Below are 106,245 nucleotides of genomic sequence, written 5' to 3' on the forward strand. Positions count from 1 at the left end.
GCTCCGGGTGCGGCCCGGGCGGGGGGCGGCTCTGGCCGCGGCCCTCAAGACCGCCCAGGCGGCACGCCTCGCCCGCCGCGACGGGGAGCCGGTACGGCTACGGATCGACCCCCCGGACATCGGCTGACGGGCCGCCTCCGGCGGGGGCGGTGCGGTTCTGCTTCCTCAGCCGCTGCGGCGGGGACTCAAGCGGCCTCCGGGCTGCGGCCTGTGGATCCGCCGCGAGGGTGCTCGGCTCCTGCGGCGGGGGTGGGGTGTCCGGCGCAGGGGCACGGGGGCTGCGGGGCCGGCCTTCTTGGATCCGCCGCGGCGGTGCTCGGCCCCCGCGGCGGGGGTGGTGTGCCGGCGCATTCGCCCCCGCCGCGGAAGCGGAAGTGGCGTGCCCGGCACCGGGTATGCGGGTTCGCCGCCCGCAGGGCTAGCCGTTGCGGGGGCCCGGGAAGGCCGGGGGGCGTTCTTCGCGGTGGGACGGGGGCGGCGTCTGGCCCGGGACCGTGCGGGCGGCCGGGACGACCGGGACCGGGGACGGCTCCGCCGTCCGGACCGCCTCCGAGGCCTCCGCGGACGCGGCCCCGTTCGTGCGGCGCGCCCCGTAACGCCGGTGCACCGCCTGCTTGGTGACCCCGAGCGCCGAGCCGACCGCGTCCCACGAGAAGCCGAGCGAGCGGTCGAAGTCGACCGCGGCCGTCACCAGGGTCTCGACGCTGTCCCGCAGCTCCTGCGCCAGCCGTACGGTCGGCGCGGGAGCCCGCCCGTAGACGACGAAGCCGGCCGAGGGGCCGGTGCGCCGCGGGCGGTAGACGTTGCCCAGCTGAGCGGTGAGGGTGCGCAGGGCGTCCACCTGCCTGCGGACCCGCTCGATGTCCCGGACCAACAGATGCAGGCTGGCCCGTGCCTGGGCGTCGTGGGTTGCGTGGTCGGCCATGAAGAAGCCTCTCGGACCGGCGGGGTAAAAGGACGGAAAATGACGAGAGTTGACGCGACGGCCGACGAACGACGGAAGAGTCCCGCGGCGGCGGCCCGATTCGGTCAATCTCTCTTGACCACAACGCGCCATGGGCCACCGGGTCACGGTATGGGGGCGCACATCCGCCGGAATGAGGCGCGTGACTGTCCGTACGCCCCCCGGGCCAAAGGCCCCTTAGACTGGTGGGCCGTTCCGCTCGGCGCTCGAGGAGAGGTAGTTCGCCACCCATGAGGCTCGTCTTCGCCGGCACCCCCGAGGTCGCCGTCCCCGCCCTCGACGCCCTGCTCGCCTCGGACCGCCACGAGGTCGTCGCCGTCGTCACCCGGCCCGACGCCCCCGCGGGCCGCGGCCGCCGCCTGGTCGCGAGCCCCGTCGCCGAGCGCGCGGAGGAGGCCGGCATCGAGGTGCTGAAGCCGGCGCGCCCGCGCGATCCGGACTTCCTCGCCCGGCTACGCGAGATCGCCCCGGACTGCTGCCCGGTCGTCGCCTACGGCGCGCTGCTGCCGAAGGCCGCCCTGGACATCCCCGCGCACGGCTGGGTCAACCTGCACTTCTCCCTGCTGCCCGCGTGGCGCGGCGCGGCCCCGGTCCAGCACGCGATCCTCGCGGGCGACGAGGTCACCGGCGCGTCCACCTTCCTCATCGAGGAGGGCCTGGACTCGGGTCCGGTCTTCGGCGTGGTCACCGAGGAGGTGCGGCCCACCGACACCAGCGGCGACCTGCTGACCCGGCTCGCGTTCGCCGGCTCCGGGCTGCTCGCCGCCACGATGGACGGCATCGAGGACGGTTCGCTCAAGGCCGTGCCGCAGCCCGCCGAGGGCGTCTCCCTCGCCCCGAAGATCAACGTCGAGGACGCCCGCATCGACTGGTCCGCGCCCGCGCTGCGCGTGGACCGCGTGGTCCGCGGCTGCGCCCCGGCGCCGGGCGCGTGGACGGTCTTCCGCGGCGAGCGGCTGAAGGTCATGTCCGCGCCGCCCGCTCCCGGCCGGGACGGCCTCGCCCCCGGCGAGATCGCCGCCGCCAAGAACTCCGTGCACGTCGGCACGGGCTCGCACGCGGTCGAGCTGCAGTGGGTCCAGCCGCAGGGCAAGAAGCCGATGCAGGCGGCCGACTGGGCCCGCGGCGTCCGCATCGCCGCCGGCGAGCGGCTCGGCGAGGCCTGAGGACGGAGCGGCGAGGCACGAGGGCGCATCGGCGAGGCCTGAGGGCGAGCCGGCGAGGCCTGAGGGCGAGCCGGTGAAGCCTGAGGGCGGGCCGGTGAGGAGCGGATCGGCACGGAGCGCCGCGGAGCACGGAGCGTAAGGCGGACCGCAGAGCGCAGAGCGTAGGCTGGACACCTTCGCCACCCCAGCCCCGGAGCACCTTTCGTGAACGACCGCCCAGCCCGCCGCCCCGCAAAGCCCTACCGCCGGCCCAAGAAGGACCCGGTGCGGATCCTCGCCTTCGAGGCGCTGCGGGCGGTCGACGAGCGGGACGCGTACGCGAACCTGGTCCTGCCGCCGCTGCTGCGCAAGGCCCGGGAGAAGGGCGACTTCGAGGCGCGCGACGCCGCGCTCGCCACGGAGCTGGTCTACGGCACGCTGCGCCGCCAGGGGACGTACGACGCGATCATCGCGGCGTGCGTCGACCGGCCGCTGCGCGAGGTGGACCCGCCGGTCCTGGACGTCCTCAGCCTCGGCGCCCACCAGCTCCTCGGCACGCGCATCCCGCCGCACGCGGCGGTGTCCGCCAGCGTGGAGCTGGCGCGCGTCGTCCTCGGCGACGGCCGGGCGAAGTTCGTGAACGCCGTGCTGCGGAAGATCACCGCGCACGACCTGGACGGCTGGCTGGAAAAGGTCGCCCCGCCGTACGAGGACGACCCCGAGGAGCACCTCGCCGTGGTGCACGCGCACCCGCGCTGGGTCGTCTCCGCCCTGTGGGACGCCCTCGGCGGCGGCCGCGCCGGCATCGAGGACCTGCTGGAGGCCGACAACGAGCGGCCGGAGGTCACGCTGGTCGCCCGGCCGGGCCGTTCCACCCCGGAGGAGCTGCTGGCGGCCGTCGGCGAGGACTCGGCGCTGCCGGGCCGCTGGTCGCCGTACGCCGTGCGGCTCGCCGAGGGCGGCGAGCCGGGCGCGCTGGACGCGGTCAAGGAGGGCCGGGCCGGCGTCCAGGACGAGGGCAGCCAGCTGGTCGCGCTCGCCCTCGCGTCCGTGCCGGTGGACGGGCCGGACGCCCGCTGGCTCGACGGCTGCGCCGGCCCCGGCGGCAAGGCGGCGCTCCTGGGCGCGCTGGCCGCAGAGCGGGGGGCCGCGCTGCTGGCCTCCGAGAAGCAGCCGCACCGGGCCCGCCTGGTCGGGCGCGCACTCGCCGGGAACCCCGGGCCGTACCAGGTCATCGCCGCGGACGGGACGCGTCCGCCGTGGCGCGAGGGCGTCTTCGACCGGGTCCTCGTCGACGTGCCCTGCACCGGGCTCGGCGCCCTGCGCCGCCGCCCGGAGGCCCGCTGGCGCCGCCGCCCGGAGGACGTGGCGGGCTTCGCCCCGCTCCAGCGCGACCTGCTGCGGGAGGCGCTGCGCGCCGTGCGGGTGGGCGGCGTCGTCGGCTACGCGACGTGCTCGCCGCACCCGGCGGAGACGAAGGCCGTCGTGGACGACGTGCTCAAACGGGACGGCGTGAGCGCGGAGTGGATCGACGCGCGCCCGCACATGCAGGGCGTCCCGGCGCTCGGCGAGGGCCCGGACGTACAGCTGTGGCCGCACCTGCACGGCACGGACGCGATGTACCTGGCGCTCTTGCGACGCACCGCCTAGCGGCGCGCTCCGGGGTCCCCCCGGGCCCGGGAGCGCGCCGCGCCTGCGGCGGGCTCAGCAGTGAAGAGGCGCGGCCTCTTCACTGCCTAAGGGCAGGCCCCCGCACAACTGAGCGCAGCGGACATGGCAGGCTTAAGGCATGGCCGTGCAGATCAACCCCAGCATCCTGTCCGCGGACTTCGCCCGCCTCGCCGACGAGGCAGAGGCGGTCAAGGGCGCCGACTGGCTCCACGTCGACGTCATGGACAACCACTTCGTCCCCAACCTCACCCTCGGCGTGCCGATCGTCGAGTCGCTGAGCCGGGCCACGGACACCCCGCTGGACTGCCACCTGATGATCGAGGACCCGGACCGCTGGGCGCCGCAGTACGTGGAGGCCGGCGCCGGTTCGGTGACCTTCCACGCGGAGGCCGCCGCCGCGCCGGTGCGGCTCGCGCGGGAGATCCGGGCGAAGGGCGCCCGCGCGTCGATGGCGCTGAAGCCGGCGACGCCGATCGAGCCGTACGAGGACCTGCTGCCCGAGCTGGACATGCTGCTGATCATGACCGTCGAGCCCGGCTTCGGCGGCCAGGCGTTCCTCGACATCATGCTGCCCAAGATCCGCCGCACCCGGGAGCTGATCTCGCGGCACGGCCTGCAGATGTGGCTGCAGGTCGACGGCGGCGTCTCGGCGGAGACGATCGAGCGGTGCGCGGAGGCCGGCGCGGACGTGTTCGTGGCCGGATCCGCCGTCTACGGTACGGAGGACCCGGCGGCGACCGTACGGGCCCTGCGCGCTCAGGCGGAGCGCGCCGCGGCCGGTGCGGCGTGGGCCTGCGGGCACTGAGCGGGGTGGCGCGCTCGCCCGAAATGCTGAGCGCGAAGGTCAGGGTCTGATCAAGGACCGCCGTTTCTGACAGGATGACGGTGGAGTCCAAGCTCGAACAGTGTGAGAACAGTGAGGAGACGGTGGTGTCGACGGGCCGTTCAGCCACGCCGATGGGGCCCGCCGAGCTGGTGCAGGCGGCGGCCATGGCCCGCCGCTTCTACCTCGAGGGCAAATCGAAGATCCAGATCGCCGAGGAGTTCGGCGTGAGCCGCTTCAAGGTCGCCCGGGTGCTGGAGACGGCGCTCGAACGCGATCTCGTGCGGATCGAGATCCGGGTCCCCGCCGAGCTGGACGCGGAGCGTTCCGACGCGCTGCGCGCCCGCTACGGCCTGCGCCACGCGGTGGTCGTCGAGTCCCCCGCCGATGCCGCGGACGACGCGCCCGACCCCGAGAACCTCGGCGAGGTGGCTGCGGACCTGCTCGGCGAGCTGGTGCACGAGGGCGACGTGCTGGGCCTCGCCTGGGGCCGCTCGACGATCCACATGGCCGCGGCGCTGCACCGGCTGCCCCCGTGCACCGTCGTCCAGCTCACGGGCGTCTACGACGCGGGCACGGCGGAGCGCGGCTCGGTGGAGGCCGTGCGCCGCGCCGCGCAGGTCTCCGGCGGCGAGGCGCACCCGATCTACGCGCCGATGCTGCTGCCGGACCCGGCCACGGCCGCCGCGCTGCGCGGCCAGACGGGCATCGCGCGCGCCTTCGACTACTTCGACAAGGTGACGGTCGCGGCGGTCTCCATCGGCTCGTGGGCGCCGGGCATCTCGACGGTCTACGACATGCTGACCGAGGAGGAGCGGGCCCACTACGCCTCGCTGGGCGCCGCGGCGGAGATGTCCGCGCACCTCTTCGACGCCGAGGGCCGCCGGATCGGCCGTGACCTGGGCGAGCGCTGCATCACGGTCGAGGCGGACCGGCTGCGCCGGATACCGGAGGTCGTGGCGATCGCGGGCGGGCGGCGCAAGGCGGCGGCGATCGGCGCGGTGCTGCGGTCCGGGCTGGTCACGAGCCTGGTCACGGACACCACGGCCGCGGACTACCTCCTGAACGAGACGGGCCCGGGCCCCCGCCCGGCGCTCGACCGGGCGGACCCGGACGGGTCGTAGAAGCGGACCCCAGGGCGGTCTCCTCGGACCTGATCCCCGAACGCCGGGCGGGCTGGACGCAGATCCAGCCCGCCCGGCGTTCGGCGTTTCGGCGGGGCGGCGGCGCGCGGGACGTCAGGGCGTGGAGCGCGCCGCCGTCCGGCGGTGCTGCGCCGCCTTCGCGCGGTTGCCGCAGATCGCCATCGAGCACCAGCGGCGCCGCCTGCCCACCGACTTGTCGACGAAGCGGCCGCTGCAGTTGTGGCCGTCGCAGATGCGCAGCCGCGCACGGGTGTCCGCGGCGCCGAGCAGCGTCGCGGCGTCGGCGGCGATCCGGCACAGCGCCTGCCGTGCGTCCGGCGGCGCGGTGTCGGTGCGGAAGACGGCCTCGCCGTCGTCCCCCACGTCGAGCCGCGGGGGATGCTCCGCGAGACGCGCCAGCCACTCGTTGATCGTCCGGGCCGCGGCGGCGGGGAACGCCTCGCCCGCGACGGCCGACCGGTACCCGGCGTCGACGGCCTCGCGCAGCTCCCTCGCCTGCACGAGGAGCGCCTCGTCCACCGTGACCTCCTCCGGGGTGACCCCCGCGGCGGCGAGCCACTCGGCGAGGTCGCCGGGGCGCACGAGCAGCTCCCGGCCGCCCTTGAAGCGGTCCCTGCGGGTGTTGACGAAGTCGACGCTCAGCCGGCCGCCGTACCAGACCCAGCGCTCCGGCACCCGGCGGTCCTGCACCTGTTCCAGGCAGCGGCCGGAGCGCCGGAACCGGGGCGAGCGGGCGCCGCGAAGGTCCGGCTCCTGGCCCTCGGCATGTTCGCGATCGGCACGGACCTGTTCATCGTGTCCGGGCTGCTGCCGGCGCTCGGCGGCGAACTGCACCTGTCGACGGCCGCCGCCGGCCAGACGGTCACCGTCTTCGCGATCACGTACGCCGTCGCCGCGCCGGTCCTCGCGAGCGTCACGTCCCGCCTCGACCGGCGCACCCTGCTGCTGGCCGTGCTCACCGTCTTCGCCGCGGGCAACGCCCTCTCGGCCGTCGCCCCGGACTACGCCGTGCTGCTCCTCAGCCGCGTCGTCGCCGGCGCGTCCGCCGCGCTCTACGCCTCCACCGCCTCCGCGGTCGCCGCCCGCATCGCCGCGCCCGGCCGTCGCGGCCGCGCCCTCGCAATCGTCTACGCGGGCATGACCAGCGCCATCGCCCTGGGCGTCCCGCTCGGCAACGCGATCGGCGAACTCTCCTCGTGGCGCTGGGCGTTCGGCTTCGTCGCCCTGCTCGCCGTCGTCACCGCGCTCGGCGCGGCGGCCGGCATCCCGTCCGTGCCGGGCAACGCGGGCAACGCGGGTAGCGCCGGCCTCGGCGTCCGCGAGCGCCTCGCCGCCGTCCGCATCAAGCACGCCCCCACGGCGATGCTGACCACCACGCTCTGGGTCGTCGGCACCTTCGTCGTCCACACCTACCTCGGCACCCTGCTGGAGGAGGTCAGCGGCGCCTCCGACGCGGACCGGACCTGGCTGCTCCTGCTGTTCGGCGCCGGCGGCTTCGCCGGCGTCATGGGGGGCGGCCGGCTCGCCGACCGCGTCGACTCCACCCGCGGACTCGCCGGCACGCTGGCCGCGCTCGCCGTCGTCCTCGCCGCCCTCGGCCCCGCCCTGCACTCGGTCGCCGGCGCGGCCGTGGGCCTGGCCGTCCGGGGCCTCGTCCACTGGGCGAGCTTCCCGCTCATCCAGCACCGCCTGCTCGCGATCGGCGGCAAGAACGGGGACATGCTCCTGGCGCTGAACAACAGTGCCGTCTACGTCGGGCAGACCGTGGCGGCCGTGGCCGGCGGGCTCTTCGCCGGTGCCGGCCGGCTGGAGCGGCTGCCCCTGGCCGGCGCGGGCTTCGAGGCGCTCGCGCTCGTCACCCTCGCGATCGGCGGGTGGCGCGCCGCACGCGGACCCCGCGGGGGCGGAGATCACCGGTGCGGCGTAAAAGCAGGCAAGCCGGACGCCTCGGGCGATGCCACAGGGCTCGTCCGGAACCCTTGGCCGAAGTCACAGAATGCGACGCGGGTTCGCCACAACGGCCCGGAATCATGGATGATGGGTCCAGGAACCTCAGCCCGTTCCGGTGTCGGCCCGGTCTGACTCCCCACCCGCTCTGTACGTAAAATCGCAGGTGAGAGAGCCAGTATGCGTTTCCTTAACGACCAGAAGCCGCCGTACGACCTCACGTACGACGATGTGTTCATGGTGCCGAGCCGCTCCGCGGTCGGCTCCCGCCAGGCGGTGGACCTCTCCGCCCAGGACGGGACCGGGACCACCATCCCCCTCGTCGTCGCCAACATGACCGCGATCGCCGGCCGCCGCATGGCCGAGACCGTCGCCCGCCGCGGTGGCATCGTCGTCATCCCGCAGGACATCCCGATCGAGGTCGTCACCGACGTCATCTCCTGGGTCAAGAGCCGCCACCTCGTGCTCGACACCCCGATCGTCCTCAGCCCCGCCCAGACCGTCGCCGACGCGCTGTCCCTGCTGCCCAAGCGGGCCCACGGCGCCGGCGTCGTCGTCGACGCGGACCACCGCCCCGTCGGCGTCGTCACCGAGCACGACCTGACCGGCGTGGACCGCTTCACCCAGCTGTCCGAGGTCATGTCCAAGGAGCTGCTGCTCCTCGACGCCGACATCGACCCGCGCGAGGCCTTCAACCAGCTCGACGCCGCCCACCGCAAGCTCGCCCCCGCGGTCGACAAGGACGGCAAGCTCGCCGGCATCCTGACCCGCAAGGGCGCCCTGCGCGCGACCCTCTACACCCCCGCCACCGACGCGGACGGCAAGCTGCGCATCGCCGCCGCCGTCGGCATCAACGGCGACGTGGCGGGCAAGGCCAAGGCCCTGCTGGAGGCCGGCGCCGACACGATCGTCGTCGACACCGCGCACGGTCACCAGGAGACGATGATCGCCGCGATCAAGGCCGTCCGCGGTCTCGACCCGCAGGTTCCGATCGTCGCGGGCAACATCGTCGCCGCCGAGGGCGTGCGCGACCTCATCGAGGCCGGCGCGGACATCATCAAGGTCGGCGTGGGCCCGGGCGCCATGTGCACCACCCGCATGATGACCGGCGTGGGCCGCCCGCAGTTCTCCGCCGTCCTGGAGTGCGCCGCCGAGGCGAAGAAGTACGGCAAGCACGTGTGGGCCGACGGCGGCGTCCGTCACCCGCGCGACGTGGCCATGGCCCTCGCCGCCGGCGCGTCCAACGTGATGATCGGCTCCTGGTTCGCCGGCACCTACGAGTCCCCGGGCGACCTGCAGCAGACCGCCGACGGCCGCTCCTACAAGGAGTCCTTCGGCATGGCCTCCGCCCGCGCCGTGCAGAACCGCACGTCCACGGAGTCCGCCTACGACCGCGCCCGCAAGGGCCTGTTCGAGGAGGGCATCTCCACCTCGCGCATGTTCCTCGACCCGACCCGTCCGGGCGTCGAGGACCTGATCGACTCGATCATCGCGGGCGTCCGCTCCTCCTGCACCTACGCGGGCGCGGGCTCCCTGACCGAGTTCGCCGAGCGCGCCGTCATCGGCGTCCAGAGCGCCGCCGGCTACGCCGAGGGCAAGCCGCTGCACGCCAGCTGGCAGTAATCCCCGCACCCCCTGAAAGGGGCGTGACCCGGTTCGCCGGGTCACGCCCCTTTTTTGCTGCCCCTGTACCGATTCATAACGCGACGTGCAACGATCGCCCGTTTCGGAACCCCGGACGCAATGATCAGCCGGGCATACGCAAGAATGGTGCATTACGAGCGCGGGCCCTGACCTCGTAGGGTCTGCGCAGAACGTGGAGTGGCGGGTACCGCTTGCTCGGCGGTACCCCCTCGCTACGGGTTTGCTCTGTCATGCCCGCGTGCCCCGGTGCCGCCGTGGGCCGCCGCTTCCTGACCGGCATCCCCCGACCGGCAGTCATGAACGGAGCACCCCCGTGTTGGACCAAGGCACCGCGCCCCCCGTCACCGGTGACAAGCGGCCCACCCCGCCGCCGGCCGCCGGCTTCGGCGCCCGCCTGATGCGCCGCAAGCCCGTCGAGCGACTGGTCGCCGAGGGCGGCCAGGGCGAGGGCGGCTCCCTGCGCCGTTCGCTCGGCATGTGGCAGCTGACCATGATCAGCATCGGCGCCACCCTCGGCACCGGCATCTTCGTCGTGCTCGGCGAGGCCGTCCCCGACGCCGGCCCGGCCGTCGTGATCTCCTTCGTGCTCGCCGGCGTCACCGCGCTGTTCTCGGCCCTGTCCTACGCCGAGCTGGCCGGCACCATCCCGGTCTCCGGATCCTCGTACTCCTACGCCTACGCCACCCTGGGCGAGATCATCGCCTGGGTCTGCGGCTGGTGCCTGATCCTCGAGTACGGCGTCTCCGTCGCGGCCGTGGCCGTCGGCTGGGGCCAGTACCTCAACGAGCTCCTCGACGGCACCATCGGCGTCACCATCCCGGCGGCCCTGGCCAACCCGCCCGGCACCGACGGCGGCATCTTCAACCTGCCCGCCCTGCTCGTCGTGCTGCTGTGCATGGCCTTCCTGATCGGCGGCGCCAAGGAGAGCGCCCGCGCCAACGCGATCATGGTCGGCGTGAAGATCGTGGCCCTGCTGCTCTTCTGCGCCGTGGCCTTCACCGGCATCCGCGCCGGCAACTACACGCCGTTCATGCCGCTCGGCCTCGGCGGCGTCAGCGCCGCGGGCGCCACGCTCTTCTTCTCGTACATCGGCTTCGACGCCGCCTCCACCGCCGGTGAGGAGGCCAAGAACCCGAAGAAGGACCTGCCCAAGGCGATCATGCTGTCGCTGCTGATCGTCACGGTGCTGTACGTGCTGGTCGCGGCCGTCGCGGTCGGCGCCATGCCGTGGGGCGACTTCAAGGGCTCCGAGGCCGCGCTCGCCGGGATCATGAAGGACGTCACCGGCCAGAGCTTCTGGGCCGTGCTGCTCGCCGCCGGCGCCGTCATCGCCATCGCCAGCGTCGTCCTCACCGTCCTCTACGGGCAGACCCGCATCCTCTTCGCGATGTCCCGCGACGGCCTCGTCCCCAAGGCCTTCGCCAAGGTCAACCGCAAGGGCGTGCCGCTGGCGAACACCGTGATCGTCTCGCTGTTCTGCGGCGTCCTCGCCGCCGCGATCCCGCTCGGCCAGCTCGCCGACGCCACCAGCATCGGCACGCTCTTCGCCTTCGCCCTGGTGAACGTCGCCGTCATCGTGCTCCGCTTCACCCGCCCCGACATGCACCGCAGCTTCCAGGTGCCGCTCTCGGGCCTGCGCCTCCGGCTGTTCGGCGCGCAGGTGCCGCTCGGCCTGGTCTTCCCGGTCCTGGGCTTCGCGATGTGCGTCTACATGATGTTCAGCCTCGACGTCATCACCTGGCAGGTCTTCGGCGGCTGGATGCTCGTCGGCCTGGTGATCTACTTCGCCTACGGCATGCGGCGCTCGCGCCTGGCCACCGGTGGCGCCGGCGAGGCCGTCGCGATGGTGAAGGAGGGGGCTGCCGGGGCCGGTGCGAAGGCCGGTGCGAAGGCCGGTGCCAAGGCCGGTGCCAAGACCGGCGCGAAGGCCGGTGCCCGGGCCGAGGCCGGGACCGCGGCGGCGAAGAAGGCCGCCGACCCGGCGGGCAAGTCCGGGGACGCGTCCGCGTCCGCGGGCACGCCCGGCGCGAAGGCCGCCGGCAAGGGCCGGCCGAAGCCGCAGAAGAAGGCGCGCGGCAAGCAGGCCCAGGCGAAGCCCGAGGCCAAGCCGGAGGCGAAGCCCGACACGAAGCCCGACACGAAGCCCGACACGAAGTCCGAAGCCAAGCCCGAGGCGAAGCCCGACGCAAAGGCCGCCGTGGAGCCCGAGGCGAAGCCCGACGCGAAGGCCGATGCCAAGGCTGACGTGAAGGCCGATGCCAAGGCTGACGCCAAGCCCGCCGTGAAGGCCGATGCCGAGCCCGACGCGAAGGCTGACGCCAAGGCCGATGCCGAGCCCGGCGCGGAGTCCGTCGCCGAGCCCGCCGCCGAGGCGGAGCAGAAGGCGCCGGCGACGCCCGACGAGAAGAAGTGATCTTCTCCGCGCCCACGGACTGACCCCTCACCGCGAGGGACCGCGCCACCGCCCCCGGCCGCCCGGGGGCGGTGGCGTCGGCGTTCGGGTCGGGAACACGGCCGGGGACGTGATCTACTGCTCATAGCAGCAGCTGGTTACCCGTAGAAAAGTGATCCACCCGCCGTGCGATTGAACGAGCTCGACGAACGCATCGTGCATGCCCTGGCCGAGGACGCCAGGCGCTCCTACGCCGACATCGGCGCCGAGGTCGGCCTGTCCGCGCCGGCCGTGAAGCGCCGCGTGGACAGGCTGCGCGCCGAAGGCGCCATCACCGGCTTCACCGTCCGCGTGGACCCCGCGGCGCTCGGCTGGGAGACGGAAGGCTTCATCGAGATCTACTGCCGCCGCAACACCTCGCCCGAGGCGATCCACCGCGGCCTCTCCCGCTACCCCGAAGTGGCCTCGGCATCCACCGTCACCGGCGAGGCGGACGCCCTCGTGCAGGTCTTCGCCTCCGACATGCGCCACTTCGAGCGGGTGCTGGAGCGCATCGCCGGAGAGCCGTTCGTCGAGCGCACCAAGTCGGTGCTCGTCCTCTCCCCGCTGCTGCGCCGCTTCAGCTCCGGCGCGCCCTCCTGAGCCCCGCCGTGCCCGGAGAAGCGCCCCGAAGACCCGGGCCGGGCTCCTCGGCCGGGCAACCGGCCAGGGTCGACCTGAACCTGCTCGTGGCCCTCGACGCCCTCCTCGACGAGGAGAGCGTCACGGCCGCCGCCGACCGCCTCGGCCTGTCCGGCCCCGCCATGAGCCGCACCCTCGGCCGCATCCGGCGCGCCCTCGGCGACCCCGTGCTCGTCCGGGCCGGCCGCCACATGGTGCCCACGCCGCGCGCCCTCGCCATGCGGGCCGAGGTGCGGCGCGTCCTGGCCGACGCCCACGCCCTCTTCACCGCCCCGGCCCCCTGCGACCCGGCCGCCCTGGAGCGCACCTTCACCCTCAGCGCCCACGACAGCCAGGTGCTGGCCTTCGGCGCCCCGCTCCTCGGCCGCGCCGCCCGCGAAGCCCCCGGCGTCACCCTCCGCTTCCTCACCGAGGGCGCCACCGGCGTCCCCTCCCTGCGCGACGGCACGCTCGACCTGGAGATCGGCGTCATCGACCGCAGCGAACCCGAGATACGCGTCGAAGCCCTCCTGGCGGACCGCATGGTCGGCGTCGCCCGCCCCGGTCACCCGCTCCTCGACGGCCCCGTCACCCCGCGCCGGTACGCGGCCGCCGGCCATCTCCTCGACTCCCGGCGCGGCCGCCTCTCCGGGCCCGTCGACGAGGCCCTCGCCGCGCACGGGCTGCGCCGCCGGGTCGTCGGCACGGCCCCCACCTTCGCCTCGGCCCTGTTCGTCGTCGCGGGCAGCGACGTCGTCGGCCTCGTCCCGGAGCGGGCCGCCCGGCCCGCGGCGGCCGCCCTCGGCCTCGTGACCTTCGAGGTCCCCCTCGACCTTCCGCCCCTGCGCTTCTCCATGGCCTGGCACCCCCGCCACGAGGAGGACAGCGGGCACCGCTGGCTGCGCGGCGTCGTCCGCGAGACGGCCCGCGAGGTGGCCTGAGGCGCCTCGGCGCACGGTGCCCCGTCGCCCCCTGAGGGCGGTCCGGCACCGCCGGGCAGCGCCGCGGTGGTGGAGCGCCGCCGCGGCGGAAGAAGGTGTGCGGCCCGGCACACGTGCACCGGCGCCCGGAGCGTGAAGGGCCCCGCTCTTCACCACCCGCCGCCACGGCGATCAACCCCCGCGGTGCGGCCCGGCGGTGCCGAATTCGCCTCAGGGGGCGGACCCTGACCTACCCCCTGGTAGGGCCCGCGCAACGAATCGCGCCGAATCCGCGGAAAGGCGCAACGAATCGCCTAGGCGCACGCAACAGACGCGCCTTGTCCGGCCAGGACGGCGCCCCGTACCGTCAAGGCGTCTTAACGCGCGCCCCCCGCAGGGGCCACCGCACCACCCCCTCCGACCAGGTGAAGTGAGGCCGCATGACGCCGTCGCGTATCGCGCTGTACCAGGGCCCCGCCGGCGTTCCCTCCTCCACCTCGGACAGCCTCGCCGCCCTCGACGGCGCCGCCCGCCGGGCCGCCGCCGCAGGCGCCCGGCTGCTGCTCACCAACGAGCTGTTCCTCACCGGCTACGCCCTCGGTGACGCGGTCGCCGACCGCGCCGAGACGGCCGACGGCCCCGGCTGCCGCGCCGTCGCGCGGATCGCCGCCGAGCACGGCCTGGCCGTCGCGTACGGCTACCCCGAGCGCGACGCGGACGACCCGGCCACGGTCTACAACGCGCTGCAGCTCGTCGCCCCCGACGGCACCCGGCTCGCGAACTACCGCAAGACCCACCTCTTCGGCGCGTACGAGACCGCGCAGTTCCGGCCCGGCACCGACGCCGTCGTGCAGGCGGACTTCGACGGCCTCCGCCTCGGCCTGCTGATCTGCTACGACGTCGAGTTCCCCGAGCCCGTGCGGGCCCACGCCCTGGCCGGCACCGAACTGCTGCTCGCGCCGACCGCGCTGATGCGCCCGTACGAGATCGTGCCGCAGAGCGTGATCCCGGTGCGCGCCTGGGAGAGCCAGCTGTACATCGCCTACGCCAACCGCTGCGGCGAGGAGGGGGACTTCTCCTTCGCCGGCCTCAGCTGCCTCGCCGCCCCCGACGGGACCGTGCGGGCGCGGGCCGGCCACGGCGAGGACCTGATCACCGCCGACGTGGACCCGGCGCTGCTGAAGGCCTCGCGCGCCGAGAACACCTACCTGAGCGACCGACGGCCGGAGCTGTACACCTCGCTCGTCTGACCTCGTCCGCCCCCGCCCCAGCGCCGCAAACCCCCACTTCCGCACAGGAGTTCAGCCGATGACGTCCATGGTGCCCACCGCCGCCCACGACGAGCCGTCGGAGCCGGTCCTGCCGCCCATCACGATGGTCGGCCCGGACTTCCCGTTCCCCTACGACGACTTCCTCGCCCACCCCGCGGGGCTCGGTCAGATACCGGCGACCGAGCACGGCACCGAGGTCGCCGTCATCGGCGGCGGCCTGTCCGGCATCATCGCCGCGTACGAGCTGATGAAGATGGGCCTCAAGCCCGTCGTCTACGAGGCCGACAAGATCGGCGGCCGGCTGCGCACCGTCGGCTTCGAGGGCTGCGACCCCTCGCTGACCGCCGAGATGGGCGCGATGCGCTTCCCCCCGAGCTCCACCGCGCTGCAGTACTACATCGACCTGGTGGGCCTGGAGACCAAGCCGTTCCCCAACCCGCTGGCGCCCGACACCCCGTCGACCGTCGTCGACCTCAAGGGCGAGTCGCACTACGCGAAGACCATCGACGACCTGCCGCCGGTCTACCGCGAGGTCGCCGACGCCTGGAACGCCTGCCTGGAGGAGGGCGCGGACTTCTCCGACATGAACCGCGCCCTGCGCGAGCGCGACGTGCCGCGCATCCGGGAGATCTGGGCGAAGCTGGTCGAGAAGCTCGACAACCAGACCTTCTACGGCTTCCTGTGCGAGTCGGAGGCGTTCAAGTCCTTCCGGCACCGTGAGATCTTCGGCCAGGTCGGCTTCGGCACGGGCGGCTGGGACACCGACTTCCCCAACTCCATCCTGGAGATCCTGCGCGTCGTCTACACCGAGGCGGACGACCACCACCGCGGCATCGTCGGCGGCAGCCAGCAGCTGCCGGTGCGCCTGTGGGAGCGCGAGCCGGAGAAGATCGTCCACTGGGCGCCGGGCACCTCGCTGTCCTCCCTGCACGGCGGCGACCCGCGTCCGGCCGTGACCCGCCTGCACCGTACGGCGGGCAACCGCATCACGGTCACCGACGCGACCGGCGACATCCGCACGTACAAGGCGGCGGTCTTCACCGCCCAGTCGTGGATGCTGCTGTCGAAGATCGCCTGTGACGACTCGCTGTTCCCCATCGACCACTGGACGGCGATGGAGCGCACCCACTACATGGAGTCCTCCAAGCTGTTCGTGCCGGTGGACCGGCCGTTCTGGCTGGACAAGGACGAGGAGACCGGCCGGGACGTCATGTCGATGACGCTGACCGACCGGATGACGCGCGGCACCTACCTCCTGGACGACGGGCCGGACAAGCCGGCCGTCATCTGCCTCTCGTACACCTGGTGCGACGACAGCCTCAAGTGGCTGCCGCTGTCGGCGAACGAGCGCCTGGAGGTCATGCTCAAGTCGCTCGGCGAGATCTACCCCAAGGTCGACATCCGGAAGCACATCATCGGCAACCCGGTCACCGTCTCCTGGGAGAACGAGCCCTACTTCATGGGTGCGTTCAAGGCGAACCTGCCGGGCCACTACCGCTACCAGCGGCGCCTGTTCACGCACTTCATGCAGGACCGCCTGCCGGAGGACAAGCGCGGGCTCTTCCTCGCCGGCGACGACATCTCCTGGACGGCGGGCTGGGCCGAGGGCGCCGTGCAGACCGCCCTCAACGCCGTGTGGGGCGTCATGCACCAGTTCGGCGGCACGACCGACCCGACGAACCCGGGCCCCGGCGACCGCTACGACGAGCTCGCGCCGGTCGAGCTCCCGGAGGACTGAGGTCCGCCACCCCTGACCGAGGCCCCCGGCCCCCCAGCCGGGGGCCTCACCCCAGCGGCGTGAGCAGGCAGCGCCCCACCAGCCCGATGCTCGCGTCGATCCGCTCGGTCAGCTCATCGGCCACGTCGGGCAGCCCGCGCACCGCCCACAGCGCGCGGAAGGACGCCCACGCCCCGCGCCGCGCCGCCTGCAGGGACCACGAACCCACCAGGTGCGTCAGCGGATCGGCGACGTCCAGCAGATCCGGCCCGGGCATGAGCTCCTCGCGGATCCGCTCCTCCATGGCGACCAGCAGGCCGCCCACCCGGTCGAAGTCCGCCTCCAGTGCGTACGGCTGGAGGCGCAGCGCCCGGCACGTGTCGACGAGGGCCAGCGCGAGGTCGTGCCCGATGTGGGCGTTGATGCCCGCGAGCGCGAACTGCAGCGGCCGGACGGCCGGATGGCCGCGCAGCTGGAACAGCGGCCGCCAGCACGCCGGCGGCCGGCGGCCCGCCGCCACGTGGTCGACGGCGGCCAGATAGCGCGCCGCGAACCGCACGACGAGCTCCGTGGCCGCCGCGCCCTCCAGGAACCCACCGGCCTCCGCCTGCTCCGCGACCCGCTGCGTGACCGTCAGATACACGCGGTTGAAGACATGCACCCCGTCCCGCGGGGGGAGCGCTCCGTCCAGCATCCGCATCTGCGCCAGCACGTCCTCGATCCCGGCCGGCGCCGCGGGCTTCGCCCAAGTCAGCGTCATGCACACAGAGTGACATGTGAATACGCAGAGTAGGGGACCGGGTGCGGTAGTTGACCGGAACGGATGAACGGGCACGGCCTCCCGGCATATGCCCTCCCGGCGTACGCGCGCAGGTCAGCGAAGCCGTACCCCCGCGCCCGCGCACCCTCGACGATCCGCGGAAGCGCGAGCGCGTCGAGCACGGGACCGCCGTCGTCGCTCCCCACGTGCATCTGGATGACGGCCCCCGGCCGCAGCGCGTCCAGAGCCCGCCGGACGGCCTCGTCGACGGTCATGCCGCGCGAAGCGCCGAGATAGCCCTTGGTGTCCGCCGTGAACTCGAGGTCCGCGAAGCCCATCGAGTTGACCAGCGCGATCTTCTCCGGAGGCGCCTCGCTGTACGGGAAGCGGAAGAACGGCAGCGGCTCCGTGTGCGCCGCCACGCGGATCGCCCGGTCCGCCCGGAGCACCTCCGCCGCCGCCTCCCCGGGGCCCAGCCGCTCGAAGTGCGGGTGGCTGTACGAATGGTTCCCCAGCCCGAACCCCTGCGCGGCCAGCGCCCGCACCGCCTCCGGATGCCGCTCGGCGAACTCCCCGGTAGGAAAGAACGCCGCCGGCACCCCCTCCCGCCGCAGCACCTCCACCACGTCCGCGATTCCTGCCTCGTCCCACGCCGCGTTGAACGTCAGCGCGACGACGGGGCGTTCGGCCGGCAGGAGCCTGACCTCTTTGCCGAAGAGGTCCGAGACGGGGGAGGGGGTGGCGGCGCGGGAGGGGAGAGGGGCGAGGGCGAACGCCAGGAGCAACGTGATGAGCAGCGCCCTGAAGGAGACGGAAGAGGATCCGGTGAGTGGTCTCATGCCCCGTCAACGCCGCGGGGGCGGTCGGCGGCACGTTCGGCCGCGCGGCGGAACAGCGTGACGGCCTCGTCCGTACGACCGAGTTGTTCGAGGCAGTGGGCTTCGTCCTTGAGGCTGGCAAGGACGTCCGGATGGTCCGGGCCGAGGGCCTCCTCGCGGCCGCGCGCCACCTGCCGGTACGAGGCCAGCGCCTCTTCCCACCGGCCCAGCCAGCCCAGGGCCACGGCGATCTCCCGCCGGCTCACGAGCGTGTCGGGGTGGCCCGGACCGAGGGCGCGCTCCCGGACGGCACACACCGCACGCGCCTCGGCCAGCGCCTCCTCCCACCGGCCCAGCCGCCCCAGATTGACGCCGAGGCCGTGCCGCGCCCGTAAGGTCTCCGGATCCTCAGGGCCATGGACGCGCGTCCGGTCCTCGACGAGGGCGTGGTAGACCTCGAGTGCCTGCGCGCTCCTCCCCAGGCGACCGAGGCAGACGCCCACCTCGTAGCGGGTGGCCAGCGTCTCGGGGTGATCGGGACCCAGCGCCCGGACGCGGGCGCCGGCCACGTCGCGGTACGTCGCCAAGGCCTCTTCCCACCTGCCGAGCTGACCGAGCGCGTAGGCGATCTCGTACAGCGTGGCCAGAGTGTCGGGATGCTCGGCGCCGAGCCTGCGGGACCGGGCCTCGGCCACCTCGCACGCCATGCGGTACGCCTCCTCCCAGCGTCCCAACTGGCCGAGGTTGAACGCGAGGTTGTGCCGGCAGCGCAGTGTGTCCGGGTGCTCCGCGCCCATCGTGCGCTCCCGGGCGCCGAGCACCTCGGTGTACACCTGGAAGGCCTCGAAGTGCCGCCCCAGCCGGCCTAAGAGGAACGCCATCTCCTGCCGGGCGGCGAGGCTGTCGGCGTGTTCGGGGCCGAGAACCCGGGCGCGGGCGCCGGCGACCTGCCCGAAGATCCCCAGCGCGTCGGCGTGACGATCAAGCTTGGAGAGGGCGAAGGCGATCTCGTAGCGGCTGGCGAGCGTGTCGGGGTGGTCCGGGCCGAGCCGCGTTTCGCGGGTTGCCGCGACCTGCCGGTGCGTGCCGAGTGCCGAGCTCCACTCTCCCTGTTCCCCGAGATGGAGCGCGAATTCGTGACTTTCCTCAAGGAGAGCGAGCAACTCCTGTGAGGCGACGGCGGGATGCTGCGGCGTGCTCAGTGCCCGGGAAGCCACATCCGGCGACATGAGCTCCTCGCGAGGGTGCCACTCGTCGCCGACGGCCGTGCGCACCAGGGTGAGCTGGGATCCGTAGCCGATCGGGACGCCACCGGTGCCCTGCATGCGGCGGCACGCCTTCAACGCCCCCTTCAGCAGCCGGGCGGTGGGATGCTCCGCCCCGACACCGGCCGTGGCGATCCGGTCCACCGCGTGGAGGGCGTCCGCGGCCCGCTCAAGCTGGGCGGGCGACTCCACGGCCCTCGCCAGGTCGAGTTCGGCGCACGCGTGGTTCGTCAGCGCGGTGATGGTGAGGGGGTGGCGGTCGCCGAAGCAGTCCGAGGCCCGCAGCGCCGCCTCTTCCAGCGCCCGGACCGCACTCTGCAACCGCGGTGGATTCTCCGTGCGCCGCGCCGTCTCGAACTCCGCGCAGGACAGGTTGATCACGGCGGTCACGGTCTGCGGGTGGCGGGCGCCCAGCTCGGCGGCGGCCCGGGCCGCGACGGTGGCCAGCACGTCGGTGACCTGCACCATGTGTTCGTGGGCGTTCAGCGACCGCGCCCATTCGAACTCCACTGCCGCCCGGAGGACGAGCGCCGAAATCTCCGCGGAACGCTGCGACTCCGGCGCGCCGCGCCGCTCCCGGTCGGCTTCGCGCAGGTCTTCGGCCACTTGGCTGAGCTGCACGGGGTCGTTGCTCCAGCGGGCGAGCGCCAGGTCGACGGAGCTGAGCAGGCGGCGCACCTCGTGGTCGCCACCCCCGTCGAGCGCGAGCCGCGCGAGCCCGGTGATCCGTCCGGCCTCCTCGAAGTCACCGGCGCGCGCGTGGACGGCGGCCAGGTCGGCCAGCGTCTCGGTCCGTACGGGCTGCTCGGCATCGAGCCCCTCCGCTGTCTCCAGGGCCCGGCGTGCCTCCTCCCATTCGCCCAGATCGACCATTCTCGCCGCCAGTTTGTTCAGGACCGCTGCCTTGGCGGAGCTGTCGAGGGCCGGAGTGGTCGCAGCGGCGTGGGAAGCGGTGCGCAGGATCTCCAGGGCCTTCTTGCTCCACCCCAGCACACGGAGAAGCGTCGCCAGATAACAGATGTCCTCGAAGACGCCGGGGCGCTCCGTGGCCAGTGCGCTGCGCGCGGCAATGTCGGACACTATGAGCGACCCGGTCGCAGGGGGGCCGCCGGTCACTGCCGCCTCCGCCCGCCCGATCATCTCCCGCAGCGCATCCGTCATGCCCCCTCACCCCCCAACGCCAGATCGATGACGTTCTTCGCGACGTGCACCTGCAGCCCGGCGACCTGCGCAGGGTCGATGAGACCCCGCTCCGACCACTCCTTGAGCGCGCTCAGCAGCGCCTCGCCCTTGGCGACCGCCGCATCGACGGAGACGGGCCCGGACGCCGCTTCGGGCGCTGGAACATCGCTCACCGGAACCACGACCGGCGGCGGAACCCCCACCCCTCTCGTAGCGGACTGCTCCTCGTGCCTTCCCGCTCGTTCCGCGGTGCTCGCAGGCGGTTCCAGAGCCTTCAGCAGGTGGTCCGTCCGGAAGTGGGGGAAGCGGCTCATCACCTCCCTGAGGGGCACGGCGAACAGCACGTTCGCCGCACGCTCGGGAGCCTGCCGGTCCGGATACTGCTCGATCAGGAGGCCGAGCAGCGCCGGCCCGCGGTCGTACGTGTTCTCCCGCTCGACCGGCCCGCCCGAGTATCCCGAGTAGTCGCCCAGGGCCTGTTCCGCCACGAGTTGCATGGCCTGGATGCGCCCTCCGCCCACACACGTGTAGTCCACGGCGTCCGCATCCACATGACCACCGAGGTGGGGGTCGCTCAGGGACGGGCGGTGCAGCCCGCGCCACCGGTCGCCGCGGCGGGGGAGGTCTCCCACGGGCAGGGCCAGCGGCACCAGCTCCGGTTCGAGGACCTCGATCAGGGCGAGATCGGCCTCTTCGACGCGCCGGCAGACCCGTCCCCCGACCGCGGTGCCGTCGCCGAGACGCACGCTGATGCTTTCCTCGTCAGGTGTCAGGTACCGCAGGCAGTGATTCGCCGTCAGCACGAAGCACCGCGTGAGCAGGAGCCCCGCCCCCAAGGACCTGCCCGCCTGGTACAGGTCGACCGCGTAGCCGGATCCGGGCACCGCGGGCCCCTCAGGCGCGTTCCACCGTCAGCGTCACTTCGAAGGACGCCTCCGCGGAGGCCTTCGAGAGGATCACCCCGGCTTCGGCCGCGAGCGTCACCCCGAAGGTGACCTGCAGGCTGCCGACCCGCCATCCGTCGTGCTCCGGGATCCGCGCGAGGGCGGCCTGTGCGATCGAGGACGCCGAGGTGATCGCCTGCTCCAGTTCTTCGGAACGCTCCTCCAGAGAGGCGGTGCGGCGGGTCCGGCTGCTGATCTGCCGGGACCCCTGCGCGTCGAGCTCCACGGTCTCCACACGGACCAGCGGTTCGGACATGGCGGGCTCCCCCGATTCCTCCATGAGCTTCACCGGCCGTGATGGGGCGGCGCGTTCAGCCTAGCCACGCGAGGCTCGCGCGGCAGGGGAATCGGGGGAGTACCCGGGCCGGGGCCCGCTCAGCTCGCCAGCACCTCCGTGCGCTCGTGGGAGCCGCGGGGGTCCGCCACGCGCGAGGGCTGGGCGGCCGGGACTTCCCGGTGCGCCGGATCCCGCACCTCGCCCACCAGTTTCTCCAGTACGTCCTCCAGCGCCACCAGGCCCAGCAGCCGGCCCGACGCGTCCGTGACCGCGGCCAGATGGGCGGCGGCGCGGCGCATGACGGTCAGGGCGTCGTCCAGGGGCAGTTCGGCGCGTACGGTCTCGACCCGGCGCCAGACCCGCTGGGGCACCGCGCGCTCGCGGTCCTCCAGGTCCAGGACGTCCTTGACGTGCAGGTAGCCCATGACCGCGCCGCCCGCCGCGCACACCGGGAAGCGGGAGTAGCCGGTCCGTACCGTCAGCTCCTCGATCTGCCGGGGGGTGACGGACGGGTCGACGGTGACCAGGGACGCCGGGTCGAGGAGGACGTCGGTGACCGGGCGGCTGCCCAGTTCCAGCGCGTCTTCCAGGCGCTCCTGCTCGGCCCGTTCCAGCAGGCCCGCCTGGCGCGAGTCCGCCACCAGGTGCGTCAGCTGCTCGCTGGTGAACACGGCCTCCACCTCGTCCTTGGGCTCGACGCGGAAGAGCCGCAGCACGCTGTGCGCGCACGCGCCCAGCAGCCGCGTGACCGGCCGGCAGACCCGTGCGAACGCCACCAGCCCCGGCCCCAGCCACAGCGCCGCCCGGTCGGGCGCCGACATGGCCAGGTTCTTCGGGACCATCTCGCCGATCACCAGGTGCAGGAAGACCACGACCGCGAGCGCGATCACGTACCCCAGCGGGTGGATCAGCCCCACGGGCATCCGCACCGCCTCGAACACCGGCTCCAGCAGCGCCGCCACCGTCGGCTCGGCGACCGCGCCGAGCGTCAGCGAGCAGACCGTGATGCCGAACTGGGCGGCGGCCATCATCTGCGGCAGGTTCTCCAGGCCGGTCAGGACCGTACGGGCCCGCCCGGAGCCCTCGGCCGCCTTCGGCTCGATCTGGCTGCGGCGCACGGACACCAGCGCGAACTCGGCGCCCACGAAGAAGCCGTTGGCGAGCACCAGCAGCGCCGCGAAGAGGAGTTGCAGCACGCTCATCGCGCCTCACCCCTGACCGTGAGGGCGCGCGCGAAGCGCACCCGCTCGGCCCGGTGGTGGGCGACCCGGCGCACCGAGATCCGCCACCCGGGCAGCTCGGCGGTGTCGCCCGCCGCCGGGATGCGGCCCAGCAGGTCCGCGACGAGACCGGCGACGGTCTCGTACGGCCCGTCCGGCGCCTCCAGGCCTATGCGGCGCAGCGCGTCGACCCGGCAGCCGCCGTCGGCCTCCCACGCGGCCCGCCCGTCCTCGCAGGCCACGGGGGCCAGTCCGGGCCGGTCGGCGTCCTCGGCGTCGTGCTCGTCGCGGACCTCGCCGACGAGCTCCTCGACGATGTCCTCCAGGGTCACCACGCCCGCCGTGCCGCCGTACTCGTCGACGACCACGGCTATCGGCTGCTCGCTGCGCAGCTGCTCCAGCAGCGGCTGCACCGGCAGCGTCTCCGGCACGAGCACCGGGGGGACGGAGATCCGCCCGACCGGCGTGCGCAGCCGCTCGCCGGACGGGACCGCCAGGGCGGCCTTGAGGTGGACCATGCCGACGATGTCGTCCAGACGCTCCCGGTAGACCGGGAAGCGCGAGAGCCCCGTGGCACGGGTGAGGTTGAGGACGTCCTCGGCGGTCGCCGAGGACTGCAGCGCGCTGACCTTCACGCGGGGCGTCATCACGTGCTGCGCGGTGAGGTCGCCGAGGGAGAGGGTGCGGACGAACAGGTCCGCGGTGTCCTGTTCCAGGGCGCCGGCGCGCGCCGAGTGCCGGGCCAGGGAGACGAGTTCGCCGGGGGTGCGGGCGGACGCCAGCTCCTCGGCGGGCTCGACGCCGAGCGCCCGGACGAGCCGGTTGGCGACCGCGTTCAGCAGGGTGATCACGGGCCGGAAGAGGTGGGCGAAGGCGTGCTGCGGGCCGGCGACGAACCGCGCGACCTGCAGGGGCCGGGAGACCGCCCAGTTCTTGGGCACCAGCTCCCCGATGACCATCTGCACCGCGGACGCCACCAGCATGCCGGTCACGACCGCCGCGCCGGGCGCGGCGCCGGCGGGCAGGCCGGTGGCGGCCAGCGGCCCGGTGAGCAGCCGGCCCAGAGCCGGCTCGGCCAGCATGCCGACGACCAAGGAGGTGATGGTGATGCCGAGTTGGGTCCCGGAGAGCTGGAAGGAGAGCTCGCGCAGGGAGGCGACGACGGTGCGGGCCCGGCGGTCGCCGCCGGCCGCGGCCCGCTCGGCCTCCGGCTTCTCGACGGTCACCAGGCCGAACTCGGCGGCGACGAAGAAGCCGTTCGCCAGGATGAGGAGGAGTGCTGCCGCGAGCAGCAGCAGGGACACGGTGATGCTCATGCCGCCGCCTCCACGAGGTGGGCGGCGGCGCGGGTACTACAGGACGATCCGTCCATTGCCGGAGGGAGTCACTCCTCGGGTCGCAGGTGTCCCGCTGGCCGTGCGCGTGCCACGGCCGGTTCCTCGTGCGGGACGGGGCACGTGTGTGCCCGTGGCACCAGAGTAATCAAGGAACCGCCTCCACCGCCGGGCCTGCCTGCCGCCGGTCAGGTGGTGGAGCGCCCCGTGCCGTGCTCCTCCACCAGGGCCCGCAGCGCCCGGGCGTGGGCGATGGCCTGCTCCTTGGCGATGCCGGGCTGGATGCCCATGGCCGGCAGGGTCGTGCCGTCGGCCAGGTCGAGCTGGACCCAGGCGTCGCCCGGGCGCAGCGTGACCCGGACGACCTGGGCCCACGCGAGCCGCCGCTTGGTGGTCAGGTTCACCACCGTCACCCCGTCCTGCTCGGCGACCACCTTGGGCCGGCTGAGCAGGCCGAGGAACGCGAAGACGAGCAGGCCGGTGCCGATGAAGGAGGCCCGGTCCCCGGCCGTCGCCGAGTCGAGCAGGAAGGACACCGCCGTGAGGACGACGAGCAGGGCGGAGCCCAGGCTCATCAGCACGACCCGGGTGCGGGTCGGGCGGAAGGTGACCGGGAGCGCGGGCGGGCCGGACGGGGTTACGGGCGTGGACACGTCGCTGGTGGCTCTCGCTGGGTGGTGACGGGCCGGGCCGGTCAGAGGCGGCAGGCGTGGATGTTGGTGGTGAGGATGGCGCGGGCACCCAGCTCGTACAGCTCGTCCATGATGCGCTGGGCGTCGCTGGACGGGACCATCGAACGGACCGCGACCCAGCCCTCGTGGTGCAGCGGGGAGACGGTCGGCGACTCCAGGCCGGGGGTGAGGGCGACGGCGCGCTCCACGTGCTCGACGCGGATGTCGTAGTCCATCATCACGTAGCGGCGGGCGACGAGGACGCCCTGCATGCGGCGGAGGAACTGCTGGACCTTGGGGTCGTCGGCCGGGGCGCCGGAGCGGCGGATGACGACGGCCTCGGACTTCAGGATCGGCTCGCCGATGATCTCCAGACCGGCGTTGCGCAGGGTGGTGCCGGTCTCCACGACGTCCGCGATGATCTCGGCGACGCCGAGCTGGATGGCCGTCTCGACGGCGCCGTCGAGGTGGACGACGGCGGCGTCCACGCCGTTGTCGGCGAGGTGCTTGGTGACCAGGCCGGCGAAGGACGTGGCCACCGTCATGCCGCCGAACTCGCTGACGTCCTTGGCCGTGCCCGGCCGGGTGGCGTAGCGGAAGGTGGACCCGGCGAAGCCGAGCTGCATGATCTCCTCGGCCTGCGAGCCCGAGTCCAGCAGCAGGTCACGGCCGGTGATGCCGATGTCGAGCTTGCCGGAGCCCACGTAGACGGCGATGTCGCGGGGGCGGAGGAAGAAGAACTCGACGTCGTTGGCCGAGTCGACCAGCACGAGTTCCCTGCGGTCCTTGCGCTGGCGGTAGCCGGCCTCATGGAGCATCGCCGACGCAGGCTCGGAGAGAGAACCCTTGTTGGGAACGGCGATGCGCAGCATGAGGTCGGTTTCCTTCGTGCGTTGAGGACGGTGCGGGGGGTGAAGCGGGGTGGTGCGGTACTGCGGTGGTGCTGATCAGAGGTGGGCGTAGACGTCGTCCAGGGAGATCCCGCGGGCGACCATCATCACCTGAACGTGGTACAGCAGCTGGGAGATCTCCTCGGCGGTGGCGTCGGCGCCCTCGTACTCGGCGGCCATCCACACCTCGGCGGCCTCCTCGACCACCTTCTTGCCGATGGCATGGACGCCCTTGCCCACCAGCTCGGCGGTGCGGGAGACGGCGGGATCGCCGGTGGCCTTCTGCTGGAGCTCGGCGAAGAGCTCCTCGAACGTCTTCTTGGACATGGTGCGTCCTACCCTACGGGGTCCGCCCCCGCCGTCAGTGCCAGGGCTCGGACACCGAGCGCAGGAGCACCGCCGTCGCGACCGCGGCGGTCACGGCCTCGTGGCCCTTGTCCTCGTTCGAACCCTCCAGGCCGGCCCGGTCCAGGGCCTGCGCGTCGTCGTCGCACGTGAGGACGCCGAAGCCCACCGGGACCCCGGTGTCCACGGCCACCTGGGTGAGGCCCTGGGTGACGCCCTGGCACACGTAGTCGAAGTGGGGCGTGCCGCCGCGGATCACGACGCCGAGCGCGACGATCGCGTGGTAGCCGCGGCCCGCGAGGACCTTGGCGGCGACCGGCAGCTCCCAGCTGCCGGGCACGCGCAGCAGCGTGGGCTCGTCGATGCCGAGGTCGTGCAGCGCGCGCAGGGCGCCGTCGACCAGGCCGTCCATGACCTTCTCGTGCCACTGCGCGGCGATCACGGCCACCCGCAGGTCCTGGCAGTTCTTCACACTCAGCTCGGGGGCGCCCTTGCCGCTCACGTTCTCGTCTCCTCGGTCGGTGTGGGGTGATCGTCCGGTGCGGCGATCACTGGTTGCCGCAGGCGGACACGGGCTCGCCGTCCAGCCAGGGCAGGTCGTGGCCCATGCGGTCCCGCTTCGTGCGCAGGTACCGCAGATTGTGCTCCCCGGCCTGGACGGGCACGGGCTCCCGGCCGGTGACGGTCAGCCCGTGGCGGGTCAGGGCCGCGCTCTTGTCGGGGTTGTTGGTCATCAGGCGCAGCGAGCGGACCCCCAGGTCGGCGAGGATCTCCGCGCCCGCCGCGTAGTCCCGGCCGTCCGCGGGCAGGCCCAGCTCCAGGTTGGCGTCCAGCGTGTCGCGGCCGTCCTCCTGCAGCTCGTAGGCGCGCAGCTTGGGCAGCAGGCCGATGCCGCGGCCCTCGTGCCCGCGCAGGTAGAGGACGACTCCGCCCTCGGCGGCGATGCGCTCCATGGACGCCTGCAGCTGCGGGCCGCAGTCGCAGCGCAGCGAGCCGAACACGTCGCCCGTGAGGCACTCGGAGTGCACGCGCACCAGCACGTCCTCGCCGTCGCCGAGGTCACCGGCCACCAGCGCGATGTGCTCGACGCCGTCGACCGCCGAACGGTAGCCGTGGGCGCGGAAGTCGCCGAACGCGGTGGGCAGCCGCGTCACGGCCTCGCGGCGCACGGTGGGCACCTCGGGGGCCTCGGGCTCCGCGGGGGCCACCGCCTCCGCGGCGCGGCGGTGGGCGATCAGGTCCTCGATGGAGATGATCGCGAGGCCGTGCTTGCGGGCGAACGGGACCAGCTCCGGCAGCCGCAGCATCGCGCCGTCCTCGCCGGCGATCTCCACGATCGCGGCGGCGGGCCGCAGGCCGGCCATCCGGGCCAGGTCGACGCCGGCCTCGGTGTGGCCGTTGCGGACCAGCACGCCGCCGGGCTTGGCGCGCAGCGGGAAGACGTGCCCGGGACGGACGAAGTCGCCCGGGACGGCGGCCGGGTCGGCGAGCAGCCGGATCGTGGTGGCCCGGTCCGCGGCGGAGATGCCCGTGTCCGTGCCGTGCGCGCGGGAGGCGTCGACCGAGACGGTGAACGCGGTGCGCATCGACTCGGTGTTGTCCGCGACCATCTGCGGCAGGCCGAGCCGCTCGACATCCGCCTCTTCCAGCGGTACGCAGATCAGCCCGCGGCACTCGCTCATCATGAAGGCGACGAGCTCGGTGGTGACCTTCTCCGCGGCGACGACGAGGTCGCCCTCGTTCTCGCGGTCCTCGTCGTCCACGACGACGACGGGCCGGCCGGCGGCGATGTCGGCGACGGCGCGCTCGATCGGGTCGAGGACGAGCTCGCCGACCGGGGCGAAGGTGTCGAGAATGGTCATGCTGCTGCTCCTTCCAGGGCGGCGGTGCTCATGCGCGAGCGCAGCCACCAGTCGCGCATGCCCCACAGGACGAGGGCGAGGTAGAAGACGTAGACGAGGCCGGAGAAGGCGAGGCCGCTGCTGAAGGCGAGCGGGACGCCCACGACGTCGACCAGCAGCCAGGCCACCCAGAACTCGATCAGCCCGCGGGCCTGGGCCACCATCGCGGCGAGCGTGCCGACGAAGATGTACGCGTCCGGCCAGGGGTTCCAGGACAGCTCCGGCACGGCCGTGAACAGGCCGCCCACGGCAAGGGTGCCGAGCGCCGTGCCGGCCAGCAGAGCCGCGCGCTCGCGCCAGGTGGCGAAGCGGACGGCGATGGAGCCGTCCTGCGCGTCCTGCCGGCCGCGGTGCCACTGCCGCCAGCCCCACACGGCCACGCCGATGACGAGGAGCTGCTTGCCGACCCCGCCGCTGAGGTGCGCCGAGGCGTACGCGGCGACGAGGATGACGCCCGAGAGGAACTGCACGGGCCAGGTCCATATGGAGCGCCGCCAGCCGAGGGCGAGGGCGGCGAGCCCGATGCTGTTGCCGATCAGGTCGGACCAGATGACGTGCTGCCCGAAGACGCTGAACGCCTCGGCGGTGAGCCAGTTCAGGGCGCTCATGCGACGGGACCCCCGGCCGCGCCGGCGCCGCCGCCGAGCAGCCGCTCGACGTACTTCGCGAGGACGTCCACCTCCAGGTTGACGAGGTCGCCGGGCTGCTTGATGCCGAGCGTCGTCAGTTCGAGGGTGGTGGGGATGAGGCTGACGGTGAAGAAGTCGTCCCCGGCCTCGACCACGGTGAGGCTGATGCCGTCGACGGTGATGGAGCCCTTGTCGACGACGTAGCGTGCGAGCTCCGCCGGCAGGCCGATCTTCACGATCTCCCAGTGCTCGCCGGGGACCCGCTCCAGCACCGTGCCCGTGCCGTCGACGTGGCCCTGGACGAGGTGGCCGCCGAGGCGCCCGCCGAGCGCCATGGGCCGTTCGAGGTTGACGCGCGAGCCCGGGACGAGGGCGCCGAGGCTGGAGCGCTTGAGGGACTCGGCCATCACGTCGGCGGTGAACTCGCCGTCGGCGGTCGTGACGACGGTGAGGCAGACGCCGTTGACGGCGATCGAGTCGCCGTGCTTGGCGCCCTCGGTGACGATCGGGCCGCGGAGCCGGAACAGGGAGCTGTCGCCGAGGTTCTCGACGGAGACGACCTCGCCCAGTTCTTCGACGATTCCGGTGAACACTGTCAGTTCTCCTCAGGGGCGGTGGCGGAAGCGGTGGGGACTGCGGTGATCCGCAGGTCGGGCCCGAGCCGGGCGACGTCGGTCACCTCGAGGCGCAGGGCCGCGGCGATGGTGCCGACGCCGGCGTCGCCGAGGGCGGCCGGCCCGGCACCGAGCAGAGCGGGAGCGAGATAGCCGACGACGCGGTCGACGGCTCCGGCCGCGAGGAACGAGCCGGCGAGGGCGGGGCCGCCTTCGAGCAGGACGGAGCGGACGCCGCGCCCGTACAGCTCGGCGAGCAGGGCGTCGATGTCGAGTCCGGTCCTCGTACGGGGCAGGCGGACGACGTCCACGCCCGGCAGATGGCCGGTGTCCGCGTCCTTGCCGGTGGCGATGAGGGTGGGCGCCGCGTCGTCGAGGACCCGGGCGCCGGGCCGCACGGAGGCGTGGGTGTCGACGACGACGCGCAGCGGCTGCACGGCCCCGTCGTGGCCCCGTACGGCGAGGTGCGGGTCGTCGGCGCGCAGGGTGCCGGAGCCGACCACGACCGCGTCTGCCTCGGCGCGCAGCCGGTGGACGTCGGCGCGGGAGGCGGCCGAGGTGATCCAGCGGCTGGTGCCGTCGGCGGCCGCGCTGCGCCCGTCGAGCGTGGCGGCGTACTTCCACAGCACGAAGGGGCGCCCGAGGCGGACCGAAGTGAGCCAGGCGGCGTTGCCGGCGGCGGCCTCGTCGGCGAGGAGGCCGCCCTCGGTGGTCACACCGGCGGCGGCCAGGGTGGCCGCGCCGCCGGTGGCGGTGTCCGTGGGGTCGGCGACGGCGTAGACGACGCGCGCGATGCCGGCGTCGATCAGGGCCTGGGCGCAGGGGCCCGTGCGACCGGTGTGGTTGCAGGGTTCGAGGGTGACGACGGCGGTGCCGCCGCGCACGTCGTGGCCCGCGGCGGAGGCCGCGGCGAGGGCTTCGACCTCGGCGTGCGGCCCGCCGGCCCGGCGGTGCCGGCCCTCGCCGAGGGGGGTGCCTTCGGGGCTGAGGATCACGCAGCCGACGACGGGATTGGGGCTCGTCGCGCCAAGGGCGCGAGCGGCGAGCGCGATGGCGCGTCGCATCGCGTCTGCTTCGGTCGCGGTGGCCACCGGGTCCTCCTGCCTCTTCGGGCACGGACTCCGGGGCTGTCGTACGGGACGACGAAGAAGCGGGTACACCACAGCGGGGGACACCACGGCCCCTGATAGGGCCGTACGGGAGGGGGCGCCCATTGAGGGGGCCGCCACCTGCGACGGTGTGCCGATGCGTGCCCGCCGCGCACTGCCTCCCATCCGGACTTTAACCGTCGGTCCAGGAATTTCACCTGGTCAACCGGCCGCCGGCTGCGGTCGGGTCGCGGACTGTAACCGCCGGTTCGGAATTTCACCGACCCCGGAGTGCGCTGCGTTTCGTAATGTCAGGTCATGCTACATGCGGCCGGCCGGCGGCTTCTCAAAACCGCTGGTCGACGGGACGAGCGTACGCCGGGCGGCGGCGCGGTGTCCACGGCGATGTGACGTACCGGACCCGGGCCGGGGCAAGGCTTGCGGAGCGGTTGCTGCGGACCTCTGGAGTCCGGTTTCCCTCCTTGGTCCGTACCTATTGACGCACTGGTCTAGTCCTCTTAACCTCTGGCACACCTCCGAGGAGTACGGCCCGCCGGTGGGCGCACACCGGCGGGCCACAGCACGGCGCTCACCCCCCGCTCGCCCGGCCCCGCCGGGCACCCCACCTGGAGGACCTGATCGTGTTGTTCCGAGAGAACCGAGAGAGAAGGGCCCGGGAGCCGCGGTCCCGGGAGAGGTCCTGTACCGGCTCCCGCGCCCGCCGCGGGATCACCCTCGCCGCCGCCGGCACCGCCCTGGCCGGGCTGCTGATCGGCACCGTCACGGTGGCCGCCTCGCACGCCGAGGACAACGCCGGCTGCCGCCCCGACGGCCTCTACGCCACCCCCGGCACCGACGTCCCCTACTGCTCGGTCTACGACTCCGCCGGCCGCGAGAAGATGGGCCCCGGCCACCAGCGCCGCGTCATCGGCTACTTCACCGGCTGGCGCACCGGCAAGGACGGCACCCCCGCCTACCTCGTCCCCGACATCCCCTGGGACAAGGTCACCCACCTCAACTACGCCTTCGCGCACGTCGGCCCCGACGACAAGATCTCCGTCGGGGCCGACGGCCCGGACAACCCCGCGACGGGCATGACCTGGCCCGGCACCGCAGGCGCCGAGATGGACCCGGCCCTGCCGTACAAGGGCCACTTCAACCTCCTGACCAAGTACAAGAAGCAGCACCCGGACGTGAAGACCCTCATCTCCGTGGGCGGCTGGGCCGAGACCGGCGGCTACCTCGACGAGAACGGCAAGCGCGTCGATTCCGGGGGCTTCTACAAGACGGCCACGAACGCCGACGGCTCGGTCAACCAGGCCGGGATCGACACCTTCGCGGAATCGACGGTCGCGTTCCTCAGGACCTACGGATTCAACGGCGTCGACATCGACTACGAGTACCCGACGTCGATGAAGGACGCCGGAAACCCCAAGGACTGGGCCCTCGCCAACGCCCGCCGCGGCGGACTCAACAAGGGCTACGCGGCCCTCATGAAAACGCTCCGGGAAAAGCTCGACCGGGCCGGGGCGGCCGACGGGAAGCATTACCTCCTCTCCGTCGCCGCGCCTTCCTCCGGATATCTGCTGCGCGGCATGGAGACGTACCGGGCCACGCAGTACCTGGACTACGTGAACGTGATGTCGTACGACCTGCACGGCGCCTGGAACGAATTCGTCGGGCCCAACGCCGCGCTCTACGACGACGGAAAGGACGCCGAACTCGCCAAATGGGGCGTCTACACCACTCCCCAGTACGGCGGCACCGGCTACCTCAACGGCGACTGGGCGTACCACTACTTCCGCGGCGCCCTGCCCCCCGGCCGCATCAACCTCGGCCTGCCCTACTACACGCGCGGCTGGAAGAACGTCACCGGCGGCACGAACGGCCTGTGGGGCACCGCCAAGACCACCTCGTGCCCGGCCGGGTCCGGCCTCACCACCTGCGGCGACGGCGCCGTCGGCATCGACAACCTCTGGCACGACAAGGACGACGACGGCAAGGAGTCCCCGGCCGGCTCCAACCCGATGTGGCACGCGAAGAACCTGGAGAAGGGCGTCGTCGGGGACTACGCCGCGAAGTACGGCTTCCCGGCCGGCACCAGGCTGACCGGCACCTACGCCCGCAACTACGACGCCACGCTCACCGCGCCGTGGCTCTGGAACGCCGAGAAGAAGGTCTTCCTCTCCACCGAGGACGAGCAGTCGGTCAAGGCCAAGGCCCAGTACGTCGTCGACAAGGGCCTCGGCGGCACCATGATCTGGGAACTCGCCGGCGACTACGGCTGGAACGCGGCCAAGGGCCAGTACGAGCCCGGCTCCACGCTCACCACCGCGATGGACGACGCGTTCAAGGCGGCGCCCGCCTACGGGGCCCGGCGCGCGACGACCGAGCTGCCCGCCCAGGCCCTTGACGTGGACATCAGCCTCACGAACTTCCCGCTCGGCGACAGCAACTACCCGATCAACCCGAAGATCCACATCACGAACCGGACCAAGGCCACCCTCCCCGGCGGCACGGAGTTCCAGTTCGACTACGGCAACTCCGCACCCGGAAACGCCAAGGACCAGTCGGGCTGGGGCCTCAGGGTCATCCGCAGCGACCACACCGCCGGCAACAACATCGGCGGCCTCAAGGGCGACTACAACCGGGTCTCCGTGCAGCTCCCGGCCTCCCAGCCGCTCGCCCCCGGCGCCTCGGCGGACCTCGACTACGTCTACTACCTGCCCGCGGCCACCCCCTCGAACTGGAGCGTGACCTTCGGCGGGAAGACGTACGCCCTCGCCGGCGACCTGGCCCGCGGCACCACCGTCGTCGACCCCGGCGGCACCACCCCCACTCCGACGGGCACGCCGACCGGCAAACCCACCGGCGGCACGTGCACCGCACCGCAGTGGGACAAGGCGGCCGTCTACAACGGCGGAGCCGCCGTCTCCTGGAAGTCCCGCTCCTGGAAGGCCAAGTGGTGGACCCAGGGCGACGAGCCCGGCACCACCGGCGAATGGGGGGTGTGGCAGGACCAGGGCGCCTGCTGAACCCCCGGGCCGCAGGGCCGCCGGGCCCGCGCGGGGTCGACCCGCGCGGGCCCCTTCCGGAAGGATGGGAGCCCATGGGAGCCGGAGAGCGGGACACGGGCCGCACCGCCGACGGCGGGCTGCGCCGCGCACGGTTCGCCGTGGCCGCGGTGTTCGCCGTGCACGGCGCGGTCACCGGCGGCTTCGCCACCCGCATCCCCTGGATCCAGAGCCACTTGGACCTCGGCTCCGGGGCGCTGGGCCTCGCGCTCGTCCTCCCCGCCGTCGGCTCCTCGTGCGCCATGCCGCTCGCGGGCCGCATCAGCCACCGCCTCGGCTCCCGGGCGGCGCTCCGCCTGCTCATCGTGCTGTGGTGCGCCTCCGTGGCGCTGCCCGCCCTGGCGCCGGGGCTGCCCGCGCTCTGCGGGGCGCTCGCCGTCTACGGCGCGACGTCCGGCATGGCGGACGTCGCCATGAACGCGCTCGGCGTGGAGACCGAGGAGCGGCTGGGCCGCTCGATCATGTCGGGCCTGCACGGGATGTGGAGCGCGGGCACGCTCGTGGGGTCGGCCGCCGGCACGGCCGCCGCGCACGCGGACCTCGACGCCCGGATCCACCTGGGCGCCGCGGCCGCCGTGCTGGCCGCGCTGGGCGCGGCGGCCTGCCACCGGGTCCTCGACCTGCGCGCCGCCGGCGACGAGCGCCCGCCGCCCCGGTTCGCGCTGCCGCCGCGCGCGGCGCTGGTCATCGGCGTCGTGGGCTTCTGCGCGGTCTTCGCCGAGGGCGCGAGCCTGGACTGGTCGGCGGTCTACCTCCGGGACGTCGCCGGCTCCGATCCGGGCGCGGCCGCGGCCTGCACCACGGCCTTCACGTGCACGATGGCCCTCGCCCGGTTCGCGGGCGACCCGGCCGTGCGGCGCTTCGGGCCCGTGCGGACCGTGCGCGCGAGCGGGGTGCTGGCCGCGGCCGGCGGGCTGCTGGTGGTCACGGCGCAGGGCGCGCCGTCCGTCATCGCCGGTTTCGCCCTCATCGGCGTGGGCGTCGCCGTCGTCGTCCCGCTGGCCTTCGCCGCGGCGGGGCGCAGCGGCCCGGCGCCGAGCCAGGCCATCGCGGGCGTCGCGACGATCACCTACACCTCGGGGCTCGTCGCCCCGGCGGCCATCGGCCAGATCGCGGAGGCCAGTTCGCTCGTCACGTCGTTCGGCCTGGTGACGGTCCTGGCGGTGGGGCTGGTGGCGGGGGCGGGCGTCCTGCGCGCCCCGCAGCGAACGGCCGTCCCGGCGAAGCTGCGGGAGCCGTCGCAGACGGAGTGAGGCCGGGCAGCGCCCGGGCGCCACGGTGATGCGTCACGACGGCGAGGGTCCGGCGGAACACGCGGTCGTCCGGGCCGGTGCGTTCCTCGCGGTCCGCCCGGAGGGCGGAACGCCGGACGGGCCGGGCGGCGGACCACGAGGGTCCGTCGCCACAGCCCGTGGCGTGGTGGTGCTGTGCCGGTGCGGTTAGAGGATGCCGCCGAGGAGACCCCAGCCGCCGCCCCAGCCGCCCCAGCCACCGTGGTGGCCGCCCCAGCCGCAGCTGCGGTGGCAGTCGTCCCAGCCGCCGCCGCGGCCCCAGCCGCCGCCCCAGCCGCCGCCCCAGCCCCAGCTGTCCCAGCCCCAGCCGCAGTCGTCGTCGCAGTCGCGGTGGTGGCCCCAGCCGCCGCCGTGGTGGTCGTGGCCCCGGCCGTGGTGGTCGCGGCCGTGGTCGCAGTCTCGGTCTCGGTCGCGGCCGTGGTCGCGGCCGTGGTCGCGGTCGCGCCCGTGGTCATCGTCGTCGCGGTCGTGGTCGTGGTCCCAGGTCTGGACCGCCGGCGAGGCCGGGGCGGCCTGCGCCACCCCTGCGGCCGGGACGATGGCGACTGCGGCGATGATGGCAGCGGCCGCTGCGCGGCCGGCGAGCTTACGCATATGTGTCTCCTGAGTTGCAGGAATCGGACAATGAGACCGATACCGTGCGTTGAGCGGAGAACAGCATGGGAAGCCGGTCATACAGTCCTACGGGCGACTGATTGCGCCGGTTGCAGCAAACCCCCGCGACGGCGGACGGGCCGGGGTGGGCAGGAGCACCGTCCGGCCCGGCTTAGCATGAACCGGATCATCACCCCCCACACAACCTTTCGGGAGCTTCCATGGGCCTCGGCGTGCGCTGGACCCTGCACGGTGACGGGCGCACCCCCGCCCCTGGAGCCGTCGTCCGGCCCGACGAGCGGCTCTCGTGGCCGCGCACCGCCGGCCTCGGCGCACAGCACGTGGTCGCGATGTTCGGCGCCTCGTTCGTCGCCCCGGTCCTCATGGGCCTGGACCCGAACCTCGCGATCATGATGTCGGGCGTCGCCACGATCCTGTTCCTCCTCGCGACCCGCGGCCGGGTGCCCAGCTATCTGGGGTGCAGCCTCTCCTTCGTCGGCGTCGCCGCGATCATCCGGGCGCAGGGCGGCGGCAGCGCGGCCGTCACCGGCGCGATCTTCGTGGTCGGCGTGGCGCTCCTGCTGAGCGGCCTGGTCGTGCAGAAGTTCGGGGCGCGCATCATCCACGCGGCGATGCCGCCGGTGGTCACCGGCGCCGTGGTCATGCTGATCGGCTTCAACCTGGCCCCGGTGACGGCCCGGACGTACTGGCCGCAGGACCAGTGGACGGCGCTGCTGACGATGCTCTTCACCGGCCTCGCCGTGGTGTGCCTGCGCGGCTTCTGGTCGCGCGTCGCGATCTTCCTCGGCCTGGTCTTCGGCTACGGGATCTCGTGGCTCTTCGACCGCCTGTTCGGCAAGATCCACTCGGTGAACGGCGGCCCGGAGGCCACAGACCACTGGCGCCTGGACCTGTCCGGCGTCTCCAAGGCCGACTGGATCGGCCTGCCGTCGCTGCACGCGCCGAGCTTCGGCTGGTCAGCCGCGCTGGTGGCGCTGCCCGTCGTCATCGCGCTGATCGCCGAGAACGCGGGCCACGTCAAGGCCGTCGGCGAGATGACCGGCGACCGGCTGGACGACCAGCTGGGCACGGCGATCTCCGCGGACGGCTTCGCGACCATGCTCTCCACCGCCGTCGGCGGCCCCGCCAACACCACGTACTCCGAGAACATCGGCGTCATGGCGGCCACCCGCGTCTACTCCACCGCCGCCTACTGGGCCGCGGCCGGCTTCGCCCTCCTCTTCGGCGTCTGCCCGAAGTTCGGTGCCGTCGTCGCCGCGATCCCCGGCGGTGTGCTCGGCGGCATCACCGTCATCCTCTACGGCATGATCGGCCTGCTCGGCGCGCAGATCTGGGTCCACAACAAGGTCGACCTGCGCAACCCGCTGAACCTCGTGCCCGTCGCGGCCGGCGTCATCATCGGCATCGGCGGCGTCAGCCTGAAGATCAGCGCCAACTTCGAGCTCAGCGGCATCGCCCTGGGCACGATCGTCGTCCTCTCCGGCTACCACGTCCTGCGCGCGCTGGCTCCCGCCCACCTCAAGGCCCAGGAACCGCTCCTGGACGAGGGCACGAGCAGCTACGACTCCGCTGTCGCGGGGGAGAAGGACGCCGGATAAGGCGGTTCCGGCACCGCCGGTCTGCGCCGTCGTGGTTCCTCGCCGCTGCGGCGGCGGAAAAGTGCCGGCCGCGACGGCAACAGGACTGCCCCGCCGCCACGGCGGCTCGCCCCCACGGTGAGAGTCCGGCGGAATCGGAGGCGGCCGCCGGCGTCACGTGGCGGACGGATCCTGCGGGTCGCGGGACCCGTCCCGCCGCGCGCCCCAGCCCGGCCCCGACAGCACCTCCCCGTAGGCCTGCATCAGGTCCGGCAGGCGCAGCGTGGCCAGGTCGTCGCGCGTGGGGGTGCCGGGATAGCCCGACAGCCGCAGATCGCGGTAGGCGCAGCTCTTCTCGTACAGGGTGCGCAGGAAGCGGCCGTTGCCCAGCTCGTCGATCCAGCCCTGCGTGACCACGTGGGAGCTGATGCTGCGCAGCTCCTCCAGGGCCTCCTCGTCCCAGCTGTCGCCGTTCTCCGCGGCCAGCACCTCGCCGATGCTGGTGAGTTCGGCCGGGCGGTAGCTGGGAAAGTCGACGCGGGTGGTGAAGCGGGAGCCGAGGCCGGGGTTGGTGGCCAGCAGCCGGTCCATGCCCTCGGGGTAGCCGGCGAGGATCACCACCAGGCGGTCGCGGTTGTCCTCGGCGCGCTTGAGGAGCACCTGCAGCGCTTCGTCGCCGTAGGCGTCGCCCTTGGTGTAGCCGGAGTTGGAGAGGCTGTAGGCCTCGTCCACGAAGAGCACCCCGCCGAGCGCGGAGTCGATCAGCTCGTTGGCCTTGACCGCGGTCTGGCCCAGGAACTCGCCGACGAGGTCGGCGCGCTGGGCCTCCACCAGGTGGTCCCCGCCGAGCAGCCCCAGGGCGTAGAAGACCCGGCCGAGGATCCGGGCGACGGTGGTCTTGCCGGTGCCCGAGGGGCCGGAGAAGACGAAGTGCCGTTTGGGGGGCTGCACGGGCAGGCCCTGGACGGCCCGCAGCCGAGCCATGTGCAGCTGCGCGGAGAGCGCCCGCACCTGTCGTTTGACCGGTTCGAGGCCGACCATCCGCTCCAGCTCGGCGAGGGCCTTGGCGAGCAGGACGGGGTCGGAGGGGCCGGCCACGGCCTTCCCGGTGGGCTGGGCGGGGACACGGATCTTGCGGCGCGCGTCGTCGGGCCCGGTGCCCGGCTGCGCGGTGCTGGCGGGCTCCGGGTCCGTGCCGGTGAGCACGTCGCGGCCGTCGAGGACGTCCGGGGCGTCGGCCGCCGCGTCGGCGGAGACGGCGGGCGGGGGAGGGGCGGCCGGCTCCTCGCCGGGTCCGCCCAGCGGCACCGGCGACAGGCCCAGCTCCTGGTCCAGGCCGTCCCCGTCGGCGATGGCGGTGAGCCGTGCCGAGGTGTCCATGAACGCCGGGTCGACGCGGTGCACGGCGCGGTACAGGGGGAGCGCGGCGGCGCTGCGGCCGGTGCCCTCGTGAGCGCGCGCGAGCCAGTAGCGCAGCTCCTTGCGCTGGGGCTGCTCGCTGCGGCAGCGCATCAGCGCGGCGGCCAGCAGCGGCTCGGCCTGCCCGTACATCTCCAGCCGCACCCGGGCCATGCCGCCGAACAGACCGGCCTCGATGCCGAGCAGCGGATCGTCCAGCAGCGGCTCGGTGTGCCGCAGCAGCTGCTCCCAGTCCTTGACGAGGTAGGCGCGGCAGGCGTGCAGGAAGCGGGCCTGGGGGTCGGTCTCGACGGGCGGGCAGCCGGCCAGCGCGCGGTCCAGCTCGGGCACGTGCCGGCCGTCGAGCCAGTGCGAGGCGTGCGCGAGGAGCAGGTCGCGGCCGGTCTCCAGCACGGGCTGGACCCACCAGCCGAGCCAGTACCAGGAATTGAGGGTGCGCCGGTGGCGCGTGCGCTGCTCGCCGAAGCGGTCCCGGTGGCGGAACATGCGCAGCAGTGCGGTCGTGGTGTCGGCGCGCAGCGCGTGCAGGCCCAGCCAGGCGTCGGCCATGCCGGGATCCGCCCGGACCGCGGCCCGGAACTCCTCCTCGGCCTGTGCGTACGCGCCCATGGTGTAGGCGTCGACGGCGCGCAGCCAGGCGAGATCGGCCGGGGCGGGTGGGCCCTGCATGCCGAAATCCATCACGTCCCCCACAAACCGTGCCCCCGTAGCGTGCTGCCCGGCGAGTGCCGGGCACGCCTTGCCGAACCGCTGTGCTGTGGACGGGAGTTGACCAGTGTGTGCCAGTGCACCCGCCGATTAGGTGCACCGAGTCGCATCGTACCTGCGCTGTTGGTCCAGGCCGAAGGGTGCCGCAGCGCGGTTCGCGGCTGAGGGCGGCGGGAAACGGCGGGAAAGGCGTTCTCGGGGCCGCGCCGGACCGGTCCGTGGAATGGTCACCCAGGGTGAGGGGCTCGGCGGAGCAAAGGGCTCAAAAGGAGAATTCCGGAGGGGTACGAAGCCCCCGATCACGGGGGAACAACCGGGGGCTTCGCGTCCGCGGGCGGCCTCCAGCGGCCGCACAATGAGAACGTAAGTCCTGTACGCCCCGTCGGTCAAGCGGAGTTGGCGTACGGGCCGGGGATCCGGCCGGGATGCCGGCCGGGCCGCCCGGAGTCGTTCACGGAGCGTGATGATCAGGGGCGTCCGGGGCCCGTCCGCGCCGTCCCGCGCGGCCCCGGCAGCACCTCGTACCCCCCGTCCCGCTGAAGAATCAGCAGTTCTGCGTACGGGCGCGTCGGATCGGCGGCGAAGTGCTCGTGCTCCGCCCGCATCCAGCCGTCCCAGAAATCGGACAGCTCTACGCCGTCACGGAGTTGACCCCTTTCCCAGGAGTGCTCAGGAGGCAACTCCATCCACAGCAGACTTGCGAGGTGAGGGCGCAGCGCCCGGCGGCCCGCCCCGACGCCCTCCACGAGCACGACCGGCTCCGGCCCGACCTCCCGCTCCCCCGCGAACCGCCGCGCCACCCAGTCGTAGGCGAGGAAGCGCGCCGTCTCCCCCCGGGACAGGGGGGCGAGTACCTGCTCGCGCAGCCGGTCCGTCCACGCGAACAGCTCGTCGTGCGTCGCGAGGTCGTCCAGATGCAGTACGGGCGCCCCGCCCAGCGCCGCCGCGAGCCGTCCGCTGAACGTGCTCTTCCCCGAGCCGGCGTGCCCATCCACGGCCACCAGCCGTACGGGGCCCAGGGACGGAGGGAGCGTCAGCAGCCAGGGGGCGAGGTCGTCGAAGGAGCCGGGGCGGTGGGGGTCATGAAAGGGGTGAGCGCGCACCGGACCACCCTATGGCGGGACGAGAGAGGAGTCGTGTTGACGGCCGTGGCGGCCCGGACGCCCTCCAACGGCCCCATCCCGCCGGCCGCCGGCATCGGGACCGGCCGCACGGGGAATCACTGGCACGCACCGGCGCGCGGCGGACCCGTGCGCGCGCCCCATCCGCAGACGACTGGGGGACCAGCGCCATGTCCAGCAGCACGCCCAGCAGACCCACGCCCCGCCGCACCGTGCTCGCCGCCGCCCTGGGCGCCGCGGCGGCCACGTCCTTCGCGGCCGCCTCTTCCCGCTCCCTCGCCTTCGCCTCCTCCGCGGGCTCCGGCCCCTCCCGCCCGGAAGGAGCGCCCGTGGACTACCACGCCTGGACCTCCCGCAGCGACTGGGGCCGGGGCGCGGCCCACGGCACCCGCGCCGGCGGCGGGCAGCGCGCGGGCCTGGTCATCGACCGCCCCGCGGGCACCCTGGAGCACACCGACCCGCACACCGGCACCAAGGCCACCTGGGAGTACGCCACCTGGACGTCCCCGCTCCACACCCCGCCCGCCCCCGCGAGCGAGGTCATCGCGTCCTGGAACGCCCACGCGCCCGCCGGCACCTGGCTCCAGACCGAGGTGCGCGGCAGGTACACGGACGGCACGCGCACCCCCTGGTACGTGATGGGCCGCTGGACGGCCGGCGACGCCGCCGGCGACATCCGCCGCACCTCCGTCGACGGCCAGGGCGACGGGCGCAGCAGCGTCTCCACCGACACGCTCGCCGTCGACAAGCCCGCCACCGGGCTGCGCGTCGCCGCGTACGAACTGCGCCTGACCCTCTTCCGCAGGCCCGGCACCCGCCTCACCCCCACCGTGTGGCGGCTCGGCGTGATGGGCTCCGACATTCCCGACCGCTTCACCGTGCCCGCTTCCGTGCCGGGCCCCGGCGCCGGACACGAACTGCAGGTGCCGCGCTACTCGCAGGAGATCCACAAGGGGCAGTACCCGGAGTACGACAACGGCGGCGAGGCGTGGTGCAGCCCGACCTCCTCGCAGATGGTCCTGGAGTACTGGGGGCGCAGGCCCACGGCCGCGGACCTCGCCTGGGTCAACCCCGAATACGCCGACCCGCAGGTCTGCCACGCCGCCCGCTTCACCTACGACCACCAGTACAAGGGGTGCGGCAACTGGCCCTTCAACGCCGCCTACGCGGCGACGTACCGCGACATGCAGGCGGTGGTGACCCGGCTGGGCTCGCTCGGCGACGCCGAGAAGCTGATCCGCGCGCGGATCCCCGTCATCACCTCCCAGTCCTTCCTCGCCGCCGAGCTCGACGGCGCGGGCTACGGCACCGCCGGCCACCTGATGTGCGTCGTCGGCTTCACCGCGCAGGGCGACGTGGTCGCCAACGACCCGGCGAGCCCCTCGGACGCTGCGGTCCGGCGGGTCTACAAGCGCCGGCAGTTCGAGAACATCTGGCTGCGGACCAAGCGCCGCAACGCCCAGGGCGAGGTCAGGAGCGGTTCGGGCGGCGTCTGTTACCTCTACTTCCCCGTGGAGCCGGAGGAGCGGCAGCGCCGCGTGCTGCAGGAGCTCGGAATCCGCTGACGCGCGGAGCGGGCACCTCCGTACGATCGGCGCGAACAGACGTGTGCGTCGTACCCCGTACGGAAGGAACCATGACTGTGCATCAGACAACCGCAGCCGCCGTCGTACCGGAGATCCGCCGGGCCCTGCCGGAGGAGCGGGACGCGATCAGCCTGCTGCTCGGCGAGGCCTTCATGGAGGACCCCGTCAGCTGCTGGGTCTTCCCGGACGAGGACCACCGGCGCGCCGTCCACCCCGGCTTCTTCGGGGTGTTCCTGGACGCGGCGCTGCGGGCCGGGTGGGTCGACGTGACGGACGACCTCTCGGCGGCGGCGCTGTGGATACCGGTGCGCGTGGAGGAGCCCGGCGAGGACGGGGACGACGGCGGGATCGGCGAGCAGCTGGCGCAGGCGGCCCCCGGCAACGACCGGGCGCGGATCGTCGGCGAGCTGACGGACGCGGCGCACCCCGGCGACCGCTCGCACTACTACCTGCCGAACATCGTCGCCGCGCCCGGGCGGCGCGGCGAGGGCCGGGGGAGGGCGCTCCTCGCGCCCGTCCTCGACCGGTGCGACCGCGAGGGCATGCCGGCGTACCTGGAGGCGAGCAACGCCCGGAGCAAGGCGCTGTACGAGCGCCTCGGCTTCGTCTGCACCGGCACGCCCATCGACCTGCCGGACGGCGGGCCGCGGATGTGGCCGATGTGGCGCGATCCGCGGGGCTGACGCGCGTGCCCGGCGGCCGTTCCGGGGCGCCCGCCCGTCACGGAACGGCCGCCGGTGCGGGGCTGCATCAGTGCATATTTCCCCTCATCGTCATTTATTGGCATGATCGACGCCGTGCGGACGGGGGTGGATGACAGCTGCATGCGGATGGCTGATTTCCGCTTGACGCTTCCATTCGAACGAATGATCAGTAGCCTCTGCTCACATGTCCCCGAGACGAGCTGGAGCAACAGACTGATGGAGCGCCCCACCTGGGTTCCCCCGGGCATCGACCCCTCCGTGCCGAGCGTGTCCCGGATCTACGACTACTACCTGGGCGGCTCGCACAACTTCGAGGTCGACCGGGAGGCCGCCCGGCGGGCCATGGAGGCCTATCCCGGGCTGCCGAAGATCATGCAGGCCAACCGGGCCTTCATGCGGCGCGCCGTCCGCCACGCCGTGCGCGAGGGCGTCACCCAGTTCCTCGACATCGGCTCCGGCATCCCGACCTTCGGCAACGTCCACGAGATCGCGCAGGCCGCGGACCCGCGCGCGCACGTCGTCTACGTCGACCACGACCCCGTGGCCGTCGCCCACGGCCGGGCCGTGCTGCAGGGCGACCCGCACACCGCCGTCCTGCCCGCGGACCTCCGCAAGCCCCATGACATCCTGACCAGTGACGAGGTCGGCAGGCTCCTCGACCTGGACCGGCCGGTCGCACTGCTGCTCGTGGCCGTCCTCCATTTCGTGGAGGACCAGGACGACCCCTGGGCAGCGGTGGCCGAGCTGCGCGACGCGCTCGCGCCGGGGAGCCTGCTCGTCCTCACGCACGCGACGACCGACACCGGCCCGATCAAGCCGGAGGAGGGGCAGGGGGTGGAGGGCGTCTACCGCAACGTGGGCTCGCCGCTGCTCATGCGCACGCACCGGGACGTGGCACGCTTCTTCGACGGCTTCGAGCTCGTCGAACCCGGGCTCGTGGCCATGCCGGACTGGCGGCCCGACCCGGCGGACACCCGCGCCGCGGCGGACGAGGACCGCGCCATGTACGTCGGGTTCGCGGGCGTGGGGCGCAAACCATGACCTCGACGCCGCACGGCGGGAAGCCGAGCGGACCCGGCGACGGAACGCCGGGTTCGATTACCGGTGGTTCCACCGGGGCAGAAGTCACAAGGCCTCACAGGGGGAGTGAGGCCGGAACCGACGGCACAAGCGGAACCAGAAACGGAACCATAAGCGGAACCGAGGTCGGGGTGGGGATCGGGAGTTCGGACGTGGTTCCGGGCACGAGGCGGCCGGGGGCGCGCAACGCCCACGCACACATGCTGTGGGACGCGGGGGCCCCGCCGGGCCCGGAGGACGCGGAGCCGGGCCCCGGGGCCGCGGACCCGGAGCCGGCCGGGGCCACGGGCGCCGGGCCCGCCGGAGCCGTCGCCCCCTCGCCGGGAGGCGAGGCCGCACTGCGCCGCTTCGCCGCCGTCTGGAGCCGGGCCGTCTACCCGGCGACGGCCACCCCGATGACCCGCGCCGAGTTCGAGGAGCACCTCGTCCCGCTCGCCGGCAGGCTCCGCGCCGCACTGCGCTCCGAGCCCTTCGACCCCGCCCCCGCCGCCGAGGTCGGCGCCGCGGTCGTCCGCGCGCACTGCACCGAACCCGACGCGCTCTCCCCGCTCCTGGGCGCCATCGACGCGTACCTGCTGCTCTACTGCCCGCCGGGCCGCCACCTGACGGACGAGGAGGCCCGCAGCCGCTGCGCCCGCCTGCAGCACGCCGTCGCCTCCGGCTTCGCCGGCGCGCTGCGCGAGCGGACCCTCGCCGAGCAGGAGGCCCTCTCCCGCGCCGCCCTCGCCGCCCAGGCCGAGACGGAGCGGGCGCTGCACACCAGCGAGGAGCGCTTCCGCGCCGTGTTCGAGGGCGCGGCCATAGGCGTCGGCATCGCGGACGTCGAGGGCCGCATCATGGACGTCAACGAGGCCCTCAGCCGGATGTTCGGCACCCGGCCCGCCGAGGTCACCGGGCGCAACGTGGGCGAGATGGTCCACCCCGACGACTCGCCCGACGTGTGGGGCCTCTACAGCGAGCTCGTCCGCGGCGAGCGCGACTACTACCGCGTCGAGAAGGCCTACTACCGCGGCGACGGCAGCGTCCTGTGGACCGACCTGTCCGTCGCGCTCCTGCGCGACGCCCACGGCCGCCCCCAGTACCAGCTGGCCCTCATGGAGGACATCACCGAACGCCGCCTGCTGCACGAGCAGCTGCGCTACGAGGCCACCCACGACGCCCTCACCGGCCTGCCCAACCGCACCATGTTCTTCGAGCGCCTCGACCGCGCCCTCGCCCCCGGCGGCGACCGCTTCGGCGTCTGCTACCTCGACCTCGACGGCTTCAAGGCCGTCAACGACAGCCTGGGCCACGCCGTCGGCGACCGGCTGCTCGTCGCCGTCGCCGAGCGGCTGCGCACCTGCACCGGCGCCCCCGCGGAGCTCGTCGCCCGCCTCGGCGGCGACGAGTTCGTGGCCCTGCTCACCGGCCCCGACGCGCAGAGCGACGCCACCGCCCTCGCCCGCCGCATGCTCGCCGCCCTCGCCGAACCCGTCCGCCTCGACGGCAGGGACCTGTCCGTACGGGCCAGCATCGGCATCGTGGACGGCGCGGCCGGCGAGTGCGGCCCCGCGGAGGTGCTCCGCAGCGCCGACATCACCATGTACCGCGCCAAGGCCGCGGGCGGGAACCGCTACGAACTGGCCGACGCCGACTCCGACGCCCGCGTCATCGCCCGGCACAGCCTCACCAACTGCCTGCCGGCGGCGCTCGACAACGGCGAGTTCTTCATCGAGTACCAGCCGCTCGTCAGGCTCGACGACGGCACGGTGCGCGGTGCCGAGGCGCTCGTGCGCTGGCTGCACCCCGTCCACGGCGTGCTGGGCCCGGACCAGTTCATCCCCCTCGCCGAGAGCACCGGGCTCATCGTGCCCCTCGGCCACTGGGTGCTGCAGGAGGCCGCGCGGCAGGCCCGCGCCTGGCGCGCCGAGGGCACCTGCGAGGGCCCCCTGCGCGTCAACGTCAACCTCTCGCCGTCGCAGCTGCGCCACCCCGCCCTCGTCGCCGAAACCGTCGCCGTCCTCGACAGCTCCGGCCTGGACCCGTCGGCCCTGTGCCTGGAGGTCACCGAGAACGCCCTCATCGGCGCCGACGAGGAGGAGCTGCGGCCGCTGCGCCAGCTCGCCGACCTGGGCGTGGACATCGCCCTCGACGACTTCGGCACCGGCTACTCCAACCTCTCCTACCTGCGCCGGCTGCCCGTCAGCACGCTCAAGCTGGACCGCTCCTTCACCCGCGGCATGCAGCGCGCGCCCGCGGACCCGGTCGACGTGAAGATCGTCGAGGGGATCGTCTCCCTCGCCCACACCCTCGATTTGTCGGTGACGGTCGAAGGGGTGGAGACGGGCACACAGGCGGAGCACCTGCGGGTGCTCGGCTGCGACACGGCGCAGGGCTGGTACTACGCGCGGCCGGGCCCGCCGGAGCGGCTGCACACGCTGTCGCTGGTGGACGCGGCGTCCTGACGCGCCGGGCCGCGGGCGCCCGCGCCCTCGCCGAGGCACCGCGCCTCGTCGTCCGTCAGCAGCCGTGACCGCACCAGGAAGCGCAGGCCCTCCGGCGCCTCCAGGGAGAAGCCGCTGCCGCGACCGGGCACCACGTCCACGGTGAGATGCGTGTGCCGCCAGCGCTCGAACTGGTCCGCCGACATCCAGAAGCCGACCGGCTCGGCGACGCCCTCCACCGCCAGCTCCGCGAGGAGCACGTCCGAGGCGCCCGTCCGGAACTCGCCCGCGGGGTAGCACATCGGCGAACTGCCGTCGCAGCAGCCGCCGGACTGATGGAACATCAGGGGGCCGTGGCGCTCGCGGAGGAGGCGCAGGAGGCGCGCGGCGCCGGGGGTGAGGGCGACGCGTGAGACGCGGGTCGGCTGCGGGCTCACGGTGGATCTCCTTCCCGTGGGACGGCACGGACTGCGACTGCACAGCCTGCCGGGGACGGCAGCCGCCCGCCAGAGGCGAACCCGGGGAAACGGGGGATCTCCAGCATGACCGGACCCACCCACCGGCCCGCTCGCGCCCCACCGCGACGGCGTTGCGCACGTCCACGGCGAGGGATGCGACGGGCCGCCCCTTACGTTCGGAAGGTGCCCGATGAACCTCGTGCTCCAGGCCTTACCGATAGCCGCCCCGACGCTCGGCTGGGCCGCCCACGCCCTCGTCCTCGCCCGCCGCCTGCGCACGGCCCGCACCGACCCGCTCACCGGCCTCATGCGCCGCGAGGAGTTCACCCACCGGGCGCAGCGGGCCGTCAGGCGGCCGCACGCCGCCGTCCTGCTGCTCGACCTCAACGGCTTCAAGCAGATCAACGACACGCACGGGCACGCCGTCGGCGACCAGGTCATCGCGGCCGTCGGCCGGCGCCTGTCCGTCTGGTGCCGGGAGCGCGGCGGGTTCGCGGCGCGGCTGGGCGGCGACGAGTTCACCGCCGTGGTGCGCCTCGCGCCGGACGCCGACCTGGACTCGGAGCTGACGTACAGCCTCTCCGCGCGGCTCTCGGCGCCCCTGGAGACCGACAGCGTCACGCTCTCCCCGCGCGCCTCGATCGGCGTCTGCCGCACCAGCCACCGTCCCGGTGCGGGCCTTTCGGACCTGCTGCGGGGCGCGGACGAGGCCATGTACACCGCCAAGCGCCTCGGCCAGCACTGGCGCCCCGCCGGGCCCGTGGACGTCTACCGCACCACCAACGGCCGCCGCGACGGCCGGCCGGGCACCCGCACCGGCGCGCACCTGACGCTGCTCGCACCGATGCGCAGGAACGCGTCGTAGGCGGCCCGGCCCTCGCGCACCCGGCGCCCGCACCCCGCCCGGCGGGCCGCCGGGAAACCCGACTTGGTATGACTGTTCCTTTAATGATGGAGAAAAGGAGATCCGAAGCCGGATGGACGAGCCTCCGAAGCAGAAGGACGCCGGCGCGAGCGCGGGCGAGGGCACCCGCACGAGCACGGGCGCGGACGACTTCGTCATAGCGCCACCAGGGCTGCCGGCGCCGGCGGCGCCGCCGGTACCGCAGATACCACAGATACCGGAGGTACCGCAGATGCCCGCGGCACCGCCGGTGCCGATGGGCGCACCGCCACCCGTGCGCCCCGCCGCCCCGAGACGCACGGGGCTGATCGTCCTCACGGTGGTGGTCGCGCTGCTCCTCGTCGCGTCGCTGGGCGCGGGCGTCTGGATGTTCCTGGCCTCCAAGAAGGCGGCGCGCGCCGCCGGGGGCCGGAGCGGGTCGTGGAGCCTGCCGTACACCCGGTCCGGGCTCGAACACCCCAGGATGATCCGCGGCTTGTGGTTCACCGACGAGGCCGTGGTCAAGGCGCTCCCGGACCGCGTCGTCGGGCTCGACCCGAAGCGCGGCAAGCAGCTGTGGGAGGCCCCCACGCCGGGACCGGGCAGCGTCATGTGCCAGGCGTCGCCCGACTCGACGGGGAACGTCGCGGTCCTGGCCCGCGGTTCGGGGGAGGAGTGCCACACCTTCTACGCCGTCGACCTGACCTCCGGCAAGACGCTGTGGGAGCACTCCCTCGACCCCGACGAGTGGGCGCCCGAGAGCACGCCCCGGATCGCCCGCAGCGGTGACGTGGTGGTCGTCTCGGCCAAGGGCGGACTCACCACGGCGTTCCGGGTGAGCGACGGCGAGCGGCTGTGGAAGGACGGCGACAAGGGCCTGTACGAGGGCGCCGACGACAAGGACACCTGCCGCGGCCAGGCCTACACCGGCGGCAAGCAGCTGGTCCGCATCCGGCGCTGCCTCGTCGGCAGCGCCGACACGGCCTCGTACGCGGAGGCGGTCGACCCCGCTACGGGCCGCGGGAAGTGGCGCCACCGGCTGGGCGAGCACGGCACGAGCGGCCAGGTCCTCGCCACCTCGCCGATCGTCGTCGACGACCCCGACCAGCCCTTCGCGGGCATGCGCCTGACCGTCCTCGGGGACGACGGAGCCGTCCGCACCCGCCTCGAAGGCGGTGCCAAGCGCCGCTACGCCCTCACGGGCGGCGACGGCGGCGCGTTCGCCCCCGACGTCCAGGTCAAGGGCGACAAGCTGGTCATGACGCTGGACGCGGAGGAGGACGACTCCGACGACAACAACCGCATGGCGGCCTGGTCCCTGACCACCGGGAAGCGCTTGTGGGAGAAGCGGGCCACCGGATACCTGCAGACGTTCCACCTGGTGGCTTCGGACTCGGACGAGATCCTCGCCTACGTCGCCGGCAACATCCACGACGCGGCCGCCCTGGTGCGCTTCGACGCGGACACCGGGGTCCGGACCCAGGTCCGCCGCTACCGACCCACCCCCTCGAAGGCCTGGATCGGCTCCGACCCCTATCCCGTCACGCACGGCCGCAGGCTCTACCTGTCGGCCGGCTATGTGACGGAGGAGCCGGGAACCGGCATCAAGTCCCGGCAGAAGTCCCTGATCTCCCTGCCCGCCTCCTGAACTGCGGGGCGGTCAGGCGGGGAAGACCAGGTTCACCAGCAGCACGTACACCGCCGTCCCGCCGGTGATGCTGAGGACCAGGTTGCGCTTCCACAGGTGCAGGCCCGCGGTCGCCAGGAGGCCCAGGGCCTCGGGGGTCCCGTGCGGCGCGCTGGTCAGGGACACGTCGCGCAGGCTGTATGTGACCAGGATGACCAGGATGCCGACGGGCATGTAGCGGTTGAGGAAGTCGATGACGTCGGCCACCAGGGCGGAGCTGCGCAGCGTCTTCAGGACGGCGAAGGGCAGCGCGCGCAGCATGAAGGTGACCGCGAGCATCGTCGCCAGGGCGGCGATCATGTGGGTGGCGCTAGGCACGGGACTGCTCCTTCCTGCGGTGCAGCAGGTAGCGGACGACCAGGGTGGCCGCGAACAGGCTCATGGCGACGACGAGCATCTGACCGGGCGCGACGGCCAGGGCGAGCAGGGCGCAGCCCAGGGCCAGGAGCGGCGAGGGAATGTCGCGCCCGGCGCGGAAGGTGTCGATGGCGAGGGCCGTGAACAGGGCGGCCATGCAGAATTCGAGGCCGGCCAGGTCGAGGGAGATCAGGGCGCCGAAAAGGGCGCCGGTGATGCCGCCGAGCACCCAGTAGGACTGCAGGAGGACCTGGATCCACAGGATGCGGCCGCTGCTCAGTGATGCGGCCGGCCGGGTGGCGGTCAGGGCGTAGGCCTCGTCGGTCAGCGCGTACATGCTGTAGGTCTTCGCGGCCTTTCCCTTCACCCGGTGCAGGGGAAAGGCCGGGCCGTAGAAGACGTGCCGGAAATTCACCAGGAAGGCGGTGACGGCCAGCTGCGGCAACGACGTCATGGAAAGGATGAGGGCGAGGGCGGGGAACTCCAGCGATGCGGAGTAGATCATCAGGGAGAACACCGGGGCCCACCACCATGCGAGCCCGGACTGGATGACCAGCAGGCCGAAGGCGAAGCCGAGCGGGACCATGCCGATTCCCACGGAAATGGTGTCCCTCAGCGCACCGGCCAGATTTCCCGGTTCGGGGGCGGGGGCGGAGGCCGGTTCGGAGGGGGTGGTGGTGCCGGTGTGCACCTGGCGTATGTCAGGCGACGTCGTGTCCATGCGGGCAATATTAGTGCGGATCGGGCGCAGTTTGATTGCCAACTATTGCCGTACCGCGGCCTCTTGGGCATGATTCCTGCATGGATGATCTGGATCGCGCAATCATCATGCATCTTCAGCAGGACGGTCGCCTGACGCACAGCCAACTCGCGGAGCGGATCGGCCTGACCCCCTCCCCGGTGCTGCGACGGGTGAAGCGGCTGGAGCAGGAGGGCGTGATCACCGGCTACCAGGCGCGCGTCGATCCCGTCGCGGCGGGCCGGAGCTTCGAGGTGATGGTCACCGCGGAGCTCCGGGTCAACAACCGGGAGAACGTCGAGGCGTTCGAGGAGCAGGTGGCCTCCTTCGACGAGGTCGTCGAGTGCCGGCGCCTCTTCGGGCTGCCCGACTACCTCATCTGGGTAGCCGTCGCCGACCTGGAGTCCTTCGAGCGCTTCCTGACGGCCAAGCTGATGGACCTGCCGGCGGTCGCCCGCGTCAGCTCCCACTTCACCATGCGCGTGGTGAAGCCCCGCAGGTAGCTCTCTGCGGGTGACTCCCCGCAGGCGGCTCCCCGTTACAGGTCGCGCTCCAGCGTGCTCTCGCCCGCGGTGGGGGAGAAGCCCGAGGCGGACCAGAGCCGCACCGCGGCCTCGTTGTCGTCGTGGACGAAGAGGAAGACCCTGCGCACCCCGCGCTCGCGGAACGCCGCGAGCGTGTCCGCGACCAGCTTCCGCGCGAGGTGCGAGCGGCGGTGCTCGGGGGCGACCACGGCGTGGCTGATCGTGCCGCGCACGCCGAAGCTGCCCGCGATGACGGCGGCGACGACGCGGCCCGTGCCGTCCCGCATCACCCGGCAGATGTCGGAGGCCTGGGCCAGGTGCTGCCCGAGCAGGCGGTCGTCCTCCCACTCGCAGTAGGCCGTCTGCGGTGCCGCGCGCAGCAGGCCGATGACATCCGGGATGTCACCGGTGGTCATCGGACGCGAGGCCGTCTCGACGGTCTCGCGCACTGCCGTGGCGCTCATCAGACCACGGTCTCGTAGGGCGAGCCGGGCAGCGAGAAGGAGATGGCGAGCACGTCCCGCTGTCCCTGCCGGTCGCTCGGCGCGCTGATCGGCGTGACGTGGTGCTTCATCTTCCGGTCCTCGAAGATCAGCGTGTCCAGCGGGTCGAGGAAGGTGGCCTTCGCCAGCGGCTCCTCCTCCCAGGTGAAGACGGTGCTCTCGCCGCCGTCGATGTCGATGCGGCCGATCAGGTGCAGGCCGGCGAAGGGGTAACCGTCCGAGTGGATGCCCTCGGGCACGACCTCGTAGGTCTTGCCGGCGTTGACGACGATGCGGATCTGGTGGATCTGGCAGATCCATTTCTGCGAGCGGTACTCCTCCTCGATCGGCAGGCTGTCGAAGTCGTACTCCACCAGCGCCTTGAAGAGCGGGTTCTCGACGATGGCGGGCTCGACGTCGCCGAAGTGGCGCTCCAGGCCGCCGACGAACGAGTTCATCTCCTCGCTCTGCAGGTACGCGACGTGGCTGCGCGGGGTCAATTCCCCGGTGGCGGGCACGTAATCGAAGTCGCTGTAGCGGCGGGTGCGGGTGGCGAGCTCGCCGCCGCCGAAGTGCGGGTCGACGTCCAGCCGGTCCCACGACGCCGCCATCTCGGCGAAGGCTCCGGAGAGCTCCTCGGACAGCTGAAGCTTTCCTGCCGGAATCAGTGCGTACCGCTGCTCGCGCAGTTCTTCGCGGCAGTCGACACCGATCCGCGCAATGGACTCGGGAACGCTGCTATTCGACATGACAGTCCTCCCCCGGCGTTGCCCCGCCGGTGGTCATTGAGGGATTCCCTCTCCTGCATGGGCAAGATCACGGTAGGTGCGGGCCCTCGGACGCCAACAAGATCTTGTCCGTATGCTGAGACATCAGGAAAGTGGAATAAGCTTGGATGTCCCTTTATGTCCACCGGCGTTTGTGACACTGTTTTGGCCGGAGTGGCTTGGATCACACGTGCTGAAGAATTGATTCCGCTTCCGTATCGCGAAAAATTCCGGCCCGTGCCGGAGTGTTAAGTGCGGGACAAGTACTGCGCTGCTGATCCCTTGACAGTGCTGAACCGCTGTCGATACGTTCGCTGGGGAGCGAGGGAATTCACCCCCAACGGGGCGCAATTGTGCGCAGGGTATGGGGCCTCGCCGCCGTCGCCGTACGGGGGAATCTTTTCTTCTGCCGGTCCGGGCTGCCCGTTCTATGGCCCGGAGTCCCGGCCTTTCCCCTTCTGTTCGTCTGCTCGGGTGGTGCAAGCGCCCGAGAGTTCCATTGTTCGTGAACAGCGCACAGGTATGCCGAGGGGGAATTTATGAGGGTGTCGTCTGCCGTCGGCCGGTCGGCCGGCCAACCCTGGTGGAATACCCAGCAGCCTTCCGGAATGCCGGTACACCGCTACCGGCGCGCCGCACCGCAGGAACTGCCCGGGCCCGGCACCCCGCGCCCATGGCTCGACCGGCCCCTCGACCGGGCGCCGTTGTGGAGCTCGGTCGACCTGCGGGACGGCAACCAGGCACTGGCCAACCCGATGGACGGCAAACGCAAGCGGACGATGTTCGACCTGCTGGTCCGCCTGGGTCTCAAGGACATCGAGGTCGGCTATCCCTCCGCCGCGGAGACCGAGTTCGACTTCGTACGCCACCTCGTCACCGGCGGCCACATCCCCGACGACGTCACCATCTCGGTCTTCACGGCGGCCCGCCCGGACGCCATCGACCGCACCTTCGAGGCGATCCGGGGCGCGGACCGCGCCGTCGTCCACCTCTGCCACGCCACCGCGTGCCTGTGGCGCGAGGTCGTCTTCCGGATGACGCCGTCCGAGGTGATGAAGCTGGCCCGCGACGGTGCCGAGCGCATGGTGCGGCTGGCCGACCGGGCCGGCGGCGACATCCGCTTCGAGTACTCGCCCGAGACGTTCAACGTCACCGAGCCCGGTTTCGCCCTGGAGATAGCGAACACCGTCGCCGAGATCGTCGACGCGACCCCGGACCGGCCGCTGACGCTGAACCTGCCGAGCACGGTCGAGATGCACGCGCCGGACGTCTTCGCCGACCAGATCGCGTGGATGGACCGCCACCTCGACCGGCGGGACTCGGTCATCCTGTCGGTCCACCCGCACAACGACCGCGGCACCGCGGTCGCCGCCGCCGAGTACGCCCTGGCCGCCGGCGCCGACCGCGTCGAGGGCACGCTCTTCGGCAACGGCGAGCGCACCGGCAACGTGGACCTGGTCACCCTCGCGCTCAACCTCTTCAGCCGGGGCATCGACCCGCAGCTCGACCTCTCCGACCTCCCCGCGGTCCGCCGGACCGTGGAGGAGTGCACCGAGATGGCGGTGCCGCCCCGCCACCCCTACGCCGGCGACCTCGTCTTCACCGCCTTCTCCGGCACCCACCAGGACGCCATCGCCAAGGGCCTCGCCCACCTGCGCGACCAGGCCGCCTCGGCCGGCCGCGCGCCCGCGGAACTGCCGTGGGACGTCCCGTACTTGCCGATCGACCCCCAGGACATCGGCCGGAGCTACGAGGCGATCATCCGCGTCAACAGCCAGTCGGGCAAGGGCGGCATCGCCTACGTCCTGCGCAGCGGCTGGGGCCTCGACCTGCCCGTCGAGCTGCGCGTCGAATTCGCCGCGGCGATCCAGCAGGTCACCAACGCGACCGGCGTGGAGCTGGAACCGCAGCGCATCTGGGAGGCCTTCCGCGCCCAGTACTGCGACCCGGGCGCCTGGGCCGGCTTCACGGCGCCCGGCGCGGACACCGGCACCGGCCCCGGCGACACGGCGGACGCCCTGCTGGCCGCGGCCCGCGAGCGCGGCGTGTACGCCGGAACGGACCGGCTGGAGCACGACGGCGCCGGGCCCGCGACCGGCGCCGCGCACGCCTGCTACGCCCGGATCCTCGTCGAGGACCGGCCCGTGTGGGGCGTGGGCCTGGGCGGGACGGCCGGGGCGGCCACGGAGAACGCCGTGTTGTCGGCCCTGCACCGCAGCGGGGCCCGGCCCCAGGACAGCGCGCCCGAGCCGCAGCCGGCCGGGCCCAAGGAAGGAACCCGATGAGCGACCCGGCGCTGCCGGCCTACGTCGAGCTGGAGCCCGGCCGGTTCCGCGAGGACACGGGCCTGGCCTACGAGGACTACGTCGTCGGCCACGTATTCGAGCACCGCCCCGGCCGTACGATCACCACCACGGACAACATCTGGAGCTCGCTGCTCTGCCTCAACCTGCACCCGCTCCACATCGACGACGTCTACGCCTCGGGGACGCAGTTCAAGAAGCTGCTCGTGTCCAGCCTGGTGACGTTCGGGATCGTGAACGGCATGACGGTCAAGACCATCAGCCAGCGGGCCGTCGCCAACCTGGGCTGGGACAAGGTGCGGCTCAGCGCCCCCGTCTTCGTCGGGGACACCCTCTACGCCGAGACCACGATCACCGGCAAGCGGCCGTCCGGCTCCCGGCCCGGCGAGGGCATCGTCACGGTCCACACCGTGGGCCGCAACCAGGACGGGGTCCAGGTCATCGAGTTCGACCGCACCGTCCTGGCGGCCATGCGCCGGCCGGGCACCCCGGCCACCGACCCCCAGTCCTGAGACAGGAGACGCCCATGACCGTCCTACCGGTGATCAACCTGGAAGACGCCCTCGGCGGGAACGAGGAGAAGGTCGCCGACGAGATCTCCCGGGCCTGCACCGAGGTCGGCTTCTTCATCGTCCGCGGCCACGGCATCGACCGGAAGGTCTTCGACGACGCCTACGAGCTCTCCCTCGGCTTCTTCGGCCGGCCCGCGGCCGAGAAGGACGCCCTGCCGATGCGCACGAGCACGGCCCGCGGCGACAACGACTACAGCCCCTACGGCTACAGCGCGCTGCTGTCGGAGAACGCCTACGCCTACACCGGCAAGCAGGGCATGCCCGCCGACTACGTCGAGAAGTTCAGCGTCGGGCGCCTCGTCCTCGACGACGCCGAGGACCTGCCCTTCCCCGCCGACGAGCGCGGGAGCGAGCTGCGCGCCGCGCTCAAGGCCTACTTCGCGGCCTGCGAGACCGTCTCCGCGCGGGTGACCGAGCTGCTGACCATCGCCCTGGAACTGCCGCGCGACTTCTTCGCCACCCGCACGGACCGCTCCAACGACTCGCTGCGCTCCCAGTACTACCCGGGCGTGCAGCAGGAGTTCCTCAACGACCAGGGCATGGGCGAGCACACCGACGGCACGCTCATCACCCTGCTCACCGAGGACGGCCCCGGCCTCCAGCTGCGCGACCTGTCCGGCAACTGGATCGACGTGGACGTCCCCGAGCGCGACCACTTCATCGTCAACATCGGCGACCTCATGGCCCGCTGGTCCAACGACGAGTACGTCTCGACGCCGCACCGCGTGCGGCTCGTGGACCGCCCCCGCCAGTCGATCGTCTTCTTCAAGCTGGCCAACGACGACGCGGTCATCGAGGCCTTCCCGAAGTTCACCCGGGAGCGCCCCGCGACGTACGAGCCCATCCGCTACGAGACGTTCTCGCTGCAGAAGATGGACGCGCTCTTCGGGCGGGAGGCCCGCTCGTGAAGGTCGACCCGTGCCTGTTCTACGTCCCGGCGTCACGCGTGGACACCCTGCTCAAGAACGTGCCCCGGGATTCGATCGAGCTCGTGCTCGACCTGGAGGACTCCGTCCCCAAGGACGCCAAGCCCACCGCCCGCGAGCAGCTCGGCACCGTCGACCTGACCGGGACGGGGCTCACCGGCGTCTCCATGCGCATCAACAGCATCGAGACCCCGGACGGTCTGCTCGACATCCAGACGATCCTCGCCCTCGGCGGGCGGATCGGCGGCCTCCCCCTGCAGACGGTGCTGGTGCCCAAGGTCGCCGCCGGCCGTGACGTCGCCATCTACCGGTCCCTGCTCTCCCGCCTGGACGAGCCGCCGGAGATCTGCAGCTTCATCGAGACGCTGGACGCCGTCGAGAACGCCTTCGACATCGCCGCGGCCAGCGAGGGGCTCTGCTTCGGGCAGGCCGACCTGGTCGCCGAGATGTGGGCCCAGGACGAGGCCTACCTCGCCCACGCCCGGTCCCGGATGTGCGTGGCCGCCTCCCGCTACGGCCTGCCGGTCATCGACACCAACTCCTTCGAGCTGTGGGACATGGACCTCGTCCGGGCCCAGTGCGAGGCCTCGAAGCAGTGCGGCTTCACCGGCAAGGCCGCCATCCACCCCAAGCAGGTCGGCACGATCGTCGAGACGTTCAGCGTCCCCGCGGCCGAGCTCGACGAGTACCGGCAGACGATCAAGGACTACGAGGCCGACGAGCGCGGCTTCGCGGTCAGCAAGGACCGGGTGCTCGCCCCGCCCTTCGTCCTGCGGGCCCGGCGCATGCTCGCGCTGCACGACGGCATCGCCCGCCCGATCCGCTGACCACCGAACTTCAACGCCGGCCCCGGCTTTCGTAGGGCCGGACCGGCACCCGTGGAGGACATTGTGAGCACCCCGATGACGGACGTCCTGAAGCAGGCCATGGTCGACGTCTCCGCCTACCCCGCCGAGTTCGCCGGCGGCCGCTTCACCGGCGTCCCCGACGCGCTCGTCGCACGCCTGGTGGAGCTGGTCGCCGACGGCGCCGGCGTCGCCGTCTGCCACGGCGCGAGCGCCCTGCTCGCCGGGCACGGCATGGACATCCACGACGAGGCCCACGCCGCCGCCGCGCGCGACTACTTCGAGGCCGTCTTCCGCGCCTTCGCCGCGACGGTCGACCCCGCGAAGTTCTCGCCGCTGCCCATGGGCTACGACCAGGTCGCCAGCATGGACGTGGACGGCTTCAACAAGAACACCAGCTTCACGCCCAACTCCGACCACACGGAGTCGCGCGAGTTCCTGACCACGAAGTGCGTCCACTTCGACTCCGCCACGACGTTCATCGGCAACGTCTACGGCCCCAACACGAACATCGACGGCGGCCTGCCGATCGTGTGCGACACCACCGCGTACTGCCGCGAGAACGGCGTCGACCCGGCCGACCTGATCGAGCTCATGCCGCACAGCTACAACGTCGCGGTCAAGCAGGAGCACACCGAGGCCGTCCTCGCCCGCCACGCCGTCGCCGTGGACGCCGACCTGCTGGACGACATGGTCATGGTCGTCCTCAACAACGAGGTCGACGGCGGGCTGGCGCACGCCGGCTCGACGCCCCGCCTCGCCGACCCGGCCCGGCCCGGCAAGCGCCCGCTGCGCCACATCGAGCTGCAGTTCACCGACGGCGAGAACCTCGACAACTGGTACCGCCACTACCGCCTGGACATCCCCGAGGTGAAGGTCAAGGTTCCGGACCTGGACACTCCGGACCACGACCGCTACCACCGTGGTGTGGACACCGCCCTCGCGGCCCAGAGCCCCGCCGCATCCGGCAAGTGAGGCACGCCATGTCACTGCTGCACCGGCCGGACGCCCCGGCCATGAGCCCCGCCGACGAGGCCGAACTGGCGGCGCTGCTCGACCTGCTGGACGCCGGCGAATGGCCCGAGGACCTCTTCGAGGGCCGCACGTTCTACGACCAGTGGGGCACCCCCGTGGCGGCGGACGTCCGGGTCACCGAGCGCGAGGCCGGCGGCGTGCCCGCGTACGTGCTCACCCCGCCGGACGCCGACCCCGCGCGGATCGGGATCTGGCTGCACGGCGGCGGCTACGTGTTCGGCTCGCAGACCAGCCACGGCAGCATGGTCGCCGAGGCCGCGCGCAGCGCCGGCTGCGCGTTCCTGCACCCGCAGTACCGCAGGGCCCCGGAGCACAAGTTCCCCGCGCCCGTCGAGGACGCGGTGGCCGTCTACGCCGCCCTCCTCGACGAGGGCTGGGCGCCCGGGGCGATCGTCATGGCCGGCGACTCCGCCGGCGGCGGCCTGCTCCTCGCGGCCCTGCTCGCCGCCCGGGACCGCGGGCTGCCGATGCCCGCGGCCGCCGCCGTGGTCTCGCCCTGGACGGACCTGGCCGGCACGGGGGAGACCTTCACGACGAAGGAGGCCATCGACCCGCTGCTGTCCCGGTCGGTGGTCGACGACGTCGCCGAGGCCTACCTCGACGGAACCGCCCCCGAGACCCCGTACGCCTCCCCGCACTACGGCGACCCGCACGGCTTCCCGCCGGTGCTCATCCAGGTCGGCGAGCGGGAGATGCTGCACAGCGACTCCGAGCGGTTCGCCGCCAAGCTGGCCGCCGCCGGCTCCCCGGTCACCATCGAGGTCTGGCCGGGCATGGTCCACGTCTGGCACCTGCACCACACGCGCCTGGCCAAGGCCCGCGAGGCGCTCGCGCGCCTCGGCGCCTTCCTGCGCGCACCCGGCACGGCGGCGCCCCGCGAGGGCGCACGGAACGAGGGACACTCATGAGCGACGACACCGTGACCGGCCCGGAGGCCGAGGCGGTGATGGGACCGCACCGGTTCCGGAACAACCAGCGCATGGTCCCGGCCGGCGAGGCGGCGTGGAAGCTCGCCGGGGACAACGGGATGCTCGACATCCGCGTCGACGCCACGAACGGCCAGAACCGGCTGCGCGACGTCCGCACCGGGCACGAGTTCCTCAACCTCTCCTCGTGCTCCTACCTCGGCCTGAACAGCCACCCCACTGTCGTGGAGGCCGGCGTAGCGGCCCTGCGCGAGGAGCAGATCACGGGGCTGGCCATGGCCGAGTTCCGGATCCGCCTGGAGGCCGCGCACCGCCTGGAGGAGGAGCTGGCCGGCCTGTTCGGCGGCCCCGTGCTGCCGTCGATCTCCTGCGGCGTGACCAGCGCCGCCGTGCTGCCCCTGCTGGCCTCGGGACACCTCACCGGCAGCGAGCCGCTGGTCATGGTCTTCGACCGGTTCGCGCACTTCTCGATGAACTTCGTCAAGCCGGTCGTCGCCGACGAGACGATGGTGCTGACCAGCCCGCACAACGACATGCAGTTCCTTGAAGACGTGTGCCGGAAGTACCCGCGTGTGGCCTACGTGTGCGAGGGCGCGTACTCCACCGGCGGCCTCGCCGATCTGGAGGGCATCAAGTCCCTGCAGGAGAAGTACGGCATGTACGTCTACCTCGACGACTCGCACGCCCTCTCCACGCAGGGCCCGAACGGCGAGGGCTACGCCCGCTCGGTCTTCCGCGAGCTCGACGAACGCACCATGATCGTCGCCTCGACGGCCAAGGCCTTCGGCAGCACCGGCGGCATCGCCATGCTCGGCTCGTCCAGCGTCTTCGACTTCCTCTACCGCTCCGGCCCGATGGGCTGGTCCCAGGGGATGCGCACCGGCGCCATCGGCACCACCCTGGGCAGCATCGCCGTCCACCGCTCCCCGGAGCTCGGCGTGCGCCAGCGCCAGCTCGCGGAGAACATCGCCACCTTCGACCGGCGCATGAAGGGCCGCGACGTCCGCGGCACCGGCTCGCACATCAAGTTCGTCACGGTCGGCGAGAACGAGAAGGCGGTGCGCCTCTCCACCGAGCTCTACCGGCGCGGCTACTACTGCTCGGCGATGTTCTTCCCGGTCGTCCCGCGCGGCCAGGCCGGCGTCCGGCTGATGCTCCGCGGCGACATGACCACCGCCATGACGGAGGACTTCGTCACCGTACTGGAGGACGTGCTGGACGACGTGCTGGACGGGGCCGCATGACGGACTGCATGCGGATGGCGGACCGCACGGCGGCGACCGCGACTCCGGGGGCCGGCCCCGAGCCGTCCGCAGCGCTCGTGCGGTCCCTGGCCGGGGCCATGCGCGACGCGCTGCGCAGCGGCGCCGTCGGCCGGATGCTGGTCCCGCCGCGGGAGACCGTCGAGGACGCGGCGGGCGCGAAGTTCATCTCGATGCCCGCCGTGTCCCCCGACCACGACCTCTACGTCAACAAGGTCGCGACGATCGTGTCGTCCCCCGTGCCGGGCCGCCGCGCGACCGTCACCTCGGTCGTGCCCGTGTTCTCCGCCTCCACCGGCCGCTTCCTCGGCACCCTGGACGGCGACACCGTCACCAACCTCAAGTGCGCCGCCGTGACGGCGCTGGTGACGGACCGGTGCGCCGCCCCGGACAGCCGCGTCCTGGGCATCATCGGCTCCGGCGTCCAGGCCCGCCAGCAGTACCTCGGCGTGTCCGCGGTGCGCGACCTCGCCGAGGTCCGGGTCTGGTCCCGCGACCCGGCCCGCGCCGCCGCCTTCGCCCGCGACATCGAGGAGACGGCGGCCGCCGCGGGCCGGAAGACCGAAGTCGTCGTGGCCGCCTCGGCCGGGCACGCCGCCCGCGGCGCCGACATCCTGTCGACGGCGACCACGTCGGTCCACCCGCTGCCGATCGGGGACGGCCTGCCCGCACACGCGCACATCAACTGCCTGGGGGCGCACACCACCGCGTCGCGCGAGGTGTCCGCCGAGCTGCTCCGCAGCAACATCGTGATCGTCGAGGACCTGCGCACGGCGATCGCCGAGGCCGGCGAGAGCCACGCCGGGGCGATCGAGCTCGACGCCCTCTTCGCCCCGGGCGCCGAGGAGTTCACGAGGCGGGGGACGATCTTCGCCTCGACCGGGTGCGCGTATCTTGATTTGATCACTTGTGCCCATCTGGCAGGGCGCGACGACATCGAGGGTTTCCGGCTGACGGGTGCTGCCCCGTGACCGCCGGAACGCCCCCGACCAAGGGAGGGAATCGCATGGCAAGCAAGGCGAACCGGGCGAACATCGGGCGCGAGGAGATCTCGGGCGCCCACGACGCGCGGATCCCGCAGAAGTTCCTCGACCTGATGGCGACCGGCTGGCGCGCCGAGGAGGACCTCGACCTCACCCCGGTCCCGCAGGTCGAGCACCTCGCCCGCCGCCGGGCCCGGCTGTCCCAGGCCTTCCCGGGCGACACCCTCGTGATCCCCACGGGCAGCCACCGCTCGCGCACCTTCGGCGCTCCCTACGAGTTCCGGGCCGGCAGCGACTTCCTGTGGCTGACGGGGGATCAGGAGCCGCACGCCGTCCTCGTGATGCACGCGACGTCCGCCGGCCACGACGCCGTCCTCTACGTACAGCCCCGCCTGAACCACACGGCCGGCGCCGACTACCTGGACCGGATGGACGGCGAGATCTGGCACGGCCGGCGCCTCTCCCCCGAGGAGAAGTCCGCCATCCTCGGCATCGCCACGCGCCCCTTGGGCGAACTCCCCGCGGTGCTCGCGTCGCTGGCCGGCTCGGACCGCGTGCGCGTCCTGCGCGGCTACGACACGCACATCGACGGCGGGATGGAGCGCGGCGCGCTGCCCGTCACCCCCGAGAACACCGAGCGTGACGCCATGCTCGCCAGCGTCCTCTCCGAGCTGCGGCTGGAGAAGGACGAGTGGGAGATCGCCCAGCTGCAGGAGGCGGTCGACGCCACCATCCTCGGCTTCGAGGACATCGCCCGCCGCCTGCGCCCCGACGCCCCGACCCCCGAGCGGTACATCGAGGGCATCATGACCTGGCGCGCGCGCATCGCCGGCAACAGCCTCGGCTACAGCTCCATCGCCGCCGGCGGCCCCCGCTCCACGATCCTGCACTGGTCGCACAACAACGCCGTCGTCGAGCCCGGCCAGATCCTGCTCATGGACATGGGCATCGAGAACAACAACGGCTACACCGCGGACGTCACCCGCGTCCTCCCGGTCTCCGGCACGTTCACCAAGGCCCAGCGCGACGTGTACGACATCGTGCACGCGTCGCGGACCGCGGGCCTCGCCAAGATGGCCCCCGGCACCGCCTTCGCCGAGATCCAGGCCACCTGCAACCGCGTGCTCGCCGAGGGCCTGAGCAGCCTCGGCATCCTCAAGGGCAGCGTGGAGGAGGCCATGGACCCGGCGTCGATCGCGTACCGCCGCTGGTCGCTGCACGGCTTCGGGCACATGCTCGGCCTGGACGTCCACGACTGCGGGCACGCCCGCCCCGAGTACTACGGCGGCGGCGTCCTGCGCGAGAACCACGTCCTGACCATGGAGCCCGGCCTCTACCTGCAGCCGCACGACGAGCTGGTGCCCGAGGAGCTGCGCGGCATCGGCGTGCGGATCGAGGACGACGTCCTGATCACCGCGGGCGGCAACACCCTGCTGACCGCGGCGCTGCCGACCGAGTCGCACGAGGTCGAGTCCTGGCTCGCCGCCCAGCGCGAGGCGGGCCCGCGGGAGCCGGGCCTCGATGGCAACTGACGACGCCGGCGCGGCGGCGCCCGCGGCGGACCCTGCGGCAGCGGTGGACTCCGCTGCCGCGGTGCGGTCCGCCGCCGAGGCGGAGTTCGACACCCTGACCGGCCGGCTGGGCATCGACGTCCCGGCCGACCTCAAGGGCGGCGTCCTGGCCGGCTACCAGGGGCTGCGGGACATGGCGGCACTGCTGCGGAGCGTGGAGACCGATCACCGCGGCCGTCCGGGCGGCCGGGACGACCGTACGGGCAACGACGAGGAGAGACCGGGTGCCTGACATGCCCTCGGCTCGGCAGGCGACGGCACTGCACGAGCTGTCCGTTCCCGAGGCGGGAGCGCTCCTGCGGTCGGGTGAGCTCACCTCGGTCGAGCTCACCCGGCACGCCCTCGACCGGATCGCGCGGCTCGACCCCGCGCTGCACGCCTTCATCCTGGTCACGGAGCGCACCGCACTGGAGCGGGCCGAAGCGGCCGACCGCGACCTGCGGGCCGGCACCGACCGCGGTCCGATGCACGGGATCCCGTACGCGCTGAAGGACATCTTCGACGCGGAAGGCGTCCCCACCACGAACGCCTCGTGGCTGCGGACCGGCGACGTGGCCCGTACGGACAGCACGGTGGAGCGCCGCCTGCGCGCCGGGGGCGCGGTCGGGCTGGGCAAGCTGACCACGTTCGAGTTCGCGGTCGGCGGCCCCAGCTTCGACCTGCCCGTGCCGCCCGCCCGCAACCCGTGGAGCGAGGAGCACGTGCCCAGCGGCTCCTCGTCGGGCTCGGGCGCGGCGGTCGCCGCGGGGCTGACCCGCGTCACCATCGGCTCCGACACCAGCGGCTCCACGCGCGGCCCCGCGTTCCACTGCGGTGCGGTCGGCCTGAAGCCGACCTACGGGCGGGTGTCCGGGCACGGCGCCCAGACCCTGTCCCGGACGCTGGACCACTTCGGGCCGCTGACCTGGACCGTCGCCGACGCGGCCGCCGCGCTGCAGGTGATCGCCGGCGCCGACCCGGCCGACCCGCGCACCGCCGGCGCCCCGCTGGACGACTGGACCGCGGCCCTGGGCCGCGGGGTCGCCGGGCTGCGCGTCGCCACCTCGCCGGGCTGGTACGCCGACGACCCCCTGACGATGCCGGAGATCACCACCGGCATCGAGCGGGCGCTCGGCGTGCTCGGCGGCCACGGCGCGTCCGTCGAGGAGGTCACGCTGCCGCCCTACGACGTGTTCAACGCGTGCGGCCGCGTCGTCTTCGCGGCGGAGGCGTTCGCCGTCCACCAGGACGACCTGCGCCGGCACCCGCGCTCGTTCGGGCGCTACACGTACCAGCGGGTGATGCCCGGCGCCGGGATCGCGGCGGCCGACTACCTGCGCGCCATGGACGTGCGGCGATGGCTGAAGCGGCAGCTCGACGAGACCGTGTTCGACCGCCACGACGTCCTGGTGACCGTGTGCGGGCAGACCACCGCGGCGCGCTGGAGCGACTTCCCCGAGAACTGGCCGCCGCCCAAGCTCGCCAACGACATGCAGACGATCCCCTTCAGCGTCACCGGCCATCCCGCGCTGTCGCTGCCGATCGGGTTCGCTGCGGACGGGCTGCCCATCGGCCTGCAGATCGTCGGGCGGGCGCACGACGAGGCCACCGTGTTCCGCGTGGCCGAGGTGCTGGAGGCGGAACTGGGGGAGCGGCACCGCCGTCCGCAGGGCATCGACATCGATCACACAGGGGGGAACTCATGAGTGCGGTAACCGAAGCGGCTTTGGCGACCGACTACGCGTCGGGCGCGCTCAGCAAGGACACCCCGGAGGAGTTCGAGCGGCTGCAGCTGCTCCAGGCCTGGGGCGATCCCGACACCCGCACCGTGCTGCGGAAGCTCGGGCTCGGCCGCGACTGGCAGTGCCTGGAGATCGGCGCCGGCGCCGGCTCCGTAGCGCGCTGGACAGCCGACCAGTGCCCGGACGGCTCCGTCCTCGCGGTGGACATGGACACCCGGTACCTGGCCGACACCGACCGCCCCAACCTCGAATGGCGCACCGGCGACATCCGCGAACTGGACTTCGCGCCCGGCTCGTTCGACCTGGTGCACTCGCGGTTCACCTTCTGCCACCTGCCCGAGCGCGAGGAACTGGTGGCCAGGGCCGTGCGCTGGCTGAAGCCCGGCGGCCGGCTCGCGCTCGGCGAGCCCCTCCTCATGCCGGCGGCGGGCTCGGTGCACGAGCCGGTCCGCCGCTTCTTCGGCGCCCTGGAGACGGGCTGGGCCGCCCAGGGCTCCGACATGCACCGGTGGGCGCAGACCCTCCCGTCCCAGCTGGCGCGCGCCGGCCTGCGCGACGTCGAGGTCCTGACGCGGGCGAACAGCCTCGGCGAGCCCGGCCCCTACGGCGCGCTGGCCGCCGCCAACATCCGGCAGGAGGGCGCGTACCTCGTCAGCACCGGCCTCCTCACCCGGGCCGACGTCGACGCCGTCACCGACCTGTGCGCGGACCCCGGCTTCACCGACCTCCGCTCGATCACCGTGTACGCGTGGGGCCGCAAGCCCGCCGCCGGCGCAGAGGGAGGGTCGTGACGGAGCCGGCGCCGGCGGGAGCCGCCCTCGGCGAGCCGGCGGCGGCCGCGGACCGGGCGGGCCTCTCCCCGCTCGCCTGGCGCGCCGTCCTCGGCTGCATCATCGCCGCCGCCATGACCGTCCTGGACCTGGCCATGACCAGCACCGTGCTGGGCAGCATCCAGGAGAGCATGGGCGAGCCGCTCGCCAAGGGCGCACTGGTGATCTCCGCGTACGCGACCGCCGAGCTGATCACCCTCTCGCTGAGCGCCTTCCTCACCCGGGTGTTCCCCGCACGGACCTACCTCGTCCTGCTCGTGTGCCTCTTCGTGGGCGGCGCGCTGCTGTCCGCCTGCGCCTGGAGCTTCGAGAGCCTGCTCGTCGCGCGCGTCGTGCAGGGCGCGGCCAGCGGGGCGATCATGCCGTTCGCCTACTACGCGATCGTGGTGCTCCTGCCGGGCGACAAGCACCCCAAGGCGATCTCGACGTTCTCGATCCTGGTCACCGGCTCGTACGTCCTCGCCCCCGTCCTGTGCATCACCCTGGGCGAGTGGATCGGCTGGCGCGCGCTGTACTGCGTGGCCGCGCCGGTGGGCGCGCTCGGGCTGTGGCTCGCCCTGCCCGGGCTCCGGCACATGCGCACGGACGCCTCCTCCCCGCTCGGCCGCAAGGTGAACGCCGTGGGCGCCGGCGCGGCCGTGGTGGGCCTGGGCTGCACGCAGTACGCCCTGGACAGCGGCCAGGAGCGCGGCTGGTTCTCCTCCGCGGTCGTGAACCTCGCCGTGGGCGCGGCGATCGCCGCCGCCGTCCTGTTCGTGGTGACGGAGCTGCGCAGCCGCCACCCGCTCGTCGACCTGCGGCTGCTGCGGCTGCGGCCGTTCCTGACCAGCTGCGTGTTCAACGTCGTCGGCGGCGTGGCCGTGTACTCCAGCTACGTCCTGATCCCCGTCTACCTGACCACGCTCGGCTTCTCCGCCGCCGACATCGCCACCGTCTCGCTCTACGGCGGCACCGTCCAGCTCGCCATCGCCCTCGGCCTGCCGCTCCTCCTGCGCCGCATCGACACCTACCTCGTGTCGTGCACGGGCGCCCTCATGTTCGCGACGGCCGCGCTGCTGCCCTTCCTCGCCGGATCCTCGCCGCCCTACGTCGTGATCGTCATCGCGCTGATGTGCCGCTCCGTCGGCTCCGGCCTGCTCCTCGCCGCGCTCGGCCTGATGGCCACCCGCACGCTGAGTGCCCATCAGGCGGCCTCCGGCTCACTGCTGTTCAACATGGCTCGGAGCCTCGGCGGATCGGTCGGAGCCGCGGGCTGCGCCGCGTTCCTGACGATCCGGGAGGCGTACCACGCGCATGCGGCCGGCGCTTCCGGTGTGCCCCGTGTGCCCGGTGTTCCCGGTGTTTCGGACACCGATGGTGCGGGCCGGAGCCTGGCCCTCCACGACGTGTTCGCCGTGGCGTTCGCGATCCTCCTGCTGCTCGCGCTCTCCCTGGCCGCCGGCTACGCACTGCGCCGGATCCGGGAACGGCGCGCGGCCCTCACCACCGATGGGTGATCTCCGTGTTCGCTGAAGACAACCGGGCGTTCCTCGCCGAGCAGTACGACGCAGGCCGATCGCCGGAACGCGCGCTCGCGGCGCGGGCGGGCAACCAGCTCCTGGCGGACGTGGGCATGAAGGTCCCCATGCTGCCCTGCCACTTCCGCATCGCCGCGGCCGAGCACGCGGCCCTGGAACGGGCCACCCGCCTGCTGGCGGACGCCCAGGACAAGGTGCTGGCCCACCTCTGCGCCACCCTGACCGCCGACGAGCTCGCCGCCATGTTCGAGGTCCGGCCGGAGATGGCGGCCCACGTCGACTGGCCGTCACTGCCCTCCTCGAGGCTGCGCATGCTGCGCGCCGACATCATCCCCACCGACACCGGCTACTGGTTCTGCGAACTCAACCACTTCTCCGGCGTCGGCGGGGGAGAGGCCTACCACGCCGCGCACCTGCACGCCGAGGTCCTCGGCCGGCCGGTGACCGGCATCTCCCCGTTCCGGCAACTCGCCCTGCAGTACGTCACGGAGTGCCGGCGCGCCGGACTCACCCGCGTCGTCGTCCTCGACACGCCGGGGCACCGGGCGCAGGGGTACGGGCAGCACCTGCTGCTGCAGCAGTACATCCGCCACATGGCCCCCGGCATCGAGCTCGCCTACCACGACGAACTCACCTACCCCGCGGAGTGGCTGGAGACCGGCGAGGCCCGCCGCACCCTGGTCCACCGCCTGGTCACGTTCGACGACACCACGGACAACGGCGCCTTCCTGGCCCGGCTGCGCGCCTGCGGGGCCACGCTCTCCTGCATGTTCGAGGCCGAACTCAAGATGCACCGCCGCTGGTTCGCGCTCCTCTGCGACCAGGCCCACCACCACCTTCTCACCGCGGAGGAACGGGCGGCCATCGAACAGTACGTGCCGCACACCGCCGTCGTCGGGCCCGCCGACATCGACACGGTGATCGCGGACAAGGACCGCCTCGTCTTCAAACGCAGCTACCTCTACGGAGGCAAGGGCGTCCTCGCCGGCGACCAGCACACCGCGGACGAACTGCGCGACCTCCTCACCCGCGACGACGCCACCTGGTACGCCCAGCGCCGGGTCCACGCCTCGACCATCGACCTCCCGTCCCCGGACGGCACCCCGGTGCCGTACCACCTCGTCCTCGGGATGTACCTCTACGGCGACCGGACGAGCGGCGTCGTGGTGCGGGGCGCGGCGGACTCACCGGTGGTGAACGGTTCGCGGAGCGCGGGGATGACGTGGGCGTTCGTGGTGTAACCGAGGGGAGTTGTCACGGACGTGACCGGGGCGGCCTCGTGGAAGCGCCCGCCCGGGAGGCGACCACGACGTAGCCCACGGCGAGCGCCAGCCCAAGGATCCCGATCCCGGCGAAGCCGAGGATCTCAAGTATTCCGGCGCCGGCGGAGATCCCCCCGACGGAGACCACGACCCCGGCCAACGCGCCCAGGATTCCCATGACGAGGGTCCGGTGGTTCCCGAAAAGGACGTGGGAAACGGGCGGATCGCCACCCCGCCCGCCGACCGGAGCGTTTCGTCGCCGCATCGACCGTGCCTCACTTCCAGTGCACTCGCCCGGGATCCTTCGGCGCCATGATCTTCGCACGCGGCCTTGGCCTCAGCGACAAGCTGTCCTCATTCCTCCCCAAACGACATCCATGCCCCAAGTGGTGGATACGCCCCAAAGCGCGCTATCAACGTGCGGCCGAGGGGCGTAATGACGTAGCCGTCACGGCGGGCGAAAACCCGTTAATGCTCCGTCAATTGAGACGCCTAAGCCCCTGGGGGCCGGGGGCTGTCTTCCGTCCCTCATCCGGATGGGCAACTCAACGACGCTGACCGCTCCTTCGCATGAGCGCATCGCCGAAGCCCAGGCAACCAGCACCGACGGAAACAGCAAGTCCAGCACCGCCGGACTGGCGTCGTCGGCGACGGACACCCCGGTCCGGCGCGCATCGAGCTCCACCGAGCGTGAGCCGGCCGCGAACTGCTGGAAGGGGCCGCATGGACGGCGGCCGCAATTTCTAGTTGACGTGCAACGGCACCTCGTACCACGTGTACGTGGACTGTACGGACGGCCGCCACCTGTTCCCGCAGGTCTTCTCGGGCCAGTGGGACTTCCGCCTGACCTGCCCCGCCGGCACCCGGGCCGTATGGGGCGGCAGCTGGTAAGACGCCACATCGGCTGGGCGCCCCGCAGGACGCCCAGCCGATGGCCCCTTAGCGGCGGGCGCCTCGGGGGATATACGGGATATAGCGGAGCCCCTCTCCCGGCGACAGGAGAGGGGCCGCGGGATCACTTCTTCCGGCGCTTGCGGGGCGCGGGGATGACCGGTGCCTCGGTCTCGCGGGCGGCAGCGAAGAAGGGCGCCATGACCTCCTCGTACTGCTTCAGGGACTCGGACCCCAGGTCGATCTCAAGCCACTTGGGCACCTGGATTTCCCGGATCTCCGTCACCGGGGAACCGTCCTCATCCACCTCCCCCGTCAGGTCCTCCATTTCCTCGGTCACCGTCACGGCGAACTTGACCGTGGTGAGATTGTCGGTCACCTCGGGCGCGAGGTCATCGAAATCGATCCGCTGAACGAAAATCGGCGTCGTGATCGTCTGACCGCCGACCTCGATCGTCTTCACCCCTTCTTCCACGCCGGGCTGACCCTTGTGGGTTTCGTCTACCTCAATGAATTTGGTGCCCATGGACGGAGCCTCTCTTCTTCGCTGGTGTGCGAGTAAAGTCTAGAGGAGAAAGGGTTGTTGACGCCAATTCAGAGAGGGCTGACGTGACGTCACATGGGTGTCGCCCGCTGTATCTCCGGTGACCGGATATGGTGACTCGGTGAATGGTGCCTGATGTGCAAATGACCGGTTCAGACGCCTTTCTTGTACTGCTGGAAGAGGCCCGGCTTCTTCGGGTCGTACGAGACGAGGATTTCTTCGTCTGCTGGGGAAGAGTGCCTGAGTGTGCGGTTGGCCTGCGCCGGGGCCGCCGCGCGGCGCCTGGAGGCGAGGGATGGCCCGCACATGGCCCGGATCAAGGCTTCGGTGAACGTCCTCCGACTCGCCGGCGGGCTCGGGCCGCGAGCCCCGAGGCCTGCATAGTGGAGCTCGTAGATGGCAGACGATGCGCTCTGCCGAAATCCTCGAGGTTAAAGGCCGGCCGAGGTCATCCGGCTGGAGCGTTCGCCGTGCCGCCTCCCTGAGGAGGGGTGGGGCCTGCTCATCCTGCGGGGCGGCGTTGTTCTCTCGGGCAAGGAATGGACGGATGACGGCGAGGCGCACGAGGTCCACTCCCTGAAGAAGCGAGCGCTGAAGGAAACGGGACCAGTACCCATCCCGCCGGAGTTCGTCGCGCTGCTGCGCGAACACGTCGATCGCTTCGGGACCGCCTCTGACGGACGTCTCTTTCGAAGTGGCCGCGATCTGTACGTTCAGATTGCTGCCTACAACAAGAACTGGAAGAAGGCTCGGGAGACCGCTCTTTCGAAGGAGGAACAATCCTCCCTCGTTGCCAAGCGCCCATACGACCTACGGCACGCGGGTATTTCCTTCTGGCTTCACTCCGGCGTCGACCCGGCCGAGTGTGCCCGTCGGGCTGGCCAGAGCATCGAGGTGATGTTCCGTGTCTATGCCAAAGTGCTTGCAGCTGGGCAGGAACGCGCCAATCAACGGATTGAGGCGGCCATGAAGGAGTGGCAGCGAGACGGGACCTGAGGCTCCCGGCTGCTGCCTCCTTCAGTCAGAGGAAGCGGCCGTAGGATCCTCAGCTTCGGGCCCAGTGACCAGGTGTACATGCTGTTCGCCTTCGGTCTCCGGGATTCTGGACATACCGGCCTTGTGGGCAACTGAGTTCCAGCCGCACCGAAACATTTCGAAACGGAGCTCTTCGATCTCGTGTGCCGTGCGCTCCATCCCTTCTATCGTCGCGGTCCACTGGTTTACCCCAAGCGACTTACGGGCTGGCTTGAGGGCTAGAACTTCGATGCCATTGCCGTTATGGAGTAGCAGCGAATGGACGACTCGGCTGCGTGCTTCTTGTAGCCTTCCCGCTTCTTTGAGGCAGGCCGAGAGGGCTGCACGATCCTGCTCGGGTACATCGAGGCCCTCCACGGCCAATTCGCAAATGTAGATAAGGCGGCCCGTGTTCTCGGTGTTTGCGAGCTTCAGTAGTGTCGGCTCCTGCGCTAGGCAACTCAGGAGATTGCGCAGTCTGGCCTCCAGATGCGCTCCGGCGATGGTGACTAGGCCTACTGCTTCCAGAAGCGGGTTCCGCTGACGGTCGGGCTTGTCTGCCTGCATGAGCTGCATGGTAAGGGCGGACAGAGCGATGCGGTGGGTACTCGCGGCCTGTTGAACAGCTCCAACCGAACAGTCGATGCGAGTTCGTGGCCTCCGTGCCGGCCCGTGACTGGCCCGGAACGCCTGGTCAACCCTGGGATTGGGGTGGGACAGGGTGGTTCATACATCGCAAACACGGCGCCGCTCTCTTCTCTATCCTGCGCACGCTGCGAAGGGCCGCCGACCCGCTTCGTCGCAGGTCGGAGGCCCCTTCTGCGCGCTCTAGAAGAACCCCAGCTTCTTCGGGGAGTACGAGACGAGGAGATTCTTCGTCTGCTGGTAGTGGTCCAGCATCATTTTGTGGGTCTCGCGGCCTATGCCTGACTGTTTGTAGCCGCCGAAGGCGGCGTGGGCCGGGTAGGCGTGGTAGCAGTTGGTCCAGACGCGGCCGGCCTGGATGGCTCGGCCGGCGCGGTAGGCCGTGGTGCCGTTGCGGGTCCAGACGCCGGCGCCCAGGCCGTAGAGGGTGTCGTTGGCGAGGGTGACGGCGTCGTCGAAGTCCGTGAAGGGGGTGACCGCCACGACCGGGCCGAAGATCTCCTCCTGGAAGACGCGCATGTCGTTGCGGCCTTCGAGGATCGTGGGCTGGACGTAGTAGCCGCCGGCCAGTTCGCCGCCGAGGTCGGCGCGGTGGCCGCCGGTGAGGGTGCGGGCGCCTTCCTGGCGGCCGATGTCGAGGTAGGAGAGGATCTTCTCCAGCTGGTCGTTGGAGGCCTGGGCGCCGATCATCGTGGCGGTGTCGAGGGGGTGGCCCGGGAGGATCGCCTCGGTGCGGGCGACGGCGGCTTCCATGAAGGGCGCGTAGTGGCCCTGCTGGATGAGGGCCCGGGAGGGGCAGGTGCAGACCTCACCCTGGTTGAGGGCGAACATGGTGAAGCCTTCGAGGGCCTTGTCCAGGAAGTCGTCGTCCGCGGCGGAGACGTCGTCGAAGAAGATGTTCGGGCTCTTGCCGCCGAGTTCGAGGGTGACGGGCTTCAGGTTCTCCGAGGCGTACTGCATGATCAGGCGGCCCGTGGTCGTCTCCCCGGTGAAGGCGATCTTCGCCACGCGGGGGCTCGACGCCAGGGGCTTGCCCGCCTCGGCGCCGAAGCCGTTGACGATGTTGACCACGCCCGGCGGGAGGAGGTCGGCGACCAGCTCCATCCACACGTGGATCGACGCCGGGGTCTGCTCCGCGGGCTTGAGGACGACCGCGTTGCCCGCCGCGAGGGCCGGGGCCAGCTTCCACGCGGCCATCAGGATCGGGAAGTTCCACGGGATGATCTGGGCGACCACGCCCAGCGGCTCGTGGAAGTGGTACGCGACCGTGTCCGCGTCGATCTCCGACAGGCCGCCCTCCTGGGCGCGGATCGCGCCCGCGAAGTAGCGGAAGTGGTCGATGGCGAGCGGGATGTCGGCGGCGAGGGTCTCGCGGACGGGCTTGCCGTTCTCCCAGGACTCGGCGACCGCGAGCGCCTCCAGATGCTGTTCCATGCGGTCGGCGACGCGGTTCAGCACGGCGGCACGCTCGGCCACGGGGGTGCGGGCCCAGGCCGGGGCGGCCGCGTGCGCCGCGTCGAGGGCGCGTTCGACGTCCTCGGCGGTGCCCCGGGCGATCTCGGTGAACGGCTGCCCGTTCACCGGCGTCGGGTTCTCGAAGTAGCCGCCCTGCTTGGGCGGTACGTACTCGCCGCCGATCCAGTGGTCGTAGCGCGGGCGGTACGAGACCACCGCATCGGGGGAGCCGGGGCTGGCGTAGCGAGGCATGGGGACGGCCTTCCCTTCCGGGTTCCGGTGCGCTGCCGCCCGCTTCCGGTGCGGGCGGCGACCGGCAGGACGCTAGGGCCGGGCACGTTGCGCGAAGGTTGCCCCGCGGGCGTGCGGGCCGGGCGCCCCCGGCGCGTAAGCATCCTGCGTGTACGCCTCCCGTAACCTCCGCGCCTCCGCCGCCACCCCGCCCCGCTGCGGCGCACTCACCGGCAGCGCCGCCAGCAGCCTCTCCCACACCTCCAGGTCCTCCTCGCCCCACGCGCTGTCCGCCCACAGCTGCAGCGCCCACGCGTCCCCGCAGCTCAGCACCGCCCGCCGCAGCCGCCCTTCCACCACCCGCCGCACCCTGCACACCCCGGGCGCCTCGGAGGAGGGCAGCAGCGGCCCGTCGTACGAGCGGAGCGCCCCGCGCACGTCGCCCGCCGCCAGCTCGCGCTCCACCCGCGCGACGTCCGTCTCGACGGGCGCGCACAGCCGGTACGGACGCGAGCCGAGCAGCGGGCCCACCAGCCGCCGCAGCCGCGACAGCTCGGCGCGCAGCGTCACCGGCGGCACCGGGCGCTCCCCGTACAGCGCCGTCGCCAGCTGATCCCCGGTCAGCCCCTCCGGGTGGGCGGCCAGCAGGACGAGGATCTCGCTGTGCCGCCGGCCCAGGTGCACGCGGCGGCCGTCCGCCGTGGCCAGGACCGCCTCGTCCCGGCCGAGGGCCGACAGCAGCGGTCTCGTCCCCGCACCGGCGGCCAGTCTCGCCTCGGCCGCCAGCGCGGTCGCCCGGACCAGCGCCAGGCTGTGCGGGGCGGCGAGCTGGTCGCCGCCGGTGAGGTCCACGGCGCCCAGCAGCCGCCCGGTCCGCGGGTCGTGCACGGGCGCCGCCGCGCACGTCCACGGCTGGACCGCGCGGTTGTAGTGCTCGGTGGCGAAGATCTGCACCGCGTGATCGAGGGCGAGGGCCGTGCCGGGCGCGTTCGTGCCCGCGTGCCGCTCGTCCCAGCGGGCACCGGCGACGAAGTTCATGGCTTCGGCGCGGCCCCGCACGCCCCGGTGCCCCTCGACCCACAGCATCCGGCCGTACGCGTCGCAGACCGCGAGCAGGTGCGCCCCGTCGTCGGCGATCGTGCCGAGCAGCTCCCTGAAGAGCGGCATGACGGAGGCCAGCGGGTGCGCCCGCCGGTACTCCTCCAGCTCCGTGCCGTCCAGCTCGACCGGCGCCAGGAAGTCGGCCGCGGGCAGCGCGGCCGCCGAGCGCCGCCACGAGCCGGCGACCACCGGGCGGACGCCCGCCCCCACCGTGCCTCCCGTCACGAACTCCTCGTGCGCGCCGCGGACCGTACGGCTCCGCTCGGCCGGGTCGTCGCCGTAGCCCATCGACAGCCAGGAATCGGCCACCTGGTCCCTCCTCACGTGCGGTTCCGGGGCTTGCGGTGCGGGCCGCGCCGCCACGACGCTTCCCTTACCCATCGGACACGAACGGAAGAGACGAAGAGCCAGTCATGCAGAAAGCGCAGCAGAAAGTCCTGCTCGACATCCTCGAGCGCACCGCCGCCGCCTACGTCACCACCTTTCTCGGTCTCCTCCTCGCCGACGGGTTCGACCTCACCGACGTCTCCGCCCTCAAGGCCGCCGCCGTCGCCGCCCTGCCCGCCGCCCTCTCGGTGATCAAGGGCGCGATAGGCACCCGCTTCGGCGACAAGGGCAGCGCGGCCTGGCTGCCCGGCGGCAGCCGCGGGCGCAAGCCCAGCAAGTCCCGCACTCCCCGCAAGGCGGCTGCGAAGGGCCCGAAGGCTACGAAGACGGCGGAATCCGGCAAGGCCACCGAGGCCACCGAGACCGAGACCGAGGCCACCAAGGCCGAGACCGAGGCCACGCGGGCCACGCAGGCCACGGACGGCTCCACCGGCACGACCGGAGGCTGATCGTTCACACGGGGTGTGAACCGCGCACCCGCGATCGCCCCCGCACACACGCTCCCGCGCGCGCCGCCACCGCGCTTGACTCGGTCCTGCGAGTCCCAATGGAGCGACGGGACCCCGGGCCGTCGGTCCTTCCCCCGAGCCGGCGACCCACCCGCCTCGTACCGCCGGGCGGACGGTACGGGGCGGGCCCGTGCGCCCGTGCGGGGGGTTCGTACGGGCGTCAGTGCGCACCCCGCCGTCGCGCCGCGCGGCGCGGGTGCAACGATGTCCACGTCATGAGAGCAGGGCCGCAGCCGGAACAGGGACCGCGAGCGCTGCGAGCCGCGGTGTTCGCAGCGGTCTGTGTGCTGCTCGCTGCCCTGGGCCACGCGGTCATGTCCGGCACGACGGTCCCGTGGTGGGCCGTCGCCGTCGCGCTGTGCGGCACGGGCAGCGGAGCGTGGTTCCTCGCGGGCCGCGAGCGCGGACCGCTGCTGATCACGCTCGCCACCGTCGGCGCCCAGACCGGCCTGCACTTCTTCTTCGCACTCGCGCAGAACGTCGTCGTGAACACGGCCCGGGCGGCCCGGCTGGGGCTGGACCCGGGCATGCCCGTGGATCACAGCGCCATGGCCTCCACGGGCGGCATGGCCTCCATGGGAGACATGGCCAACCACTCCATGGGCATGGGCATGGGCACGGGCATGGGCGATTCCATGTCCACGGGCATGTCCATGGGCATGGACATGGGTCATTCCATGTCCACGGGCATGGAACACGGCGCCATGAATTCCATGGCCTCCATGAGCGGCATGGCCGGCCACTCCATGTCCATGCACGCCGGCCACGGCGCGCTCGGCATGTGGTCCGCGCACGTCCTCGTCGCTGTCGTCTGCGGCATGTGGCTCGCCGGCGGCGAACAGGCCGCCTTCCGGCTCGCCCGCACCGTCCGCAGCAGCCTCTTCGTCCCGCTCCTCGTCGTCCTCGGCGCCGTACCCGCGCCCTCCGGACCGCCGCGCATCCGCGCCGACCGGAGCCGCGCCGCGCAGCGCCTGCGGCAGCTGCTGTACGCGCACGTCCTCTCCCGACGTGGTCCGCCGGCCCGCGTCGCCGTCAGCTGACTGACGGCGACCTCCGGCACCGCATCACGTCACCGGGCCCGACCCGTTCCTCGGGCTGCCCGGATTCCAGGAAGGACACAGGGCGATGACCCCTGCCCGTACGGGAGACGTGCCACGCCGGCACGCCGCTCCCGCCATCCCGTCAGCCGCCTGGGCCTCCTCAGCCCAGGTCGAACCGCGCCGCGAGAAGTCTCAGCCGGCGTGCCCGCTCGCCCCACGCACCGCACTCGGCGCAGCCCAGCAGGTGCGCGTCGAGGGCCGCGCCGGTCATCTCCGGCGGCAGGTCCTCGCCGTCGACAAGGGCGGACAGGGCGGTACGGAACTCACTGCAATGCACCCCGCCATCGTCCCCGGTGCCGCTTTTGCCCCGTGCGGCGCCCCCCGTGCGGGAGGCCGCCGTGCGTGACGACGAGACGGTGACCGCCTGGGCGCTCGCCGCCCGCGGCGGTGACGGCGACGCCGTCGAGCGCTTCATCCGGGCCACGCAGAACGACGTGCGCCGCTACGTCGCACGGCTCAGCAACGACCCGCAGGGCGCGGACGACCTCGTCCAGGAGACGTACCTGCGGGCCCTGCGCTCGCTGCCCCGCTTCGAGGGCCGCTCGTCGGCCCGTACGTGGCTGCTGACGATCGCCCGCCGCACGGTGGTCGACCGGCTGCGCTTCAACGCGGCGCGCCCGCGGGTGTCGGACACCGACGACTGGCAGTCGGCGGCGGAGCGCGCCCAGACGGCGCAGCTGCCCGGCTTCGACGAGGGCGTGGCGCTGTCGCAGCTGCTGGACCGGCTGCCGTACGAGCGCCGCGAGGCGTTCGTGCTCACCCAGATGCTGGGACTGCCCTACGCGGAGGCGGCCGTCGTCGCGGGCTGCCCCGTCGGCACGGTGCGGTCGCGCGTCGCGCGCGCCCGTGAGTCGCTGATCTGCCAGCTGGAGACGGCGGAGCGGGACGCGGTGCGCATACCGGTCGCGGCGTAGGCGATACCGGCGGGCGGCTGCTGGAGAGGCGGGCGGCTGCTGGAGGGGGCGGGGCATACGCCCCGCCCCCTCACCCCTCACCCCTCAGCGGCTGCCCGCCCGGACGACCTCCGCCTCCACCCGCACCGTCCCCGCCTCGCGGAACCGCAGGACGACGGGAAGCCGGTCGCCGAGCTTCAGCCGCGGCGGGGCCCACACCATGACGTCCAGGCCGTGCGGGGACATCTCCAGCGTGCCGCCGGACGGCAGGGGAGCGGACTGCACCATCTCCATGTGGCCCGCGCCCTTCCGCACCACGGTGCGGCTGAGCATCGCGCCCCCGGCCGTGGGCGCTTCGACGCCGATGAGCTCGTCGTCGGCGTCGCCCTCGTTCCGTACGCGGAAGAAGGCGGCCGTGTCGTCCCGGCCGAGGGGCAGCAGCACGCGTGCCTCCTCGACCGTGACCGCCGGCGGCCGGCCCGCCGCGCCCGAGGCCGTCCAGGCGCAGAGCCCGCCGAGGGCCACGGCGCCGGCGACGACCGGCACGAGCGCGGCGCGCACGGCGGAGGCGAGGGCGGAGGGAACCGGGATCTTCACCGGGAGCTTCATGCGTCACCTCGCGAGGAGGCCGGGGCGGCAGCGCTCCGGCCGTGGGAACCATAGGAAGCATGGGAACCGTGAGCACCAGGGGCCGCGGGGCCGCGTCGCGAACCCCTGCCCGCCGCCGCCCGCGAGGGCACCGGCTGCCAGCCGCGCAGCCGTAGGCTGTTCGCGACCACCAGCACCGAGCTGACGGACATCGCCGCCGCGGCGACCATCGGGCTGAGCAGGCCCACCGCCGCCAGCGGCAGCGTCACCAGGTTGTAGCCGAAGGCCCACGCGAGATTGGTCCGCACCGTGGCGGACGTCCGCCGGGCCAGCCGGACGGCGTCGGCCAGGGCGCCCATGTCCTCGCGGACCAGCGTGACGTCCGCGGCGCCGATGGCCGCGTCCGTGCCGCCGCCCATCGCGATGCCGAGGTCCGCGCCGGCCAGCGCGGCCGTGTCGTTGACGCCGTCGCCGATGACCGCCACCCGGCGCCCCCGGGCGCGCAGCTCGCGCACCAGCGCGGCCTTGTCCTCGGGCGTGGCCCGCGCGTGCACCTCGGTGATGCCGAGTTCGGCGGCGACGGCCCGCGCCGCGCCCTCGCTGTCGCCCGTCGCGAGGACGGGCCGCAGGCCGAGCCGCTTGAGGTGGTCGACGGCGCGGTACGAGCCGGAGCGGACGGTGTCGCCGAGGACGATCACGGCCTCGGGCGTGCCGTCGACGCGGACGACGACCGCGGTCCGGCCGTCGCGCCCGGCGGCGTCCACGGCCTCGGCGAGCACCTGGGGGAGGCGGTCGCCGTCCGACGGGACGGGCTGTCCCTTGCGCGTGCGCGCCTTCTGCCCGCTCTTCCCGGGCTTCCGGCCGGCGGGCGCCGCCGTGGCGGGACCGGCGTCCGGCCGTACGACCTCGACGAGCCGCTCCCCGACGCGCCCCGCGACGCCCCGGCCGGGCGTGGCCGTGAAGCCGGTGACGTCCGGCAGGGTGGGTGCGTCCGGCAGGGCGGGTGTGCCGGGCAGGGCGGGTGCGTCCGGCGTGACCGGTGAGCCCGAGGCGGCCGATGAGCCCGAGATGGCTGATGAGCCCGAGGCAGCTGACGAGACGAGCCCGTCCGCCGTGCGCCGCGCGCCGGCTGTTCCGGCCGGACCCGGCTGACTGCTCGGCTCCTCCGGACCGCCCGGCCCGGCCGCCCTGTCAGCCCCCGCCCCCTGCGCGGCCGCGTACGCGCACACCGCCCGCCCCACCGGATGCTCCGAGCCCCGCTCGACGGCCGCGGCCAGCCGCAGCGCCGCCTCCGCGCCGAGGCCGTCCGGCCGTGCCGTCACGCCCGTCACCGCCATCGAACCCGTCGTCAGCGTGCCCGTCTTGTCCAGGACGACCGTGTCCACGCGGCGCAGCCCTTCCAGCGCCTGCGGCCCGCTCACCAGGATGCCGAGGCCCGCGCCGCGGCCCGTCGCCGCCAGCAGGGCCGTGGGCGTGGCCAGCCCGAGCGCGCACGGGCAGGCGACCACGAGGACCGCCACCGCCGCGGTGACGGCCGCCTGCGGCGAGGCGCCCGCGCCCAGCCAGAAGCCGAGCACCGTCACGGCGACGGCCAGCACCGCCGGCACGAAGACGCCGGCGACGGCGTCGGCCACGCGCTGCGCCTTCGCCTTGCCCGCCTGCGCGTCCTCCACCAGCTTAGCGATGCGGGCGAGCCGGGTGTCCGCGCCGACCGCCTCGGCCCGCACCTCCAGCAGGCCGCCGGAGTTGACGGCGCCGCCGACCACGGACGAGCCCGGACCGGCCTCCACCGGCGCGCTCTCGCCGGTCACCAGCGACAGGTCCAGGGCCGAACTGCCCGCCACGACGACGCCGTCGGTCGCGACGCGCTCACCGGGCCGGACGACGAAGCGGTCGCCGACCCGCAGCCGCTCGATCGGCACGCGGCGCTCCGTGCCGTCCGCGTCCCGCACGAGCACGTCCTTCGCGGCGAGCGAGGCGAGGGCCCGCAGCGCCGACCCCGTGCTGTGCCGCGCCCGGGCCTCCAGCAGCCTGCCGATCAGCACGAACAGGGGGACGCCCACGACCGCTTCGAGGTACACGTCCGCCGTGCCGCCCGCCATCGACGGCACCAGCGTGAACGGCATCCGCATGTCCGGCCGCCCCGCGCCGCCGAAGAACAGGGCGTACGCGGACCAGGAGTAGGAGGCGAGCACGCCGAGCGAGACGAGCGTGTCCATGGTCGCGGCCGAGTGCCGCAGACCGCGCAGCGCCCGCTCGTGGAAGGGCCACGCGCCCCACACGGCGACCGGCGTCGCGAGCACGAAGCACAGCCACTGCCAGTTGCGGAACTGCAGGCCGGGGGCCATGGACAGGACGAGTACGGGTACGGACAGCAGCGCCGTGACCAGCAGCCGGGTGAGCGCTCCGGCGGTCGCACCGGCATCCGCGTCCTTGTCCTTGCCGTCCTCCGGCTCGGAACCGGGCTCCGGCTCGGGCAGCGCAGCGGTGAATCCGGCGCCCTCGACGACCGCCATCAGCTCGGCCGCGGTGACTCCGGCGGGGTGGGAGACGCGGGCCCGGCCTGTGGCCAGGTTGACGGTCGCGCTCACGCCGTCCACCCTGCCCAGCTTCTTCTCCACGCGCGCGACGCACGCGGCGCAGGTCATGCCGCCGACGATCAGCTCGGTGGTCGCGGTCGCGGTCGCGGTCCCGGTCTCGGTCGTGGTTGCACTCATGCTCGTGCTCGTGCTCGTGCTTGTGCTTGTGCCCGTGCTCACCGTCCACCGCCCATGCCGTGCATCCCGCCCATACCGCTCATGCCATCCATGCCGCCCATCCCGCCGCCGGAACCCGAACCGGAACCGGAACCAGATCCACCGCCGGTGCGGTGTATCCCCGGAGCGGCCGGCCCGGCGGCCGTGCCGGCGGCGTACGCGACTCCGAAAAGGGCTGCCAGGAGCAGGACGAAACCGGCCAGGGTTCCGTACGGACTGAGGGGGCGTCGTGGGGTCATCCGGTCATCGTGGCACGCGGCCCGGCCCGTTCGGCCGCCCGCGACCGGCTCGCGGCGCGTGAGGATCGTCCCTTCCGTCCGCGGGAACCAGGGGCCCTCCGCGGCCGACTACCTGGAGATACGGAACCCGTACGCGCGACGGGACACCGGTATGAAATTCCGCCGCACCGGCGGGAACTCACCCCGCCGCCCGTCCGACTTCTCAGGGGTCCACGACTTCGCGAGGAGCCCTTCACCGTGTCCCTGCCTGAGCCGAACGAGCCGTCCGAGGCCTCCCCGCTGCCCGATCCGGTCCCCCTCTACGGGCCCGGGTACAAGCGGGACCCCTACCCGCTGTACGCGCGCATGCGGGAAGCCGGCCCGATCCACCGGGTCCTCTTCCCCAGCGGGGTCACCGCCTGGCTCGTCACCGGCCACGAGGCCGCCCAGAAGACCCTCGCCGACCCCCGGCTCGGCAAGAACCACGACCGCGGCAACGACCGCTGGCGCGAGCGCGCCTCGATCATGCCCGAGCCGCAGCACTCGCAGCTGCAGGTGCACCTGCTCCACCAGGACCCGCCCAAGCACACCACGATGCGGCGCCTGGTGACGGACGCGTTCGCGCCGCGGCGCGTCGAGGGGATGCGGGCGCGCTTCCAGGAGATGGCCGACGCGCTCGTCGACGCCATGCCGGCGGACGCGGCGACCGGCTCCGCCGAGCCCGCCGAGCTCTCCGAGCCCGCCGAACCCCTCGACCTCGTGCGGTGCTTCGCCGCCCGTTTCCCCTTCCAGGTCCTCGCCGAGGTCATCGGCCTGCCGCCGCACCTGGCCGCCCGCTTCCGCCGCGAGTGGGGCAAGGTCGTGGCGCCCGTCGGCCCCGCGGACCCCGGGCGGCCCGCCTACGAGGCTCTGCTCCGCGAACTCCAGGGCTACATCGCCGAGGTCGTCGCCGACCGCCGCGGCGCGCCCGGCGACGGGCTGCTCAGCCGGCTGGTCGCCGCCCGCGACGGCGGCGAACTGACCCAGGAGGAGCTGGACTCGATGATCTTCCAGCTGCTGGTCGCCGGCCAGGAACCCGTCACCAACCAGATCACCACCGCGATGGTGTCTCTGCTCCGCCGGCCCGACGCGCTGGCGCGGCTGCGCGCCGAACCGGAGCTCATGCCGGCCGCCGTCGAGGAACTGATGCGCCTCGACAGCGCCTTCGAGCTGACGACCTGGCGGTTCCTCGCCGAAGATGCGGACCTGCACGGCACGCGGGTGCCCGCCGGCGACTCCGTGATCGTCTCCCTGTGCGCCGCCAACCGCGACCCCGAGCGCTTCCCCGACCCCGACACCCTCGACCTGGACCGGGCCCAGGGCTCGCACCTCGCCTTCGGCCACGGCATCCACTTCTGCCCCGGCGCGGCCCTCGCCCGGATCGAACTCCAGGTGGCCCTCGGGACGTTGCTGGCCCGGCTGCCCGGCCTGCGGCTCGCCGTGCCCGAGGAGGAGCTGCCCTGGATCCCCGCCGTCCTCGGCCGCGGCACCGTCGAGCTGCCCGTCGCCTTCGACCGGCCCGGCTGCCCGCTCGGACGGGGGTGAACGCGTCCATGTCGCAGGCCATGCTGACCCTTCCGGCCGTTCCTGCCCTTCCGACGGCTGCCGCCGCCCCTTCGCCCGAGCCCGTGAGGGCCTTGGAAACCGTAGGAGCCATGGAATCCGTGGAGTCGCGGATCCTCCGCCTCCTCCTCCCGTACCACCGCACCACCGGGGCCGGGTCCGCGGACCCCGCCGACTTCCCGGAGCAGCTGCGTCAGATACGGCAGTTCACGGACGCCGGTGAGCCCGTCCTCTTCACCCTGCCCGGCTTCCCGTGCAAGTCCCCCAACCCCGCCAAGGTCCTCGGGCACCTGCCCGACGAGGGCGAACGCCTCTCGCTGGCCTTCCTCGACCGGCTCTGCGCGCGCATCGGCGAGATCCACGCGCCCGGCGCGCGGATACTGATCTGCTCCGACGGCCACATCTTCGGAGACCTCATCCACGTGCCCGACGAGCACATCGACGCCTACGGCGACGAACTGCGCAGCCTGATCGCCGGGGAAGGGCTCACCAGGCTGGACACGTTCGACCTGCGCGACGTCCACGGGGACCTGGACCACGACACCAAGCGGCGGCTCGTCACGGAGGCCTACGCGCCGCCGGTCGAGGAGCTGCGGGCCCTGGTGCGCGGCGACGAGGAGACGGCACGGCTCTACCGCGGCATCACCCGCTTCCTCGTCGAGGACACCGCGGACTTCACCGGCACGCGGTCCGCGCTGCAGCGCGAGTGCCGGACCCGCGCGTACGGCGTCATCGCGCGCAGCCGCGCCTGGGGCGACCTCATCGCCGACTGCCACCCGCGGTCCGTCCGCCTGTCCATCCACCCGCAGCGCCCGGGTGCGGAGAAGTTCGGCATCCGCCTGCTGGAGGCGGAGGACGCGTGGGCCACGCCGTGGCACACGGCGGTCCTGCGGGGGCGCGGGGGAGAGGCGCGCCTCGTGCGCCGGGCGGAGGCGGAGGGGCTGGGGCGCCTGGTCCTCCGTGAGGGCCGCCCGAGCCACTTCGAGGAATGCCGGTGAACGCCGATGAACGCCGGTGAGCACTGACGGGCGTGCGACGGGCGTTCAGCGGGTGCTCAGGTGGTCAGCGCCCGCACCACGGCCTGGAGCACGCGCCACAGCCCGCCGAGGGCGCCCAGCTCGATCGCGGCGTCCGCGGCGTCCACGGCCAGCTCGGCGCGTTCGCCGCGCCGGCACGGCCGGCACTGACCGCGCCGGAGGGCCGTTCTGTCACCTGCGCTGCGTGAACGGCTCGCAGCCCGAGAACGTGACGGTGCCGTCCCCCTCCGCGAGCGTGACGATGACCTGCTCGCCCTTCTTCGCGGCCTTGAACTGCGGCACCTTGCCGGACTTCGGATCCGTCGACACGGTGCACAGCCCCATGGGGTCGTCGTTCGCGCCCTTGCCGCCTCCCTTGGCCACCGCGAGGACCACGATCCATGCGAGAAAGGCCCCGAGCGCCGTAAGAACGCGCCGGCGTGACGCAGGTCGGGTCGTCGTGCTGCGGGAGGCCGGCGGACACCCCCCGCCCCCCGGGCGATCACCTGGGCGACGTTCGCACATTACGCTGAGCCGGGCCGGGCCTTGCTGTTCACGGAGTTGTTCACGGAGTCGTCCACCGAGGAGCACCGCACATGACCGTCCCGCTCGACCTCGCCTTCTTCCGTCGTTTCCTCGAGCGCGCCACGCGCGTGATCGTGGCGGAGTCGGCGTACCTCACCGAACTCGACGCCGCCATCGGCGACGCCGACCACGGCGCGAACCTCAAGCGCGGGTTCACCTCCGCCGCCGGGGCGGTGGCCGCGGAGCCGCCCGCCACGCCGGGGGCGCTGCTGACGGCCGTCGGGGTGCATCTGACGAACACCGTGGGCGGGGCGTCGGGGCCGTTGTACGGGACGGTGCTGCGGCGCATGGGGAAGGTGCTCGGCGAGGAGGCCGTGGTCGGGCCTGAGGCGCTGGGGCGGGCGCTCGGTGCCGCCGTGGCGAGCGTGCGGCGGCTCGGGGACTCGGCGCCCGGGGACAAGACGATGGTCGACGCGCTGCAGCCGGCCGCCGACGCGTACGCCGCCGCCCTGCCGCGGGGCGTCGTGGCCGCGCTGGACGCCGCCGCGCGGGCGGCCCGCGAGGGCGCCGAGGCGACGATCCCGCTGCAGGCCCGCCGCGGCCGGGCGAGCTATCTCGGCGAGCGCAGCATCGGTCACCAGGACCCGGGCGCGACGTCGTCCGCGATGCTGGTCACGGCGCTGTACGAGGCCACGGACCCCGAGCTGTGCGCGGCTCCGCCGGAGCGGGAGGCCGCGGCCGCCGAGGCTCCCGCGCAGACCGCCGAGCCCGCGGGCCGGGTCGGCATCGTGCTGGTCTCGCACAGCCGCGAGGTCGCCGCCTCGACCGCGGAGCTCGCGAAGGCCCTGGTCGGCACGGGCGACCCGGCTCCCGCGGCCCCGGCCGGCGGGCTGCCGGACGGTTCGGTCGGCACCAGTGCCGACCTGGTGCGCCGGGCGGTCGGGGCCGCGGACCAGGGCCGGGGCGTGGCCGTGTTCTGCGACATGGGCAGCGCCGTCCTCACGGTCAAGGCGCTGCTCGCCGAAGGCTTCGGCGGCTCCGACGTGCGGATCGCCGACGCCCCCTTCGTGGAGGGCGCGGTGGCCGCTCTGGTGACGGCCTCGGCCGGCGGCGACCTCGCGGCCGTGCTCGCCGCGGCGGACGACGCCCGCGCCTACCGCAAACTCTGAGTCAAGAGGCGGCGGCGCCAAGATCGCAGCGTGGCCGGGGCGCGTCACCCGTGCCAGGGTGTAATGGCACAAATGCCCCTATGTGTCCCTAACCTCGTTCCGGCGTGGAGGTCCCGCCACGGTGTCGTCGCGCAGACTCCCCTTCGCGCTGGTCCTCGCCTACCTCGGGGCCATTGTCGCCGTCGACCTGATGACACCGTCGAACCTCCGCCTGGACGTCTACGCCGCCCTCGCCCCGATGACGGCCGCGGCCTTGTGCACGTACCGGCAGACGGTGTTCGTCGGCGTCCTCGACTTCTGCCTGATGGTCGCCCACCACGGCGTCGTCAACGGTGAGGTGGCCGTCAACCGGGTCGGCTCGTTCGTCGGCAACGCCCTGATGGTCGGCGCGAGCATCGCCGTGGCCCGGCTGCGGCGCGACGCGGAGTTGCTGCTGGAGCGCGTGCGGGCCACCGGCGAGGCCGCGCAGCGGGCGCTGCTGCGGCCGCTGCCGCTGCGCACGCACAGCGTGGTCGTCGACGGCTTCTACGTGTCCTCGCAGCGGGAGGCGCTCGTCGGCGGCGACCTGTACGAGGTGGTGGACACGCCGTACGGGACGCGCGTGCTCATCGGTGACGTACGGGGCAAGGGGCTCGGCACGCTGGGCGCGGGGGCGGCGGTGCTGACGGCCTTCCGCGAGGCGGCCTACCACCGGCGCGACCTGGAGGGCGGGGTCGTGGCGATGGAGCAGGGGCTGTACCGCTACCACCGGTCCGCGGAGTACCAGGCGCGGCTGCAGCCGGAGCGGCACGGCGGGCGGCCGGAGGACGTGCGGATGCGGGCGGCCGAGGAGTTCGTGACGGCGCTGGTCTTCGGCACGGAGGAGGGCCCGGGCGACCCCGGCCCGGGCGGTCCGGGCGCGGGCGGGCACGTGCCGGTGGCGTTCGTGGACTGCGGGCACCTCGCGCCGTTCCTGATCGGCGCGGACGGCGGGGTGCGCGAGCTGGAACCGGCCGACGCGGGGCTGCCCTTGGGCCTCGGCGACCTGGCCGCGGCGCCGCGGACCGCGCAGCGCGTCGCCCTGCCGCCCGGCTGCCGGGTGCTGGCCTGCACCGACGGGGTGACCGAGGCCCGGTCGCCGGGCGGTGGCTTCTATCCGCTGGCGGAGCGGCTCGACGCGTGGGCCGCCCTGCCCACGCCCCGGCTGCTGGAGCGGCTGCGCGCGGACCTCGACGCGCACACGGGCGGGCGGCTGCAGGACGACGTGGCGGTGCTGGTCATGGAGCGGGCGGCGGAGTACGGGGCGGCTGCCGCCGAGGGGGAGGAGGAGCGGGCCCCGGCTCCGTAGGGCGGGCCCGGCCCCGTGACGACCTGCGGCGGCCCGTCCGCGGGGCGGACCCGCAGGCGCGACCCGCAGGTTCGATCCGCGGCCCCTCAGCGGCTGAACAGCTCGAACGCCACCCCCGGCCGCCCCCCGAACCGCGCCGCGACGCCCCGCATGCTGCCCTCCAGGAACGTGCGGCAGTACGTCTCCGGGTCCTCCTTCGTCAGCGCCTCGATGTACGTGCGGTGGCAGAGGAGTGAGGCGACGGCCCGCTCCAGGCCGCTGCTCGCGTCGACGGCGTGGGTGGGCTGAGGGGAGCCGGCCACCGCCACGTAGCGCACGCCGTCCCAGGGCACGAGGCCCTGCTCGGTGAGCTCGGGGAAGATCCAGCGGTTGCCGGCGTCGCCGACGGCGTCGAGGACGGCCCGGCCGACGTTGCGGTGGTCGGGCGTGTTCCAGTACGTGCCGCCCCAGGTGTCGTGGTGGTTGAGCGTGAGGACGAGCTCGGGGCGGTGGCGGCGGATGGCGGCGGCGAAGTCGCGGCGCAGGGCCGTGCCGTACTCGATGACGCCGTCGGGGTGGCCGAGGAACTCGACGGTCGCCACCCCCACGGCGGCGGCGCTCGCCCGCTGCTCGCGCTCGCGCAGCGGCCCGGCCTCGGCGGGGGAGAGGGTGTCGATCCCGGCCTCGCCGACGCTGGCCAGCAGATAGACGCACTCGCGGCCGTCGTCCAGCCAGGAGGCGATGGCGGCGGAGGCACCGTATTCGAGGTCGTCGGGGTGGGCGACGATCGCGAGGGCGCGCCGCCAGTCAGTGGGCATCTCCTTGAGCTGACCGGCGGGCTGCACGGCCCCGGGCGCGGCCTCCGCCGTGCCCTCCGTGCCCTCCGTACCCTCCGTCCCCGCCGTGGCCGTCGCACCCGTCACGTCCGTCGCATCCGCCATCACGGTCTCCCTCAGCCTGTCGGATCCGCCCCCGGGGCGCGCCGCGCGCCGTCGGCAGGGCGTTCGATGAAGCGTACGTCGCAGTTCTTCGCGACACGCGGGAACCCAGCGCTCCAGCGGTCCGACTACCTGATCCGGGACCGCACCGGCGGGCCCGTGGCGAACGAAATTCCTGGAGTTGTCTGATGCGCCCTCGTGCGTGGTGCGGTGTTCTGGCCGCTGTGGCCCTGTCGGCGACGGCCTGCGGCGGTGGCGGTGGAAGCGAGGCGGAGAAGGGGACCGACGGCGCCGGTGCCGGCGCGCGGTCCGGCTTCCCGGTGACCGTCACGGACTGCATGGGCGCGAAGACCACCTTCGACGCGGCGCCGAAGAAGATCGTCACCAGCAACGCCGCGGGCCTCGAGCTCCTCATGTGGCTGGGCGCGGGCGACAAGGCCGCCGGCACGGGCTTCCCGCCCGGCAACGGCGCCATGCCGGGTCAGTACGCGGACCGGGCGGCGAAGGTGCCGGTGCTGGGGAAGACGGCGATCCCCAAGGAGAAGCTGCTCGGCTCGGGCGCGGACCTCTACGTCGACGCGTTCTCGTCCATGAAGAACATGGGCAGGATGGGCGACGCGCCGACCGCCGAGGAGTTCAAGGCCGCCGGCATCAAGCACGTCTTCCTGAAGTCGACGGCCTGCGCGGCGATGAGCAAGTCCCCGCGCACGGACCTCTCGGGCGTCGAGGCCGACATCGAGGAGCTCGGCAAGGTCACCGGCACCTCCGCGCGCGCCGCCGAACTGGTGCAGGAGATGCGGAAGAAGACGGGTGCGGTGAGCGACGCCCTCAAGGACGTCCCCGCGGACAAGCGGCCCTCGTATTTCTTCTTCGACTACGACGCGGGCACCAAGCAGCCGATGGCCGTGTGCAACCGGCAGGTCGCCAACGCCGTGATCGGCATGGCCGGCGGCCGCAACGTCTTCGACGGCTGCGACGGCGACTTCAAGCCGGTGGGCTGGGAGGACGTCGTCGCCAAGAACCCCGACTGGATCCAGCTCGGCGTCCGCAACCGCGGCAGCGACGAGGCCAACGCCAAGGCGTTCGACGAGGCGGCGGAGTTCCTGAAGAACTTCCCCGCGACGAAGGACCTCACGGCCGTCAAGGAGGGGCGCTTCGTGCGCATCGGCTCCGAGCGGACCACGATCGGGGGCGTGCGCAGCGCGGACACCGTCCGCGAGATCGCGCACACCCTGCACCCGGACCGGGTCAAGTAGATGGCGGCGCTCACCACGGCGGCCGAGCAGGGGGCGCGGGAGCGCGAGCCCGGGGCGCGGGCGCCGTGGGTGGCGGCCGCGCTGGGCTGCGCCCTGGTGGTCGCGCTGACGGCCTCGGTGTGCCTGGGCTCCTCGGACGTGCCGCTCGGGGACGTGTGGTCCTCGGTGGTGCGCGGGATCAGCGGCGGGGAGCCGGTGCCGGGCACGCAGGACCTGATCGTGTGGCGGCTGCGGGTGCCGCGGGCGCTGCTGGCGGCCGTGGTGGGCGCGGGCCTGGGCCTGGTGGGCACCGCGGTCCAGGCCCTCGTCCGCAATCCGCTCGCGGACCCGTACCTGCTGGGCATCTCCAGCGGGGCCTCGCTCGGCGCGGTCGCGGCGATCGTGCTGGGGGCGGGCGCGGGCGGGCTGCTGGGGCTCGGGCTCTCGGCGGCGGCGTTCGCCGGCGCGCTCGCGTCGTTCGCACTGGTGTGGGCGATGGCGCGGCGCGGGGGCGGGTTCTCGCCGCTGCGGCTGGTGCTGGCGGGCGTCGGCATCGGCCAGTTCCTGTCGGGCTTCACGCACTACCTGGTGCTGCAGGCCGGCGACGACCAGCAGACCCATGGCGTGCTGTTCTGGCTGATGGGCTCCCTCGGCGGCGCCCAGTGGTCCACGCTCGGCGTGCCCGCCGCGGCCGTGCTGCTCGGCCTGGCCGCGCTCCTCGCCCGGGCCCGGGCGCTCGACGCGGTGCTGATGGGCGACGAGACCGCGGCGGGGCTGGGCGTGGACGTGACGCGGCTGCGGCGCGAGCTGTTCGTGGTGACGAGCGTGCTCACCGGCGTGCTGGTGTCCGTCTCGGGCGCGATCGGCTTCGTGGGGCTGATGGTGCCGCACGTGTGCCGGATGGTCGTGGGCGGCGCGCACCGCGTCCTGCTGCCGGTGGCCGCGCTGTTCGGCGCGGTCCTGCTGGTCGTGGTCGACCTGGTGGCCCGTACGGCGCTGCCGGACCAGGAGCTGCCGGTGGGCGTGGTGACGGCGCTGGTCGGTGCGCCGACGCTGCTGTACCTGCTGGACCGGCGCCTGGTGGAGAGAGGCTGAGAGGGAGTAGGGGGATGGGCGGAATGAGGATCGCGATCGAGGGCCTGGAGGTGTCGCTGTCCGGGCGGACGGTCGTCTCCGGGGTGCACCTGGTCGCGGCGGAGGGCGAGATCGCCGGGCTGGTCGGGCCGAACGGCAGCGGCAAGTCGACGGTCCTGCGCACCGTCTACCGCTATCTGCGGCCGCACGCGGGCCGGGTGCTGGTGGGTGGCGCGGACATCACGTCGCTGACCCCCGCCGAGTCGGCCCGGCGGGTGGCCGCGCTCCCGCAGGAGCGCGGCAGCGACTTCGAGCTCTCGGTACGGGCGGTGGTGGCCATGGGGCGCACCCCGTACAAGCGGGCGTTCGCGGGCGAGGACCGCGCCGACGCGGAGATCGTGGCGGCGGCGCTGGCGGGCGTCGGGCTCGCCGGGGCGGAGAAACGGCGCTTCTCGGCGCTGTCGGGCGGCGAGCGCCAGCGGGTGCTGCTGGCGCGGGCGCTGGCCCAGGACCCGGAGGTGCTGGTCCTGGACGAGCCGACGAACCACCTGGACGTCCTGCACCAGGTCGAACTCCTGGCGCTGCTGCGCGCGCAGCGCCGCACGACCCTGCTGTCGCTGCACGACCTGAACGCGGCGGCCTCGCTGTGCGACCGCCTGCACGTTCTGCACGGGGGCTCGCTCGTGGCCTCGGGCCCGCCGCGGGAGGTCCTGACGCCGGAGCTGCTGGCCGAGGTCTTCGGCGTCCGGGCGGCGGTCGTCGACCACCCGCTGACGGGCGACCCCCTGATCGCCTTCGACCACCGGACCCCCGCGGCGGGCTCGCCGCGGGCGGTGGCGGATGAGGGGGCGGCGACGGCGGTGTGAGCGGGGCTGTTCCGGTCCGGAGTCAGCCGATCGACCGGATCAGCTCACCGTCCGCCGTATCGCCGCTCAGTTCCCAGAAGAACGTGCCGCCCAGTCCCTGGCGGTTCTTGTACGCCGTCTTCCCGGCGATCGTCGACGGGGTGTCGTAGCTCCACCAGTCGCTGCCGCACTTGGCGTAGGCCGTGCCGGCCACCGTGCCGTTGGCGGGGCACGTGGCCTTCAGGACCTTGTAGTCCTCGAAGCCGGCCTCGTAGGTGCCCTTCGCGGGGCCGGTGGCCGTGCCGCCGGGCGCGGACCGGTCCACGCCGGTCCAGCCGCGGCCGTAGAAGCCGAGGCCGAGCAGCAGCTTGGACGAGGGGATGCCGAGGGACTTGAGCTTGGTGATCGTGGCGTCGGTGTTGAAGCCGGGTTTCGGGATGCCGTCGTAGGCGGTGAGGGGCGAGTGCGGGGCCGTGGGGCCCTTGGCGTCCCACGCGCCGAAGAAGTCGTAGGTCATGGGGTTGTACCAGTCGACGTAGCGGGAGGCGCCCGCGTAGTCGACGGCGTCGATCTTGCCGCCGTCGGAGGCGTCGGCGGTGATGGCGGCCGTGACGAGGCTGCGCGTGCCGAACTTCGCGCGCAGCGCGGCCATCAGCTTCACGAACCCCTCGCGTCCGCTCGTGTCGCAGGTGAGGCCGCAGGCGTTGGGGTACTCCCAGTCGATGTCGATGCCGTCGAAGACGTCGGCCCAGCGCGGGTCCTTGACGAGGCCGTAACAGGACTCGGCGAACGCGGCCGGGTTGCGGGCGGCCTCGCCGAAGCCGCCCGACCAGGTCCAGCCGCCGAAGGACCAGACCACCTTGAGGCCCGGGTGCAGCTTCTTGAGCTTGCGGAGCTGGTTGAAGTTGCCGCGCAGGGCGCCGTCGTCCCAGGTGTCGGCCTTGCCGTCGACGCTGCCTGCCGCGTCGTAGGCCTTGTCGTAGTCGGCGTAGGAGTCGCCGATGGTGCACTTGCCGCCCGTGACGTTCCCGAAGGCGTAGTTGATGTGCGTGAGCTTGGCGGCCGAGCCGGACGTCTCGATGTTCTTGACGTGGTAATTGCGCTCGTAGACGCCCCAGTTGGTGAAGTAGCCGACGACCTTGCGGCCCGCGGCGGTGTCGTCGGCTCCGGCGGCCGGGGGCGCGGCGGGGGAGGCGCTGGCCGGACCGGTGAGGAGCGTCGTGGTGATCAGGGCCCCGGCGGCGGCGAAGGCGGCCAGGAGGGTACGCGGTCGTGCGGGCATCGGTTCTCCTCGGTGGGGGTGGGGAGAGCTGCTCTGCGGGGGGTGACCTGGCATGAACGCGCTAAGCGGTGCCAGGACCATAGAAGGTCTGGACCAGAGCGGTCAATGGTTTGGACCATCCCCGTTCACGACTCCGTCACAAGGCCGTTGTGCCTGGTGCGCGACTTGTCAACCCGTGACGCCGGCCCGCCGATCGGGCATACTCCAAGCCGCCACAGCCGCAGGTCATCCGGTGCCGCGACCCGGCGCGGGATCATCGGCTGGGCATCACCGGCGACGGCGCCACACCCTTGCGCGCCCGCCGCCGCAGCGCCCGACAGGGAGGAGAGCGCCGCCATGACCGACCACGGCCCGCAGCCGGTGGAGCGACAGCTGCCCACCGAGGAGGCCCGCGACCTGCTCGCGCTCGTACGCGATCTGGTGCAGCGGGAGATCGAACCCACCGCGGCCGAGGAGGAGGAAGCCGGGCGCTTCCCCCGCGAGGTCTTCCGGCTGCTGTCCGCCTCCGGCCTGCTCGCCCTGCCCTACGCCGAGGAGTTCGGCGGCGGGGGCCAGCCCTACGGGGTCTACCTGCAGGTCCTGGAGGAGCTCGCGGGCGCCCGCCTCACCGTGGGCCTCGGCGTCAGCGTGCACACCCTCGCCTGCCACGCGCTCGCCGGCTACGGCACCAAGGAGCAGCAAGCCGACCACCTGCCCGCCATGCTCGGCGGCGGCCTCCTCGGCGCGTACTGCCTCTCCGAGCCCTCCTCCGGCTCCGACGCCGCCTCGCTGCGCACCCGCGCCACCCGTGACGGCGACACCTGGACCATCGAGGGCACCAAGGCCTGGATCACCCACGGCGGCCTCGCGGACTTCTACACCGTGCTGGCCCGCACGGGAGGTGAGGGCGCCCACGGCATCACCGCCTTCCTCGTCCCCGGCGACGCCCCCGGCCTGTCGGCCGCGGCGCCCGAGCGCAAGATGGGCATGAAGGGCTCGCCGACGGCCCAACTGCACTTCGACGGCGTGCGGGTGCCGGACGCCCGCCGCATCGGCGAGGAGGGGCAGGGCTTCGCGATCGCGCTGTCCGCGCTGGACTCCGGGCGCCTCGGCATCGCCGCCTGCGCGATCGGCGTCGCCCAGGCCGCGCTGGACGAGGCGCTCGCCTTCACCGCCGGGCGGGAGCAGTTCGGCCGGCCGATCGCCGACTTCCAGGGCCTGCGCTTCATGCTCGCGGACATGGCGACCCAGATCGAGGCCGGCCGCGCGCTCTACCTCGCCGCGGCGCGGCTGCGCGACGCCGGCCTGCCGTTCTCCAAGCAGGCGGCGATGGCCAAGCTCTTCTGCACCGACGCCGCGATGCGCGTGACCGTCGACGCCGTGCAGCTGCTGGGCGGCTACGGCTACACGGCGGACTTCCCGGCCGAGCGCTACATGCGCGAGGCCAAGGTGCTGCAGATCGTCGAGGGCACCAACCAGATCCAGCGCATGGTGATCGCCCGTCACCTGGCGGGCCCCGAGAGCCGCTGAGCGCCGCTTCGGCGGACGGGCCCGCACGGCCCGCCCGCCGGCCGGGCTTGCGCGTCAGGACGGCCGGCGCATCTCCGGGACGCGGACCGGGCGCGAGCCGGGACCCCCGATGTGGGAGAACGGCTGCGTCCGCCAGTCCAGGCTCTCCGGCAGCGTGAGCATCAGCGCGGCGTCGAACTCCAGACCGTCGGGCGACTCGTCCGCCGCGGCCGCGTCCTCCATGGCGCGGCCCGAGCCGGGGCACACCGTGAGCCCGAAGGGATTCCACGGCGAGGGGCACAGCGCGTGCTCGGGGAGCACGTCCTCGTCGGGGAGCAGCGCGATCGGGCGCGCGCAGTCCGGGCAGGTCACCCGGAACATCGTGGTGGTGTCGACCTCATAGGGCTCGTACGGGCTGCCGTCGCCTTCATGCAGGCGTTCCAGGCTGGGCATAGTCTTTCTCCCCCTCGGATTGGCCGGCCAGGCGCCTCGGCCTCGGCCACAGCAAGCACTTCCCGCGCCACGAGCCGGGTAATCGCCGCAACAGGGAGGACACGGGTGCATATCTGTGTTGTTCGTCACATGTCTTTGTGCGTGGTCATGCGCCCCCGCGGAGCCCGTCGACTGTGCCGCTCCGGCCCGGACCCAGTAGGTTGATCCGCGTGGAGGAGCTGGACAGAGAAATCGTGGAACTGCTCGTCAAGGACGGGCGGATGAGCTACACCGACCTGGGGAAGGCCACCGGCCTGTCCACCTCGGCGGTGCACCAGCGCGTGCGCCGGCTTGAGCAGCGGGGCGTCATCCGCGGTTACGCGGCCGTCGTCGACCCCGAGGCGGTCGGGCTGCCGCTCACCGCGTTCATCTCGGTGAAGCCGTTCGACCCCAGCGCTCCCGACGACATCGCCGACCGGCTCGCCGAGATCCCCGAGATCGAGGCGTGCCACAGCGTCGCCGGTGACGAGAACTACATCCTCAAGGTCCGGGTGGCCACGCCGCTGGAGCTGGAGCACCTGCTGGCGCGGATCCGGTCGCTGGCGGGAGTGTCCACGCGGACGACGATCGTGCTGTCGACGCCGTACGAGGCGAGGCCGCCGCGGGTGGGGTGACGCCCGAGGACACCGGAGCCCCGGTTACGGGACGGGGCGGGTCAGGGGAGAGACTGATCCCCATGACCGAGCCCCACGCATCCCAGGACAAGCCGCGCACCGTACTGCTGCGCAACGGCGACGTGCACAGCCCCGCCGACCCGTTCGCCACGGCCATGGTCGTCGAGCGCGGCGCCGTCGCCTGGGTCGGCTCCGAAGGGGCCGCGGACTCCTTCGCGGAAGGGGTCGACGAGGTCGTGGACCTCGGCGGCGCCCTCGTCACCCCCGCGTTCACGGACGCACACGTGCACACCACCGCGACCGGCCTCGCGCTCACCGGTCTCGACCTCACCGGCTCCCGCTCCCTGGCCGAGGCCCTCGACCGGATCCGGGCGCACGCCGCCGCGCGCCCCACCGAGGGCGTCCTCCTCGGCCACGGCTGGGACGCCAGCGCGTGGCCCGAGCAGCGCCCGCCGTCCCGCCGCGAGCTGGACGAGGCCACCGGCGGCCGCCCGCTGTACCTCACCCGGGCCGACGTCCACTCGGCCGTCGTCACCACGGCCCTGCTCGACCTCGTGCCCGGCCTCGCCGGCCTGGACGGATACGCCGCCGAGGCCCCGCTGACGGGTGACGCGCACCACGCCGTGCGCGCCGCCGCGCACGCCGGCATCACCCCCGCCCAGCGCGCCGCGGCCCAGACGGCCGCGCTCGACCGCGCCGTCTCGCTCGGCATCGGCTCCGTGCACGAGTGCGCCGGCCCGCAGATCTCCGGCACCGAGGACTTCACCGGGCTGCTGCGCCTCGCCGCCGGCCGCCCGGGCCCGCGCGTCGTCGGCTACTGGGCGGAGGCCGTCGCATCCGCGAACGACGCGCAGCGCATCCGCGAGCTCGGCGCGGCCGGCGCCGCCGGCGACCTCTTCGTGGACGGCTCCCTCGGCTCGCACACCGCGTGCCTCCACGAGCCGTACGCCGACCTGCCCGGCAGCACCGGCACCGCCCACCTCGACGCGGCCGCCGTCGCCGCCCACGTCGCCGCGTGCACCGAGGCGGGCATCCAGGCCGGCTTCCACGCCATCGGCGACGCCGCGCTGACCGCCGTCGTGGAGGGCGTCCGCGCCGCGGCCGGCAAGCTGGGACTCGCGCGCGTCCGCGCGGCCCGGCACCGCGTCGAGCACGCCGAGATGCTCACCCCCGAGCACATCGCGGCCTTCGCCGAGTTCGCCCTCACCGCCTCCGTGCAGCCCGCCTTCGACGCGACCTGGGGCGGCGACACGGCCATGTACGCCCGGCGCCTCGGCGTCGAGCGGGCCCGCACCCTCAACCCGTACGCGGCCCTGCTGCGCGCCGGCGTGCCGCTCGCCCTCGGCTCCGACAGCCCGGTCACCCCGCTCGACCCGTGGGGCACCGTCCGCGCCGCCGCCTTCCACCGCACCCCCGAGCACCGGATCTCGGTCCGGGCCGCGTTCACCGCGCACACGCGCGGCGGCTGGCGGGCGATCGGCCGCGACGACGCGGGCGTCCTCGTGCCGGGCGCGCCCGCCGACTACGCGGTCTGGCAGGCCGGAGACCTCGTCGTGCAGGTGCCGGACGAGCGCGTCGCGAGCTGGTCCACGGACCCGCGCTCGGGCACCCCGGGCCTGCCCGACCTGACTCCCGGCACCGGCCTCCCGGTCTGCCTGCGCACCGTCGTGGGCGGGCGGACCGTCTACGAGCGTCCGAACGAGTGACGCGTACCCGGCGCGTACCGCCGAACGATGAGACGTCGGCCTGTCGCCGCCGGTGATCACTCGCCGTACTGACCTGCTGATTTAGTGCATATCCCCAGGTCGCAGAGGTGTTGACAGGGTCCGGGCGGCGGCCGGTAGGTTCTGCGGAGTCCACCACAGGACGTCCGGCCGGTGCACTTCCACACAGTCGTCGAACGCCGCTGGGCCATGGGGTGGTGCGCCGGGGAGCGGCCACCGCCACTGGCAGCCAGGTTCCAGCGCACGGGGGCGACGGAGGTGCTGCCGGGCCGGCAGGTGCGACCCGGGTGGGGCCCGGACGTTCAGTAGACAACGGCTCTCGGTCGACCCGCAGCCAGCGGGTCCCAGGTCGGCCCGAAGGACGCCGGGCCCCCATTCGCCCCACCCCCTTCCCCCGGTCTTTTCCCGGCCTTCCTCCGCCTTTCCGCGCGCACCCGTGGCGGGCACGGCGCCCCGAGCGATGTACCGTCGGGCTCATCACCGCAAGACAGCAGGAAGGCTCGCCCGTGCCCCCGGGTCCCGAAACCACCGCCGGAGCCGGCGCGGCATCCGCCCCCGGCGACGAGCGCTCCCCGGCACCCCCGGAGGAGACCGCACCCGCCGCGGGGGAGACCGCCGCGGAGGGAGTCCCCGCGGAGGAGACCGCGCCCGCTCCGCAGGCGCGCCCCCGCCGGGCCGTGCGCCTCGCCCGGCTCGCGCGCCGCGAGGCCGCCCGCACCGGGATCGCCGCGCTCTCCGGCGTCGCGTTCGCCCTGTCCTTCCCGCCCTACGACGTGTGGCCGCTGTCGGTCGTGGCCGTCGCCGCGCTGGCCCTGCTCACCCGCGGGCGCACCGCCCGGCAGGCCGCCTGGACCGGCTTCGCCTTCGCCCTCCCCTTCTTCTTCGTGCTGCTGCGCTGGCTGCACGTCGTCGGCTACGACGCCGTGACCGGCCTGTCGCTCGCCGAGGCGCTGTTCGTCGCCGTCCTCGGCGCGGCCCTCGCCCTCGTCTCCCGGCTGCCCGCGTGGCCGCTGTGGGGCGCCTGCCTGTGGGTCGCCCAGGAGCTGGCCCGCGACCGGCTGCCGCTGGGCGGCTTCCCCTGGGGCCGGCTCGCCTTCGCCAACACCGGCTCGCCGTTCACCCCGCTCGCCGCCCTCGGCGGCGCCCCGCTGGTGAGCTTCGCCGTCGCCCTGACCGGCGGCCTCCTCGCGTACGCCGTCACCGTCGCCCTGAAGCTGCGCGCGTCCTCGGGCCCGGGCCGGTTCCGGGCGGTCCTGCCGGGCGTCGAGGCGCTGGCCCTCGCCGTCGCCGTGCTGCTCGCGGGCTACGCGGTGCCCGTGCCGGTCAAGGCCGACGACGAGGTCAAGGTGGCGCTCGTCCAGGGCAACGTCCAGCACGCCGGCATGGACTTCCTCGGCCGCCCGATGATGATCCTCGACAACCACGCCGAGGCCACGCTCCAGCTGGCCCGGGACGTCAAGGCCGGCCGCGTGCCGAAGCCCGACCTCGTCATCTGGCCGGAGAACTCCTCCGACCTCGACCCCTTCCAGTACCCGCAGGCCTACGACCGCATCGAGGAGGCGGTCAAGGCCGTCGGCGTGCCCGTCCTCGTCGGCGCCCTGGTGGACCACCCGGGGCAGAGCGGCTACATCGACAACAAGGGCATCGTCTGGGACCCGAAGACCGGCCCCGGCGCCTCCTACGCCAAGCAGCACCCCGTGCCCTTCGGCGAGTACGTGCCCTTCCGCAGCGCCCTGAGCAAGGTCATCACCCGCCTCCAGCGCGTGCAGCGCGACTTCTACCCCGGCGACCACACCGGAGTGATGCAGATCGGCCCGGCTCGTCTCGGCGACGTCATCTGCTTCGAGGTCGCCTACGACGAGATCGTCCGCGACACCGTCAAGGCCGGTGCCCGCGCCCTCGTCGTCCAGACCAACAACGCCACCTACGGCCGCACCGGCCAGCCCGAGCAGCAGCTGGCCATGTCCCGGCTGCGGGCCGTCGAGCACGGCCGCGCCGTCGTCACCGTCGCCACCAGCGGCATCAGCGCCGTGGTCGCCCCGGACGGCACGGTGCAGCAGCGGAGCGAGGAATTCACCCGCGACGTGATCAGCGCCACCCTCCCCCTGCGGGACGGGACGACCGTGGCCGACCGCGTGGGTGCGGCGCCCGAATGGGCGCTCGCTATGGTGGGCCTTCTGTCCTGTGCGGCCGCACTCCTGATCGGCCGTCGGGTACGGACGGACGAGCCGGAAAAGAGAGGCCAGCAGTGAACGACGGTGGGCAGCGGAGATTCGGTCCGCTCGGCACGACCTTGGTGATCATCCCGACCTACAACGAGGCGGAGAACATCAAGAGCATCGTCGGACGGGTGCGGTCGGCAGTACCGGAGGCGCACGTCCTCGTCGCCGACGACAACAGCCCCGACGGCACCGGCAAGCTCGCCGACGAGCTCGCGGGCGACGACGACCACGTCAAGGTCCTGCACCGCAAGGGCAAGGAGGGCCTCGGCGCCGCCTACCTCGCGGGCTTCCGCTGGGGTCTCGACCACGGCTACGGCGTCCTCGTCGAGATGGACGCCGACGGCTCCCACCAGCCCGAGGAGCTGCCCCGCCTGCTCACCGCCCTCAAGGGCGCCGACCTGGTGCTCGGCTCCCGCTGGGTGCCCGGCGGCAGGGTCGTGAACTGGCCGAAGTCGCGCGAGTTCCTCTCCCGCGGCGGCTCCACGTACTCCCGGCTGCTCCTCGACGTGCCGATCCGCGACGTCACCGGCGGCTTCCGGGCCTTCCGCCGGGAGACCCTGGAGGGCCTCGGCATGGAGGAGGTGGCCTCCCAGGGCTACTGCTTCCAGGTCGACCTGGCCTGGCGCGCCGTCAAGGCCGGCTTCCACGTCGTGGAGGTGCCCATCACCTTCGTCGAGCGCGAGCTCGGCGACAGCAAGATGAGCCGCGACATCGTCGCCGAGGCCCTGTGGCGGGTCACCTCCTGGGGCGTCGGCTCCCGGGTCGGCAAGGCGCTCGGCCGCAAGTAACCCGGCGGCGATGCCGTGACGGGTGCTGCGCCGGGTGCCGCCAGGGGCGGCCCGGCCGGCCGCGCCGTAAGCGGCCCATAAGCGCCGCCCCCGGCTTCCGCCGCAGGCCAGGCACACTTGAGGCATGACGTTCGGAGCACAGCAGACGAGGAACGGCCGCCCGCCGCAGCGGCGGCGCGCCCGCAGGCTCATCCCCCTGGGAGTGGCCCTCTGGGCCGTCCTGGAGATCTGGCTGCTCACGCTGGTGGCCGGTGCCGCCGGCGGCCTGACCGTCTTCGCCCTGCTGGCCGGCGGCGTCGTCCTCGGGTCCTACGTGATCAAGCGGGCCGGGCGGCGGGCCTGGAAACGGCTCACGGTCTCCCTGCAGCCCGGCGGCGCGACCGCCGAGCCGGGCGGCGGCCAGGAGACCGGCGGCAACGCCCTCACGATGCTCGGCGGCCTGCTGATCATCCTGCCCGGACTGCTCTCCGACGCGGCCGGCCTGCTCTGCCTCTTCCCGCCCACCCGCGGCCTGCTGCGCAAGGCGGGGGAGCGGTGGCTGAACCGGCCGGCGGCCCCGGGCACGCTCGGGGACGCCTTCCGGCAGGCCCGCAGCGCTGACCTGGGCGGCATGGGCGGCATGGGCCCCGGTGGTCCGGCCGGCCCGGGCGGGCCCGGCGGCAAGGTCGTCCAGGGCGAGGTCATCCGCGACGACGAGCCGCCCGCCCCGCGGCCGGGCGGGCCGCAGCTGCCGCGCTGAGAAGCGCGACGGGACGTGCAAAAGGGCAACGGGACAGGCAAAAGGGCCCGGGCCACTGCTTCGGCAGTGGCCCGGGCCCTTTTGTTACTGCGTGGTGCCCGCTCAGGCGGACTTGCGGGTGTCCCGCGGATGAACGGCAATGTTCATGGCGCCGGAACGAAGGACCGCCAGCCGCTCGGCCAGCACCTCCTCCAGCTCCTCACGGGTACGTCGCTCCATGAGCATGTCCCAGTGCGTACGCGCAGGCTTGCCCTTCTTCTCCTCAGGACCGTCGCCGTCCACCAGGAGTGCAACGGCGCCGCACGCCTTGCACTCCCACTCCGGCGGAATCTCCGCCTCTACCGAGAACGGCATCTCGAATCGATGGCCGTTCGGGCATGCGTACTCCACCGCCTGGCGCGGGGCCAGATCGATGCCGCGGTCGGTCTCGTAGCTGGTAACCACAAGTCGCGTGCCGCGGAGAGCTCGCTCACTCATGAATCGTGCCTCCCGGGCTTAGTCGCCCACAGGACAGGTGTCGCTGTCGTCGTCATCCGGTCAACGTCCGGTCGGCGGTGAAGATTCCCGTTGAGGGACATGCGTCGCCCGTCGTGCCGCCCCTTGTTGTACCCACCAACGCCCGTTTTGTCACATCTGGCAACGGATGTCACCCTGCGTTTCTGTCGCGTTAGCGTGCAGTAACGGTTCGTTCGGTGGGTCGAAGGCGTACACTACCGGTCCGCTTCGGTCCGGCCTAAACCAGGTCCGGAACTTTCTCCCCGGCCGGGACCACGGGCGCCGGAACAGTTCGCTCCGGAAGGGCGAACCGCCGCAGGAAGAACTGCGACAGCGGGCCGATCGCCAGCGCGTAGAAGACGGTGCCCGCACCCACCGAGCCGCCGAGCACGAACCCCGTCGCCAGCACGACCACCTCGATGCACGTCCGCACCAGCCGCACCGAGCGGCCCGTGCGCCGGTGCAGCCCCGTCATCAGCCCGTCCCGCGGGCCCGGGCCGAACCGCGCCGAGATGTACAGCCCCGTCGCCACCGCGCACAGCACCACCGAGAAGCCCAGCAGCGGGATCCGCAGCCACAGCGACCGCGGGTCGGGCGTCACGCTCAGCGTCGCGTCCATCGCCAGGCCGATGACCAGCACGTTCGAGACCGTCCCCAGGCCCGGCCGCTGCCGCAGCGGGATCCAGAGCAGCAGGACGAGCGCCCCGATCGCGATCGACGCCGCGCCGATCGAGATGCCCGTGTGGCGCGCGACGCCCTGGTTCAGCACGTCCCACGGCGCGAGCCCCAGCCCCGCCCGCAGCTGCAGCGCGCCGCTCACCCCGTACAACGCGAGCCCGACGTAGAGCTGCAGCAGCCGGCGGGTGAGGGATGCCCCTCCCGACGGTCCCCCTGATGCGGACAACGGATCCTCCTGACAGTTCGGCCTGGCACGAGCCGGCACGGCCCCGAAAGCGCGTGCGCGGCAAACTGAGCGGCCACCCGCAGTGGTGCAAGTGGCCTGCCGCATGTCAGTCTGGAGAACAGGTGGACGGAAGATCCATGGCCAATCCCCGAAAGGTGGACCGATTCAGATGAGTCATTGGACCTCGTCGGTGGGTGCGCAGAAGCTCGCGCGCCTCCTCGGCTCGCAGCGGGACCGCGAGGCGCAGGGCGGCCGCGGCACGGTCACCCCCCTCGGCAGCCGCCGCGCCCCCGCCTACCGCTCGCTCGCCGACGGCATCCGGCTGCTCGTCCTCGAAGGGCGCGTGCCCGTCGCCGCCCGGCTCCCCGCCGAGCGGGAGCTCGCCGCGGCCCTCTCCGTCAGCCGCACCACCGTCGCCGCCGCCTACGAGGCCCTGCGCGGCGAGGGCTTCCTCGAATCCCGGCGCGGCGCCGGCAGCTGGACCGCGGTCCCCGCCGGCAACCCGCTGCCCACCCGCGCCCTGGACCCGCTGCCCCCCGAGGCCGCCGGCTCCGTCATCGACCTCGGCTGCGCCGCCCTGCCCGCCCCCGAGCCCTGGCTCGGCCGCGCCGTCCAGGGCGCGCTGGAGGAGCTGCCGCCCTATGCCGCCACCCACGGCGACTACCCCGCCGGGCTGCCCGCCCTGCGCCAGGCCGTCGCCGACCGCTACACCGCCCGCGGCGTGCCCACCATGCCCGAACAGATCATGATCACCACGGGGGCCATGGGCGCCGTCGCCGCGATCTGCCGGCTCTTCGCCGGCCGCGGCGAGCGGGTCGCCGTCGACTCGCCCTCGTACGCCAACGTCCTCCAGCTCATGCGCGAGGCCGGCGCCCGGCTGGTGCCCGTCGCCATGGGCGACGGCCTCGCCGGCTGGGACCTGCCGGCCTGGCGCCAGGTGCTGCGCGACGCCGCCCCCCGCATGGCCTACGTCATCGGCGACTTCCACAACCCGACCGGCGCCCTCGCCACGGAGGAGCAGCGCCGGCAGCTCGTCGAGGCGGCCCGCGCCGCGGGCACGCTGCTCGTCGCCGACGAGACCATGGCCGACCTCTGCCTGGAGCCCGGCCTGGAACTGCCGCGCCCCGTCTGCGCCTTCGACCCCGCCGGCAGCGCCGTCATCACCGTCGGCTCCGCCAGCAAGTCCTTCTGGGCCGGGCTGCGCATCGGCTGGGTGCGGGCCGCGCCCGACGTCATCCGCAGCCTCGTCGCCGCCCGCGCCTACGCCGACCTCGGCACGCCCGTCCTCGAACAGCTCGCCGTCACCTGGCTGATGACCACCGAGGGCTGGGACGCCGCCGTCGGGATACGGCGGACCACCACGCGCGAGAGCCGCGACTCGCTCGTGGCGGCGGTCCGCCGCCACCTCCCCGACTGGGAGTTCACCGTGCCGCGCGGCGGCCTCACGCTCTGGGTCCGCACCGGCGGCCTCTCCGGCTCCCGCATCGCCGAGGCCGGCGAACGACTCGGAGTGCGGGTCCCGTCGGGCCCCCGCTTCGGCGTCGACGGCGCCTTCGAGGGCTACGTCCGCCTGCCGTTCACGGTGACCGGCGCGGTCGCGGAAGAGGCGGCGTCCCGCCTGGCGGAAGCGTCCCGCCTGGTGGCAAGCGGCGCGACGGCGGCGGTGGAGGCGCCGCGCACGTTCGTGGCCTGAGGGGGCGGCACCCTCTTTCCGCCGAGGCGGGGCTTGCTGCCGCCGCGACGGCGAGCAATTGGTGACGGCCTGTCCGGCGGTGCCGGGCCCGCTCAGGTGGGTGGGCGGTCGCCGCGCTCTCATCCCGCCGCGACGGCGAGCAATCGGAGACGGCGCATCCGGCGGTGCCGGACCTGCCTGGTGTGCGTTCGGCACCGCCGGACTGCGCCGCGGGGGTTGAGCGCCGTGGCGGCGGAGTGGGGATGTACGGGCCGGCCACCCTGCTCCCGCCGCGACGGTGAGTCACCAGCAGCGGCCTGTCCGGCGGTGCCGGACTCGCCTGGGAGTGCGCGGCACCGCCACGCCACGCCGCCCCGGCGGAGCCGGACCGCGCCGAGCGGTTACGTCGCTCCCGCCGGGAGAGGGTCGTCGCCGCGGCCGTCGGCCGGTAGGAGGGACAGGACGGCCCGGCGTTCGTGGTCGGACGTCTCCTCGTCGTACGGGTCGGGCGTCGCCGGGACCTGCAGCCGGTGCACCGGGCCCGTGCCCAGGCGGGCGTACCCGCGCCCCGGCGGCGCCTCCGGCGGCGGCGTGGTGCGCGGCGGGGCGCCGAGCACGGCGCGGACCTGTTCGTCGGTGACGGCGCCCAGCAGCACGCGGGCGCGCGTGAGCGCGAGCACCGGCTCCGCCAACTGGGCCGCCGCGTCGTCGAGGTGATCGCCCAGGACGACGGTGACGTTCGCGATCCGCCCGTGCCGCAGCGGCACCTGCAGCAGCACCTGCGGGTCGGCCCGGCCCTCCGCCGCGGCCAGGTGGCCGAGCGCGGTGGGCCGGTCGACGACGATCCACAGGGGCCGGCGGACGTCCTCGGGCGCCTGACGGCCCTCCTGGCGCGCGCGGTTGGCCGCCGTGAGCCGCCGTTCGGTCTCGTGGGAGGCCCACTCCAGGACGGCGAGTGCGCCGGCGGCCGAGGACTCGACGGCCAGGACGCCGTCCCGGCCGCGGAGGAAGGAGAACTCGCCGGACCCGCTGCCGTCGACGGCGACCACGTCGCCCTGGTGCAGGGCCTGCAGCGCGAGGGAGCGCAGCAGGGTGCTGGTGCCGGCGGCGGGCCGGCCGAGGACCAGCAGGTGCGGCTCCGTGGAGCGCGGTCCCGTGCGCCACAGCACGGGCGGCTCGTCACGGCGGTCGGTGCCGTCGAAGACCGGCAGGGTGCGGTGCACGGCGCCGGGGTCGGTGAAGCCGAGCACGGTCTCGCCGGGCGCGGTCACGAACCGCTGGGCGAAGATGTCGGCGGGCAGCGCGGGCAGTACGCGCACGTGGAGCCGGTTGGCCTCCGCGTCCCAGTCGAACCGGTACTCGCGCCCCCGCCCGGCCTTCATCTGCAGCAACTGCTCGATCCTGGCCCGCGCTTCCGGTTCGCCGTCGGTGAAGTAGGCCGGGTAGCGCAGTTCCAGGGAGGCGAGCCGGCCCTCGTGGTCGAAGGAGTGGCCGGCGAAGGCCTCTTCCCAGTCGCCGTCGTGGGCGTAGAGCGGCGCCGGGTCCTCGGGGACGGAGAAGTAGGGCACGAGGGCTTCGTAGAGCGCCTGGAGCCGCTCGCCCTCGCTCTCGCGGACCGTCCCGTACGCGGCGTCGCGGTCGCGCCCGGCCCAGGCCGAGAGGGTCATGAGGACGACGCCGGCGAGCAGCGGCCCGTACGGCAGGAGCATCACGATGGCCGCGCACGAACCCGCGAGCAGCAGCGTGGGGCCGCGGCGGTCGCCCGGGGTCCGCTGCCACCTGCGCCACGCTCCGGCGGCCAGGACGCGCAGGCCGCGCGCGATGACGCAGAGCGGGTGGAATATGTCGGCCGCGCTGTCGGCCGCCGTGCGCGCGAGCTCCTGACCGCGGGCGACGGGCCGGCCGCCGCCCAGGGTGCGGGGGAGCTGTCGTGGGTCCACGTCGGTCTCCTCCTGCGGGGGTCGCGGCCGGAGCGCCGGTCGGTGCGGGTCAGAACTTGAGGCCGCCCAGGAGCCCCGCGAGGCTGGCGCTGCCGGCCCTGATGCTGGGGGCGATGGCCGTGCTGGAGAGGTAGAAGCCGAAGAGGGCGCAGACGATGGCGTGGCTGGCCTTCAGGCTGTCCTTGCGGAAGAACAGGAAGACGATGACACCGAACAGCACGACGCCGGAGATGGACAGGATCATGACGTTTCTCCTGAGTGGGTCGAGGGGTTCTCCATGAGCTCCTCAGGACTCACGGAAAGTATTAATGCGAAAAAAAGACACCGCAGTTCGATCATTGGGGCTTCCGTCGTGATCGACGGAGCGGCGGTGAGGGGCGGCAAGGGGCCGCAAAAATGCAAACCGCCTGCCCGGGGCCGCGGACCGCACGCCCGCACCGGTGCGAACCGGACGCGGAGATTCTCGCGCAGGCATCCGGTGATTCACCCGAACGGGCGCGTCCGTGCCTGCCGGACAGCGCGCCGCACCCGTACATAGGGTGGGGGCACACCGATATCGCGTGCACCCGTGCGCACTGACCGGAGGACCGCGGACCCATGACCGAGCAGACCCCCGAAACCGAGCCCGCCCACGACCCCGAGGTGCTCCAGCTCGCCGCCAAGGTCTTCGACCTGGCGCGCCACGGCGACACCGACACGCTCGCCGCCTACGTGGACGCCGGCGTGCCGGCCAACCTCACCAACGACCGCGGCGACTCGCTGGTCATGCTGGCCGCCTACCACGGTCACCTCGACGCGGTGCTGGCCCTCCTGGAGCGCGGGGCGGACCCGAACCGGGCCAACGACCGCGGGCAGACGCCCCTGGCGGGCGCCGTCTTCAAGGGGGAGGACGAGATCGTCCGCACGCTGCTGGCCCACGGCGCGGACCCCTCGGCGGGGGCGCCTTCCGCGGTGGAGGCGGCGGGCGTCTTCGGGCGGCAGGACCTGCTGGAGCTCTTCCGGGGCGAGTGAGACCGCGTGGGGCCGCCGCCGCGAGGCGGCCTCGCGCCCGCGAACGGCCGGACCGGTCCCACCGGGACCGGCCGTTCACGCTTCCCGGGCGGCCCGGCACCCGCCGCAACGTCCCTCTCTCAAAACTCTCTTACCTCCGCGCGCCATCAACTGTCCATGTCCATCACCACCTGCCGCGGACGTCAACCAGCAGGGGCGGAACAAGCCGGTCGTCCTACCCGGCGGTGCCCAGCGCCAGTACGGCGTCCACACTGTCGGCCTCTTCCGCCCGCTTGTCCGGGCGGTACCGCACCACGCGCGCGAACCGCAGCGTCACCCCCGCCGGGTACCGGGAGGATCGCTGGAGGCCGTCGAAGGCGACCTCCACCACCAGCTCCGGCCGCACGGTCACCACGAAGCCGTCGTCGCCCACGGCCAGTTCGCGCAGCCGCTCCGTCTGCCACGCCAGCATCGCGTCCGTCATCCCCTTGAACGTCTTGCCGAGCATCGCGAAGGAGCCGTCCGGCCGCCGCGCCCCCAGGTGCAGGTTGGACAGCTTTCCCGTGCGCCGCCCGTGCCCCCACTCCGCCGCCAGCACCACCAGGTCCAGCGTGTGCACCGGCTTCACCTTCAGCCACGCGGATCCCCGCCGGCCCGCCGTGTAGGGCGCGTCCAGCGCCTTGACCACCACGCCCTCGTGGCCGCGCCGCAGCACCGCCTCCGCGAAGTCCCGCGCCGCGGCGCGGTCGTCCGCGTCCGCCGGGTCCGCGACCACCAGCCGCCGCACCCGCAGCGGCTCGGGCACCACCCGCGCCAGCTCCGCGTGGCGCCCGGCCGTGGGCAGCGCCAGCAGGTCGCGGCCGTCGACGGCCAGCAGGTCGAAGAAGACCGGCGACAGCGGCACCGTCACCGCCGCCCCGGCCACGTCCAGTCGCGAACCGACCCGGCCCGCGGTCTCCTGGAACGGGCGCGGCCGGCCCTCCGCGTCCAGCGCGATCACCTCGCCGTCCAGCACCGCCGACGCCACCGGCAGTTCCCGCGCCGCGCGGCAGAGCTCGGGCAGCCGCTCGGTGATCTCCTCCAGCCTGCGCGTCCAGATCCGTACGGAGCCGCCGTCGCGGTGCACCTGGACGCGGATGCCGTCGAGCTTCTCCTCGACGGCGCACGGCCCGAGCCGGTCCAGCGCCTCGCCGACGTCCTTGGCGGTGTGTGCCAGCATCGGCAGCACCGGGCGCCCGACCTCTAGCCGGAAGTCCGCCAGCGCCGCCGGGCCCCGCGCCAGCAGCTCCCGGGCGACCGCGCCGAGCGAGCCGCCCAGCATCACCGCCCGCCGCACCTCGGCGGGGTCCGCGCCGGCGGCGGCCGCG

At 73.2% G+C, this 106,245-nt stretch carries 95 protein-coding genes, 1 pseudogene and 1 riboswitch; of the genes and pseudogenes, 54 read left to right on the forward strand and 42 right to left on the reverse strand.

Features of this window, described 5'->3' with window-relative positions:
• Positions 1-418: 418 nt before the first annotated feature.
• Positions 419-925, reverse strand: coding sequence for a hypothetical protein (locus tag B7P34_RS07305; protein WP_106674989.1), 507 nt, complete (start codon positions 923-925; stop codon positions 419-421).
• Between the two features lie 269 nt (positions 926-1,194).
• On the opposite strand from B7P34_RS07305, the gene fmt reads away from it, so the two are divergent.
• The 4 genes from fmt to B7P34_RS07325 all read left to right on the forward strand — a co-directional run bounded on the left by fmt (position 1,195) and on the right by B7P34_RS07325 (position 5,727).
• Entirely contained in the window at positions 1,195-2,130 is a 936-nt protein-coding gene (gene fmt, locus B7P34_RS07310; protein WP_106674990.1) for a methionyl-tRNA formyltransferase, read from the forward strand.
• A 204-nt stretch (positions 2,131-2,334) separates the two neighbouring features.
• Positions 2,335-3,759, forward strand: coding sequence for an RsmB/NOP family class I SAM-dependent RNA methyltransferase (locus tag B7P34_RS07315; protein WP_106674991.1), 1,425 nt, complete (start codon positions 2,335-2,337; stop codon positions 3,757-3,759).
• Positions 3,760-3,898: 139 nt separating this feature from the next.
• Positions 3,899-4,585 (forward strand): ribulose-phosphate 3-epimerase, encoded by a 687-nt coding sequence (gene rpe / locus B7P34_RS07320; RefSeq protein ID WP_106674992.1) that lies wholly within the window; start codon positions 3,899-3,901, stop codon positions 4,583-4,585.
• Between the two features lie 167 nt (positions 4,586-4,752).
• Entirely contained in the window at positions 4,753-5,727 is a 975-nt protein-coding gene (locus B7P34_RS07325) for a sugar-binding transcriptional regulator (RefSeq protein ID WP_223267607.1), read from the forward strand.
• 114 nt (positions 5,728-5,841) lie between these two features.
• Here B7P34_RS07325 and B7P34_RS37335 read toward each other — a convergent pair whose 3' ends face one another.
• On the reverse strand, positions 5,842-6,423 hold the full coding sequence (locus B7P34_RS37335) for a CGNR zinc finger domain-containing protein (protein ID WP_189382550.1): 582 nt from the start codon (positions 6,421-6,423) through the stop codon (positions 5,842-5,844).
• Positions 6,424-6,513: 90 nt separating this feature from the next.
• Between B7P34_RS37335 and B7P34_RS07335 the strand changes: the two genes are divergently transcribed.
• The 7 genes from B7P34_RS07335 (at position 6,514) to B7P34_RS07365 (ending at position 16,320) form a co-directional block, all read left to right on the forward strand.
• Entirely contained in the window at positions 6,514-7,830 is a 1,317-nt protein-coding gene (locus B7P34_RS07335) for an MFS transporter (RefSeq protein ID WP_189382552.1), read from the forward strand.
• 45 nt (positions 7,831-7,875) lie between these two features.
• Positions 7,876-9,318: a GuaB1 family IMP dehydrogenase-related protein gene (locus tag B7P34_RS07340; protein WP_106674994.1), complete on the forward strand. Its 1,443-nt coding sequence runs from the start codon at positions 7,876-7,878 to the stop codon at positions 9,316-9,318.
• Between the two features lie 334 nt (positions 9,319-9,652).
• Positions 9,653-11,752 carry an amino acid permease gene (locus tag B7P34_RS07345; RefSeq protein ID WP_435693952.1) on the forward strand — a complete coding sequence of 700 codons (2,100 nt, stop codon included), beginning with the start codon at positions 9,653-9,655 and terminating at the stop codon, positions 11,750-11,752.
• Positions 11,753-11,917: 165 nt separating this feature from the next.
• Entirely contained in the window at positions 11,918-12,373 is a 456-nt protein-coding gene (locus tag B7P34_RS07350; protein ID WP_030365350.1) for an Lrp/AsnC family transcriptional regulator, read from the forward strand.
• A gap of 8 nt (positions 12,374-12,381) precedes the next feature.
• Positions 12,382-13,332, forward strand: coding sequence for a LysR family transcriptional regulator (locus tag B7P34_RS07355; RefSeq protein WP_106674995.1), 951 nt, complete (start codon positions 12,382-12,384; stop codon positions 13,330-13,332).
• Between the two features lie 419 nt (positions 13,333-13,751).
• The gene (locus B7P34_RS07360; RefSeq protein WP_106674996.1) at positions 13,752-14,561 is read left to right on the forward strand and encodes a carbon-nitrogen hydrolase family protein; all 810 of its coding nucleotides are present in this window, start codon (positions 13,752-13,754) and stop codon (positions 14,559-14,561) included.
• A 58-nt stretch (positions 14,562-14,619) separates the two neighbouring features.
• On the forward strand, positions 14,620-16,320 hold the full coding sequence (locus tag B7P34_RS07365; RefSeq protein WP_106674997.1) for a flavin monoamine oxidase family protein: 1,701 nt from the start codon (positions 14,620-14,622) through the stop codon (positions 16,318-16,320).
• Between the two features lie 46 nt (positions 16,321-16,366).
• Here B7P34_RS07365 and B7P34_RS07370 read toward each other — a convergent pair whose 3' ends face one another.
• The 15 genes from B7P34_RS07370 to ribD form a co-directional block, all read right to left on the reverse strand.
• Positions 16,367-17,059 (reverse strand): DUF5995 family protein, encoded by a 693-nt coding sequence (locus B7P34_RS07370; RefSeq protein ID WP_106674998.1) that lies wholly within the window; start codon positions 17,057-17,059, stop codon positions 16,367-16,369.
• Positions 17,056-17,898 carry a polysaccharide deacetylase family protein gene (locus B7P34_RS07375; protein WP_106674999.1) on the reverse strand — a complete coding sequence of 281 codons (843 nt, stop codon included), beginning with the start codon at positions 17,896-17,898 and terminating at the stop codon, positions 17,056-17,058. The genes B7P34_RS07370 and B7P34_RS07375 overlap by 4 nt, the downstream gene beginning before the upstream one ends.
• Positions 17,895-20,303 carry a tetratricopeptide repeat protein gene (locus tag B7P34_RS07380; RefSeq protein WP_146166760.1) on the reverse strand — a complete coding sequence of 803 codons (2,409 nt, stop codon included), beginning with the start codon at positions 20,301-20,303 and terminating at the stop codon, positions 17,895-17,897. The genes B7P34_RS07375 and B7P34_RS07380 overlap by 4 nt, the downstream gene beginning before the upstream one ends.
• On the reverse strand, positions 20,300-21,208 hold the full coding sequence (locus B7P34_RS07385; protein ID WP_106675000.1) for a serine protease: 909 nt from the start codon (positions 21,206-21,208) through the stop codon (positions 20,300-20,302). The genes B7P34_RS07380 and B7P34_RS07385 overlap by 4 nt, the downstream gene beginning before the upstream one ends.
• Positions 21,209-21,218: 10 nt before the next feature.
• A complete protein-coding gene (locus B7P34_RS07390; protein ID WP_106675067.1) occupies positions 21,219-21,524 on the reverse strand; it encodes a CU044_2847 family protein in 306 nt (101 codons plus the stop codon).
• A gap of 119 nt (positions 21,525-21,643) precedes the next feature.
• Positions 21,644-22,747, reverse strand: coding sequence for a hemolysin family protein (locus tag B7P34_RS07395; RefSeq protein WP_106675001.1), 1,104 nt, complete (start codon positions 22,745-22,747; stop codon positions 21,644-21,646).
• Positions 22,744-24,081 (reverse strand): hemolysin family protein, encoded by a 1,338-nt coding sequence (locus B7P34_RS07400; protein WP_189382553.1) that lies wholly within the window; start codon positions 24,079-24,081, stop codon positions 22,744-22,746. The genes B7P34_RS07395 and B7P34_RS07400 overlap by 4 nt, the downstream gene beginning before the upstream one ends.
• A gap of 206 nt (positions 24,082-24,287) precedes the next feature.
• The gene (locus B7P34_RS07405; RefSeq protein WP_223267596.1) at positions 24,288-24,752 is read right to left on the reverse strand and encodes a PH domain-containing protein; all 465 of its coding nucleotides are present in this window, start codon (positions 24,750-24,752) and stop codon (positions 24,288-24,290) included.
• Between the two features lie 41 nt (positions 24,753-24,793).
• Positions 24,794-25,642: an ATP phosphoribosyltransferase gene (gene hisG, locus B7P34_RS07410; RefSeq protein ID WP_106675002.1), complete on the reverse strand. Its 849-nt coding sequence runs from the start codon at positions 25,640-25,642 to the stop codon at positions 24,794-24,796.
• A gap of 75 nt (positions 25,643-25,717) precedes the next feature.
• Positions 25,718-25,987: a phosphoribosyl-ATP diphosphatase gene (locus B7P34_RS07415; RefSeq protein WP_106675003.1), complete on the reverse strand. Its 270-nt coding sequence runs from the start codon at positions 25,985-25,987 to the stop codon at positions 25,718-25,720.
• A gap of 34 nt (positions 25,988-26,021) precedes the next feature.
• Positions 26,022-26,507 (reverse strand): 6,7-dimethyl-8-ribityllumazine synthase, encoded by a 486-nt coding sequence (gene ribH, locus B7P34_RS07420; protein WP_106675004.1) that lies wholly within the window; start codon positions 26,505-26,507, stop codon positions 26,022-26,024.
• A gap of 46 nt (positions 26,508-26,553) precedes the next feature.
• The gene (locus tag B7P34_RS07425; RefSeq protein ID WP_106675005.1) at positions 26,554-27,867 is read right to left on the reverse strand and encodes a bifunctional 3,4-dihydroxy-2-butanone-4-phosphate synthase/GTP cyclohydrolase II; all 1,314 of its coding nucleotides are present in this window, start codon (positions 27,865-27,867) and stop codon (positions 26,554-26,556) included.
• Positions 27,864-28,514, reverse strand: coding sequence for a nicotinamide mononucleotide transporter family protein (locus B7P34_RS07430; protein WP_106675006.1), 651 nt, complete (start codon positions 28,512-28,514; stop codon positions 27,864-27,866). The genes B7P34_RS07425 and B7P34_RS07430 overlap by 4 nt, the downstream gene beginning before the upstream one ends.
• Positions 28,511-29,128, reverse strand: a complete 618-nt coding sequence (locus B7P34_RS07435) for a riboflavin synthase (RefSeq protein ID WP_106675007.1) — start codon at positions 29,126-29,128, stop codon at positions 28,511-28,513. The genes B7P34_RS07430 and B7P34_RS07435 overlap by 4 nt, the downstream gene beginning before the upstream one ends.
• Positions 29,129-29,130: 2 nt before the next feature.
• Complete coding sequence (ribD, locus tag B7P34_RS07440; protein WP_106675008.1) at positions 29,131-30,240, reverse strand: bifunctional diaminohydroxyphosphoribosylaminopyrimidine deaminase/5-amino-6-(5-phosphoribosylamino)uracil reductase RibD; 1,110 nt, start codon at positions 30,238-30,240, stop codon at positions 29,131-29,133.
• 165 nt (positions 30,241-30,405) lie between these two features.
• A riboswitch (FMN riboswitch) is annotated at positions 30,406-30,536 on the reverse strand.
• Between the two features lie 342 nt (positions 30,537-30,878).
• Between ribD and B7P34_RS07445 the strand changes: the two genes are divergently transcribed.
• On the forward strand, positions 30,879-33,272 hold the full coding sequence (locus B7P34_RS07445) for a chitinase C-terminal domain-containing protein (RefSeq protein ID WP_223267597.1): 2,394 nt from the start codon (positions 30,879-30,881) through the stop codon (positions 33,270-33,272).
• A 74-nt stretch (positions 33,273-33,346) separates the two neighbouring features.
• Positions 33,347-34,564 (forward strand): MFS transporter, encoded by a 1,218-nt coding sequence (locus B7P34_RS07450; RefSeq protein ID WP_106675010.1) that lies wholly within the window; start codon positions 33,347-33,349, stop codon positions 34,562-34,564.
• 186 nt (positions 34,565-34,750) lie between these two features.
• On the opposite strand, the gene B7P34_RS37340 is transcribed toward B7P34_RS07450, so the two are convergent.
• Positions 34,751-35,197 carry a hypothetical protein gene (locus B7P34_RS37340; protein WP_106675011.1) on the reverse strand — a complete coding sequence of 149 codons (447 nt, stop codon included), beginning with the start codon at positions 35,195-35,197 and terminating at the stop codon, positions 34,751-34,753.
• Between the two features lie 221 nt (positions 35,198-35,418).
• On the opposite strand from B7P34_RS37340, the gene B7P34_RS07460 reads away from it, so the two are divergent.
• The gene (locus tag B7P34_RS07460) at positions 35,419-36,816 is read left to right on the forward strand and encodes a uracil-xanthine permease family protein (RefSeq protein ID WP_106675012.1); all 1,398 of its coding nucleotides are present in this window, start codon (positions 35,419-35,421) and stop codon (positions 36,814-36,816) included.
• Positions 36,817-36,969: 153 nt separating this feature from the next.
• Here the strand turns inward: B7P34_RS07460 and B7P34_RS07465 are convergent, their stop codons facing one another.
• A complete protein-coding gene (locus B7P34_RS07465; RefSeq protein WP_223267598.1) occupies positions 36,970-38,883 on the reverse strand; it encodes an AAA family ATPase in 1,914 nt (637 codons plus the stop codon).
• 506 nt (positions 38,884-39,389) lie between these two features.
• Positions 39,390-40,025 carry a uridine kinase family protein gene (locus B7P34_RS07470; protein ID WP_223267599.1) on the reverse strand — a complete coding sequence of 212 codons (636 nt, stop codon included), beginning with the start codon at positions 40,023-40,025 and terminating at the stop codon, positions 39,390-39,392.
• A gap of 188 nt (positions 40,026-40,213) precedes the next feature.
• Between B7P34_RS07470 and B7P34_RS07475 the strand changes: the two genes are divergently transcribed.
• The 4 genes from B7P34_RS07475 to B7P34_RS07490 all read left to right on the forward strand — a co-directional run bounded on the left by B7P34_RS07475 (position 40,214) and on the right by B7P34_RS07490 (position 45,857).
• On the forward strand, positions 40,214-41,608 hold the full coding sequence (locus tag B7P34_RS07475) for a peptidase C39 family protein (RefSeq protein WP_106675014.1): 1,395 nt from the start codon (positions 40,214-40,216) through the stop codon (positions 41,606-41,608).
• 71 nt (positions 41,609-41,679) lie between these two features.
• A complete protein-coding gene (locus tag B7P34_RS07480; protein WP_189382555.1) occupies positions 41,680-42,312 on the forward strand; it encodes a GNAT family N-acetyltransferase in 633 nt (210 codons plus the stop codon).
• A gap of 237 nt (positions 42,313-42,549) precedes the next feature.
• A complete protein-coding gene (locus B7P34_RS07485) occupies positions 42,550-43,374 on the forward strand; it encodes an SAM-dependent methyltransferase (RefSeq protein WP_106675015.1) in 825 nt (274 codons plus the stop codon).
• A gap of 191 nt (positions 43,375-43,565) precedes the next feature.
• Positions 43,566-45,857, forward strand: a complete 2,292-nt coding sequence (locus tag B7P34_RS07490) for a putative bifunctional diguanylate cyclase/phosphodiesterase (RefSeq protein ID WP_223267600.1) — start codon at positions 43,566-43,568, stop codon at positions 45,855-45,857.
• 32 nt (positions 45,858-45,889) lie between these two features.
• On the opposite strand, the pseudogene B7P34_RS07495 reads toward B7P34_RS07490, so the two are convergent.
• Positions 45,890-46,273 (reverse strand): annotated as a pseudogene (locus tag B7P34_RS07495) (DUF779 domain-containing protein); the annotation flags it as partial.
• A 211-nt stretch (positions 46,274-46,484) separates the two neighbouring features.
• On the opposite strand from B7P34_RS07495, the gene B7P34_RS07500 reads away from it, so the two are divergent.
• The gene (locus B7P34_RS07500; protein WP_106675018.1) at positions 46,485-47,159 is read left to right on the forward strand and encodes a GGDEF domain-containing protein; all 675 of its coding nucleotides are present in this window, start codon (positions 46,485-46,487) and stop codon (positions 47,157-47,159) included.
• Between the two features lie 112 nt (positions 47,160-47,271).
• Entirely contained in the window at positions 47,272-48,825 is a 1,554-nt protein-coding gene (locus B7P34_RS07505) for a PQQ-binding-like beta-propeller repeat protein (RefSeq protein WP_106675019.1), read from the forward strand.
• Between the two features lie 12 nt (positions 48,826-48,837).
• On the opposite strand, the gene B7P34_RS07510 is transcribed toward B7P34_RS07505, so the two are convergent.
• Together B7P34_RS07510 and B7P34_RS07515 are read right to left on the reverse strand one after the other, a co-directional pair.
• Positions 48,838-49,182 carry a branched-chain amino acid transporter permease gene (locus tag B7P34_RS07510; RefSeq protein WP_106675020.1) on the reverse strand — a complete coding sequence of 115 codons (345 nt, stop codon included), beginning with the start codon at positions 49,180-49,182 and terminating at the stop codon, positions 48,838-48,840.
• Positions 49,175-49,942, reverse strand: a complete 768-nt coding sequence (locus tag B7P34_RS07515; protein ID WP_106675021.1) for an AzlC family ABC transporter permease — start codon at positions 49,940-49,942, stop codon at positions 49,175-49,177. Before B7P34_RS07515 ends, B7P34_RS07510 begins: the two co-directional genes overlap by 8 nt.
• 80 nt (positions 49,943-50,022) lie before the next feature.
• Between B7P34_RS07515 and B7P34_RS07520 the strand changes: the two genes are divergently transcribed.
• On the forward strand, positions 50,023-50,463 hold the full coding sequence (locus B7P34_RS07520) for an Lrp/AsnC family transcriptional regulator (RefSeq protein WP_106675022.1): 441 nt from the start codon (positions 50,023-50,025) through the stop codon (positions 50,461-50,463).
• A 35-nt stretch (positions 50,464-50,498) separates the two neighbouring features.
• On the opposite strand, the gene B7P34_RS07525 is transcribed toward B7P34_RS07520, so the two are convergent.
• Together B7P34_RS07525 and B7P34_RS07530 are read right to left on the reverse strand one after the other, a co-directional pair.
• Entirely contained in the window at positions 50,499-50,948 is a 450-nt protein-coding gene (locus B7P34_RS07525) for a GNAT family N-acetyltransferase (RefSeq protein WP_106675023.1), read from the reverse strand.
• Positions 50,948-51,715, reverse strand: coding sequence for a 2OG-Fe dioxygenase family protein (locus B7P34_RS07530; protein WP_106675024.1), 768 nt, complete (start codon positions 51,713-51,715; stop codon positions 50,948-50,950). The genes B7P34_RS07525 and B7P34_RS07530 overlap by 1 nt, the downstream gene beginning before the upstream one ends.
• A gap of 626 nt (positions 51,716-52,341) precedes the next feature.
• Between B7P34_RS07530 and B7P34_RS07535 the strand changes: the two genes are divergently transcribed.
• The 14 genes from B7P34_RS07535 (at position 52,342) to B7P34_RS07600 (ending at position 67,465) form a co-directional block, all read left to right on the forward strand.
• Positions 52,342-54,018 carry a 2-isopropylmalate synthase gene (locus B7P34_RS07535; RefSeq protein WP_223267601.1) on the forward strand — a complete coding sequence of 559 codons (1,677 nt, stop codon included), beginning with the start codon at positions 52,342-52,344 and terminating at the stop codon, positions 54,016-54,018.
• Positions 54,015-54,548 (forward strand): MaoC family dehydratase, encoded by a 534-nt coding sequence (locus B7P34_RS07540; RefSeq protein ID WP_106675026.1) that lies wholly within the window; start codon positions 54,015-54,017, stop codon positions 54,546-54,548. The genes B7P34_RS07535 and B7P34_RS07540 overlap by 4 nt, the downstream gene beginning before the upstream one ends.
• Positions 54,549-54,562: 14 nt before the next feature.
• Positions 54,563-55,516 (forward strand): isopenicillin N synthase family dioxygenase, encoded by a 954-nt coding sequence (locus tag B7P34_RS07545; RefSeq protein WP_106675027.1) that lies wholly within the window; start codon positions 54,563-54,565, stop codon positions 55,514-55,516.
• Positions 55,513-56,361: an HpcH/HpaI aldolase/citrate lyase family protein gene (locus B7P34_RS07550; protein WP_106675028.1), complete on the forward strand. Its 849-nt coding sequence runs from the start codon at positions 55,513-55,515 to the stop codon at positions 56,359-56,361. The genes B7P34_RS07545 and B7P34_RS07550 overlap by 4 nt, the downstream gene beginning before the upstream one ends.
• A gap of 63 nt (positions 56,362-56,424) precedes the next feature.
• The gene (locus tag B7P34_RS07555; protein ID WP_106675072.1) at positions 56,425-57,354 is read left to right on the forward strand and encodes a hypothetical protein; all 930 of its coding nucleotides are present in this window, start codon (positions 56,425-56,427) and stop codon (positions 57,352-57,354) included.
• A gap of 8 nt (positions 57,355-57,362) precedes the next feature.
• Positions 57,363-58,322 (forward strand): alpha/beta hydrolase, encoded by a 960-nt coding sequence (locus tag B7P34_RS07560; RefSeq protein WP_106675029.1) that lies wholly within the window; start codon positions 57,363-57,365, stop codon positions 58,320-58,322.
• On the forward strand, positions 58,319-59,584 hold the full coding sequence (locus B7P34_RS07565) for an aminotransferase class I/II-fold pyridoxal phosphate-dependent enzyme (protein ID WP_106675030.1): 1,266 nt from the start codon (positions 58,319-58,321) through the stop codon (positions 59,582-59,584). Before B7P34_RS07560 ends, B7P34_RS07565 begins: the two co-directional genes overlap by 4 nt.
• Positions 59,581-60,573, forward strand: a complete 993-nt coding sequence (locus B7P34_RS07570) for an ornithine cyclodeaminase family protein (protein WP_223267602.1) — start codon at positions 59,581-59,583, stop codon at positions 60,571-60,573. The genes B7P34_RS07565 and B7P34_RS07570 overlap by 4 nt, the downstream gene beginning before the upstream one ends.
• Before the next feature lie 35 nt (positions 60,574-60,608).
• Positions 60,609-62,117 (forward strand): aminopeptidase P family protein, encoded by a 1,509-nt coding sequence (locus tag B7P34_RS07575; protein WP_106675031.1) that lies wholly within the window; start codon positions 60,609-60,611, stop codon positions 62,115-62,117.
• Entirely contained in the window at positions 62,107-62,388 is a 282-nt protein-coding gene (locus B7P34_RS07580) for a hypothetical protein (protein WP_146166761.1), read from the forward strand. Before B7P34_RS07575 ends, B7P34_RS07580 begins: the two co-directional genes overlap by 11 nt.
• A gap of 1 nt (position 62,389) precedes the next feature.
• On the forward strand, positions 62,390-63,841 hold the full coding sequence (locus tag B7P34_RS07585; RefSeq protein WP_106675033.1) for an amidase: 1,452 nt from the start codon (positions 62,390-62,392) through the stop codon (positions 63,839-63,841).
• A complete protein-coding gene (locus B7P34_RS07590) occupies positions 63,838-64,668 on the forward strand; it encodes a class I SAM-dependent methyltransferase (protein WP_106675034.1) in 831 nt (276 codons plus the stop codon). The genes B7P34_RS07585 and B7P34_RS07590 overlap by 4 nt, the downstream gene beginning before the upstream one ends.
• Complete coding sequence (locus B7P34_RS07595; RefSeq protein ID WP_106675035.1) at positions 64,665-66,203, forward strand: MFS transporter; 1,539 nt, start codon at positions 64,665-64,667, stop codon at positions 66,201-66,203. The genes B7P34_RS07590 and B7P34_RS07595 overlap by 4 nt, the downstream gene beginning before the upstream one ends.
• Positions 66,204-66,208: 5 nt before the next feature.
• Complete coding sequence (locus B7P34_RS07600) at positions 66,209-67,465, forward strand: circularly permuted type 2 ATP-grasp protein (RefSeq protein ID WP_146166762.1); 1,257 nt, start codon at positions 66,209-66,211, stop codon at positions 67,463-67,465.
• A gap of 13 nt (positions 67,466-67,478) precedes the next feature.
• Here B7P34_RS07600 and B7P34_RS07605 read toward each other — a convergent pair whose 3' ends face one another.
• Positions 67,479-67,664, reverse strand: a complete 186-nt coding sequence (locus tag B7P34_RS07605) for a hypothetical protein (protein ID WP_106675037.1) — start codon at positions 67,662-67,664, stop codon at positions 67,479-67,481.
• Between the two features lie 569 nt (positions 67,665-68,233).
• On the opposite strand from B7P34_RS07605, the gene B7P34_RS37345 reads away from it, so the two are divergent.
• Positions 68,234-68,377 (forward strand): hypothetical protein, encoded by a 144-nt coding sequence (locus B7P34_RS37345; RefSeq protein ID WP_189382557.1) that lies wholly within the window; start codon positions 68,234-68,236, stop codon positions 68,375-68,377.
• A 124-nt stretch (positions 68,378-68,501) separates the two neighbouring features.
• Here B7P34_RS37345 and B7P34_RS07610 read toward each other — a convergent pair whose 3' ends face one another.
• From B7P34_RS07610 to B7P34_RS07625, 4 genes are all read right to left on the reverse strand, one after another.
• Positions 68,502-68,903 (reverse strand): hypothetical protein, encoded by a 402-nt coding sequence (locus B7P34_RS07610; RefSeq protein WP_106675038.1) that lies wholly within the window; start codon positions 68,901-68,903, stop codon positions 68,502-68,504.
• 1,035 nt (positions 68,904-69,938) lie between these two features.
• Positions 69,939-70,502 carry a hypothetical protein gene (locus tag B7P34_RS36695; RefSeq protein WP_146166763.1) on the reverse strand — a complete coding sequence of 188 codons (564 nt, stop codon included), beginning with the start codon at positions 70,500-70,502 and terminating at the stop codon, positions 69,939-69,941.
• Between the two features lie 261 nt (positions 70,503-70,763).
• The gene (exaC, locus tag B7P34_RS07620; protein WP_106675040.1) at positions 70,764-72,287 is read right to left on the reverse strand and encodes an acetaldehyde dehydrogenase ExaC; all 1,524 of its coding nucleotides are present in this window, start codon (positions 72,285-72,287) and stop codon (positions 70,764-70,766) included.
• 72 nt (positions 72,288-72,359) lie between these two features.
• On the reverse strand, positions 72,360-73,676 hold the full coding sequence (locus B7P34_RS07625; RefSeq protein WP_106675041.1) for a helix-turn-helix domain-containing protein: 1,317 nt from the start codon (positions 73,674-73,676) through the stop codon (positions 72,360-72,362).
• Positions 73,677-73,780: 104 nt separating this feature from the next.
• On the opposite strand from B7P34_RS07625, the gene B7P34_RS07630 reads away from it, so the two are divergent.
• Both B7P34_RS07630 and B7P34_RS37350 read left to right on the forward strand, forming a co-directional pair.
• Positions 73,781-74,203 (forward strand): holin, encoded by a 423-nt coding sequence (locus B7P34_RS07630; RefSeq protein ID WP_106675042.1) that lies wholly within the window; start codon positions 73,781-73,783, stop codon positions 74,201-74,203.
• 344 nt (positions 74,204-74,547) lie between these two features.
• A complete protein-coding gene (locus B7P34_RS37350; protein WP_223267603.1) occupies positions 74,548-75,303 on the forward strand; it encodes a hypothetical protein in 756 nt (251 codons plus the stop codon).
• A 160-nt stretch (positions 75,304-75,463) separates the two neighbouring features.
• Here B7P34_RS37350 and B7P34_RS07640 read toward each other — a convergent pair whose 3' ends face one another.
• Positions 75,464-75,640: a zf-HC2 domain-containing protein gene (locus B7P34_RS07640; protein WP_106675043.1), complete on the reverse strand. Its 177-nt coding sequence runs from the start codon at positions 75,638-75,640 to the stop codon at positions 75,464-75,466.
• A 61-nt stretch (positions 75,641-75,701) separates the two neighbouring features.
• On the opposite strand from B7P34_RS07640, the gene B7P34_RS07645 reads away from it, so the two are divergent.
• Positions 75,702-76,277, forward strand: a complete 576-nt coding sequence (locus B7P34_RS07645; protein ID WP_106675044.1) for a sigma-70 family RNA polymerase sigma factor — start codon at positions 75,702-75,704, stop codon at positions 76,275-76,277.
• 84 nt (positions 76,278-76,361) lie between these two features.
• On the opposite strand, the gene B7P34_RS07650 is transcribed toward B7P34_RS07645, so the two are convergent.
• Entirely contained in the window at positions 76,362-76,865 is a 504-nt protein-coding gene (locus tag B7P34_RS07650) for a copper chaperone PCu(A)C (RefSeq protein WP_106675045.1), read from the reverse strand.
• Positions 76,862-79,561: a heavy metal translocating P-type ATPase gene (locus B7P34_RS07655; RefSeq protein WP_106675046.1), complete on the reverse strand. Its 2,700-nt coding sequence runs from the start codon at positions 79,559-79,561 to the stop codon at positions 76,862-76,864. Before B7P34_RS07655 ends, B7P34_RS07650 begins: the two co-directional genes overlap by 4 nt.
• Positions 79,562-80,076: 515 nt before the next feature.
• Between B7P34_RS07655 and B7P34_RS07665 the strand changes: the two genes are divergently transcribed.
• Positions 80,077-81,402 (forward strand): cytochrome P450 family protein, encoded by a 1,326-nt coding sequence (locus B7P34_RS07665; protein WP_106675048.1) that lies wholly within the window; start codon positions 80,077-80,079, stop codon positions 81,400-81,402.
• A 110-nt stretch (positions 81,403-81,512) separates the two neighbouring features.
• Entirely contained in the window at positions 81,513-82,418 is a 906-nt protein-coding gene (locus B7P34_RS07670; RefSeq protein ID WP_223267604.1) for an L-tyrosine/L-tryptophan isonitrile synthase family protein, read from the forward strand.
• A 210-nt stretch (positions 82,419-82,628) separates the two neighbouring features.
• Here the strand turns inward: B7P34_RS07670 and B7P34_RS07675 are convergent, their stop codons facing one another.
• On the reverse strand, positions 82,629-82,820 hold the full coding sequence (locus B7P34_RS07675; RefSeq protein WP_223267605.1) for a hypothetical protein: 192 nt from the start codon (positions 82,818-82,820) through the stop codon (positions 82,629-82,631).
• A 212-nt stretch (positions 82,821-83,032) separates the two neighbouring features.
• On the opposite strand from B7P34_RS07675, the gene dhaL reads away from it, so the two are divergent.
• Both dhaL and B7P34_RS07685 read left to right on the forward strand, forming a co-directional pair.
• The gene (dhaL, locus tag B7P34_RS37355; RefSeq protein WP_189382561.1) at positions 83,033-84,130 is read left to right on the forward strand and encodes a dihydroxyacetone kinase subunit DhaL; all 1,098 of its coding nucleotides are present in this window, start codon (positions 83,033-83,035) and stop codon (positions 84,128-84,130) included.
• 121 nt (positions 84,131-84,251) lie between these two features.
• Positions 84,252-85,457 (forward strand): PP2C family protein-serine/threonine phosphatase, encoded by a 1,206-nt coding sequence (locus B7P34_RS07685; RefSeq protein ID WP_106675050.1) that lies wholly within the window; start codon positions 84,252-84,254, stop codon positions 85,455-85,457.
• An 86-nt stretch (positions 85,458-85,543) separates the two neighbouring features.
• Here the strand turns inward: B7P34_RS07685 and B7P34_RS07690 are convergent, their stop codons facing one another.
• Positions 85,544-86,254: a PIG-L deacetylase family protein gene (locus tag B7P34_RS07690; RefSeq protein ID WP_106675075.1), complete on the reverse strand. Its 711-nt coding sequence runs from the start codon at positions 86,252-86,254 to the stop codon at positions 85,544-85,546.
• A gap of 308 nt (positions 86,255-86,562) precedes the next feature.
• Between B7P34_RS07690 and B7P34_RS07695 the strand changes: the two genes are divergently transcribed.
• The 3 genes from B7P34_RS07695 to B7P34_RS07705 are packed head-to-tail and all read left to right on the forward strand — an operon-like array spanning position 86,563 to position 89,549.
• Positions 86,563-87,630 (forward strand): ABC transporter substrate-binding protein, encoded by a 1,068-nt coding sequence (locus tag B7P34_RS07695; protein WP_106675051.1) that lies wholly within the window; start codon positions 86,563-86,565, stop codon positions 87,628-87,630.
• Complete coding sequence (locus B7P34_RS07700; RefSeq protein WP_106675052.1) at positions 87,631-88,704, forward strand: FecCD family ABC transporter permease; 1,074 nt, start codon at positions 87,631-87,633, stop codon at positions 88,702-88,704.
• A gap of 23 nt (positions 88,705-88,727) precedes the next feature.
• Positions 88,728-89,549 carry an ABC transporter ATP-binding protein gene (locus B7P34_RS07705; protein ID WP_106675076.1) on the forward strand — a complete coding sequence of 274 codons (822 nt, stop codon included), beginning with the start codon at positions 88,728-88,730 and terminating at the stop codon, positions 89,547-89,549.
• A gap of 22 nt (positions 89,550-89,571) precedes the next feature.
• Here B7P34_RS07705 and B7P34_RS07710 read toward each other — a convergent pair whose 3' ends face one another.
• Positions 89,572-90,810, reverse strand: a complete 1,239-nt coding sequence (locus tag B7P34_RS07710; RefSeq protein ID WP_106675053.1) for a glycoside hydrolase family 18 protein — start codon at positions 90,808-90,810, stop codon at positions 89,572-89,574.
• 336 nt (positions 90,811-91,146) lie between these two features.
• Here B7P34_RS07710 and B7P34_RS07715 point away from each other — a divergent pair, with 336 nt between their 5' ends.
• Positions 91,147-92,319, forward strand: coding sequence for an acyl-CoA dehydrogenase family protein (locus B7P34_RS07715; protein ID WP_106675054.1), 1,173 nt, complete (start codon positions 91,147-91,149; stop codon positions 92,317-92,319).
• Between the two features lie 54 nt (positions 92,320-92,373).
• On the opposite strand, the gene B7P34_RS07720 is transcribed toward B7P34_RS07715, so the two are convergent.
• Entirely contained in the window at positions 92,374-92,751 is a 378-nt protein-coding gene (locus B7P34_RS07720; RefSeq protein ID WP_106675055.1) for a hypothetical protein, read from the reverse strand.
• Between the two features lie 209 nt (positions 92,752-92,960).
• Between B7P34_RS07720 and B7P34_RS07725 the strand changes: the two genes are divergently transcribed.
• From B7P34_RS07725 to fxsA, 5 genes are all read left to right on the forward strand, one after another.
• On the forward strand, positions 92,961-93,404 hold the full coding sequence (locus B7P34_RS07725) for an Lrp/AsnC family transcriptional regulator (protein ID WP_030365423.1): 444 nt from the start codon (positions 92,961-92,963) through the stop codon (positions 93,402-93,404).
• Positions 93,405-93,466: 62 nt separating this feature from the next.
• Positions 93,467-95,110 (forward strand): amidohydrolase, encoded by a 1,644-nt coding sequence (locus B7P34_RS07730; protein WP_106675056.1) that lies wholly within the window; start codon positions 93,467-93,469, stop codon positions 95,108-95,110.
• A 524-nt stretch (positions 95,111-95,634) separates the two neighbouring features.
• Entirely contained in the window at positions 95,635-97,380 is a 1,746-nt protein-coding gene (gene lnt, locus B7P34_RS07735) for an apolipoprotein N-acyltransferase (protein ID WP_106675057.1), read from the forward strand.
• Positions 97,377-98,138: a polyprenol monophosphomannose synthase gene (locus B7P34_RS07740; RefSeq protein ID WP_106675058.1), complete on the forward strand. Its 762-nt coding sequence runs from the start codon at positions 97,377-97,379 to the stop codon at positions 98,136-98,138. Before lnt ends, B7P34_RS07740 begins: the two co-directional genes overlap by 4 nt.
• A 124-nt stretch (positions 98,139-98,262) precedes the next feature.
• The gene (gene fxsA / locus B7P34_RS07745) at positions 98,263-98,877 is read left to right on the forward strand and encodes an FxsA family membrane protein (protein ID WP_106675059.1); all 615 of its coding nucleotides are present in this window, start codon (positions 98,263-98,265) and stop codon (positions 98,875-98,877) included.
• Positions 98,878-98,979: 102 nt separating this feature from the next.
• Here the strand turns inward: fxsA and B7P34_RS07750 are convergent, their stop codons facing one another.
• The gene (locus tag B7P34_RS07750; RefSeq protein WP_004948858.1) at positions 98,980-99,354 is read right to left on the reverse strand and encodes an RNA polymerase-binding protein RbpA; all 375 of its coding nucleotides are present in this window, start codon (positions 99,352-99,354) and stop codon (positions 98,980-98,982) included.
• Positions 99,355-99,610: 256 nt separating this feature from the next.
• Positions 99,611-100,276, reverse strand: coding sequence for a YczE/YyaS/YitT family protein (locus B7P34_RS07755; RefSeq protein ID WP_106675060.1), 666 nt, complete (start codon positions 100,274-100,276; stop codon positions 99,611-99,613).
• A 169-nt stretch (positions 100,277-100,445) separates the two neighbouring features.
• Between B7P34_RS07755 and B7P34_RS07760 the strand changes: the two genes are divergently transcribed.
• Positions 100,446-101,969 (forward strand): PLP-dependent aminotransferase family protein, encoded by a 1,524-nt coding sequence (locus tag B7P34_RS07760; RefSeq protein ID WP_106675061.1) that lies wholly within the window; start codon positions 100,446-100,448, stop codon positions 101,967-101,969.
• A 380-nt stretch (positions 101,970-102,349) separates the two neighbouring features.
• Here B7P34_RS07760 and B7P34_RS07765 read toward each other — a convergent pair whose 3' ends face one another.
• Both B7P34_RS07765 and B7P34_RS07770 read right to left on the reverse strand, forming a co-directional pair.
• Positions 102,350-103,888 carry a hypothetical protein gene (locus B7P34_RS07765; protein ID WP_106675062.1) on the reverse strand — a complete coding sequence of 513 codons (1,539 nt, stop codon included), beginning with the start codon at positions 103,886-103,888 and terminating at the stop codon, positions 102,350-102,352.
• A gap of 49 nt (positions 103,889-103,937) precedes the next feature.
• Complete coding sequence (locus tag B7P34_RS07770; RefSeq protein ID WP_030365431.1) at positions 103,938-104,132, reverse strand: hypothetical protein; 195 nt, start codon at positions 104,130-104,132, stop codon at positions 103,938-103,940.
• A 353-nt stretch (positions 104,133-104,485) separates the two neighbouring features.
• On the opposite strand from B7P34_RS07770, the gene B7P34_RS07775 reads away from it, so the two are divergent.
• Complete coding sequence (locus B7P34_RS07775; protein WP_106675063.1) at positions 104,486-104,899, forward strand: ankyrin repeat domain-containing protein; 414 nt, start codon at positions 104,486-104,488, stop codon at positions 104,897-104,899.
• Between the two features lie 214 nt (positions 104,900-105,113).
• Here B7P34_RS07775 and B7P34_RS07780 read toward each other — a convergent pair.
• Positions 105,114-106,245, reverse strand: a 1,132-nt coding sequence (locus B7P34_RS07780; RefSeq protein WP_146166764.1) for an ATP-dependent DNA ligase, incomplete at its 5' end; no start/stop codon positions are given.

It is taken from the genome of Streptosporangium nondiastaticum, from assembly GCF_003011965.1.
GTDB lineage: Bacteria > Actinomycetota > Actinomycetes > Streptomycetales > Streptomycetaceae > Streptomyces > Streptomyces nondiastaticus.

Coding starts and splice junctions, on each gene's coding strand:
- B7P34_RS07305 (WP_106674989.1), bottom strand. CDS start 925: ATGGCCGACCACGCAACCCACGACGCCCAGGCACGGGCCAGCCTGCAT.
- fmt (WP_106674990.1), top strand. CDS start 1,195: ATGAGGCTCGTCTTCGCCGGCACCCCCGAGGTCGCCGTCCCCGCCCTC.
- rpe (WP_106674992.1), top strand. CDS start 3,899: ATGGCCGTGCAGATCAACCCCAGCATCCTGTCCGCGGACTTCGCCCGC.
- B7P34_RS07335 (WP_189382552.1), top strand. CDS start 6,514: ATGTTCGCGATCGGCACGGACCTGTTCATCGTGTCCGGGCTGCTGCCG.
- B7P34_RS07340 (WP_106674994.1), top strand. CDS start 7,876: ATGCGTTTCCTTAACGACCAGAAGCCGCCGTACGACCTCACGTACGAC.
- B7P34_RS07360 (WP_106674996.1), top strand. CDS start 13,752: ATGACGCCGTCGCGTATCGCGCTGTACCAGGGCCCCGCCGGCGTTCCC.
- B7P34_RS07365 (WP_106674997.1), top strand. CDS start 14,620: ATGACGTCCATGGTGCCCACCGCCGCCCACGACGAGCCGTCGGAGCCG.
- B7P34_RS07370 (WP_106674998.1), bottom strand. CDS start 17,059: ATGACGCTGACTTGGGCGAAGCCCGCGGCGCCGGCCGGGATCGAGGAC.
- B7P34_RS07375 (WP_106674999.1), bottom strand. CDS start 17,898: ATGAGACCACTCACCGGATCCTCTTCCGTCTCCTTCAGGGCGCTGCTC.
- B7P34_RS07380 (WP_146166760.1), bottom strand. CDS start 20,303: ATGACGGATGCGCTGCGGGAGATGATCGGGCGGGCGGAGGCGGCAGTG.
- B7P34_RS07390 (WP_106675067.1), bottom strand. CDS start 21,524: ATGTCCGAACCGCTGGTCCGTGTGGAGACCGTGGAGCTCGACGCGCAG.
- B7P34_RS07395 (WP_106675001.1), bottom strand. CDS start 22,747: ATGAGCGTGCTGCAACTCCTCTTCGCGGCGCTGCTGGTGCTCGCCAAC.
- B7P34_RS07400 (WP_189382553.1), bottom strand. CDS start 24,081: ATGAGCATCACCGTGTCCCTGCTGCTGCTCGCGGCAGCACTCCTCCTC.
- hisG (WP_106675002.1), bottom strand. CDS start 25,642: ATGCTGCGCATCGCCGTTCCCAACAAGGGTTCTCTCTCCGAGCCTGCG.
- B7P34_RS07415 (WP_106675003.1), bottom strand. CDS start 25,987: ATGTCCAAGAAGACGTTCGAGGAGCTCTTCGCCGAGCTCCAGCAGAAG.
- B7P34_RS07425 (WP_106675005.1), bottom strand. CDS start 27,867: ATGACCATTCTCGACACCTTCGCCCCGGTCGGCGAGCTCGTCCTCGAC.
- B7P34_RS07430 (WP_106675006.1), bottom strand. CDS start 28,514: ATGAGCGCCCTGAACTGGCTCACCGCCGAGGCGTTCAGCGTCTTCGGG.
- B7P34_RS07450 (WP_106675010.1), top strand. CDS start 33,347: ATGGGAGCCGGAGAGCGGGACACGGGCCGCACCGCCGACGGCGGGCTG.
- B7P34_RS37340 (WP_106675011.1), bottom strand. CDS start 35,197: ATGCGTAAGCTCGCCGGCCGCGCAGCGGCCGCTGCCATCATCGCCGCA.
- B7P34_RS07460 (WP_106675012.1), top strand. CDS start 35,419: ATGGGCCTCGGCGTGCGCTGGACCCTGCACGGTGACGGGCGCACCCCC.
- B7P34_RS07465 (WP_223267598.1), bottom strand. CDS start 38,883: ATGCAGGGCCCACCCGCCCCGGCCGATCTCGCCTGGCTGCGCGCCGTC.
- B7P34_RS07475 (WP_106675014.1), top strand. CDS start 40,214: ATGTCCAGCAGCACGCCCAGCAGACCCACGCCCCGCCGCACCGTGCTC.
- B7P34_RS07480 (WP_189382555.1), top strand. CDS start 41,680: ATGACTGTGCATCAGACAACCGCAGCCGCCGTCGTACCGGAGATCCGC.
- B7P34_RS07485 (WP_106675015.1), top strand. CDS start 42,550: ATGGAGCGCCCCACCTGGGTTCCCCCGGGCATCGACCCCTCCGTGCCG.
- B7P34_RS07500 (WP_106675018.1), top strand. CDS start 46,485: ATGAACCTCGTGCTCCAGGCCTTACCGATAGCCGCCCCGACGCTCGGC.
- B7P34_RS07505 (WP_106675019.1), top strand. CDS start 47,272: ATGGACGAGCCTCCGAAGCAGAAGGACGCCGGCGCGAGCGCGGGCGAG.
- B7P34_RS07515 (WP_106675021.1), bottom strand. CDS start 49,942: ATGGACACGACGTCGCCTGACATACGCCAGGTGCACACCGGCACCACC.
- B7P34_RS07520 (WP_106675022.1), top strand. CDS start 50,023: ATGGATGATCTGGATCGCGCAATCATCATGCATCTTCAGCAGGACGGT.
- B7P34_RS07525 (WP_106675023.1), bottom strand. CDS start 50,948: ATGAGCGCCACGGCAGTGCGCGAGACCGTCGAGACGGCCTCGCGTCCG.
- B7P34_RS07530 (WP_106675024.1), bottom strand. CDS start 51,715: ATGTCGAATAGCAGCGTTCCCGAGTCCATTGCGCGGATCGGTGTCGAC.
- B7P34_RS07535 (WP_223267601.1), top strand. CDS start 52,342: ATGCCGGTACACCGCTACCGGCGCGCCGCACCGCAGGAACTGCCCGGG.
- B7P34_RS07540 (WP_106675026.1), top strand. CDS start 54,015: ATGAGCGACCCGGCGCTGCCGGCCTACGTCGAGCTGGAGCCCGGCCGG.
- B7P34_RS07545 (WP_106675027.1), top strand. CDS start 54,563: ATGACCGTCCTACCGGTGATCAACCTGGAAGACGCCCTCGGCGGGAAC.
- B7P34_RS07560 (WP_106675029.1), top strand. CDS start 57,363: ATGTCACTGCTGCACCGGCCGGACGCCCCGGCCATGAGCCCCGCCGAC.
- B7P34_RS07565 (WP_106675030.1), top strand. CDS start 58,319: ATGAGCGACGACACCGTGACCGGCCCGGAGGCCGAGGCGGTGATGGGA.
- B7P34_RS07570 (WP_223267602.1), top strand. CDS start 59,581: ATGACGGACTGCATGCGGATGGCGGACCGCACGGCGGCGACCGCGACT.
- B7P34_RS07575 (WP_106675031.1), top strand. CDS start 60,609: ATGGCAAGCAAGGCGAACCGGGCGAACATCGGGCGCGAGGAGATCTCG.
- B7P34_RS07580 (WP_146166761.1), top strand. CDS start 62,107: ATGGCAACTGACGACGCCGGCGCGGCGGCGCCCGCGGCGGACCCTGCG.
- B7P34_RS07585 (WP_106675033.1), top strand. CDS start 62,390: ATGCCCTCGGCTCGGCAGGCGACGGCACTGCACGAGCTGTCCGTTCCC.
- B7P34_RS07590 (WP_106675034.1), top strand. CDS start 63,838: ATGAGTGCGGTAACCGAAGCGGCTTTGGCGACCGACTACGCGTCGGGC.
- B7P34_RS07605 (WP_106675037.1), bottom strand. CDS start 67,664: ATGGGAATCCTGGGCGCGTTGGCCGGGGTCGTGGTCTCCGTCGGGGGG.
- B7P34_RS07610 (WP_106675038.1), bottom strand. CDS start 68,903: ATGGGCACCAAATTCATTGAGGTAGACGAAACCCACAAGGGTCAGCCC.
- B7P34_RS36695 (WP_146166763.1), bottom strand. CDS start 70,502: ATGCAGGCAGACAAGCCCGACCGTCAGCGGAACCCGCTTCTGGAAGCA.
- exaC (WP_106675040.1), bottom strand. CDS start 72,287: ATGCCTCGCTACGCCAGCCCCGGCTCCCCCGATGCGGTGGTCTCGTAC.
- B7P34_RS07630 (WP_106675042.1), top strand. CDS start 73,781: ATGCAGAAAGCGCAGCAGAAAGTCCTGCTCGACATCCTCGAGCGCACC.
- B7P34_RS07650 (WP_106675045.1), bottom strand. CDS start 76,865: ATGAAGCTCCCGGTGAAGATCCCGGTTCCCTCCGCCCTCGCCTCCGCC.
- B7P34_RS07655 (WP_106675046.1), bottom strand. CDS start 79,561: ATGAGTGCAACCACGACCGAGACCGGGACCGCGACCGCGACCGCGACC.
- B7P34_RS07670 (WP_223267604.1), top strand. CDS start 81,513: ATGGAATCCGTGGAGTCGCGGATCCTCCGCCTCCTCCTCCCGTACCAC.
- dhaL (WP_189382561.1), top strand. CDS start 83,033: ATGACCGTCCCGCTCGACCTCGCCTTCTTCCGTCGTTTCCTCGAGCGC.
- B7P34_RS07690 (WP_106675075.1), bottom strand. CDS start 86,254: ATGCCCACTGACTGGCGGCGCGCCCTCGCGATCGTCGCCCACCCCGAC.
- B7P34_RS07695 (WP_106675051.1), top strand. CDS start 86,563: ATGCGCCCTCGTGCGTGGTGCGGTGTTCTGGCCGCTGTGGCCCTGTCG.
- B7P34_RS07700 (WP_106675052.1), top strand. CDS start 87,631: ATGGCGGCGCTCACCACGGCGGCCGAGCAGGGGGCGCGGGAGCGCGAG.
- B7P34_RS07705 (WP_106675076.1), top strand. CDS start 88,728: ATGAGGATCGCGATCGAGGGCCTGGAGGTGTCGCTGTCCGGGCGGACG.
- B7P34_RS07710 (WP_106675053.1), bottom strand. CDS start 90,810: ATGCCCGCACGACCGCGTACCCTCCTGGCCGCCTTCGCCGCCGCCGGG.
- B7P34_RS07715 (WP_106675054.1), top strand. CDS start 91,147: ATGACCGACCACGGCCCGCAGCCGGTGGAGCGACAGCTGCCCACCGAG.
- B7P34_RS07720 (WP_106675055.1), bottom strand. CDS start 92,751: ATGCCCAGCCTGGAACGCCTGCATGAAGGCGACGGCAGCCCGTACGAG.
- B7P34_RS07730 (WP_106675056.1), top strand. CDS start 93,467: ATGACCGAGCCCCACGCATCCCAGGACAAGCCGCGCACCGTACTGCTG.
- fxsA (WP_106675059.1), top strand. CDS start 98,263: ATGACGTTCGGAGCACAGCAGACGAGGAACGGCCGCCCGCCGCAGCGG.
- B7P34_RS07750 (WP_004948858.1), bottom strand. CDS start 99,354: ATGAGTGAGCGAGCTCTCCGCGGCACGCGACTTGTGGTTACCAGCTAC.
- B7P34_RS07760 (WP_106675061.1), top strand. CDS start 100,446: ATGAGTCATTGGACCTCGTCGGTGGGTGCGCAGAAGCTCGCGCGCCTC.
- B7P34_RS07770 (WP_030365431.1), bottom strand. CDS start 104,132: ATGATCCTGTCCATCTCCGGCGTCGTGCTGTTCGGTGTCATCGTCTTC.
- B7P34_RS07775 (WP_106675063.1), top strand. CDS start 104,486: ATGACCGAGCAGACCCCCGAAACCGAGCCCGCCCACGACCCCGAGGTG.